111 protein-coding genes (2 of these 111 only partly in view) are annotated in these 111,995 nt (G+C 72.4%); 59 read left to right on the top strand and 52 right to left on the bottom strand.

The window, feature by feature from the left end:
- The 3 genes in view from ACFPGP_RS14160 to hflX are tightly spaced (each overlapping or abutting the next) and all read left to right on the top strand, a layout consistent with a single transcriptional unit that may run on beyond the window.
- On the top strand, window positions 1-54 hold the 3' portion of the coding sequence (locus ACFPGP_RS14160) for a type III PLP-dependent enzyme (RefSeq protein ID WP_378591189.1). It extends 1,107 nt beyond the left edge of the window; only the last 54 of its 1,161 coding nucleotides appear in the window; its start codon lies off the left edge, out of view; it ends in the stop codon at window positions 52-54.
- Window positions 51-1,280, top strand: coding sequence for an MFS transporter (locus tag ACFPGP_RS14165; RefSeq protein ID WP_378591191.1), 1,230 nt, complete (start codon window positions 51-53; stop codon window positions 1,278-1,280). Before ACFPGP_RS14160 ends, ACFPGP_RS14165 begins: the two co-directional genes overlap by 4 nt.
- Window positions 1,277-2,818 carry a GTPase HflX gene (gene hflX / locus ACFPGP_RS14170; protein WP_378591193.1) on the top strand — a complete coding sequence of 514 codons (1,542 nt, stop codon included), beginning with the start codon at window positions 1,277-1,279 and terminating at the stop codon, window positions 2,816-2,818. Before ACFPGP_RS14165 ends, hflX begins: the two co-directional genes overlap by 4 nt.
- A gap of 194 nt (window positions 2,819-3,012) precedes the next feature.
- Here hflX and ACFPGP_RS14175 read toward each other — a convergent pair whose 3' ends face one another.
- Window positions 3,013-3,687: a hypothetical protein gene (locus tag ACFPGP_RS14175; RefSeq protein WP_378591195.1), complete on the bottom strand. Its 675-nt coding sequence runs from the start codon at window positions 3,685-3,687 to the stop codon at window positions 3,013-3,015.
- A gap of 147 nt (window positions 3,688-3,834) precedes the next feature.
- Here ACFPGP_RS14175 and ACFPGP_RS14180 point away from each other — a divergent pair, with 147 nt between their 5' ends.
- Both ACFPGP_RS14180 and ACFPGP_RS14185 read left to right on the top strand, forming a co-directional pair.
- Window positions 3,835-4,944 carry a sensor histidine kinase gene (locus ACFPGP_RS14180; RefSeq protein WP_378591197.1) on the top strand — a complete coding sequence of 370 codons (1,110 nt, stop codon included), beginning with the start codon at window positions 3,835-3,837 and terminating at the stop codon, window positions 4,942-4,944.
- Window positions 4,941-5,594 (top strand): response regulator, encoded by a 654-nt coding sequence (locus ACFPGP_RS14185; protein WP_378591199.1) that lies wholly within the window; start codon window positions 4,941-4,943, stop codon window positions 5,592-5,594. Before ACFPGP_RS14180 ends, ACFPGP_RS14185 begins: the two co-directional genes overlap by 4 nt.
- Before the next feature lie 9 nt (window positions 5,595-5,603).
- On the opposite strand, the gene ACFPGP_RS14190 is transcribed toward ACFPGP_RS14185, so the two are convergent.
- From ACFPGP_RS14190 to ACFPGP_RS14210, 5 genes are read right to left on the bottom strand one after another with little or no spacing between them, the layout of a single operon-like run.
- Window positions 5,604-6,182: a hypothetical protein gene (locus ACFPGP_RS14190; protein ID WP_378591201.1), complete on the bottom strand. Its 579-nt coding sequence runs from the start codon at window positions 6,180-6,182 to the stop codon at window positions 5,604-5,606.
- Window positions 6,179-7,081, bottom strand: a complete 903-nt coding sequence (locus tag ACFPGP_RS14195; protein WP_378591203.1) for a hypothetical protein — start codon at window positions 7,079-7,081, stop codon at window positions 6,179-6,181. Before ACFPGP_RS14195 ends, ACFPGP_RS14190 begins: the two co-directional genes overlap by 4 nt.
- 47 nt (window positions 7,082-7,128) lie before the next feature.
- Window positions 7,129-7,992 carry an ATP-binding cassette domain-containing protein gene (locus tag ACFPGP_RS14200; protein ID WP_378591205.1) on the bottom strand — a complete coding sequence of 288 codons (864 nt, stop codon included), beginning with the start codon at window positions 7,990-7,992 and terminating at the stop codon, window positions 7,129-7,131.
- The gene (locus tag ACFPGP_RS14205; RefSeq protein ID WP_378591207.1) at window positions 7,989-8,819 is read right to left on the bottom strand and encodes a zf-HC2 domain-containing protein; all 831 of its coding nucleotides are present in this window, start codon (window positions 8,817-8,819) and stop codon (window positions 7,989-7,991) included. The genes ACFPGP_RS14200 and ACFPGP_RS14205 overlap by 4 nt, the downstream gene beginning before the upstream one ends.
- A complete protein-coding gene (locus ACFPGP_RS14210; RefSeq protein ID WP_378591209.1) occupies window positions 8,816-9,400 on the bottom strand; it encodes an RNA polymerase sigma factor in 585 nt (194 codons plus the stop codon). The genes ACFPGP_RS14205 and ACFPGP_RS14210 overlap by 4 nt, the downstream gene beginning before the upstream one ends.
- A gap of 130 nt (window positions 9,401-9,530) precedes the next feature.
- On the opposite strand from ACFPGP_RS14210, the gene ACFPGP_RS14215 reads away from it, so the two are divergent.
- Entirely contained in the window at window positions 9,531-10,238 is a 708-nt protein-coding gene (locus ACFPGP_RS14215; RefSeq protein ID WP_378591211.1) for an SGNH/GDSL hydrolase family protein, read from the top strand.
- A gap of 52 nt (window positions 10,239-10,290) precedes the next feature.
- Here the strand turns inward: ACFPGP_RS14215 and ACFPGP_RS14220 are convergent, their stop codons facing one another.
- Genes ACFPGP_RS14220 through ACFPGP_RS14240 form a run of 5 tightly spaced genes read right to left on the bottom strand, consistent with a single transcriptional unit; the run spans window position 10,291 to window position 13,787 of the window.
- Window positions 10,291-10,497, bottom strand: a complete 207-nt coding sequence (locus ACFPGP_RS14220; RefSeq protein WP_378591213.1) for a ferredoxin — start codon at window positions 10,495-10,497, stop codon at window positions 10,291-10,293.
- Window positions 10,494-11,747, bottom strand: coding sequence for an NADH-ubiquinone oxidoreductase-F iron-sulfur binding region domain-containing protein (locus ACFPGP_RS14225; RefSeq protein WP_378591215.1), 1,254 nt, complete (start codon window positions 11,745-11,747; stop codon window positions 10,494-10,496). Before ACFPGP_RS14225 ends, ACFPGP_RS14220 begins: the two co-directional genes overlap by 4 nt.
- Entirely contained in the window at window positions 11,744-12,334 is a 591-nt protein-coding gene (locus ACFPGP_RS14230) for a ferric reductase-like transmembrane domain-containing protein (protein ID WP_378591217.1), read from the bottom strand. Before ACFPGP_RS14230 ends, ACFPGP_RS14225 begins: the two co-directional genes overlap by 4 nt.
- A complete protein-coding gene (locus tag ACFPGP_RS14235) occupies window positions 12,331-13,338 on the bottom strand; it encodes an FAD:protein FMN transferase (protein ID WP_378591526.1) in 1,008 nt (335 codons plus the stop codon). The genes ACFPGP_RS14230 and ACFPGP_RS14235 overlap by 4 nt, the downstream gene beginning before the upstream one ends.
- Window positions 13,339-13,340: 2 nt before the next feature.
- On the bottom strand, window positions 13,341-13,787 hold the full coding sequence (locus ACFPGP_RS14240) for a hypothetical protein (RefSeq protein WP_378591219.1): 447 nt from the start codon (window positions 13,785-13,787) through the stop codon (window positions 13,341-13,343).
- 132 nt (window positions 13,788-13,919) lie between these two features.
- Here ACFPGP_RS14240 and ACFPGP_RS14245 point away from each other — a divergent pair, with 132 nt between their 5' ends.
- Window positions 13,920-14,438 (top strand): hypothetical protein, encoded by a 519-nt coding sequence (locus ACFPGP_RS14245; protein WP_378591220.1) that lies wholly within the window; start codon window positions 13,920-13,922, stop codon window positions 14,436-14,438.
- A 38-nt stretch (window positions 14,439-14,476) separates the two neighbouring features.
- Here the strand turns inward: ACFPGP_RS14245 and ACFPGP_RS14250 are convergent, their stop codons facing one another.
- Window positions 14,477-15,739, bottom strand: coding sequence for a sensor histidine kinase (locus tag ACFPGP_RS14250; protein WP_378591222.1), 1,263 nt, complete (start codon window positions 15,737-15,739; stop codon window positions 14,477-14,479).
- A gap of 11 nt (window positions 15,740-15,750) precedes the next feature.
- Complete coding sequence (locus ACFPGP_RS14255; protein ID WP_378591224.1) at window positions 15,751-16,458, bottom strand: response regulator transcription factor; 708 nt, start codon at window positions 16,456-16,458, stop codon at window positions 15,751-15,753.
- A 58-nt stretch (window positions 16,459-16,516) separates the two neighbouring features.
- Between ACFPGP_RS14255 and ACFPGP_RS14260 the strand changes: the two genes are divergently transcribed.
- A complete protein-coding gene (locus ACFPGP_RS14260) occupies window positions 16,517-17,161 on the top strand; it encodes a hypothetical protein (protein ID WP_378591226.1) in 645 nt (214 codons plus the stop codon).
- Between the two features lie 117 nt (window positions 17,162-17,278).
- Window positions 17,279-19,273, top strand: a complete 1,995-nt coding sequence (locus tag ACFPGP_RS14265) for an ATP-dependent DNA helicase (protein ID WP_378591228.1) — start codon at window positions 17,279-17,281, stop codon at window positions 19,271-19,273.
- Here the strand turns inward: ACFPGP_RS14265 and ACFPGP_RS14270 are convergent.
- The 7 genes from ACFPGP_RS14270 to ACFPGP_RS14300 all read right to left on the bottom strand — a co-directional run bounded on the left by ACFPGP_RS14270 (window position 19,270) and on the right by ACFPGP_RS14300 (window position 28,252).
- Window positions 19,270-20,538: an alkaline phosphatase family protein gene (locus ACFPGP_RS14270; protein ID WP_378591229.1), complete on the bottom strand. Its 1,269-nt coding sequence runs from the start codon at window positions 20,536-20,538 to the stop codon at window positions 19,270-19,272. The genes ACFPGP_RS14265 and ACFPGP_RS14270 overlap by 4 nt on opposite strands.
- Window positions 20,538-22,274: an alkaline phosphatase D family protein gene (locus ACFPGP_RS14275; RefSeq protein WP_378591231.1), complete on the bottom strand. Its 1,737-nt coding sequence runs from the start codon at window positions 22,272-22,274 to the stop codon at window positions 20,538-20,540. Before ACFPGP_RS14275 ends, ACFPGP_RS14270 begins: the two co-directional genes overlap by 1 nt.
- Window positions 22,275-22,360: 86 nt before the next feature.
- Window positions 22,361-23,917, bottom strand: coding sequence for an MXAN_6640 family putative metalloprotease (locus tag ACFPGP_RS14280; RefSeq protein WP_378591233.1), 1,557 nt, complete (start codon window positions 23,915-23,917; stop codon window positions 22,361-22,363).
- Between the two features lie 102 nt (window positions 23,918-24,019).
- Window positions 24,020-24,733 carry a transcriptional repressor LexA gene (gene lexA / locus ACFPGP_RS14285; RefSeq protein ID WP_378591235.1) on the bottom strand — a complete coding sequence of 238 codons (714 nt, stop codon included), beginning with the start codon at window positions 24,731-24,733 and terminating at the stop codon, window positions 24,020-24,022.
- 109 nt (window positions 24,734-24,842) lie between these two features.
- Window positions 24,843-26,468, bottom strand: coding sequence for an ABC transporter permease (locus tag ACFPGP_RS14290; protein ID WP_378591236.1), 1,626 nt, complete (start codon window positions 26,466-26,468; stop codon window positions 24,843-24,845).
- Complete coding sequence (locus ACFPGP_RS14295) at window positions 26,465-27,376, bottom strand: ABC transporter ATP-binding protein (RefSeq protein WP_378591237.1); 912 nt, start codon at window positions 27,374-27,376, stop codon at window positions 26,465-26,467. Before ACFPGP_RS14295 ends, ACFPGP_RS14290 begins: the two co-directional genes overlap by 4 nt.
- Window positions 27,377-27,475: 99 nt before the next feature.
- Window positions 27,476-28,252: a GNAT family N-acetyltransferase gene (locus ACFPGP_RS14300; protein WP_378591240.1), complete on the bottom strand. Its 777-nt coding sequence runs from the start codon at window positions 28,250-28,252 to the stop codon at window positions 27,476-27,478.
- 60 nt (window positions 28,253-28,312) lie between these two features.
- Here ACFPGP_RS14300 and ACFPGP_RS14305 point away from each other — a divergent pair, with 60 nt between their 5' ends.
- The 3 genes from ACFPGP_RS14305 (at window position 28,313) to ACFPGP_RS14315 (ending at window position 30,429) form a co-directional block, all read left to right on the top strand.
- Window positions 28,313-29,101 carry an SDR family NAD(P)-dependent oxidoreductase gene (locus tag ACFPGP_RS14305; RefSeq protein ID WP_378591241.1) on the top strand — a complete coding sequence of 263 codons (789 nt, stop codon included), beginning with the start codon at window positions 28,313-28,315 and terminating at the stop codon, window positions 29,099-29,101.
- A 247-nt stretch (window positions 29,102-29,348) separates the two neighbouring features.
- Complete coding sequence (locus ACFPGP_RS14310) at window positions 29,349-29,783, top strand: LysM peptidoglycan-binding domain-containing protein (RefSeq protein WP_378591243.1); 435 nt, start codon at window positions 29,349-29,351, stop codon at window positions 29,781-29,783.
- 136 nt (window positions 29,784-29,919) lie between these two features.
- Window positions 29,920-30,429 (top strand): mismatch-specific DNA-glycosylase, encoded by a 510-nt coding sequence (locus ACFPGP_RS14315; RefSeq protein WP_378591245.1) that lies wholly within the window; start codon window positions 29,920-29,922, stop codon window positions 30,427-30,429.
- Here the strand turns inward: ACFPGP_RS14315 and ACFPGP_RS14320 are convergent.
- Window positions 30,419-31,126, bottom strand: coding sequence for a hypothetical protein (locus ACFPGP_RS14320; protein WP_378591247.1), 708 nt, complete (start codon window positions 31,124-31,126; stop codon window positions 30,419-30,421). The genes ACFPGP_RS14315 and ACFPGP_RS14320 overlap by 11 nt on opposite strands.
- 87 nt (window positions 31,127-31,213) lie before the next feature.
- Complete coding sequence (locus ACFPGP_RS14325) at window positions 31,214-31,579, bottom strand: hypothetical protein (RefSeq protein ID WP_378591249.1); 366 nt, start codon at window positions 31,577-31,579, stop codon at window positions 31,214-31,216.
- Window positions 31,580-31,946: 367 nt separating this feature from the next.
- Here ACFPGP_RS14325 and nrdR point away from each other — a divergent pair, with 367 nt between their 5' ends.
- The 3 genes from nrdR to dcm all read left to right on the top strand — a co-directional run bounded on the left by nrdR (window position 31,947) and on the right by dcm (window position 36,701).
- Entirely contained in the window at window positions 31,947-32,444 is a 498-nt protein-coding gene (gene nrdR / locus ACFPGP_RS14330; protein WP_378591251.1) for a transcriptional regulator NrdR, read from the top strand.
- Between the two features lie 158 nt (window positions 32,445-32,602).
- The gene (locus ACFPGP_RS14335; protein ID WP_378591253.1) at window positions 32,603-35,491 is read left to right on the top strand and encodes a vitamin B12-dependent ribonucleotide reductase; all 2,889 of its coding nucleotides are present in this window, start codon (window positions 32,603-32,605) and stop codon (window positions 35,489-35,491) included.
- Between the two features lie 115 nt (window positions 35,492-35,606).
- On the top strand, window positions 35,607-36,701 hold the full coding sequence (gene dcm, locus ACFPGP_RS14340) for a DNA (cytosine-5-)-methyltransferase (RefSeq protein ID WP_378591256.1): 1,095 nt from the start codon (window positions 35,607-35,609) through the stop codon (window positions 36,699-36,701).
- A 16-nt stretch (window positions 36,702-36,717) separates the two neighbouring features.
- Here dcm and ACFPGP_RS14345 read toward each other — a convergent pair whose 3' ends face one another.
- From ACFPGP_RS14345 to ACFPGP_RS14355, 3 genes are all read right to left on the bottom strand, one after another.
- Window positions 36,718-37,974, bottom strand: coding sequence for a type II restriction endonuclease (locus tag ACFPGP_RS14345; RefSeq protein ID WP_378591258.1), 1,257 nt, complete (start codon window positions 37,972-37,974; stop codon window positions 36,718-36,720).
- A 55-nt stretch (window positions 37,975-38,029) separates the two neighbouring features.
- Window positions 38,030-38,497, bottom strand: coding sequence for a hypothetical protein (locus ACFPGP_RS14350; RefSeq protein WP_378591260.1), 468 nt, complete (start codon window positions 38,495-38,497; stop codon window positions 38,030-38,032).
- Window positions 38,498-38,618: 121 nt separating this feature from the next.
- Window positions 38,619-39,269, bottom strand: a complete 651-nt coding sequence (locus tag ACFPGP_RS14355; RefSeq protein ID WP_378591262.1) for a very short patch repair endonuclease — start codon at window positions 39,267-39,269, stop codon at window positions 38,619-38,621.
- A 120-nt stretch (window positions 39,270-39,389) separates the two neighbouring features.
- Between ACFPGP_RS14355 and ACFPGP_RS14360 the strand changes: the two genes are divergently transcribed.
- The 9 genes from ACFPGP_RS14360 (at window position 39,390) to ACFPGP_RS14400 (ending at window position 54,228) form a co-directional block, all read left to right on the top strand.
- Window positions 39,390-42,080, top strand: coding sequence for a Z1 domain-containing protein (locus tag ACFPGP_RS14360; protein ID WP_378591264.1), 2,691 nt, complete (start codon window positions 39,390-39,392; stop codon window positions 42,078-42,080).
- Entirely contained in the window at window positions 42,077-43,066 is a 990-nt protein-coding gene (locus tag ACFPGP_RS14365) for a PD-(D/E)XK motif protein (protein WP_378591267.1), read from the top strand. Before ACFPGP_RS14360 ends, ACFPGP_RS14365 begins: the two co-directional genes overlap by 4 nt.
- A complete protein-coding gene (locus tag ACFPGP_RS14370; RefSeq protein WP_378591269.1) occupies window positions 43,063-45,162 on the top strand; it encodes a hypothetical protein in 2,100 nt (699 codons plus the stop codon). The genes ACFPGP_RS14365 and ACFPGP_RS14370 overlap by 4 nt, the downstream gene beginning before the upstream one ends.
- Window positions 45,159-46,022, top strand: coding sequence for a hypothetical protein (locus ACFPGP_RS14375; protein WP_378591271.1), 864 nt, complete (start codon window positions 45,159-45,161; stop codon window positions 46,020-46,022). Before ACFPGP_RS14370 ends, ACFPGP_RS14375 begins: the two co-directional genes overlap by 4 nt.
- Before the next feature lie 53 nt (window positions 46,023-46,075).
- A complete protein-coding gene (locus ACFPGP_RS14380; protein ID WP_378591272.1) occupies window positions 46,076-46,765 on the top strand; it encodes a DUF6339 family protein in 690 nt (229 codons plus the stop codon).
- 75 nt (window positions 46,766-46,840) lie between these two features.
- The gene (locus ACFPGP_RS14385) at window positions 46,841-48,499 is read left to right on the top strand and encodes a nuclease-related domain-containing DEAD/DEAH box helicase (protein WP_378591274.1); all 1,659 of its coding nucleotides are present in this window, start codon (window positions 46,841-46,843) and stop codon (window positions 48,497-48,499) included.
- A gap of 185 nt (window positions 48,500-48,684) precedes the next feature.
- Entirely contained in the window at window positions 48,685-49,947 is a 1,263-nt protein-coding gene (locus ACFPGP_RS14390; RefSeq protein ID WP_378591275.1) for a T3SS (YopN, CesT) and YbjN peptide-binding chaperone 1, read from the top strand.
- 395 nt (window positions 49,948-50,342) lie between these two features.
- On the top strand, window positions 50,343-51,380 hold the full coding sequence (locus tag ACFPGP_RS14395; protein WP_378591277.1) for a hypothetical protein: 1,038 nt from the start codon (window positions 50,343-50,345) through the stop codon (window positions 51,378-51,380).
- Between the two features lie 151 nt (window positions 51,381-51,531).
- A complete protein-coding gene (locus ACFPGP_RS14400) occupies window positions 51,532-54,228 on the top strand; it encodes a cation-translocating P-type ATPase (RefSeq protein WP_378591279.1) in 2,697 nt (898 codons plus the stop codon).
- 9 nt (window positions 54,229-54,237) lie between these two features.
- On the opposite strand, the gene ACFPGP_RS14405 is transcribed toward ACFPGP_RS14400, so the two are convergent.
- Both ACFPGP_RS14405 and ACFPGP_RS14410 read right to left on the bottom strand, forming a co-directional pair.
- Window positions 54,238-56,331, bottom strand: coding sequence for an FAD-dependent oxidoreductase (locus tag ACFPGP_RS14405; protein ID WP_378591281.1), 2,094 nt, complete (start codon window positions 56,329-56,331; stop codon window positions 54,238-54,240).
- A gap of 61 nt (window positions 56,332-56,392) precedes the next feature.
- Entirely contained in the window at window positions 56,393-56,947 is a 555-nt protein-coding gene (locus ACFPGP_RS14410) for a TetR/AcrR family transcriptional regulator (protein WP_378591283.1), read from the bottom strand.
- Between the two features lie 64 nt (window positions 56,948-57,011).
- On the opposite strand from ACFPGP_RS14410, the gene ACFPGP_RS14415 reads away from it, so the two are divergent.
- Window positions 57,012-57,920 (top strand): alpha/beta fold hydrolase, encoded by a 909-nt coding sequence (locus ACFPGP_RS14415; RefSeq protein ID WP_378591285.1) that lies wholly within the window; start codon window positions 57,012-57,014, stop codon window positions 57,918-57,920.
- Window positions 57,921-58,022: 102 nt separating this feature from the next.
- Here ACFPGP_RS14415 and ACFPGP_RS14420 read toward each other — a convergent pair whose 3' ends face one another.
- From ACFPGP_RS14420 to ACFPGP_RS14430, 3 genes are all read right to left on the bottom strand, one after another.
- Window positions 58,023-58,247: a DUF1918 domain-containing protein gene (locus ACFPGP_RS14420; protein WP_378591287.1), complete on the bottom strand. Its 225-nt coding sequence runs from the start codon at window positions 58,245-58,247 to the stop codon at window positions 58,023-58,025.
- Between the two features lie 84 nt (window positions 58,248-58,331).
- On the bottom strand, window positions 58,332-58,751 hold the full coding sequence (locus ACFPGP_RS14425; RefSeq protein WP_378591289.1) for a pyridoxamine 5'-phosphate oxidase family protein: 420 nt from the start codon (window positions 58,749-58,751) through the stop codon (window positions 58,332-58,334).
- A gap of 119 nt (window positions 58,752-58,870) precedes the next feature.
- Window positions 58,871-60,172: an NAD(P)/FAD-dependent oxidoreductase gene (locus tag ACFPGP_RS14430; protein WP_378591290.1), complete on the bottom strand. Its 1,302-nt coding sequence runs from the start codon at window positions 60,170-60,172 to the stop codon at window positions 58,871-58,873.
- 74 nt (window positions 60,173-60,246) lie between these two features.
- Here ACFPGP_RS14430 and ACFPGP_RS14435 point away from each other — a divergent pair, with 74 nt between their 5' ends.
- The 7 genes from ACFPGP_RS14435 to ACFPGP_RS14465 all read left to right on the top strand — a co-directional run bounded on the left by ACFPGP_RS14435 (window position 60,247) and on the right by ACFPGP_RS14465 (window position 65,264).
- Window positions 60,247-60,786: an RNA polymerase sigma factor gene (locus tag ACFPGP_RS14435; RefSeq protein ID WP_378591292.1), complete on the top strand. Its 540-nt coding sequence runs from the start codon at window positions 60,247-60,249 to the stop codon at window positions 60,784-60,786.
- On the top strand, window positions 60,783-61,634 hold the full coding sequence (locus tag ACFPGP_RS14440) for a zf-HC2 domain-containing protein (protein ID WP_378591294.1): 852 nt from the start codon (window positions 60,783-60,785) through the stop codon (window positions 61,632-61,634). Before ACFPGP_RS14435 ends, ACFPGP_RS14440 begins: the two co-directional genes overlap by 4 nt.
- The gene (locus ACFPGP_RS14445; RefSeq protein ID WP_378591296.1) at window positions 61,631-62,488 is read left to right on the top strand and encodes an ABC transporter ATP-binding protein; all 858 of its coding nucleotides are present in this window, start codon (window positions 61,631-61,633) and stop codon (window positions 62,486-62,488) included. The genes ACFPGP_RS14440 and ACFPGP_RS14445 overlap by 4 nt, the downstream gene beginning before the upstream one ends.
- A complete protein-coding gene (locus ACFPGP_RS14450; RefSeq protein WP_378591298.1) occupies window positions 62,485-63,039 on the top strand; it encodes a hypothetical protein in 555 nt (184 codons plus the stop codon). The genes ACFPGP_RS14445 and ACFPGP_RS14450 overlap by 4 nt, the downstream gene beginning before the upstream one ends.
- Window positions 63,036-63,926 (top strand): hypothetical protein, encoded by an 891-nt coding sequence (locus tag ACFPGP_RS14455; RefSeq protein WP_378591300.1) that lies wholly within the window; start codon window positions 63,036-63,038, stop codon window positions 63,924-63,926. The genes ACFPGP_RS14450 and ACFPGP_RS14455 overlap by 4 nt, the downstream gene beginning before the upstream one ends.
- Complete coding sequence (locus ACFPGP_RS14460) at window positions 63,923-64,900, top strand: nucleoside hydrolase (protein WP_378591301.1); 978 nt, start codon at window positions 63,923-63,925, stop codon at window positions 64,898-64,900. Before ACFPGP_RS14455 ends, ACFPGP_RS14460 begins: the two co-directional genes overlap by 4 nt.
- Before the next feature lie 184 nt (window positions 64,901-65,084).
- The gene (locus ACFPGP_RS14465; protein WP_378591303.1) at window positions 65,085-65,264 is read left to right on the top strand and encodes a hypothetical protein; all 180 of its coding nucleotides are present in this window, start codon (window positions 65,085-65,087) and stop codon (window positions 65,262-65,264) included.
- Here the strand turns inward: ACFPGP_RS14465 and ACFPGP_RS14470 are convergent.
- Window positions 65,258-65,545: a hypothetical protein gene (locus ACFPGP_RS14470; RefSeq protein WP_378591305.1), complete on the bottom strand. Its 288-nt coding sequence runs from the start codon at window positions 65,543-65,545 to the stop codon at window positions 65,258-65,260. The genes ACFPGP_RS14465 and ACFPGP_RS14470 overlap by 7 nt on opposite strands.
- Before the next feature lie 60 nt (window positions 65,546-65,605).
- Entirely contained in the window at window positions 65,606-65,935 is a 330-nt protein-coding gene (locus ACFPGP_RS14475) for a hypothetical protein (protein ID WP_378591306.1), read from the bottom strand.
- A 244-nt stretch (window positions 65,936-66,179) separates the two neighbouring features.
- Between ACFPGP_RS14475 and ACFPGP_RS14480 the strand changes: the two genes are divergently transcribed.
- Genes ACFPGP_RS14480 through ACFPGP_RS14490 form a run of 3 tightly spaced genes read left to right on the top strand, consistent with a single transcriptional unit; the run spans window position 66,180 to window position 69,409 of the window.
- Window positions 66,180-67,355, top strand: a complete 1,176-nt coding sequence (locus ACFPGP_RS14480) for a globin domain-containing protein (protein WP_378591308.1) — start codon at window positions 66,180-66,182, stop codon at window positions 67,353-67,355.
- Window positions 67,352-67,969, top strand: coding sequence for a DivIVA domain-containing protein (locus ACFPGP_RS14485; protein ID WP_378591310.1), 618 nt, complete (start codon window positions 67,352-67,354; stop codon window positions 67,967-67,969). The genes ACFPGP_RS14480 and ACFPGP_RS14485 overlap by 4 nt, the downstream gene beginning before the upstream one ends.
- A gap of 3 nt (window positions 67,970-67,972) precedes the next feature.
- On the top strand, window positions 67,973-69,409 hold the full coding sequence (locus ACFPGP_RS14490; protein WP_378591311.1) for a nitric oxide synthase oxygenase: 1,437 nt from the start codon (window positions 67,973-67,975) through the stop codon (window positions 69,407-69,409).
- A 4-nt stretch (window positions 69,410-69,413) separates the two neighbouring features.
- Here the strand turns inward: ACFPGP_RS14490 and ACFPGP_RS14495 are convergent, their stop codons facing one another.
- The 3 genes from ACFPGP_RS14495 to ACFPGP_RS14505 form a co-directional block, all read right to left on the bottom strand.
- On the bottom strand, window positions 69,414-71,042 hold the full coding sequence (locus tag ACFPGP_RS14495; RefSeq protein WP_378591313.1) for a LuxR C-terminal-related transcriptional regulator: 1,629 nt from the start codon (window positions 71,040-71,042) through the stop codon (window positions 69,414-69,416).
- 32 nt (window positions 71,043-71,074) lie between these two features.
- Window positions 71,075-72,187, bottom strand: a complete 1,113-nt coding sequence (locus ACFPGP_RS14500) for a flavin-containing monooxygenase (protein ID WP_378591315.1) — start codon at window positions 72,185-72,187, stop codon at window positions 71,075-71,077.
- A 177-nt stretch (window positions 72,188-72,364) separates the two neighbouring features.
- Window positions 72,365-73,546, bottom strand: coding sequence for a ScyD/ScyE family protein (locus ACFPGP_RS14505; protein WP_378591317.1), 1,182 nt, complete (start codon window positions 73,544-73,546; stop codon window positions 72,365-72,367).
- 137 nt (window positions 73,547-73,683) lie between these two features.
- On the opposite strand from ACFPGP_RS14505, the gene ACFPGP_RS14510 reads away from it, so the two are divergent.
- The 4 genes from ACFPGP_RS14510 to ACFPGP_RS14525 all read left to right on the top strand — a co-directional run bounded on the left by ACFPGP_RS14510 (window position 73,684) and on the right by ACFPGP_RS14525 (window position 78,227).
- Window positions 73,684-75,138 carry a basic amino acid/polyamine antiporter gene (locus tag ACFPGP_RS14510; RefSeq protein ID WP_378591319.1) on the top strand — a complete coding sequence of 485 codons (1,455 nt, stop codon included), beginning with the start codon at window positions 73,684-73,686 and terminating at the stop codon, window positions 75,136-75,138.
- Between the two features lie 25 nt (window positions 75,139-75,163).
- Window positions 75,164-76,414 carry an arginine deiminase gene (locus ACFPGP_RS14515; protein ID WP_378591321.1) on the top strand — a complete coding sequence of 417 codons (1,251 nt, stop codon included), beginning with the start codon at window positions 75,164-75,166 and terminating at the stop codon, window positions 76,412-76,414.
- On the top strand, window positions 76,414-76,899 hold the full coding sequence (locus ACFPGP_RS14520) for an META domain-containing protein (protein ID WP_378591323.1): 486 nt from the start codon (window positions 76,414-76,416) through the stop codon (window positions 76,897-76,899). Before ACFPGP_RS14515 ends, ACFPGP_RS14520 begins: the two co-directional genes overlap by 1 nt.
- Before the next feature lie 248 nt (window positions 76,900-77,147).
- A complete protein-coding gene (locus tag ACFPGP_RS14525) occupies window positions 77,148-78,227 on the top strand; it encodes a hypothetical protein (protein ID WP_378591325.1) in 1,080 nt (359 codons plus the stop codon).
- A gap of 37 nt (window positions 78,228-78,264) precedes the next feature.
- Here ACFPGP_RS14525 and ACFPGP_RS14530 read toward each other — a convergent pair whose 3' ends face one another.
- Window positions 78,265-79,155: a M10 family metallopeptidase domain-containing protein gene (locus ACFPGP_RS14530; RefSeq protein ID WP_378591327.1), complete on the bottom strand. Its 891-nt coding sequence runs from the start codon at window positions 79,153-79,155 to the stop codon at window positions 78,265-78,267.
- A gap of 90 nt (window positions 79,156-79,245) precedes the next feature.
- Here ACFPGP_RS14530 and ACFPGP_RS14535 point away from each other — a divergent pair, with 90 nt between their 5' ends.
- A complete protein-coding gene (locus ACFPGP_RS14535; RefSeq protein ID WP_378591328.1) occupies window positions 79,246-79,392 on the top strand; it encodes a hypothetical protein in 147 nt (48 codons plus the stop codon).
- Between the two features lie 124 nt (window positions 79,393-79,516).
- Here ACFPGP_RS14535 and ACFPGP_RS14540 read toward each other — a convergent pair whose 3' ends face one another.
- From ACFPGP_RS14540 to ACFPGP_RS14560, 5 genes are all read right to left on the bottom strand, one after another.
- Entirely contained in the window at window positions 79,517-79,834 is a 318-nt protein-coding gene (locus ACFPGP_RS14540) for a contact-dependent growth inhibition system immunity protein (RefSeq protein ID WP_378591330.1), read from the bottom strand.
- Window positions 79,831-80,136: a contact-dependent growth inhibition system immunity protein gene (locus ACFPGP_RS14545; protein ID WP_378591332.1), complete on the bottom strand. Its 306-nt coding sequence runs from the start codon at window positions 80,134-80,136 to the stop codon at window positions 79,831-79,833. The genes ACFPGP_RS14540 and ACFPGP_RS14545 overlap by 4 nt, the downstream gene beginning before the upstream one ends.
- The gene (locus ACFPGP_RS14550; RefSeq protein WP_378591334.1) at window positions 80,133-80,426 is read right to left on the bottom strand and encodes a contact-dependent growth inhibition system immunity protein; all 294 of its coding nucleotides are present in this window, start codon (window positions 80,424-80,426) and stop codon (window positions 80,133-80,135) included. The genes ACFPGP_RS14545 and ACFPGP_RS14550 overlap by 4 nt, the downstream gene beginning before the upstream one ends.
- A gap of 8 nt (window positions 80,427-80,434) precedes the next feature.
- Entirely contained in the window at window positions 80,435-81,805 is a 1,371-nt protein-coding gene (locus ACFPGP_RS14555) for an RNase A-like domain-containing protein (protein ID WP_378591527.1), read from the bottom strand.
- A 122-nt stretch (window positions 81,806-81,927) separates the two neighbouring features.
- Window positions 81,928-82,356 (bottom strand): hypothetical protein, encoded by a 429-nt coding sequence (locus ACFPGP_RS14560; protein WP_378591336.1) that lies wholly within the window; start codon window positions 82,354-82,356, stop codon window positions 81,928-81,930.
- Window positions 82,357-82,516: 160 nt separating this feature from the next.
- Here ACFPGP_RS14560 and ACFPGP_RS14565 point away from each other — a divergent pair, with 160 nt between their 5' ends.
- The 8 genes from ACFPGP_RS14565 (at window position 82,517) to ACFPGP_RS14600 (ending at window position 89,073) form a co-directional block, all read left to right on the top strand.
- Window positions 82,517-83,005, top strand: coding sequence for a hypothetical protein (locus ACFPGP_RS14565; protein WP_378591338.1), 489 nt, complete (start codon window positions 82,517-82,519; stop codon window positions 83,003-83,005).
- A 33-nt stretch (window positions 83,006-83,038) separates the two neighbouring features.
- Complete coding sequence (locus tag ACFPGP_RS14570) at window positions 83,039-83,704, top strand: SprT-like domain-containing protein (protein ID WP_378591340.1); 666 nt, start codon at window positions 83,039-83,041, stop codon at window positions 83,702-83,704.
- Window positions 83,705-83,822: 118 nt separating this feature from the next.
- Window positions 83,823-85,091: an HNH endonuclease signature motif containing protein gene (locus ACFPGP_RS14575; RefSeq protein WP_378591342.1), complete on the top strand. Its 1,269-nt coding sequence runs from the start codon at window positions 83,823-83,825 to the stop codon at window positions 85,089-85,091.
- Window positions 85,092-85,388: 297 nt separating this feature from the next.
- Window positions 85,389-85,940: a gluconokinase gene (locus ACFPGP_RS14580; protein ID WP_378591344.1), complete on the top strand. Its 552-nt coding sequence runs from the start codon at window positions 85,389-85,391 to the stop codon at window positions 85,938-85,940.
- Between the two features lie 150 nt (window positions 85,941-86,090).
- Window positions 86,091-87,053, top strand: a complete 963-nt coding sequence (locus ACFPGP_RS14585; protein ID WP_378591346.1) for a DUF1707 domain-containing protein — start codon at window positions 86,091-86,093, stop codon at window positions 87,051-87,053.
- Window positions 87,054-87,108: 55 nt separating this feature from the next.
- Window positions 87,109-87,576, top strand: a complete 468-nt coding sequence (locus tag ACFPGP_RS14590; protein WP_378591348.1) for a TspO/MBR family protein — start codon at window positions 87,109-87,111, stop codon at window positions 87,574-87,576.
- 124 nt (window positions 87,577-87,700) lie between these two features.
- Window positions 87,701-88,246, top strand: a complete 546-nt coding sequence (locus tag ACFPGP_RS14595; protein ID WP_378591350.1) for a DUF6318 family protein — start codon at window positions 87,701-87,703, stop codon at window positions 88,244-88,246.
- A 179-nt stretch (window positions 88,247-88,425) separates the two neighbouring features.
- On the top strand, window positions 88,426-89,073 hold the full coding sequence (locus ACFPGP_RS14600; RefSeq protein WP_378591352.1) for a hypothetical protein: 648 nt from the start codon (window positions 88,426-88,428) through the stop codon (window positions 89,071-89,073).
- On the opposite strand, the gene ACFPGP_RS14605 is transcribed toward ACFPGP_RS14600, so the two are convergent.
- Window positions 89,063-89,743, bottom strand: coding sequence for a hypothetical protein (locus ACFPGP_RS14605; protein WP_378591354.1), 681 nt, complete (start codon window positions 89,741-89,743; stop codon window positions 89,063-89,065). The genes ACFPGP_RS14600 and ACFPGP_RS14605 overlap by 11 nt on opposite strands.
- Entirely contained in the window at window positions 89,740-90,933 is a 1,194-nt protein-coding gene (gene glgA, locus ACFPGP_RS14610) for a glycogen synthase (protein WP_378591356.1), read from the bottom strand. The genes ACFPGP_RS14605 and glgA overlap by 4 nt, the downstream gene beginning before the upstream one ends.
- A 66-nt stretch (window positions 90,934-90,999) precedes the next feature.
- Here glgA and glgC point away from each other — a divergent pair, with 66 nt between their 5' ends.
- Window positions 91,000-92,265: a glucose-1-phosphate adenylyltransferase gene (gene glgC, locus ACFPGP_RS14615; protein WP_378591358.1), complete on the top strand. Its 1,266-nt coding sequence runs from the start codon at window positions 91,000-91,002 to the stop codon at window positions 92,263-92,265.
- Window positions 92,266-92,301: 36 nt separating this feature from the next.
- Window positions 92,302-92,820 carry a hypothetical protein gene (locus ACFPGP_RS14620; protein ID WP_378591360.1) on the top strand — a complete coding sequence of 173 codons (519 nt, stop codon included), beginning with the start codon at window positions 92,302-92,304 and terminating at the stop codon, window positions 92,818-92,820.
- A 25-nt stretch (window positions 92,821-92,845) separates the two neighbouring features.
- Here the strand turns inward: ACFPGP_RS14620 and ACFPGP_RS14625 are convergent, their stop codons facing one another.
- Window positions 92,846-94,432, bottom strand: coding sequence for a CocE/NonD family hydrolase (locus ACFPGP_RS14625; RefSeq protein ID WP_378591362.1), 1,587 nt, complete (start codon window positions 94,430-94,432; stop codon window positions 92,846-92,848).
- A 76-nt stretch (window positions 94,433-94,508) separates the two neighbouring features.
- On the opposite strand from ACFPGP_RS14625, the gene ACFPGP_RS14630 reads away from it, so the two are divergent.
- On the top strand, window positions 94,509-95,789 hold the full coding sequence (locus ACFPGP_RS14630) for a site-specific DNA-methyltransferase (RefSeq protein ID WP_378591364.1): 1,281 nt from the start codon (window positions 94,509-94,511) through the stop codon (window positions 95,787-95,789).
- On the opposite strand, the gene ACFPGP_RS14635 is transcribed toward ACFPGP_RS14630, so the two are convergent.
- Complete coding sequence (locus ACFPGP_RS14635; RefSeq protein ID WP_378591365.1) at window positions 95,688-96,623, bottom strand: LysR family transcriptional regulator; 936 nt, start codon at window positions 96,621-96,623, stop codon at window positions 95,688-95,690. The two genes, ACFPGP_RS14630 and ACFPGP_RS14635, sit on opposite strands and share 102 nt — an antisense overlap.
- Before the next feature lie 83 nt (window positions 96,624-96,706).
- Between ACFPGP_RS14635 and ACFPGP_RS14640 the strand changes: the two genes are divergently transcribed.
- Window positions 96,707-97,645: an EamA family transporter gene (locus tag ACFPGP_RS14640; protein WP_378591367.1), complete on the top strand. Its 939-nt coding sequence runs from the start codon at window positions 96,707-96,709 to the stop codon at window positions 97,643-97,645.
- 11 nt (window positions 97,646-97,656) lie between these two features.
- Window positions 97,657-98,511 carry an oxidoreductase gene (locus ACFPGP_RS14645; RefSeq protein ID WP_378591368.1) on the top strand — a complete coding sequence of 285 codons (855 nt, stop codon included), beginning with the start codon at window positions 97,657-97,659 and terminating at the stop codon, window positions 98,509-98,511.
- Between the two features lie 11 nt (window positions 98,512-98,522).
- Here the strand turns inward: ACFPGP_RS14645 and ACFPGP_RS14650 are convergent, their stop codons facing one another.
- On the bottom strand, window positions 98,523-99,947 hold the full coding sequence (locus ACFPGP_RS14650; RefSeq protein WP_378591370.1) for a WS/DGAT/MGAT family O-acyltransferase: 1,425 nt from the start codon (window positions 99,945-99,947) through the stop codon (window positions 98,523-98,525).
- Between the two features lie 263 nt (window positions 99,948-100,210).
- Here ACFPGP_RS14650 and ACFPGP_RS14655 point away from each other — a divergent pair, with 263 nt between their 5' ends.
- From ACFPGP_RS14655 to ACFPGP_RS14665, 3 genes are all read left to right on the top strand, one after another.
- A complete protein-coding gene (locus tag ACFPGP_RS14655; RefSeq protein WP_378591371.1) occupies window positions 100,211-100,564 on the top strand; it encodes a hypothetical protein in 354 nt (117 codons plus the stop codon).
- A 75-nt stretch (window positions 100,565-100,639) separates the two neighbouring features.
- Window positions 100,640-101,743 (top strand): FUSC family protein, encoded by a 1,104-nt coding sequence (locus tag ACFPGP_RS14660; protein ID WP_378591373.1) that lies wholly within the window; start codon window positions 100,640-100,642, stop codon window positions 101,741-101,743.
- Window positions 101,744-101,756: 13 nt separating this feature from the next.
- Window positions 101,757-102,935, top strand: a complete 1,179-nt coding sequence (locus ACFPGP_RS14665; RefSeq protein WP_378591375.1) for a DNA polymerase IV — start codon at window positions 101,757-101,759, stop codon at window positions 102,933-102,935.
- On the opposite strand, the gene ACFPGP_RS14670 is transcribed toward ACFPGP_RS14665, so the two are convergent.
- A complete protein-coding gene (locus ACFPGP_RS14670; protein WP_378591378.1) occupies window positions 102,923-104,116 on the bottom strand; it encodes a glutamate--cysteine ligase in 1,194 nt (397 codons plus the stop codon). The genes ACFPGP_RS14665 and ACFPGP_RS14670 overlap by 13 nt on opposite strands.
- 61 nt (window positions 104,117-104,177) lie before the next feature.
- Here ACFPGP_RS14670 and ACFPGP_RS14675 point away from each other — a divergent pair, with 61 nt between their 5' ends.
- Window positions 104,178-105,497: a threonine/serine exporter family protein gene (locus ACFPGP_RS14675; protein ID WP_378591379.1), complete on the top strand. Its 1,320-nt coding sequence runs from the start codon at window positions 104,178-104,180 to the stop codon at window positions 105,495-105,497.
- Between the two features lie 17 nt (window positions 105,498-105,514).
- On the opposite strand, the gene ACFPGP_RS14680 is transcribed toward ACFPGP_RS14675, so the two are convergent.
- The 3 genes from ACFPGP_RS14680 to ACFPGP_RS14690 are packed head-to-tail and all read right to left on the bottom strand — an operon-like array spanning window position 105,515 to window position 108,449.
- The gene (locus ACFPGP_RS14680; RefSeq protein WP_378591381.1) at window positions 105,515-106,066 is read right to left on the bottom strand and encodes a DUF402 domain-containing protein; all 552 of its coding nucleotides are present in this window, start codon (window positions 106,064-106,066) and stop codon (window positions 105,515-105,517) included.
- 47 nt (window positions 106,067-106,113) lie between these two features.
- Window positions 106,114-106,950 carry an SDR family NAD(P)-dependent oxidoreductase gene (locus ACFPGP_RS14685; RefSeq protein WP_378591382.1) on the bottom strand — a complete coding sequence of 279 codons (837 nt, stop codon included), beginning with the start codon at window positions 106,948-106,950 and terminating at the stop codon, window positions 106,114-106,116.
- Window positions 106,947-108,449: a flavin-containing monooxygenase gene (locus ACFPGP_RS14690; protein ID WP_378591384.1), complete on the bottom strand. Its 1,503-nt coding sequence runs from the start codon at window positions 108,447-108,449 to the stop codon at window positions 106,947-106,949. Before ACFPGP_RS14690 ends, ACFPGP_RS14685 begins: the two co-directional genes overlap by 4 nt.
- A gap of 50 nt (window positions 108,450-108,499) precedes the next feature.
- Between ACFPGP_RS14690 and ACFPGP_RS14695 the strand changes: the two genes are divergently transcribed.
- Window positions 108,500-109,096, top strand: a complete 597-nt coding sequence (locus tag ACFPGP_RS14695) for a TetR/AcrR family transcriptional regulator (protein WP_378591385.1) — start codon at window positions 108,500-108,502, stop codon at window positions 109,094-109,096.
- A gap of 12 nt (window positions 109,097-109,108) precedes the next feature.
- On the opposite strand, the gene ACFPGP_RS14700 is transcribed toward ACFPGP_RS14695, so the two are convergent.
- A complete protein-coding gene (locus tag ACFPGP_RS14700) occupies window positions 109,109-110,593 on the bottom strand; it encodes a sensor histidine kinase (protein WP_378591387.1) in 1,485 nt (494 codons plus the stop codon).
- On the bottom strand, window positions 110,590-111,324 hold the full coding sequence (locus ACFPGP_RS14705; protein ID WP_378591388.1) for a response regulator transcription factor: 735 nt from the start codon (window positions 111,322-111,324) through the stop codon (window positions 110,590-110,592). Before ACFPGP_RS14705 ends, ACFPGP_RS14700 begins: the two co-directional genes overlap by 4 nt.
- 98 nt (window positions 111,325-111,422) lie before the next feature.
- On the opposite strand from ACFPGP_RS14705, the gene hrpA reads away from it, so the two are divergent.
- Window positions 111,423-111,995, top strand: the 5' portion of a protein-coding gene (gene hrpA / locus ACFPGP_RS14710) for an ATP-dependent RNA helicase HrpA (protein ID WP_378591528.1). Its footprint extends 3,327 nt past the window's final position; only the first 573 of its 3,900 coding nucleotides appear in the window; it begins with the start codon at window positions 111,423-111,425; the stop codon falls past the right edge of the window.

The raw sequence follows: 111,995 nt of genomic DNA on the forward strand, positions 1-111,995 counted from the left end.
TCGACGGTCGGCTTCAACGGGTTCCCGCCGCTGGTGACCCATGTGGTCCCGTGAGCGCGCCCGCCGTCCGCCGCCACCTCGCGTCGTACGCCCTGGCCTCGGTGGCGCTGTCGCTGCCCTGGCCGCTGCTGCTCCTCCTGACCTGGGAGCGGTACGGCGACGCACCGCACGGCGCCCTCGTCGTCGGGGCGGTCGGTGCCGCGCGGATGGTGCCCTACGTGCTGCTGTCGTGGCTCGTGGGCTCGCTCGGCGACCGGGTCCGGCGCGAGCGGCTGCTGGCCGCGACGCTGGTGCTCCGGCTCGCGTGCCTCGCCGTCGTCGCACTCGGCGTCGCGTCGGGGCACCTGCTGGCGGCGGTCGTCGCGGCCGCACTGGCGATCGCCTGCGGGACGCCGGCCTACCCGGCCGTGGCCGCCGCGATGCCGCAGCTCGCCGGAGCGGGGAGCCGCCGCGCCACCGAGGCCCTGGTGACGACCGAGGTCGCCGCCTGGGTGGTCGGCCCGGCGCTCGGCGGCCTGATGCTGACGCCGTGGGGCCGGCCGTGGGCCCCGACGCTTGCCGTCGCGCTGACGCTGCTGGCGATCGCGGCCGCCTGGGGCGTGCCGCTGCCCGGGCCCGCGACCGACCGGCGAACCCGCGAGGCCGTGACCGGCATGGTCCGCACGGTGCGGACCACCCCCGTCGTGGTCGCGGCGCTCGCCTGTGGTGGGCTCGTGAACGTGGTGGTGACCGCGACCGCCGTCCTGCTGCTGCCGTTGACCCAGCACGCGTGGGGCCAGTCGGCCTCCGGGTTCGGGGTGGCCACCGCCTGCCTGGGCTTCGGGGCGCTCGGGGCGCCGCTGCTGTGGTGGGTCCGGGGACCGGCCGGGTCCCGCGGCCGCTGGGGGCTGGCGCTGCTCGGCGCCCTGCTGGCGTGGGTGGCGCTCTCGCCGCTGCCAGCCGCGGCGCTGCCGGTCCTGGCGGTGGTGGGCGCCCTCGCGGTGATGGTCGAGTGCGCGGTCACCGAGACGCTCCAGGCCGAGGTCCCCGACGAGCACCGAGCCGGTGTGCTCGGCGTGGCCGACACCGTGATGGTCGCGGGGGCGATGGTGGGGTCGTTCGTGGCGCCGCTGCTGGCCGCCCGGCTCGGCTCGCGGGGAGCACTCCTGGTCGCCGGAGCGGGCTGCCTGGTCGTGCTGCTGCCGGTCGTGCTGCGCTCCGTGGCGCGCCGCCGCGTGGAGCTGGCGGACGAAACGAGTTCGCACCCGCGACAGGCCCGACCTACTCTTGAGCGCGTATGACGAACGCACCTGACTTCAACCTCGACGCCGAGCTCGCCGCGACCCGTGCCTGGGAGGCGGCCGACGACCTCGACGAGTTCGTCGACCCCGATGACCTCGACGACACCGACGCCGACTCGCCGGACGACTTCGTCTCGGGGTACGCCGACCAGCCCGACCCCGAGGAGCTCACCACCGGTGAGCTCGACCTCGCCGAGCGCCACGAGCTGCGCCGGGTCGCCGGCCTGCGCACCGACCTCGAGGACATCACCGAGGTCGAGTACCGCCAGCTCCGACTCGAGCGGGTGGTGCTGGTCGGCGTGTGGACGTCGGCGGCCGTCTCGGACGCCGAGAACTCGATGGCCGAGCTCGCGCTGCTCGCCGAGACCGCCGGCTCGGAGGTGCTCGACGCGATCTACCAGCGGCGGCAGAAGCCCGACCCCGCGACGTACATCGGGCGCGGCAAGGTCGACGGCCTGCGCGAGATCGTGCAGGCCACCGGCGCGGACACCGTGATCTGCGACGGCGAGCTCGCGCCCAGCCAGCTGCGCAACCTCGAGGACCGGCTCAAGGTCAAGGTCGTCGACCGGACCGCGCTGATCCTGGACATCTTCGCCCAGCACGCGAAGTCCAAGGAGGGCCAGGCGCAGGTCGAGCTGGCGCAGCTGAGCTACATGAAGCAGCGCCTGCGCGGCTGGGGCGGCAACCTGTCCCGCCAGGCCGGTGGCCGGGTCGGCGCGGACGGTGGCGGCATCGGTGGCCGCGGCCCCGGTGAGACCAAGATCGAGACCGACCGGCGCCGGATCAACACCAAGATCGCCAAGCTCCGCCGCGAGCTGCGCGAGATGAAGGGCACCCGCGACACCAAGCGCCAGGAGCGCCGTCGCCACCGGATCCCGAGCGTCTCGATCGCGGGCTACACCAACGCCGGCAAGTCCTCGCTGCTCAACCGGCTCACCGGCGCGGGCGTGCTGGTCGAGGACGCGCTCTTCGCCACCCTCGACCCGACCACCCGCCGCACCCAGACCACCGACGGCCGCATCTACACGATGAGCGACACCGTCGGCTTCGTGCGCCACCTGCCCCACCAGCTCGTCGAGGCGTTCCGCTCGACGCTCGAGGAGGTCGCCGACAGCGACCTGATCCTCCACGTCGTCGACGGCTCCCACCCGGACCCCGAGGGCCAGATCGCCGCGGTGCGCGAGGTGTTCGCCGAGATCGGCGCCGACCAGGTGCCCGAGCTGGTCGTGATCAACAAGGCCGACCTCGCCGACCCGATGGTGATCGCACGGCTCAAGCAGCGCGAGCCCCACTGCGTCGTGGTCAGCGCCCGCACCGGCGAGGGCATCGCCGACGCGCTCGCCGTCGTCGAGGGCGAGCTGCCACGGCCCAAGGTCGAGTTCAGCGCGCTGCTGCCCTACGAGCGCGGCGACCTCATCAACCGCCTCCACCAGCACGGCGAGATCGCCTCGCTCGAGCACACCGCCGACGGGACCCTCGTCACCGGCCGCGCGAACGAGGACCTCGCCGGCGAGCTCGCGGCGTACGCCACCACCTGACGCCCGCGACGGATCCGGAGCCCGGCCGTGTTGCGTTGTGACGCGCCCTGCGCCACATCCCGTCGCTGGGTCGAGCTCGTTGTGGCACACCGTGTGTCATTTCCGCGGACGGGCTCCCATGGGAACTGACACACCTTGTGTCACTACGGCGGACGTGGCCTTCCGGGACCGACGCACCCCGCGACCTCGATGCGTCAGGCGGCGACCGGCGTCGTCTGGAGCTCCGGCTCCTGCTCGGCCAGCGCCACCCGGCGGCCGAGGATCCCGAACGCGAACGCGATCGGCAGCACCACGTTGCCCAGGGACGTGATCGCCGTGATCACGAGCACGAGCGGGAAGGTGAACGCGAGCAGCCAGGCCGGCAGCCGCAGGCCGCGCCGGAGCAGCACGATGCCGAGGAAGCTCGAGCCCAGCATCGTGAGGAGCATGATCGGCACCGAGGCGAGGAAGACGACCTCGAGGAGCCCGTCGTTCATCGCCCCCCACTGGGCCCAGTACTCCGCGGCCACCGCCACGCAGGCGAGCGTGTAGCCGGTCAGCGCCACCCGCCACGCCCACTTCTCCACACCGACCGGCTGCCGCCGGCGTCGTACGACGAACGCGCACAGCGTGAAGGCCACGAAGACCGGCAGCCAGAGCTTGCCGTAGGTCAGGTAGACCGCGTCGGGCGAGGCCCAGTCGAGCAGGGGCCGCAGCGCGTCGCCGGCAGGCTCCGCCCAGAACGCGGTGAGTGGCAGGTCGAGGTCGGCCTTGCCGTCCTCGGTCTGGTGCCGCGCGAGCGCGTGCAGCTGCCCCACGACCAGGGCCACCCACGCCATCACCCACGCCAGGCGGCCGATCCGCCGCTGTGCTTCCCTCGACTCGAACATCGGTTCCTCCTGGTCCGCGGGGCCCTGCCGGCTCCGTCGGTACGACGCTAGGAACCCGCGGCCCCCGCGTCGTCGGCCCGGGGGTGGCACTGCTTCTCCACCCCTGGTACGACGCCACCGGGGCTGCGACAGCCGTAGCCTCGTCCCGTGGAGACCCGCCTCTCGCGCTCCGACGTGCTCGTGCCCGCGGGCCTGTTCGCCCTCGGCGCGCTCGAGCTGTCGCAGCTGCGTGTCGACGGCTGGGCCGTGGGGATCGTGATCGAGGCGGTCGCCGCGCTCCTGCTGGTCTGGCGGCGGAGGGTCACCCTGCTCGCCTGCTCGGCGGCCGGGCTGGTGCTGATGGTGATGCCCTGGGTAGGGCCGGCCATGGACGAGCCGGCCACGCCGATCCTCTTCGTCTTCCTGATCTGCTACTCGCTCGGGCGCTGGATCGAGGACCTGCGTGGGCTGGTCGGCATCGGGATCCTGCTCGCGATGACCCTGGTCAACTACGTCGGGGTGGATGCGCGTGACCACGACATCACCGACGTGGTGTTCGTGGCTGCGCTGTCGCTGCCGCCGTGGTTCTTCGGCCGGATGATGCGGCGTCTCGCCGTCCAGTCCGAGCAGCTGGCGCGCCAGGCGGAGCTGCTGCGCGAGGAGGCCGTGCGCGCCGAGCGCGACCGGATCGCCCGGGAGCTGCACGACGTCATCGCCCACTCGCTGAGCGCGATGGTGGTGCAGACGGCGGCTGCCGAGGACCTCGTGCGCACCGACCCCGACCGGGCCGCCGGCCTCCTGGCGAGCGTCGCGGCCACCGGCCGCGAGGCGCTGACCGAGACCGGCCGCCTGCTGCACCTGATCCGCGACGACGCCGACGAGCTCGGCCTGCGCCCCGCGCCCGGGCTCCGCGAGGTGCCGCGGCTGGTCGAGGAGTTCCGGGCCGGCGGGCTCGACGTCGCCGCCGCGCTCGACCTGCCCGACGGGCCGGTGCCCGCGGCGGTCGACGTCTCGTCGTACCGCGTGGTGCAGGAGGCGCTCACCAACGCGCTCAAGTACGCCGACGGGCCGGTCGACCTGCGGATCGACAGCTCCGCCGGCGAGCTGCGGATCACCTGCGCCAACCGTGCCGGCGCGGCGCGGGCGGACGGCGCGGGGCTGGGGCTGCAGGGGATGGCCGAGCGCGTGGCGGTGCTCGGCGGCACGCTCCGGCACGGGCTCAGCGACCGGGCCTTCTCCCTCGACGTGGCGATCCCGCTGGGGGAGGCCGCACCGTGACCCGGGTGGTGGTCGCCGACGACCAGGAGCTGGTGCGCTCGGGGCTGCAACTGGTGCTGGAGGCCCGCGGCTGCGAGGTGGTCGGGGTCGCCGGCGACGGGCGCGAGGCCGTCGCGGTGGTGACCGCGACCGAGCCCGACGTCGTGCTCATGGACATCCGGATGCCTGAGCTCGACGGCATCGCCGCCACCCGCGAGCTCACCGCGGCCGGTTCGCCGAGCCGGGTGCTGGTGCTCACGACGTACGACCTCGACCGCTACGTGTACGACGCGCTGGCGGCCGGTGCCGCCGGCTTCCTGCTCAAGGCGACGCCGCCCGACCGCCTGGTCGAGGGGATCCGCACGGTGTGCGCGGGGGAGTCGCTGCTCTCGCCGGTGCTGACGCAGCGGCTCATCGAGTCCTACCTCCGCCACCCCCCGGCCGACGGCGCCGTCGCGGTGGTCGAGACCCTCACCGGTCGTGAGCGGCAGGTGCTGGTGCTGGTCGCGCGCGGCCTCTCCAACGACCAGATCGCCGCCGAGCTGGTCGTGGCGGAGTCGACGGTGAAGACCCACGTCAACCGGCTGCTGGCCAAGCTCGGCCTGACCACCCGGGTGCAGGCCGTGGTGCTCGCGTGGGAGCTCGGGCTGGTCCGGCGCGAGCCTGCCTGACGGCCCGGGTCAGGCGGGGCGCAGCGTCGCCACGCAGGCCAGCAGCCCGCCGCCCGCGACGCAGAGCCAGAAGGTGCGGACGCCGGCGGTCAGCCCGTCGACCGGGTAGGGGGAGGACCACCCGAGCAGCGAGCCCACGACCAGGGGCGCGAACACCGCCAGCACGACCAGGGCGGCAACGAGGGACCCCGGCGCCGACCGGTCGAGCCGCGAGGCCACGCCGGCGGTGCCGACCGCGGCGAGCACGAGGGCGGCGCCCATGAGCCACCAGCCGTCGCGCTGCACCGGCACGTCACCGGGCCGGAGCAGCACGATCGCCGACCACACGGTCAGCGGCACGAGCGCGGCACCGCAGCGGACCGCCAGCCGCCAGCGGGCTCGGGGCGTGACGGTGGTGACCGGGGCCGCGTCCTCGTCGAAGACGAACGCCCCGCCGGCCGCGCAGCACCCGAGCACGGCGGGGAGCAGGCCCGCGGTGGTCGAGGGCCAGCGGGCGATGGCCGCGGCGATCACGACGGCGGCCGCGCAGCACCCGAGGAGGGCGACCCACGGGACCGCCCTCCTCAGGTACCACCACGGGGCGCTCATGCGCCCTCGTCGACCTTCCACGGGACCGGGTCGGAGGTCTGGTTGTGGTCGGGGCCGGTGGTCATCGCGAGGCCCAGGGAGCACAGGCCGACGAGGGTGACCGCGATGATCGCGTTGCGCAGCCGGGGCGTCCGTGCCGTGGTGTCGCGCCAGACGGCGACCAGCCAGGCGGCGGCACACAGGCAGAGCTGGTAGCCGAGGTAGAACGCCGGGTTGCCCTGGAGCAGGGTGGCGGTACCGTCCGGGTTCGTGCCGGTGTGGAACGACGCCCACGGGACGAACAGCCGCACCCACGAGTGCGGGCCCTCGCCGGCGACGCCCTGCAGCACCATCTCGAAGGCCGCGAGGCCGACGATGACCACCGCGGTGGCCCCGGGGAAGTGCAGCCACCGGCCGGAGACCACGCCGAGCAACGCACCGCCGAGGCACGAGACCGGGCCGAGCCCCACGACCAGGCACCACACCTGCCAGTCCGGCATGGTGGCGAACCACCACTCCTGCGGCGTGGTGTCCTGCTGGGCGATCAGCGCGAGGTAGACCACGCACCACACGACCCCGGCCGCGAACGGCACCAGGCAGGCCAGCGCCAGCGCCGTCGTACGCCGGGCCTGGCTGCCGGGGGCGGTGCCCACGGCCTCTTCCGCCGACTCTGTGGAGCGGGCGAGGCGCGCCGTCGCGACCAGGCTGGAGAGCCCGATGAAGAAGGCGCCGATGACGAGGCCACTGAGCAGGTCGGTGACCGCGGGGTTGTCGTTGAGGCCGAACGACAGACCGAGCGCGAGGAAGGCGAGCACCACGCCGATGACGAAGGCGGGGTGGCGGGCCAGCCGGCGCGCCTCGATGCCGGCCATGGCGCGGACGTCCGCGGACCCGGACGTGGGCAGGTCGAGACTGGTCATGGTGACTCCTGGGTGTGTGGGTGCCCGAGAGGTCGGGTGAGAAGGGTTCAGGTCAGGGCCCGGGCGGCGTCGGCGCCGAGCATGAGCAGGTAGGCGTCCTCGAGCGTGGGCTCGACGGGCAGGGCGTCGGGCGGGGGTGGCCCGCCGACGACGTGGTGCTTGCCCGACCCCGTGCGCCAGCTGACGACGGCGTCGGGTGCGGGGTGGTCGGCCTGCCACACCTGGCCGGCCGCCGAGGCGACCAGCTCGGTGACGGGGCCGTCGAAGCGGACGCTGCCGCCGACGAGGACCACCACGCGCTCGCAGAGCGCCGCGACGTCCTCGGTCTGGTGGGTGGAGAGCAGCACGGCCGACTCGCTCGCGACGACCGAGAGGGTACGACGCAGCTCGGCGCGCTGGGCGGGGTCGAGGCCGGTGGTCGGCTCGTCGAGGACGAGCAGGCGCGGCTCGCCGAGCAGCGCCTGGGCCAGTCCCACGCGGCGGCGCTGGCCGCCGGAGAGCTTGCCGACCTTCTTGCCCGCGAGGTCGGCGAGGCCGACCAGGTCGAGCACGCGGCGTACCTCGCGGGTGCGGCGCCGGCGGTCGTTCCACTCCTTGAGCACCGCGACGTACTCCACGAAGCCGAAGGTGGTCATGTCGCTGGGGAAGCCGAGCTCCTGCGGCAGGTAGCCGAGCTCACGCCGGATCGCGGTGATCTCGTGGTGGGAGCGCAGCGGGTCGCGGCCCAGGAGCCGGACCGTGCCACGATCGGCGGCGATCGAGGTGGCCACGATCCGCAGCAGCGTCGTCTTGCCGGCGCCGTTGGGGCCGAGCAGACCCGTGACGCCGCAGCCGAAGTCGAGGTCGATGCCCTCGAGGGCCCGGGTGCGGCCGTAGGACTTGCCGACGCCGGTCAGCTCGATGGCGTTCACAGCACGGCTCCGATCCGGCGGTCGAGCCGCGCGCGGACGACCAGGTAGGTCGTGGCGGCGAGGGCGATCGCGAGGTAGACCAGCTGCTGCGAGGACTCGACCGGCCAGGTCGCCGGCAGCTGGCGCAGCGAGAACAGCACGACCCCGCTCCACGCGATCGCCACCGCGGATGCCCCGGCGCGCGGCCCGACCAGGCTGGAGACGGCGAGGGTGATCGGCACCAGCGCCAGGGCCGGCCCGAGCCACGCGGTGGCGATCCACTCCGGGCCGGGCAGGGTGAGGCCGAGCAGGAAGGCGAAGGGCAGCACGGTCACCAGCACCGCCAGGGTGCGCACGAGCACGAGCCGGGTCCGGCCGTAGGGCGAGGTGGCGATCAGGCCCTCGAGCGGGTCGGACCGGCCGCCGTACGTGGCCGCGACCCCGAGCACCGGCACCAGGGGCGCGACCAGCAGGAACGGCGCGATCCCACCGGGACCCGCGACGAGGGCGGCGAGCGTGGCGAAGCCCAGCGCCAGCAGACCGCTCACCAGCCACGACGTGCGCAGTGCGGCGGTCGCCGCGAGCAGGATCGACGTCGGCTCGGAGAGGCCGAGCCGCTGGGCCAGCCGCAGCGCGAGCGGCAGCGGCGGGCGGTCGATCTCGTCGCGCACGGCGTCCCACGTCAGGGCCAGGGGGCGCGGGTCGACGTGGGCCCGGATCGCGCCGCGGCACGCGGCGCAGTGCACGAGGTGCTGCTCGACCGAGAGCGCCTCGACGCCGTCGAGGGCGCCGCCGACGTAGGCGGCGAGCAGGTCGTCGTCGGCGTGCCAGGTGGTCGGTGCGGTCATCGCCATCCCTCCCGCAGGGCCGTCTCGGCCAGGGCTCCGCGCAGCTGGCCCTTGGCCCGGTGCAGCCGCGTCTTGACGGTGTTCTCCCGGACCCCGAGCAGCCGGCCCGCCTCGCGGGTGGTCAGCCCGTCGAGCACGACGGCCTGCACGACCGCCCGGAACTCCGGCGACAGCCGGCGCAGGGCGCCCGCGAGGTCGCCGTACTCGACACCGAGCAGGACCTCCTCCTCGGCGCCCGGGCTCCGGCCCAGCGCCGGTGCCTCCCAGTCGTCGACCAGCAGCACGTCCTTGCGGCTGCGCAGCCGCGACACGAGGCGGCGGAAGGCGATCCCCCAGAGCCAGGCCGCGACCTCCCCCTCGCCTCGGAACCGCCGGGCGTCCTTCCAGAGGGCGACCCAGGTGTCCTGCACGACCTCCAGCACGAGCTCGTGGTCGTGGCAGCGGCGCATCAGGCGGGCGTACAGCCAGGCCGAGTGCGCGTCGTAGAGCTCTCGGAGGGCAGCACCGTCCCCCTCCGCCACGGCGGCGAGCAGGGCGGCGTCGCCGCCGTGCTGCTCCGTGCCGTCCGGTGCCGCCCTCATGCTCGTACTGTCGCACCGCGGGCCCGGAATGGTTCCCGCTCGCGACCGGGTATTTTCCGGCCAGGTCACGCCTCGGTCACGATCGTCGAGCCCGGCGTCATGACGCCGCCCGGCGACCGATCATCTCTGCGTGACATCTCGGGGGTACGCCGTCGCGCGCGGCGGCACGGCACTGGCGGTGCTCGGGGCGGTGCTGGGGGCACTGCTCGTCACCGTCGGCGTCGTGCGGCACGCGTCGGGGGCCCCGGGTGACCGCTGCGACCGGTTCGCGGCCGAGGCGGCGGCCCGGGCCCGGGAGGTCACCGGCACCGGCGAGCGGGTCGTCGTCATCGGCGACTCGTGGTCGGCCGGCCTCGGCCTCGACGACCCGGGCGACTCGTGGCCCTCGCGGCTCCCGGGCAGCGTGCACGTGGCGGGCTTCTCCGGCTCGGGGTTCAGCGCGCTCGCCAGCGAGTGCGGGGCCGGGGTCTCGTTCGCCGCTCGCGCCGGCCAGGTCCTCCGCGGGGGTGCGGACCTCGTCGTCGTCGAGGGCGGGCTCAACGACCACGACCGCCCGGACGCCGAGATCCGGGCCGGGTTCGCCCGGCTGATGGCCGTCGTCGAGGCGTCCGGGCGGCCGGTCGTCGTGGTCGGCCCGCCCGCCGCGCCCGCGCGGGCCGGCTCGGTGCCCCGGGTCGACGCCCTCCTCGCCGACCTCGCGGAGCGCCACGGCGCGGCGTACGTCTCGACGGTGGGGTGGCACCTCGACTACCTCGACGACGGCCTCCACCTCACCGAGGCCGGCCACCGCGAGTTCGGCGACCTCGTGGCCGACCAGATCACGCTGACCCGCCGTTAGTTAACGGCGGGTCGGCTATCGGACGGGTGACCCGCCGTTAGTTGACGGCGGGTCAGCGCGTGACGAGGCGGAGGGCGAGGCGGGGGCAGACCTGCACGGCCTCGCGGGCGTCGGCGAGGAGGTCCTCGGTGACGGGTCCGCGCACGATCGGGTAGCCCCACTCGTCGAGGTCGACGAGCTCGGGCAGCACCTCGTGGCACAGGCCGCGGGCGCGGCAGGCCGGCCAGTCGACACGGAGGTCGCGGGGGGCGGCGGTCACGACGCCACCTCCTCGGCGTGGACGACGTGCAGCGGCGTGCGTTCGGAGCAGCCGCCGCGGGCGTGCACGTCGACCTCGTCGGCGAAGGTCGCGAGCAGCGAGCGGACCAGCCGCACGGTGCCGTCGGGGTGGGCGCACGCGCCGCGCCGCTCGACGGTCGCGGCCAGCCCGAGCGCCCGGTCGGTGCCGCCCTGCCCGTCACGGACGTCGGCCACCGCCCGGGCCAGGGCCGGGAGTCCGTTGAGGCAGGGTCCGCACCGCCGGGCGCTCTGGCCCGCGAGGTAGTCGGTGATCCGGGCGGTCAGCACCACCGGGCAGGTGCCCTCCGGGGCGGTCAGCACCACGCCGGCGCCGAGGGAGGCGCCGAGCGCGCGCAGGCCGGTGACCGAGATCCGCGCGTTGGCGAGCGTCTCGGCGGTCACCCAGGTGCCGTGGAAGCCGCCGAGCAGCGCCGGTCGCCCGAGGTCGCCGGGTCGCAGCAGGTCGCGGAACCGCGCGCCGTACGCCACCTCGCGTACGAGCGGCCGGGTGCCGGGGCGGCTCAGCGTGAGCAAGGTGGTGCCGGGCTCGTCGGCCGTGCCGAGTGCGGCGTACGACGTGGGGCCGGCGAGGGCGAGCAGCCCCACCCGGGCCCAGGTCTCGGCGTTGCTGAGCAGCGTGGGACGTCCGCGGTGGCCCGAGACCGCCTCGGGCTGCCACGCGGTGACGGGCAGCCCCGGGCGGCCGGCCATCAGCTCGAGCACCGCCCGGGCCTGCCCGGCGACGAAGCGGGGCTCGGCGACGTGGGTGTGCACCGTCGGCAGGTCGCGGCGCTCGGCCAGTGCGGTGCGCATCGCCTCCGCGGCCGCCGGGCGGTCACCCGGCAGCACGACGTGGAGCTCGCGCGACCGCAGCGCCCGGGCCGTGACGGCCGCGCCGTCGAGCACCAGGTGCGGGCGGGTGGCGGCGAGCGCGGCGTCCTTGCTGCTCGCCGGCTCGCCCTCGCTGAGGTTGACCACGACGACCGGGCGCCGGCCGTGCCGGCTGTTGCGCCGGGCCGCCGCGAGCTTGGTCGCGAACGGGAACGCCGCCCCGCCGCGGCCGCGCAGCGCGACCCCCTCGACCAGGGCCTCCAGGGTCTCGGCGTCGAGGCGGGGCAGGTCGCCGTGCTGCACGCGGTGGGCGGCGAGGGAGGGGCCCTCCTCGGTGCCGGCCAGCAGGGCCGGGCCCTCCTCGACGACGGGGGTCAGCGGGTGGAACAGCGTGGTCATCGCAGGACTCCGAGGGGTCGGGTGTCGGACAGGTCGGGCTCGGGCTGCCGCCACGGCCGGTCGAGCACCAGGCGCACGAGACGCCACGCGGCGGCGGCACCGACCGCCGCCGCGCAGCCCACGGCGGCGGCCCACCACGCCCCGCCGAGGTCGGTGCCGATCCCGATGCCGTGCGCCAGCGAGATCACCCAGAGGGGGTAGGAGGCCAGGTGCAGCAGCCGCCAGCCGCGGTGGCTCATGTGGGTGCGCAGCATGCTGGTCACCACGATGACCAGCATCAGGTCGAGGGCGACCGCGCCGAGGCCCAGCCAGAGCGGCTGGTACGTCGCGCCGAACGGCCAGAACGCCTGCCACCAGCGGATGTCGACGTAGGTGTCGACGACCGCCGAGGCCACGTGGCCCGCGAGCAGGACGACCGCGAGCAGCGCGGCGTTGCGGTGCAGCGACTGGGTGACGAAGCGCGGGATCCCGCGCGCCGGCCGTCCGCCGATCGAGGCGATGCCGAGCACGGTGGTGAGGGTGAGCAGCACCAGCACGACCACGCCGGTTCCGCGGTTGAGGTACCAGAGCAGGGGACCGTCGGTCATGACGCCTCCGGGGTCGCGGTCGGGGCAGGGGCGGGGGAGGGGACGGCGTCGGCGGGCCAGCCGCCGAGCAGGACGACGCTGCCGTCGGCGGCGACCAGGCGGGCCGGCACCGTGCGCTCGGTGAGCCACGCGTCGGCGTCGTGGCCGAGCACGACCGCGGCGGTGGTCGCGGTGTTGGCCCCGGTCGCGGTCGGCGCCACGGCGGTCACGGTGCGCCAGACCTCGGTGGCCGGGCGACCGGTGCGCGGGTCGACGACGTGGTGTCGCTCGACGCCGTCGGCGGTCCAGCGCCGCACCCGCGTGCTCGAGGTGGCCAGGCCGCCCTCGGTGATCGCGACGATCGTGTCCGGGCCCTGCCCGGGGCGCTCGGAGACCGCCACCTGCCACGGGCCGCCGTCGGGGGTGGCGATCCGCAGGTCGCCGCCGAGGCTGACCAGCGCGGGGCAGCCGAGCTCCTCCTCGATGGCGTGCGCCGCGACGTCGGCCGCCCACGCCTTGCCGGTGGCGCCGAGGTCGAGCGCGGTGCCGAGCGGCACGCGGATGCGGCCCTCGGTGTCGAGGCCGATCGCCCGCCAGGCGTCGGTGTCGGGGACCGGCGCCTCCTCGATGCCGGGGACGTCGCCGCGGCGCGCCAGCTCGTCGAAGTCGCGGTCGTAGCCCAGCGTGACCAGCGGTCGTCCGAGCAGCGGGTGCACCAGCCCGTCGGTCGCCGCGGCCGCGCCGCAGGCCGCATCGACGGCGGCCACCAGCAGGGGGTCGACGGTGGTCCAGCGGCCGGGGCGCCGGTTGGCCCGGGCGAGGTCGGAGTCGTCGCGGAACCGGCTGCAGGTGGCGTCGACGTCGGCCACGACGCGCTGCACGAGGGCGAGCACCGGGGCGAGGTCGGAGGGACGGCGGACGGCGACGTGGCCGTAGCTGCCGAAGGCGTCGAACCGGCGGTGCAGGGCCGGGCCGACGCCGGTCACGGAGCCGGTGGTGGTGGAGCCGGTGGTGGATCCGGTCATCGTCACGAGCCGCTGCTGGGCGCCGGCGGGGGAGCCGGGGCAGGTGCGGGTGCGGGGGCGGGAGCGGGCGCCGGGGCGGGCCCGCCGGAGCCACCCGAGCCGCCGGAGCTGGTGCCGGTCGACCCGGTCCAGCCCGAGGTGCCCGAGGAGGTCGTGCCGCCGTACGTCGTGCCGGTGCTGCCGGTGACGTAGCGCGTCGTCACCCGGGTGACCTGCGGCCGGTCCTTCCACACGATCCGGCGCTCCGGCTTGACCTTGCGCTGGGCCGCGGCCGGCTGGGGGGCCTGGGCGCCGGCCCCGTCGGTGGTCGCACCCTGGTCGGCCGCCTGCTCCTGCGCCGCCAGCCCGGCCAGCCACCCGGTCGCCGTGACGGCGGCGACGCCGCCCACGGTGGTGATCGCGGTGACGACGGCTCGGTAGCGGTTGCGGGTCCTGCGGGTGTAGGTCATGCCGCTCAGCGTGCGCCGCTGCTCGGCAAGGCCGCCTCATCGCAACGTCAAGTCCACGTTAGGGGAACCCTTGACGTTGATTTGACCTTGCCACGAGGCGCCGACAACACCCGGCGACCCACGGTGGGGGACATGAACCTCAAGTCGATCCTCGCCGTCATCGTCGCGGTGCTCGCAGGCACCATCGGCGGAGCGGCCGCCTACTCCGTCGCGACCCCGAGCAGCGCCTCGGGCCCGACCCCCACGTCGACCTCGCTCCAGCCTGCCGCCGAGACCCAGGACGTCGCGGCGCAGGTGCAGAAGGTCGTCAAGCTGCGCCCCTGCAAGAAGCCCGCCGAGCGGGTCGGCAAGAAGTGCGTCACCGACGTGACCCGCACCGTCGTGGTGCCGGGCCAGGCCCGCAGCGGCTCGGTCGCCCCGGCGCCGGCCTCGGGCGCGTCGACCTCGGGCAGCTCCACCCCGGGCGACGACGACCAGTACGACGACGACAGCAGCACCCCCGCCGGCTCGGACGACCAGGGTGACGACGACCAGTACGACGACCAGGGCGACGACTCCGGCGACGACGAGGCCGACGACCAGGACGACGACCAGGACGAGCCGGGCGACGACGACTCCGGCGAGACCGAGAGCCCCGAGGTCGAGGACTGAGGGACGACGTCCTCGACGACGCCGTCGGGCTCGTGATGTCAGACGCGCGCGACCGGCAGCAGCACCTCGACGACGGTCCCGCGACCGCCCGGCCCCGCGACCACGTCCAGCGACCCGCCGCACCCCTCGGCGGTGCGCCGGGCGATGTCGAGGCCGAGGCCGGTGGACCCGGTCCGGCGTCCTCCCCCGTGGGGCGTCGGGCCGGGGCCGTCGTCGGTCACCGACAGGTGGGCCACCCCGTCGAGCCGCACCAGCCGCACCCGGAAGCCCACGGGCTCGGGGGTGTGGGCGAAGACGTTGTCGAGCAGCACGTCGAGCAGGTCGGCCAGGTCGTCGGGCGCCACGGGGACGGTCACGGGCTCCTCCGGCAGCGACACCTCGAGCGGACGCTGCTGGTCGTCGGCCAGCGCGGCCCAGAAGGCGATGCGGCCGCCGACCACCTCGGTCGCGTCGCACGACGCCGCGAGCGCGGTGCGCACCGGACGGCGTGCCTCGCGCACGATCGCGTCGATGCTGCGCTGCAGCACGCCGATGTGCTGGCCGAGCCGGGCCGCGACCTCGGGGTCGTCCACCTGTTCGGCGTCGAGGCGCAACGCGGTGACCGGCGTCCGCAGGCGGTGGGAGAGGTCGGCGACGGCGGCGCGCTCCTGGGCGAGCAGCTCGCCGGTGCGCTCGGCGAGGCCGTTGAGCGCGCGGGCCAGCTCCTCGGTCTCCTCGGTGCCGGTGACCTCGGCCCGGGCCGCGAGGTCGCCCTCGCGCAACCGGTGGGCCGTGCCGGCCACCTCGAGCAGGGGCTCGCTGATCCGCCGGCCGAACCACGCCGCGATCACCGCCGCGATGCCGAGCAGCACGAGGCCGAGCGCGATGATGCCGAGCCACGCCTCGACCACGCCCTGGCGCAGTGTCTCGGGCGGCACGCTGGTGCGCACGACCGTGGTCTCCCCGTCGGCGCCGGTCACCGGGATGTAGACCCGACCGCCGTCACCGTCGACGACCGTGAACGCCTCGCCACGCGCGCGGCGCACCTCCGGGTCGGTGGTGGCGAGCGGCGGCCCGACGACCTTGCCGCTCGGCAGCACCACGCTGGTCTCCGCGTCGCCGAGCCGCGAGACCGTGCTCCGGAGGACGTCGGTGCCGACGTCGCTCGCCACCAGGATCGCCACGCTGCGCGCCTCCTGGTCGGCATCCGCCATCGCACGGTCCTCGGCCAGCGTGCGCACCAGCAGGCAGAGCGGGATCACGAAGGCCACCACGATGGTGGACGTCGTGCCGAGGACCAGCCATGAGATCCGCCGCCGCACGGGACCGGACCTCAGGCGCTTCCGCTGTCGGAGGCGTCGGGGTCGACCAGCTTGACGCCCACGCCGCGCACGACGTGCAGGTAGCGGGGCTCGGCGGCGGTCTCCCCGAGCTTGCGGCGCAGCCAGGACAGGTGGACGTCGACGGAGCGCTCGGACCCGCCGTACGCCTGCTGCCAGACCTCCGAGAGCAGCTCGCGCTTGGTGACCACCTCGCCCGCCCGGGAGGCGAGGACCTGCAGCAGGTCGAACTCCTTGCGCGCCAGCTCCAGCGGCTCGCCGGCCAGGGTGACGGTGCGGGTGCGCTCGTCGATGACGAGGTCGCCGACCCGCAGCGGTGCGACGGACTCGCCGGCGACCGCTCCGCTGCGGCGCAGCACGGCGCGGATGCGCGCCGCGACCTGGTCGGTGCCGAAGGGCTTGATGACGTAGTCGTCGGCGCCGCTGTCGAGCGCGGTGACCATGGTCGGGTCGTCGTCGCGGGCGGTGATCACGATGATCGGGACCTGCGAGGCGGCGCGGATCATCGAGATCAGCGCCAGCCCGTCGACGTCCGGCAGACCGAGGTCGAGGAGCACGACCTGCGGCTCGTCGCGGAGCACCTGCTCGAGGCCGGCCATGCCGGTGGGCGCGGTCGCGACCGCGTGGCCCCGCTCGGTGAGGCCGCGCTGGCAGGCGCCACGGATGGCCGCGTCGTCCTCGACGACCAGGATGCTGGTCATGTCCGCACCGTAACCGGCCGTGCCCTGCCGCCGGTGGAGCATCGGAGATGATGACACCGTGAATCGCCGCACGTTCGTGGTCGCCGCCCTGGCCTGGGTCCTCGTGGTGACCCTGGGCTCCGGGCTGGTCTGGGCCGTGATCTCGAGCGCGGGCCAGGACACGGGGATCACCGGACAGCCGCTGCGCACGGGGGAGACCCCGCTGCTCGGCGTGGCCACCCAGACCACCGGCCGCCCCTCGCCCCGCCCCGGCCACGACGGGAACGACGGGCACGGCGGCGACGACCACGGGCACGACGGGCACCACGGGTCGGGTGGCGACGGCCCGGACGGCCAGCCCACCGGCGGCCAGGCCACCTCCGGCTCCGGGAACCAGGGCGGCTCGGGATCCTCCAGCCCCGGCGGGTCGGGCGGCAGCAAGACCAGCAACCCCTCGCCCGACGGACCCGCCACCGTCAGCCGGATCTGGAACGGCGCCGCCGGCTCGGTCAAGGTCGAGTGCACGGGCGCCACCATCCGTCTGGTCAGCGCGTACCCCAACGACGGCTACCGCTACGAGGTGAGCAGCAGCGGCCCCGAGCACGTCGAGGTCGAGTTCGAGAACACCTCCACCGAGCGCCAGACCAAGTTCGAGGCCACCTGCTCCTCGGGCTCCCCCGTCTTCCGCGTCGAGACCGACAGCGACTCCGGCGGCGACGACTGACCGCCGAGGTGGGAGAAATGGTCACCCGAGGTGGGAGAAATGGCGACCCGAGGTGGCAGGGATGGTCGCTGTGGGAGGCGGCGTCGGGCTGTCGGCGTCCGGGGCTAGGGTGCTCGGGTGCCCGACGCGTCCCCGCCCTCTTCGCCCTCGGGCAACCGCGTCCGCGAGGTCCTCGCGACGGCCGTCGCCGCCCTCGGCGGTGAGGAGCGGGCGGGCCAGGTGGAGATGGCCGAGGCCGTCGCCGAGGCCATGGAGTCGGGGCGCCACCTGCTCGTGCAGGCCGGCACGGGCACCGGCAAGTCGCTCGGCTACCTCGTGCCGAGCCTGCTCCACGGCCGCCGCGTCGTGGTCGCCACGGCGACGCTCGCCCTGCAGCACCAGCTGGTCGAGCGCGACCTGCCGCGGCTGGCGGAGGCGGTCGGCGGGGCCGGCGTCGACGCGAAGTACGCCGTGCTCAAGGGCCGCTCCAACTACGCCTGCCTCCACCGCATCCGCGCCGGCGTCCCCGACGACCAGGGCGCGCTGATCGAGGCGCCGGTCGGGTCCCTGGGCCAGAAGGTGCTCGAGCTGCGCGCCTGGGCCGAGGAGGAGGCCGAGAACGGCGGCACCGGCGAGCGCGACCGCGCCCCGCGCCACACCGACCGCGAGTGGCGCCAGGTCAGCGTCGGCCACCGCGACTGCCTCGGGGCGGCCCGCTGCCCCTTCGGGCAGGAGTGCTTCGTCGAGGTCGCCCGCGAGGAGGCCCACCAGAGCCACCTCGTGGTCACCAACCACTCCCTGCTCGCGATCGACGCGATCGAGGGCGTCCCGATGATCCCCGACTACGACGTCGTGGTGATCGACGAGGCCCACGAGCTCGTCGCCCGGGTCACCCAGGCCGCGACCGACGAGCTCGCGGTCGCCGACGTCGAGCGCGCGGCCCGGCGCTCGCAGCGCCACGTCGACGGCGACGAGGCCGACCGCCTCGCCGAGTCCGCCGACGCCCTTGCCGACGCGGTGGCGATGGCCTCGCCGGGGCGCTTCGACACCGTCCCCGACCAGCTCGCGGAGGCGCTGGCGCTGGTGCGCGACGCGGCGCGCACCTGCCTCTCGGCGTACCCCCGTGACAGCGACGGTGAGGCCGACGCCGGCAAGACCCAGGCCAAGGGCTCGGTGCAGGAGGTCTTCACGACCGCCGAGCGGATGGCCAAGGACGCCGAGTCCGACGTGATGTGGCTCTCCGAGGGCGGCGACCGGTTCCCGCCGCGGCTGTGCGTGGCGCCGCTCGAGGTGTGGGGCCCGATGCGCGAGAAGCTGCTCAGCGACAAGACCGTGGTGATGACGTCGGCGACGCTGATGCTGGGCGGCGACTTCAGCGCGGTCGCGTCGTCGGTCGGGCTCAAGCCGTCGGAGCGCGTGGTCCACGGCGAGACCGTCGGCGAGGACGTGCCGGACGACGCCCTGCCGTGGGTCGGCCTCGACGTCGGCTCGCCGTTCGACTACGGCCAGCAGGCCATCCTGTACGTCGCGCGGCACCTGCCGCCGCCGGGCCGCGACGGCCTCGGCCCGGCCCAGGTCGACGAGATCGTCGACCTCGTCGACGCCGTCGAGGGCCGCACGCTCGGGCTCTTCTCCTCGCGCCGCGCGGCTGAGGCGGCGGCCGAGGTGGTGCGCGAGCGGCTGCCCCACCTGACCACCCTCGCCCAGGGCGACGCCCAGCTGCCCGAGCTCGCCAAGCAGTTCGTCGAGGACCCCCACACCTGCCTCTTCGGCACGCTCAGCCTGTGGCAGGGTCTCGACGTGCCCGGGGAGACCTGCCAGCTGGTGATCATCGACCGGATCCCGTTCCCGCGCCCCGACGACCCGCTGATGTCGGCGCGCCAGCGCGCGGTCGAGAAGGCCGGCGGCAACGGCTTCATGCAGGTCGCCGCCACCCACGCCGCGCTGCTGCTCGCCCAGGGTGCCGGCCGCCTGATCCGCACCACCACCGACCGCGGCGTCGTCGCCGTGCTCGACCCGCGCCTGGCCACCGCGCGCTACGGCGGGTTCCTCAAGGCCGGCCTGCCGCCGATGTGGGCGACGACCGACCCTGCGCTCGTGCGCAAGGCCCTCGGTCGGCTGGCCGGCGGCTAGAGCCGCGAGCGTCCGTCGTACCCCCCGGCCGGCCCGCCGACGCCGAGGAACTCCCCGACCGTCGGCGCCACGTCGACCGTGTGTGCCCGCGCCGAGGACGTCGTGCCCGCCCGCACCGCGCGGTGCCCGCCCGAGACGAAGAACGGGATCGGGTACGTCGCCGGGTGGCCGTGGTTGCCCGGGACCGGGTTGCCGGTGACGTCGGGCTCGCTGAACCGCCACCCGGCCCGGCACCACACCAGCACGTCGCCCGCCTCGGGCCCGAGCCGCAATGACTCCTCGCGCCGGTCGTGGGTGACCAGCACGCCCTCGACCGACGAGGCCACGTCGCGCATGCGGGTGACCGCCTCGTCGCGGAGCGCCGCCGGGCCGGTCCAGTAGAGGAGGTCCGCGCCGCCGTTGTCCGCGACCGCGACCCTGCCGGCCAGCACCGGGTCGGCCTCGAGCGCCGGCGTCAGGCTGACCACCCGGCCGGGGCGCGACCAGTCCATCGCGTGGTCGGCGAGCAGGACGAGCAGCGAGTGCTCCCACCGGCCGGAGTCGTGCAGCAGCTGCACCAGCCGGCCCACCTGGGCGTCGGTGTCGGCGAGCGCGAGCGTGCGCGCGAGCCGCAGGTCGCTGCCGGTCAGGTCGGCGTGCCCGAAGCGGTCGATGTCGCCGAGGTTGACGAAGACCAGGTGCGGGTCGAGGTCCTCGACCATCGCCAGCGTCGCGTCCATCGTGAAGACGTCGGGCGCGTGCCCCGACACCGGGACCAGCGGCCCCGGCTCCCAGCGGTAGGTCGCCCGCTCGCCGAAGATCCCGTAGAGGTACTCCTTGCTCAGCACCGTCCCGGTGGTCAGCCCGGCGGCGTCGGCGCGGTCGATCACCGTGCTGCTGCGCAGGTCGGTCGGCCGGTCGAGGGTGCGCACCGCGCCGGCCGCGCGGTCGTACACCTCGTTGGCCGGTACGCCGGTCCGGTCGGGCCGCAGCCCGGCCATCATCATCACGTGGTTGGGGATGGTCTCCATCACCGGCAGCGACGTCGCCCGCGGGAAGTTGCGGCCGGCCGCCCGCAGGTCCGCGAGGCGCGGCGTGAGCGTCGGGGTGATCTCGTCGGGGCGGCAGCCGTCGACGACCACGACGTACGCCCGCCGCACCGTGGACCGCGCGACGGGGGCCGTTGCCGCCGACGACCGCGCGCCGGCGGCGGCCGAGAAGATCAGCCCTGCGCCGCCCGCGGTCAGCAGGGTCCGGCGGCTCGTGCGCCGGGCGTCGGGCGCCATCAGGCCCCACCCACCGGCGCGTCGACCTGCGTCACCCGGCCGGTGCGCGACGCGGTCGCCCACGACGTCGACCAGGTGATGGTCGCGTCGCGGTCGGCCCGGTCGCTGATCACCCACCAGTCCATCTGCGCCCGCTCGGGGGTCAGGTCGAGCACCGAGAAGCCGTGGTTGTCGAAGTCGAGGTACCGCACGTGCCGGTTGGCGAGCTTGATCGCCTCCTCGACCGCGACGCTCGTGGTGCGCGCGGGCGAGCCGGTGATGTCCTTGAGGTTGTTGGACGTGACCGACGTGCAGACGAGCTCGACACCGGCCGAGTCGCCGAGCGGCCAGGTCGCGGGGTCGAGGGGCAGCTCGCAGGCCCACGCGGAGTGGATGTCGCCGGTGACGAACACGGCGTCCTTGATGCCGTGGTCGCGGATGTGCTCGAGCACGCGGCGCCGGTCGGCGGTGTAGCCGTCCCACTGGTCGGGGTTGTAAGGCAGCCCGTCGCGCGGGAGCAGGCCGGTGACGTCGTTGACCGGGTCGAGCAGGTCGTGCGGCACCGTGCCGAAGTCGACCGGCGCGATCATCACCGGGTTGCCGACCACCTTCCACTGCGCGTGCCGGCGCGACAGCGAGTCCTCCAGCCAGCGCAGCTGCTGCTCACCGGTGATCGTGCGGTCGGGGTCGCCGAGCGCCGGGTCGGCCGGCGGCACCGGGAAGCCGACCGCCGAGGCCACCTGCGCGTCACGGTAGGAGCGCAGGTCGAGCATGCTGATCTCCGCCAGCCGGCCGAAGGTCAGCCGCCGGAAGAGCCGGTCGCCGTCGCCGAGCCGGGCCGTGCCGTCCATCCGCACCGGCATCCACTCGTCGTACGCCCGGTGCGCGCGGGCGCGCCGCCGGCGGTAGCTGCCCTCGTCGTCGCTGTGGTTCTCCGCCCCGTCGCGCCACTGGTCGTTGGCGACCTCGTGGTCGTCCCACGTCACGATCCAGGGGTACGCCGCGTGCAGGCGCTGCAGGTCGGGGTCGGTCTTGTACTGCGCGTGGCGGCGCCGGTAGTCCGACAGCGACACCATCTCGTGGGGCGGGTCGTGCGGCCGGATGTCGGTGTCGGCCGTCCCGTAGCCGTACTCGCCCGGGCCGTACTCGTAGACGTAGTCGCCGAGGTGCAGCACCGCGTGCAGGTCGTCGCGCGCCGCCAGTCCGCGGTAGGGGCTGAACCACCCGGCCTGCCAGTTGGAGCACGACACGACGCCGAAGCGCAGGTGGTCGGGCATGGCGTCGGGCGCCGGGGCGGTGCGGGTGCGGCCGGTGCGGCTGGTCGCGCCCCCGCAGCGGAAGCGGTAGTGGTACCAGGTCGCCGGCGCCAGGCCGCCGACGTCGACCTTGACGGTGTGGTCGCGGTCGGGGCCGGTCTCCACCACGCCCCGCCGTACGACGTGGCGGAACGCGGCGTCGCGGGCCACCTCCCAGGTCACCCGCACCCGCGGGCCCTCGCCCGAGCCGGGCTGCGCCGCCGCGGTCGGGGTCACCCGGGTCCACAGCAGCACGGCGCGGGGCAAAGGATCGCCGGAGGCCACGCCGTGCGCGAAGACCGGGGCGGAGCGGGAGGGCCTCCCGGCTGTCGGGCGCGCCGCGGCGGGAGCGCCTCGCGCGGGAGCGCCTGCGGCGAGGCCGGCGGCGCCGGCGAGCGCGGCGCCGGCCGCCCCCGAGGCGAGCACGGTGCGGCGGTCCAGGGTCGGGTGGGAGGGAGTCACGCCCGGCCAACGAGCGGCCCGGGCCCGAGGTGACGACCTGGCCGGTGTGACCCCGGGATGTTCAGCCCGGGGTCACCGACCGTCCATCAGGGCACGAGCACCTCGACGCTCGCGGAACTGGTCAGGCCGTCGTCCTGCGGGGTGCCGTTGCACGAGAAGTTGGTGCCCTGGTTGCAGCGGAACCGGGTGCTGGCGTTGACCAGGGTGACGTCGACCGACGTGACCACGTCGTCGCCGAAGGCCACCTCGGTGTCGGCGTTGCCGTTGGCGTCGAGGGCGACCAGCTCGGGCGTGTGGCTGCCGTCGTTGCCGTTCACCGTCACCACGGCGGCCGAGCCGCGTGTCGTGTCGGGCAGGTTGATGCTCACGGCGAGGGTCGCCCCCGAGGTCGTGCCCTGGGTCCGGAACCTCAGCGTGGCGGCCGTCAGGTGGTCGAGCGTCCCGCTCGGCGAGGAGGCCTGCCCGTCGGACAGCCCTGCGTTGAAGTCGGGCGTCACCTCCGGGTAGGCCTGCGCCGTGCCCTCGTCGTACGCCGTCTGCGCGAACAGGTTGGCCGCGCTGAAGCGCGCGAACTCGTCGCGCAGCGAGCTGCCCTTGCCGTTCAGCACCTTCTGGATCGCCTGCACGCCGTAGCGGTCGGTGCCGCTGCCGACGCTGTCGGCGGCCTGCCAGATGCGGAGCAGCAGCACCGGCATCCCGCCCTTGAGCGAGGGGTTCTTCTCGGTGAGGTAGCGGAACCAGATCCAGCCGCCGTAGACCTCGATGTCAGCGGCGGAGTCAAGAGGGATGTCGGGTTGGGTCAAAGGGCTGCTGGCGAGGTACTGCTTGTTGTCGTTGACAGCGTCGTAGACCTCGTCCTCGGCCCACGCGGCGCTCGCCTCCATGAACCAGTCGTCCTCGAGGAAGTCGTAGGCAAACTGGACTGCGTGGTAGTACTCGTGTGCTGCGGTCACCTGCAGATTTTCGAGAGGTGTGTTCTGGGGGAATTGGCTCGACTTGTAATCGTTGTCGAGCACGCAGAAGGCCCACACCGAGTGGTTGCTCGGGCTGGGGAAGTACTTGGCGTCGCTGTCGCAGTAGCCGTAGAGCCCGAACTGCCCGACATCGCGCAGGTAGATGTCGGTCTTGTTGTTGCCGCCGCGGCCGTGGTCGCTCTTGGGCGCGCGGTAGCCGGCCTTGACGTAGTGGCGGTGCACGCCGTCGACGTTGCCGATCACCTTGTCGACGTAGTCGGGGCGCCCGTTCTTGTCCCCATCCTTCTTGCTGACCTCGCTCGGTGTCCAGTGCACGCAGATCCGTGGCGTGCAGGCCTTCCGCTTGGCAGCGGGCCTGGCCAGGAGTGCGTCGGCGGCGGCGCGGTCGGCCCCGGTCAGCTGGCCGCGCAGGGCCCACAGGTCACGCAGCGCGAGCGTCGCGTCGGCCGGGCCGGACGCGGCCCCGCCGGAGCGGTCGGTGGCCGGGGTGCCGTCGAACAGCGCCTGCGCCCGGGCCAGTGCCTGCTGCGCCGGCGTCGGTACGTCGGGTCGGTCGGCGGCCTGGGCGGCGGGGCCGGCGCCGGCGACGAGCGCCAGGCCGAGGCCGAGGGCGACGGCCGACAGGGCGGCGGTGAGGCGTGTGGCGCGGTGTTGGCGGGGCGAGGGCATCCGGTCTCCTGACTCGTGGACGCCTGATTCAACCGCCCCGCGCCGACACGGCGCCAGCCGACCCCCGGGTCGTGACCGGAAGGTGATCCGGGGTCGGGCCGGTCAGACGCGCCGCAGGACCGCCGTCACCTTGCCGAGGATGGTCGCGTGGGTGCCGTCGATCGGCTCGTAGGAGTCGTTGTGCGGCAGCAGCCAGACCTGCCCGGCCTTGCGCTGGAAGGTCTTCACGGTGGCCTCGCCGTCGATCATCGCGGCCACGATCTCGCCGTTCTCGGCGGTCGGCTGCTGGCGGATCACGACGTAGTCGCCGTCGCAGATCGCCGCGTCGACCATCGAGTCGCCCCGCACCTCGAGCAGGAACAGCTGCCCGTCGCCGACGAGCTGCTTGGGCAGCGGGAACACGTCTTCCACCCGCTCCTCGGCCAGGATCGGCCCGCCGGCGGCAATGCGCCCCACGACGGGGACGTACGACGCCGCGGGCATCGCGTCGCCCACGCCGGTCTCGTCGTACGCCGACTCCTCGGCGCTGCCGACCGCCCGCCGGCTCGCGGCGGCGTCGGGCAGGAAGACCTGCAGCGCGCGCGGGCGGTGGGGGTCGCGCTTGAGGTAGCCCTTCTGCTCCAGCGTCTTGAGCTGGTGGGCCACGCTCGAGGAGCTGGTCAGCCCGACCGCCTCGCCGATCTCGCGCATGCTGGGCGGGTAGCCGCGGGTGTCGAGCGAGTCCTTGATGTGGGCCAGGATCCGCTGCTGGCGCGGCGTCAGCCCCGTGGCGTCGGCCGGCCCGTCGGGCAGTTCGGTCACGGTCTTCTTCGCCATCGGCTGATGCCTCCCGGTCGGCTGTGCAGGGTCCACGGCTGGTCCCCTCAACCTAGTGGCGGGACGCAGTCGATTTCAAACACCTGTTCGAACGGCGTGTCGGGGCGCGTCACGCCGGCAGCGACAGGTCGCGGTGGCGCAGCGCTGCGCCGGCGGCCGCCGCGACGACGCCGGTGACGAGCGCCAGCAGCACCAGCGGCACGACCTCGACCGGCACCGCCGGCACGTTCGGCACGTGGGTGAACGGCGAGAGGTCGCAGACCCAGGCCGGCAGCCCCAGCGAGGGGCCGAACATCGGCCCGACCATGACGACCAGCACGAACAGCAGCCACGACAGCCCGACGGCGATCCGCGGCACGACCAGCACCACCAGTGCGACGACCGCCCCCAGCGCGGCGATCGCCGGCAGCTGCACGAGAGCGGCGGCGAGCAGGTCGCCGGCCAGCTCGGCGCCGCCGCCGACCGCCGCGGCACCGGTCGCCGCCATCGCGCCGGCGAAGACCAGCATCAGCAGCGCCGCCCCGACCAGGGCGTTCACGGCGTACGCACCCAGCCAGCGCAGGCGCGAGACGCTGCCCGCGAGCACCGGCTCGAGCACGCCCTGCGACTCGTCGTGGTGCAGCCGCACCAGGAGCGCGACGACGTACCCCGCCACGGCCGTGCCGGCGATCTGCACCATCGAGGCCCAGTACGCGCCCAGCACGTCGACGTCGCCGCCGAAGGTCTCGTACCACTCCGCCGCGTCGCCGGTCAGGCCCTGCACCTGTTCGCTCAGGGCGCCGAAGACGAGGCCGAAGCCGAGCATCGCGACGGCCCACCCCACCAGCGCGGACCGCTGCAGCCGCCACACCAGCCCGGTGGGGCTGAGCAGCGCGTGGCTCGCGTGCGCCGCGCCGGTGCGCTCGGGCCAGAGACCGCTGCCGACGTCGCGGCGGCCGCAGAGGACGACGCCGACCCCGACCAGCGCCGCGGCCACCAGCACCGCGAGCCCGACCGGCCACCACGAGTCGCCGCCGTACGGCCGCACCTGCTGGCCCCAGCCGATCGGCGACAGCCACGCCGGCCACGCGCTGGTGACGCGGAGGGCGGCGGAGTCCACGGTGCCGAGCATGTTGCCCAGCGCCGCGAGCAGGAACGAGACGCCCAGCACCGCGCTCGCCGTCCCGGTCGCGCCGCGGGTCGTCGAGGACAGCTGCACGGTGATCGCCGCGACGCCCGTGAAGACGAGGCCGACCAGCGCCACCGAGGCGCCGGCGGCCATCGACCCGGCGACCGGCTGCCCCGCCACGACCATGGCCAGTCCGAGCAGCGGCGCCAGCACGACGTCCGCCGCTGCCGCAACGAGGACCGCGGCGGCCAGCGAGGCGTACCGGCCGACGACACCGGAGGCCAGCACCTCCTCGCGCCCGAGCTCCTCGGCCTGCCGCGTGTGCCGCACGACCGTCAGCACGCTCAGCACGGCGGCGAGGACCATAAGCGTCAGCCCGTCGCGGTGCATCGTGTAGCCGCCCACGCTGGGGCCGGTGACCAGGCCGAGCACCCGCATGCCCGGGTTCTCGACGACGATCAGGGTGTCGGGGACGAGCAGCTCGGGGTGCCGGGTGTAGCTGTCCTCGAACATCGCCGTGGTGGCCGCGAGGAAGGCGGCCATGCCGAGCAGCCATGCTGGCAGCACGAACCGGTCGCGGCGCAGGGCGAGCCGGACCAGGCGCGGCGTACCGGTGAAGCCGTTCACGGCTGCGCCCCCACCTCGGTCGGCTCGGTGTCGTAGTGGCGCAGGAAGAGCTCCTCCAGCGTGGGCGGCGATGTCGTCAGCGCGGTGACGTCCTGCACGACCAGCCGCGCGAGCACGTGGTTGAGCTCGGCGGGGTCGACGCTGAACTCCGCGTGGCCGTCGTGGACCTGCGCGTCGTGGACGCCGGGCCACGTGGTGACGCAGGGGAGCGGGTGCCGCGTGTCGACGGCGACCGAGGTGCGGGTCAGGTGGCGCAGCTCCTCGAACGTGCCGGACTCCGCGGCCCGGCCGTCGCGGATGATCGTCACCCGGTCGCAGAGCGCCTCCACCTCGGAGAGGATGTGGCTGGAGAGCAGGATGCTGCGGCCGTCCGCGCGCAGCTCGCCGACGACCTCCTGGAAGACCGCCTCCATCAGCGGGTCGAGGCCCGACGTCGGCTCGTCCAGCAGGTAGAGCTCGACGTCGGAGGCGAACGCCGCGACGAGCGCCACCTTCTGCCGGTTGCCCTTGGAGTAGGCGCGCACCTTCTTGGTCGGGTCGAGGCTGAAGCGCTCGAGCAGCTCGTCGCGCCGGGTGGTCGCGGTCGCGCCGCGCAGGCTGGCCAGCAGGTCGATCACCTCGCCGCCGGTGAGGTTGGGCCAGAGGTTCACCTCGCCGGGCACGTAGGCCAGGCGGCGGTGCAGTGTCACCGCGTCGCGCCACGGGTCGCCGTCCAGCAGGCGTACGTCGCCCGCGTCGGCGCGCAGCATCCCGAGCAGCACCCGGATGGTCGTGGTCTTGCCGGCGCCGTTGGGGCCGAGGAACCCGTGCACCTCGCCCGCCCCGACCTCGAGGTCGAGGTGGTCGAGCGCCCGGATGCGGGGGCCGAAGTCCTTCACCAGTCCACGGGTGGAGATCACTGCTGCCATCGGGCTCTCCCGTCATCCACAGGCGTGCCGGACCGACCCCTCACCTCCCATCACAACGCAGCAGGCGGGGGAGGGGCAGGGCCAAAGGGCACGACCGCGTCAGGAAGGTAGCCAGACGAACTGCGGGACCGTGCACACCGCGGCGAATCCCATCCGCTCGTAGACCGGCCGCCCCATCTCGCTGGCGTGGAGCACAGCGTCGGTGTCCCCGCGCTCGCGGCCGATCGCGACGACGGCAGCGGTGATGGCGCTGCCCAGGCCCCGCCCCCGGTGGTCCGTGACTGTCGCCACGTTGTAGACGCCGATCGTCCCTGCCTGGCGCCACCCCGTCGCGGTCGCCGCCGGTTCGCCGTCGACTGTCGCGACCACGTTCACACACCGGTCGGGGTCGAGGTGGCCGAAGACCGCCCCGAAGTCCCCGGCCAGCTCGGGCGGCATGCCGAAGCCCGCCAGCATCGTGGACACGAACGGCTCCGGCGACCGGGTCAGGTCGACCGTCGTGAGGCCGACTCCGGGGAGAGGCGGTCGGTCGACGAGGGCGGCCACCGGGAGGTGCATGCCGGGCACGTCCTCCCGCGTCCAGCCGTGCTCGACGAGGACCCTCTCCAGCGCCGGGGAGCTGGTCGAGGGGGTCGTCCACCACAACGCGGGCAACCCCCGTGCGACGTACCGCTCCAGCACGGCGCGCGCCCGGTCGGTCTCCTGGCCCGGAGCGAACCGGGCGCCGGTGATGCCGTTGAAGAGCGGGAAGGGAACCGGGGAGCAGTACGCCGCCACGTCGTCCCACGGCTCGCGCGTGAGCACCGGGAGGTCGGCGCAGCTGCCGAAGAAGTCGAGCAGGTTGTCCTCGACGGCGGCCACCCGGTGGTCTGGCATGCAGCCACCGTAGGGCGGTCAGCGACCGCGGGGACCGTCATCGGGTGGTTGACTCCCGCCATGGAGAGCGTCTGCGTCGTCACCGGGGGCGCCCGCGGCATCGGCCGCGGGATCGCCGAGCAGCTGGTCGCCCGCGGCCACGGCGTCGTGGTCACCGACGTCCAAGGGGCCATGGCCGCCGACACGGCTGCCGAGATCGGCGCGCTCGCCGGCCTCGAGCAGGACATCCGTGACGCGGCCTCGCACGCCGCCGTGGCCGAGGAGGCGAGCCGGCACGGCCGGTTGCGGGCGTGGTTCAACAACGCAGGCGTCGGCGACGACGGCCGGCTCTCGGAGAACACCGAGGAACAGGTGCGCCGCCTCGTCGAGGTCAACGTGCTCGGCACCATGTGGGGGATGCGCGCGGCGCTGGCGACGTTCGGACCCGACGGTGGCGACATCGTGAACACCGCCTCGCTGGCCGGGCTCGGCCCGGTGCCCGGCTACAGCGTGTACGCCGCCACCAAGGCCGCCGTGGTGTCGATCTCGATGTCGGTCGACGCCGAGACGCCGAAGAACGTCCGGGTGCACGCCCTGTGTCCCGACGTCGTGCAGACCGCGATGCTGGTGGAGGGGCACACCGCCGGCTCGTTGGGCACGCAGCTCGCCCACTCCGGCGGGCGGATCCTCCCGGTCGAGGAGGTCGCACGCGAGGCCGTGGACCTGCTCGGCGGCCGGCGCGTCGTCCGCTCGGTGCCCCGCCACCGGGGACTCCTCGTGCGGGCCACGGCCGTGGCGCCCTCGATCTCCCAGAAGGGGATGCCGCTGTTCGTCGCCCTGGGGCGGCGGACGCTGGCGAAGCAGGCGTAGCCGCCGTCGGTCCGGCTCGCCGGGACCACGGCCCGCTCCGCCGGTCGAGCTCGTCGGGACCACGGTCCTGACGTTCGAATCGTTCGAACATCTGTTCGGCGTGTTCCTTGATTCGTTCGAACACCTGCTCTAACGTCGCACACGTGTTCGATCGAACGTCTGCTCGACAGACAGCCCGGACCGGGTTGTCGGTGGTCGGTCCCAGACTCCCGAACGACACGGACGATCACTTCCCCAGGAGCCAACGATGAGCACCCTCACCCTCAGCCCGGCCTTCCAGCCCGCCACCGACGCGCAGCCGGTCCGCGCGCCGCGTCCGGCCCGGCCGGCGCGCCCGACCGCGCGGCCCCAGCGGCCCGCGCCGCGACCGGTGCAGGGCCAGGTCCGGCTGACCCGTCGCGGCCGACTGGTGGTGTTCCTCGGCTCGCTGTTCCTCGTGCTCGCGTTCGGCGTCGTGTGGGGCGCGGCCTCGGTCGCCGGTGAGCAGCCCGGCACCCCCGAGCCCACCCGCACCGTCGTCGTCGGCTACGGCGACACCCTGTGGGACATCGCCGACGAGGCCGCCACCGACGGCGACACCGGCGCGATGGTGGAGCGCATCGAGCGGCTCAACGCCCTCGACTCGGGGATGCTCGTTGCCGGCCAGAAGATCCGGGTGCCCCTCGACGGCTCCACCGACTGACGCCGACTGACACAGACCTCCGCCGGTCGCTTCGACCCCGGCCGGCGGATGCACGGGAAGACGGGGCGGGGCCGCTCCTGGGGAAGAGGCGGCTCCGCCCCGATTCACGTCCTGGGCCGGGTGGTACCACTGACCCGTGGAGATCCTCCCGGACCTCGTGCCCCCCGAGCCCCGCATCGTCTTCTGCGGCATGGCCTGCGCGGAGTCGACCAAGGTGCGCGAGCACTTCTTCGCCGGACCGGGCAACAACTTCTGGCAGATGCTCCACCGCAGCGGCCTGACCCCCACCGAGCTCGAGCCCGCCGACGACGTCCGGCTCCCGTCGTACGGCCTGGGGCTCACCGACGTCGTGCGCCACATCTCGACCTCCCCGCCGACCTGGGACGTCGACGAGCTGGTCGCCAAGGTCGAGCGCTGGCAGCCCGAGTGGCTGGCCTTCGCCAGCAAGACCGCGGCCCAGGGCGTCGCCAGCGCCCTCGGACTCCGCCGCCCCCAGCTCGGCGAGGCCGGGTGGGACGTCGCGGGCGCGCCGGTGTTCGTGCTGCCCGGCACCAGCGGCGCCAACCAGCGCCGCGACTACGACGGCCGCCCCGACCGGCTCTCCTGGTGGCGCGACCTGGCCGCGCTCGCCGGCGTCAACGGGTGACCCCACCCGAGGTCGTTCGAGCCCTGGCCCGAGCGGGGAGGCCGACCGACTCCTGGGTGATCGAGTCGACCGGCGTGAAGGCGACGGTCGACTCCGCGTCGCCCGCTCCGGAGTAGAACGAGAAGACGCCGTAGCAGTACAGCGTCAGCGGCCCCGCGTCCCCGCGGGTGTCCACGAGGGCCGTCGCGTTGTTCGAGCTGTAGCCGCCGGCGTTCGCCGACCAGCTCATCGCCTGGGCCGTGGTCGCTCCGTCGGACTGGCGGGCGTAGCACTGGGTCCCGGAGCCGTTGGTCGAGGTGATGATCGAGTACGCCATCAGGTACTGGCCCTCCGGCAGGCCGGGGAACGTCACGGCGATCTCGCCGTCGTACGGGCCGCTGCTCGGGATCCCGTAGCGGTAGGCGGTCGTCATCAGGTCGCGCGCGTCGTAGCCGTCCACCCGGTCGGCGCTGAGGTTGGTGACGGTGCCCTGGCCGCTGACCTTCAACGAGGGGCCCTTGCCCTTGCTCGTCAGGACGAGGGCCGGACCCTTCCGGGTGTTCTCGAGCGTGGTGGCCTTCGTGCCCGTGTTGCTCTGGCCGATCAGCAGTGGCCTGCCGTTGGCGGCGTACGCCGCGAGGTTGGCGCCGCCGACCAGGACGACGGCGGCGAGCAGGACGGTGAGCGTGCGTGACTGCGGCTTGGGGGACGGGCGCATGGGGGCTCCTCGGTGGCGGGGACGGATGTCCCGCTTCTACGCCTGCCCCGTGGTGGCCTGCCAGCCCGTCTGGACCTGCGGTGACGCCTAGGAGGCCCGCCGCCGCCCGCCCGGCGGCCGCGCCGGCCGCGGGAGCTCGGGCGGGTGCTCCCCGTCGGGAGCGTCGTCGAGCTCGTGCTCGTCGTCCTCGCCCCGGGTGATCCCGAGGCGGCGCAGGATCTGGGCCACCATGATCAACGCGACGAACAGGCAGGCCACCGCCCCGAGCGAGGCCGCGCCGAGGAAGATCCAGGCGCGGCTGTCGCCGCCCCGCGCGGTGGTCCCGAAGTCGATGGCCGACCTCACCAGGTAGCCCCACGCGATGACCGTCAGCGTGACCCCGACGGCGAGCAGGGCGACGCGCCAGTCGAACGACGCCTTCCGACGCGCTCCCGCCCGTTTTCCCCTCGCCACCCGACCATCATCACCCACGCACCACCGATGTGCGGACGGTGCGACACGCGTAGTCCGTTCGGACTATTTCTCACCGGGGTCACCGCCCCTGACCTGCGGCTTTGCGGCTCGTGTGACCTGGCTCGCAACCCACCCTGCCGAGGCGCTTGCACCGCTGTCCCGCGCGGCGTACGGTAACCACAACATCTAGTACTTACACCGGTGTAGTTATCCACATCTAGTTCACAGGTGGGATGCGGAAGCCCCACAGGTGACCGGGTGTTCTACACAGAGAGCCGCCAGTTATCCACAGCCACCACAGGCCCTCCAGGGGTCTCTGTGGCGCGCCCGGATGCCGGCAACCGACGACCGGGGGAGGAGGTCCACCGTGCACTGTCCCTACTGCCGCAGCACCGACACCCGCGTGGTCGACTCCCGGGTCGCCGACGACGGCGCCTCGATCCGCCGGCGCCGCACGTGCTCGGCCTGCTCCAAGCGGTTCACCACCATCGAGCAGATGCAGCTGACCGTGCTCAAGCGGTCGGGCGCCACGGAGCCGTTCAACCGCGAGAAGGCCGTCGCCGGCGTCCGCAAGGCCTGCAAGGGCCGCCCGGTGTCCGAGGACGACCTGGCCTGCCTCGGCCAGGCGGTCGAGGACGCGCTGCGCCTCGACGGCGCCGCCGAGGTCCCCGCGCACGAGGTCGGCCTGGCGATCCTGGGCCCCCTGCGCGAGCTCGACGAGGTCGCCTACCTCCGCTTCGCGAGCGTCTACCGCGCCTTCGAGAGCGCGGACGACTTCGAGGACGAGATCGCCATGCTGCGCGCCGAGCGCGCCACGGCGTACGTCGACGACGCACCACCACCCCAGCCCGCCGCGACGGGCTGACCACAGACCGCCCGGCGTGGGCTGTGTGGGGAAGCGCAGTCCACGCCGGGCGCACCAACGCCTTCGTTGGTGCGACCAGAGATGTCGGTGGCACGGGCCACCATGGAAGTAGTCCGGGAAGAAGCCAGATGAAGATCCGAGGGAACAGGGGAGCATTGATGACCGAGACGGTGAGTGGGGCAACCGGGACCGGCACCGGTCTGAAGATCGAGCGGGTCTTCAGCACCGAGGGTGTCCACCCCTACGACGAGATCACCTGGGAGCGGCGCGACGTCGTCCAGACCAACTGGAAGACCGGCGACACCGTCTTCGAGCAGCGCGGGGTGGAGTTCCCCGACTTCTGGTCGGTCAACGCCAGCACCATCGTCACCACCAAGTACTTCCGCGGCGCCGTCGGCACCGACGTCCGCGAGTGGAGCCTCAAGCAGCTCATCGACCGCGTCGTCAAGACCTACACCAAGGCCGGCACCGACCACGGCTACTTCCGGACCGAGGCCGACGCCGAGGTCTTCGAGCACGAGCTCACCTGGCTGCTCGCCCACCAGTACTTCTCGTTCAACTCCCCGGTCTGGTTCAACGTCGGCACCCCCTCGCCCCAGCAGGTCAGCGCCTGCTTCATCCTCTCCGTCGACGACTCGATGGACTCGATCCTCAACTGGTACAAGGAGGAGGGGTTCATCTTCAAGGGCGGCTCCGGCGCCGGCCTCAACCTCTCCCGCATCCGCTCCTCCAAGGAGCTGCTCTCCTCCGGCGGTACGGCGAGCGGCCCGGTCTCCTTCATGCGCGGCGCCGACGCCTCGGCCGGCACCATCAAGTCCGGCGGCGCCACGCGTCGCGCGGCGAAGATGGTCGTGCTCGACGTCGACCACCCCGACATCGAGGAGTTCGTGCAGACCAAGGCGCGCGAGGAGGACAAGATCCGCGCGCTGCGCGACGCCGGCTTCGACATGGACCTCGGCGGCGCCGACATCACCTCGGTGCAGTACCAGAACGCCAACAACTCCGTCCGCGTCAGCGACGAGTTCATGCGTGCGGTCGAGGACGGCACCGAGTTCGGCCTGCGTGCCCGCAAGACCCACGAGGTGATCGAGACCGTCGACGCTCGCGACCTCTTCCGCAAGATCGCCCAGGCGGCGTGGGAGTGCGCCGACCCGGGCCTGCAGTACGACGACACGATCAACGACTGGCACACCAACCCCGAGACCGGCCGCATCACCGCGTCCAACCCCTGCTCGGAGTACATGTCGCTCGACAACTCCTCGTGCAACCTGGCCTCGCTCAACCTGCTCAAGTTCCTCAAGGACGACGACACCTTCGACGGCGAGCTGTTCGCCAAGGCGGTCGAGTTCATCATCACCGCGATGGACATCTCGATCTGCTTCGCGGACTTCCCGACCGAGTCGATCGGCCAGACCACCCGCGACTACCGCCAGCTCGGCATCGGCTACGCGAACCTCGGCGCGCTGCTGATGGCGATGGGCCTCGGCTACGACTCCGACGGCGGTCGCGCCATGGCCGCCAGCATCACCTCGCTGATGACCGGCCAGTCCTACAAGCGCTCGGCCGAGCTCGCCGCGATCGTCGGCCCCTACCACGGCTACGCCCGCAACGCGGACGCCCACAACCGCGTCATGCGCAAGCACCAGGCCGCCAACGACGCCGTCCGCTCGGTGCACCTCGCCGACACGCAGGTGCACAAGCTGGCCACCCAGGCCTGGGCCGACGTGGTCAAGCTCGGCGAGACCAACGGCTTCCGCAACGCGCAGGCCTCGGTGCTCGCGCCCACCGGCACCATCGGCTTCATGATGGACTGCGACACCACCGGCATCGAGCCGGACTTCTCGCTGGTCAAGTTCAAGAAGCTGGTCGGCGGCGGCTCGATGCAGATCGTCAACCAGACGATCCCGCGGGCGCTGACCAAGCTGGGGTACGACGAAGAGTTGGTCGAGGCGATCGTCGCCTACATCGCCGAGCACGGCCACGTGATCGACGCCCCGGGCCTGAAGACCGAGCACTACGAGATCTTCGACACCGCCATGGGCGCGCGCTCGCTGGCGCCGATGGGCCACGTGCGGATGATGGCGGCCTGCCAGCCGTTCCTCTCCGGCGCGATCTCCAAGACCGTGAACCTGCCCGAGACCGCGACCGTCGAGGACATCGAGGACATCTACCTCCAGTCCTGGAAGCTCGGCCTCAAGGCGACCGCCGTCTACCGCGACAACTGCAAGGTCGGCCAGCCCCTGGCCGACGGCGGCGGCAAGGCCAAGAAGGACGCCGCCGACGCGGCGGCCGCGGTCGAGGCCGCGGAGACCAAGGTCGTGGAGAAGGTCGTCTACCAGCCGACCCGCAAGCGCCTGCCGAAGTCGCGCACCTCGCGCACCACGTCGTTCACCGTCGGCGGTGCCGAGGGCTACATGACCTCGGGCGCCCACGACGACGGCGAGCTCGGTGAGGTCTTCCTCAAGCTGGGCAAGCAGGGCTCGACCCTGGCCGGCGTGATGGACGCCTTCTCGATCGCGGTCTCGATCGGCCTGCAGTACGGCGTCCCGCTGGAGACCTACGTCTCGAAGTTCACCAACCTCCGCTTCGAGCCCGCCGGCCTCACCGACGACCCCGACGTGCGGATGGCGCAGTCGATCATGGACTACATCTTCCGCCGCCTCGCCCTCGACTACCTGCCCTACGAGTCCCGCCAGGCCCTGGGCATCTACTCGGCCGACGAGCGCCAGCGCTACCTCGAGACCGGCTCCTACGAGCCCGTCGAGGAGACCGGCTCCCCGTCCGAGCTCATGGACTCGACCGCCACCACCCCGACGGTCGAGCCCGTCGAGGCCGAGCTCGTGGAGACCAAGGACACCCACGGCGGCGACCAGCGCGAGGTCCCCGCCCACGCCGCGAAGGAGGCGCACACCTCCGCCGAGCTCCTGGAGAAGATCACCGGCACCGCCGTCGACTCCCCGCTCTGCTTCACCTGCGGCACCAAGATGCGCCCCGCCGGCTCCTGCTACGTCTGCGAGGGCTGCGGCAGCACCAGCGGCTGCAGCTGAGTTCGTCACCGAGCCAGGGAGGACGGCGACACGCCGTCGCCGTCCTCCGCCGCCTGTCGGCGGAGACCCCTAACCTGGGCACAGGGGGTCGCCACCACGAGGAGAAGAGGCACCAGTGGGCGCAACAGCTCTGCCGATCACGGGCAATGCGGAGCCGCCAGCATTCCGGTTCATCGACCTCTTTGCGGGCATCGGGGGATGCCGCCTGGCGTTCGAGGCTGCGGGAGGTCGCTGCGTCTTCACGTCCGAGTGGAACAAGTTCGCGCAGCTCACCTACCGCACGAACTTCCCAGACGATGAAGGGAGTGACCACGTCTTCGCCGGCGACATCACGCAGGTGGCCGTCGATGAGATCCCCGACCACGACGTGCTGGTGGCGGGCTTCCCGTGTCAGCCGTTCAGCATCGCCGGGGTGTCGAAGAAGAACGCGCTCGGTCGCCCGCACGGCTTCCTAGATCCGACCCAAGGAACGCTCTTCTTCGACGTCGCCCGCATCATCGAGCAGAAGCGCCCTCGGGCCTTCATGCTCGAGAACGTTCGGAACCTGCAGTCGCACGACAAGGGCAACACCTTCCGGGTGATCAAGGAGCGGCTCGAGTCCCTCGACTACGAGTTTCACTTCCGTGTGCTCGACGCGAGCGCAGTGGTTCCGCAGGGACGACGCCGCATCTTCATGGTCGGTTTCGATCGTGGGCAGTACCCGAACGGTTCCGGGTTCGACTTCAGTGCGCTCGAGCTCCCGAAGCTCAGCCCGACGATGGAGAGCGTGCTGCACAGCGAGGACGGATCGGAGATCCCCGAGCCTCCGTACACGGACGACTTCGGGATCGCCGCCCAGCGGTACACGCTGACGCCGAAGCTCTGGGCCTACCTGCAGAACTACAAGATCAAGCACCGCACCGCCGGCAACGGGTTCGGATTCGGGCTGGTCACGCGGAACGACGTGGCCAGGACGCTGTCGGCCCGCTACTACAAGGACGGCTCGGAGATCCTGGTCGACCGGGGGCCTGACGCCATCCCGCGTCGTCTCACCCCGCGTGAGTGTGCACGCCTCATGGGATTCCCGGAGGCTTTCGAGATCCCTGTCAGCGACACGCAGGCGTACAAGCAGTTCGGCAACAGCGTCGTGGTGCCGGTGGTGACGGCCGTTGCGCAGCACATGGCCCCGGTCATCAAGACCCGGTCGCGCGAGATCGCCGTCGCGGGCTAGCAAGCCACTGGGAACCTCAGGGCAGGACACCAGAGGCAACAGCGCGGGCCTGACGTTCCGAGGCAATGGTGATGAAGTCTCTGACGGTCGTGAGCCGAGGAGCCAGCGCCCCGCCGTAAGTCGCACGGACGGGCGACGGGACAACGACCGCAACGTCCTTGGCCTCCATCGCCGTGACGACATCCAGGTTCAACCCACGATCCATGGTCACCAGATACCGGGTTTGTGACTGCCTGCCCTCGCCAACCACTTGGCGCCAGCGCTCCTTGGTGGTCGTCTTCGCCGCCAGCTGGGTCTGCAGATCGGCTGGCGCGCGCAGGCCGGGAAAGAGGAAGTCGGGCTTGGAGCCGTCCTCGAGCCGGACTTGAGTCTCGTAGCGGAGGCCCGTCGCATCCAACATTGCGGCGATGTGCGACTCGAAGCTCTTCCCAGCGCGCGAGAACCGTGCGTTCTTGAGCCTGGTCGCCACGGCGAAGAAGATGTCGATGTCGATCACGTCCCTGTGCGCGAACTCCGCGTCGAGCAGGGGCTGCACGACCTGTCTCTCGTACGCGAAGTACAGATCGTTCGTCGTGGTGACCCAGTCGAAGAGCGCCTGGTCCGGGTCGACCGTGGGATCGGACGTGAGGGTCAGATCTCGGCACAGGGCGGCGAACTGCGCAACCGGCGGCATGGGTAGCCGGCCGCCGAATTGGTCCACCAGTCTCGGCAGAAGATCTTCGTGTTCGACAGTCGGTGAGATTCCCAGGGTCTGTAGCAGGTCGGCGTCATCGAGGTCGAGGTTCCCGTCGTCAGCCGCTTCGAGGTCGAACAGGTCGAACTGCAGCGACCGCACCGGGGTCACTCCGGCAGGCCGATCGAGCTGTGTGCCGAAGAGCTGGTTGAGCCTGACCGCAGCCGACGTGTCCGGTGCAGCGACGACCACCATCACGGAGCCCGTGGTGAGCCTCCCCACCCAGCACCAGTCACCGGCCTGCATCGCCTCCATGGGCTGGCAGCCCGAGGGGTAGTACAACCGCCATTCCGGAGAACGGTTCTGTTGGTGCTCACGGGCGTCGTAGAGCGTGATGGTGGAGCGGTCTTCAAGCACTTCGTCAGCATTGAAGTAGAGGTAGTGACAGCTGAACTGAGTCCGACTCCTGCCCAGAAGGTCGAGCACCGGGCCGCCGGCAGCCAACTCGTGCCCGCGAGAAACTTGTGCACTGGCCGCCTCGGTGGCGCTGAGCTTCTTTGCCCCGACGCCGTCGAAGTGGTCCCGGAGTCGAGCATCCATTCCAGCCCCCTGGCACTTGTCCGCCTACCCCATGTGGACGGTCGTCTCCGCAACCCTAGTAGCCGAACACGTGGACACTGAGGACATCAATCTCACGTCGCGGATCGCCGAAGAAGGCACCAAGGCGACGTGACACCAGCTGGTACGGCTTCTCGCGTGGGCTTCCGTCAGCCCGCCAGTTGTTGACCGGGACGATGAGGAAGAGGTGCTGAGCGTCCGGCGCGATGTGCGCCTTCCACAGGTCCTTGAGGTCGTGGTTGTTCGTCGTCGTTCCTCCGCGTTCCACCTCTGCCAGAATTCCTCGGGATCCCCCGAGGTCGAAGTAGAAGTCCGGGCGGGCCTGTGTCACGAAGCCACTCTGCGGAGTCAGTACGACCTCCTCCTGGAAGCCCATCTGATCCTTGAGCAGCGAAGAGAAGTGGTCCTGGATCGCCTTGCTGGGAGCGCCGTGGATGTGCAGCGCCTTGATCGACTCTGCAGTCTGCTGAATGTGCGCAGCAAGCGTGTTGGCCAGCTCGTCCACGCGATGAAGTTCAGCCAAGTCAGCTGTGGACAGTCGCAGGCGAGTCCATCTCTTGTGCGGCACGCGGGCAGCTTGCCTCAACTCCTATCGGTAAGCTACCGCGCCAAGAGGATTGGTGAAGTCAGGACACAAGCTCTCGATACGCGGCCTCGATCCTGGTGGCGGCCAGTTGGGGGTCTTCGTGCTCCCAGACCCTGATCACTGACCATCCTGCTGACTCGAGCAGCCGATTGGTGTCTTCATCTCGAGCACGATTCGCGCCGATCTTCCAGCGCCACCACTCGTCATTCGCCTTGGGTTGGACATGATGAACTGGACACCCGTGCCAGAAGCAGCCGTCGATGTAGATAGCCAGCCTCGCCCGCGTGAACGCGATGTCGATCGTGCGTCTGTTGTTGCCCGGCACCTTCACCTGTAAGCGGTACCGCAATCCCCGCCTGTACAACTCCCTGCGGATCGCCATCTCAGGCTGGGTATCTCGCCTCGACAGGACCGACATGCGAGCGGACAGATCGGCGCTCGGGCGGACTCGATGTGGCTCGGGACGACTCTTCACGGCCCCAGTCTGGCTGGTGGACGAAGATGTCAGCATCGCCCCACTCTTAGCCGAGGTGGTCTCCGTCGTCCAACCTGGTCGAGCGCACACGAGGCGGACTGCCTCGGACTGCTGCAGGGCTTGGGGTGAGACGCTCGGAGAAGCTTGCGTCACCGTGGATCGCCGCCACGACGGAGGCGCAAACCCTTGCGCATTACGCCATTTCGTTTCCCCCATCAACTAGCGTTACGCAGGCCGGGTTCTTAGTTGATTGAGTGCGTGGGGGAGCCGTTGTGTCGCATAGTTCAGGTCCCTCGCGTGCCCGAACGACAAGTTGGCGTCGAGAGCAGGGGTGACATGACGAGCGAGGCAGTCGCGATGATGCGACAGTTCTTGATGGATCGGATGACGAGACAGCGAGAACAACTCGGCGAAGCAGCGGCAAGTCTCCGACGTTTCGTCAACGACCCGGCAGCTCTCGACGCCGCCATTGCTGCCATCCAAGCAGACATCGATGAAAATTCTCTTCTCGATTCTCCTGCAGGCGTCGCGGACCGCTCTCTGCTCCTCAACGTCCAGATGGCGCCTTGGTACTCGGGTCCAGAGGCCGGGGATCTGTACTGGCCCACTCTCAGGGAACGCCTGGAGTCGGGACACATGACGGATGTTGTGCCGGACATCGACCGCGCGTCGACCAAGGTGGTCGCACAGTTGTCCAACCCCAACATTCACAACCTCAAGAAGTTGGGTCTTGTCCTCGGCTATGTGCAATCCGGCAAGACGGCCAACTTCACCGCGGTCATGGCGAAGGCGGCCGACCGTGGATTCGGACTGTTCATTGTCCTATCTGGAATCCACAACAACCTGCGCCAGCAGACCCAGGTCCGCATAGCAAAGGATCTGGGGCTCGCGAGTGGTCGCTGGGTTTCTCTGACGACGTCCGATGGCGACTTCGTGAACGACCCGCGTCACAGCGGGGCCTCCCAGCTCCGGCCGGATCGCCCAGTCGTGATGGTGATCAAGAAGAACCAACACCGCTTGCAGGGCCTGAAGGCTTGGCTCGAGGAGACACCGATCGAGGTGCGTCGCCGAACGCCCGTCCTCCTGCTCGATGACGAAGCCGATCAGGCCACTCCCAACAGCGCCAGAGGGCGCAGCGAACGTTCGGCGATCAGCAAGTTGACCAAGGACATCTGGTCGCTGATCCCTACCGGCTCCTACGTGGGCTACACAGCCACGCCGTTCGCCAACATCTTCATGGATCCGAACGATGACGAGGGTCTGTATCCCGCGCACTTCATCATCGACCTGCCCCAGCCTGACGCATATTTCGGGGCCGAGCGGCTGTTCGGGCGAGAGCCACTCGACAACGACCATGAGCCGGAGTCAGGGCTCGACATGGTCCGCGACATCCCGGACGCCGAAGCAGCGACACTTCGGCCGCCCACTTCTCGAGAGAACCGGGAGACCTGGAGAGCCGAGATCCCGCCCTCGCTGAAGGAGGCGGTGCGGTGGTTTGTCGTTGCCACGGCTATCAGGCGCGCGCGTGGGCAGGATGATCACAGTTCGATGCTCGTGCACACCACGCACTACGCGCATCCACACTTCGTGATGCGAGAGGTGATCAGCAATTACCGGAACGCGCTGGTTTCAGGCTGGAGAACTGGCCGAGAGAGGGGCCTGAGAGAGTCCTACGAATCTGAGGCGAACCGAGCGTCCACTGTTGCGACCGAGCCGCTCCCAAGCTGGAGCGAAGCTCTCCCGCACATCGCTCAGGTCTTGGATGACCTCCGCGTCATAGTCGACAACGGATCATCCGTGGATCGGTTGAACTACGACAGGGTGGGGCCGGACGGACAACCGGTCAAAGAGGTGGTCATCGCCGTCGGCGGCGGAACACTTTCCCGGGGTCTGACCTTGGAAGGACTCGTCGTCTCCTACTTCACAAGGACGTCCAACACCTACGACACCCTCCTGCAGATGGGGCGCTGGTTTGGCTACCGCCCGGGTTACGAAGACCTGCCGCGACTCTGGCTGCAAGGGTCACTTGCTGACGACTACCGGTTTCTGGCACTCGTGGAGGCGGAGATTCGCCAAGACATCCGGGACATGGAGAAGCAGAAGATCACGCCGCGTGAGCTTGGGGTGCGTGTGCGGCAGCACCCCGGCCGGCTCGCCATCGTGGCTCGCAACAAGATGGGTGCGGCGCAACTCGTCCGGGTGTCGTACGCAGGTGAGCGGCTGCAGACCTTCATATTCGATCGAAGTGTTGCGGTAGCAAGGGAGAACTTCGAGGCCACGAGGGATTTCCTCGCCGCTTGTCGCCGAGCGGCCGAGCTTGCGCACTCGACCAAGCCGCCTCGGTGGCGGTTCAGGGATGTTCCTGCTTCATCCCTCTTGTCGTACCTGCGCCGGTTCTCGGTACATCCCGATCAGTCGTCCATGAGAACCGACTACATCACGGGCTGGATCGAGGAGGCGGTTGCGCAGTCCCTGTGGAACGTCACCGTCATCGGATCCGGACAAACGACAACGCGAGCGGACGGGTCGAAGGTCGAGCTGGGCTCCTTGGACCTAGGGCTTGGCAGTGACGTCCCAGCAGTCAACCGTTCGCCTCTGAAGGACTCGGGCCAGGGCAGGTGGAACATCAAGGCGCTTCTGACCCACACGGACTGGTTTGCCGATCTCGATGCCTCCGAAGTGTCGGAGATGACACGCCAGAACAAGACGCCCCGCGAGATCCGCCGGGCTCTGGCTTCTGGGCGAGGGCAAGTTCTCATCTACGTTGTCAGCAAATCGTCGATACCGCTGTCCGAAGCCTCCGAACGCAGCAGGGTTCCGATGAACGCACCCGAGCACCTGATCGGCTTGGGGTTGATCTTCCCGGAGGTTGCAGAGCCTACGGCTGACGGTACGTACTACGCGGTCAAGCCTGACTGGCAGCCGGAACTCGAACCTGACGACATCGATGAGATACCTCCGGACAACGAGGGTGACGCAGAAGCCGTTGTTGGTGCTGCCGCCGCAATGGATGAGGACGTTCGGTGACCACAGTCGCTGAGCATCTGGCTCTGTTGCGCTCGGGTCGTCTGCCTGAGCAAGACGGCCAGATGTTGACGCGTGAGATCAACGTTGAGGTGGACGCGGGTGTGGTCATGGTTGCGCTTGATAGTGACGGTCGAAGTCACCTCCTTGTTCCGATGGGTCGAGACCCCGTGATCCCGGACCGGGCAAGTCGGGGCGTTGCAGTTGACGAGCGCAAGTTGACAACTGCAAGCGGCGCGACGCGATTCGTGGATCTGGCATGCCTCGAGAGGAGGCTCGAGGGTCCGTTCGAGCAGCTGCTCGAGGATGTGGCCGGCCGCCTCCGTGCCTCTGGTTCGCAGCCGAACCTCACCATCCTGCAAGCCCTCGAGGACTGGAGAGCCCTGCTGCGCGTCGCCCTGCACGGCCTCTCGCGTGACGTTCTGCTGGGGCTCATCGGCGAACTGGAAGTGATGACTCGCATGGCGGCTCACCACCCGCGGGCCGCAATAGATGGGTGGCGGGGGCCCCTGGGTTCGAGTCACGACTTCGTTCTCGGAGGGCGTTCCCTCGAGGTGAAAGCAACCTCGGCGGTCTCCGCATCATCGGTGCGGATCTCAAATCTTGATCAGCTCGATCCTTCATTCGTAGAGCAGTTGCATCTTGCCGTTGTGCACCTGCGCGAGTCAGCGGAAGCCCCTGACCTGGATGAACGCATTGACGACCTCATCGGCCTCGGCGTGCCGGCCGCCAAGTTGCTGACTCTTCTCGAATCAGCAGGGTATGTGCGCGGAATGGATCTTGGTATGCCCACCAGGTACGCGGTGAGGAGCATCCGCTTGTGGCGTGTGGACGATGGGTTCCCCGGGCTCCATCAAGGTGTAGTGCCCCCTGAGACGCTCAGCGCGATCGAGAATGTCGAGTACGACCTGCTGCTTCCCGGTCTGCCATCACCTCTGCCACAGGCCGAGGCCGATGCCGTACTGAATAGCTGGGGAGCGCCGTCATGAGCGAAGAAGACCTGCACGAAGCACTCAAGCCGGTTCAGCAGTACCTCCGGTCCTCGGACATCAACGTCAATACGGTGCTTGCGGCCCACATGCGCGCGTTGGGGTTGGTTCCCAACGGCGATGCATGGCAGCTGGCGCGGAGTGCCCTGAGAGCCGGGGCATCGTTCGCAGACGCCGCGCTGGCGGGTGCAGGCGACGGCGCGGTTGTGCCAGTGCCCAACGGGGAGGCGCCCGGTCGTCCAAAGAAGCGCCGGCCTCTCACGGCGGCCACTGAGCTGACGAGGGCGCGCACCGTGGCCGGTCCCATGGACTGGTACCCCCAGCGCTTTGACCCGGGCGCAATCCAAGGGGATGGTGCCAAGAAGTTGCTTGGCACGCCGCATGTCTCGATGGAGGAAATGCTGGTCCGGGAAACGGCTCAGAACAGCTGGGATGCACGAACGGGCGAGCGGCCCGTTGAGTTCGTTCTGAACGTACGAGAACTGTCCCAAGACGCGATCGACTGTCTTGCGACTGATGTGTTCACTGGTGAAGCACCGGGAACCGATCTCAGGCGTGCGCTGGACGAGGACGACTTGTGGGCCATCGAGATCTCGGACCGCGGCACGGTGGGGTTGGGCGGTCCCGTGCGCAACGACCTGACTATTCCGGAGGGGAGTGTCACCCACTTCATCGATCTCATCTTCAACATCGGAGCCACCAAGAACGACCCCACGTCTGGTGGTACCTACGGCTTCGGGAAGTCGATCGCCTACATGGTCAGCGAGCTTGGGGCCGTTCTGGTCTGGTCGCGGTGCCGCACGGATGCTGGTGTCGAGGACAGGCTGATTGCTTCCGCGATCGGCGAAGTGTTCGACATGGGTGGGGGTCGTTACACGGGTCGCCATTGGTGGGGGCGGGTGGTGGATCAGCGGCCCGAGCCGCTGATCGGTGAACGCGCTCGCGAACTTGCCGAGCGTGTCTTCTCGAAGAAGTTCGTCGGCGGGGAGCTCGGGACGAGCCTGCTGATCCTCGAACCACGCCTCGGACTGCCCGGCCCTACCGACGATGCTGACGTGCTGGTCGACTCGGTTCTCTGGAACCTTTGGCCGAAGTTGCTGCCGGACACAGACGGCACCAGGGCGATGGAAATCGGCGTCCAGAGCAATGGTGTTGAAGTTCCGATTCCCAACCCAGCCGATCACCCGATACTCGCGGGATATGTCGCATGCCTGCAGGCTGTGCGTGCCGAGCAGGAGGGGCGTGAGCCTCCCCAGGCGCTCTTCAAGACCGAAGTCGTCGAGATCAAGCGCTACAACGAGGTTCTCGGGCACCTCGGACTCATCAAGTTTCCCGCGTCGTCTTTGGGCTCCTCCGATGGAGACGACCAACGCAGTCCCAGTCGCTCGGTCGCGCTGATGCGGCACGGAGCTGAATTGGTAGTCCGGCACATGGAGCGTCAAGCATTGAGTGAGAGCGGATTCCAGTGGGCAGGAGTGTTCAAGCCGGTGGCGGCGCTCGACGGGACGTTCGCCGCGTCAGAGCCCCCGGCTCACGACGACTGGTCACCGACCTCGCTCACCAACAAGGTACAGAGAAGCCAGGTGCGTCTTGCCCTGGAACGCATCCGCAAAGAGGCTGACGCCTTCGTTGCACCCTCGACTGACACCCCCGTCCGCGGTGAGTCCCTTTCGACCGCTGCTGTGGGTGACATGCTTTCGTCATTCATGGGTGGCGTCATTGGGTCTGCCCCGTCCACTAGACGTGGGTCAGGCGGGGGCGGTGCGAGGAGTTCACGCCCCTCTGTCGCGGTGGAGCCCGTCGAATGGGCGGCCGCTGATCGGCCCGGTTGGACGCGGACAACCCTCAGGGTCTCTGTTGCGGGGGGTGACCCGACTGGGACGGCAGTTGCGCTCAAGGTGCGAGTCGGCACTGATGGACGCACTGAGAAGGGGCCACAACCGGACTACATACGTGAGCTGGGGTGGAATGGATCGGAGGCCACGGAATCCTCAACAATGATCAAGCCGGGGATGCCCCAGACGTATGTCTTCGAGTCGAGAGATGACATCGCGATCGACGTGACTTCCGTGGTCGCGAATGGTGCCGGCGCATGACCGCCAGACGACTCTTTCCCCACCGCGTCATTGGGGAAGACGACGTTGCCTGGGATGCTTGGTGGTACGAGCGTGACGGCATCAGGATGCCGTTGCCAACCCTGCTGCCGGGTTGGGATTACTCGCGTGCAGAGTCGTTCGGCGTCACCATCACGATCGATGGCGCGGCCGTTCTCGAGTCCACGGGCCTGCATTCGCTGTCGCTTCTCAAGCTGGCGCTGCTTGTAGATTGCCCCGCGAGCGGACGGAGATACTGCGCCACTGAACGACTCACTGAGGACCCTTCGCAGCAGATGGAGCTCTCGGTGGACCTTCCGCCGGGTGAGGTCGCCGACAAGTTGGAGCTCAGCGTCCACCTGGTGCTCGCCACCGACACGGCCTCGCGCCCGCGGATCGCCTCTGTCGCAGGCGCACGCCTGGGCAGCAGCCCCAAGTTCATCCTCACTCTGGAGGGGGAGTCGAGTCGGTTCCCGACAGACTCGGTTTCTTTCGCGGACGTCGGCTTGGAGCCGGCGCCGTGGACACTCTCGACCTCCTTCGTCGAGCTCGACGACTCGTTCATGGGCGCCGTACGCCTGCTCATCAACGAAGCGCATCCATTGGGAGTGGAGCTGCTTAGCGGCTACCCCGATGGCTCGGCTTCCGAGCGCTTGAAGATCGACGTACTGAGGATGCTCGTCTCGATCACCTGTCATCAGGTGCCGGACGGCCGTGACGAGTTCGATGACGACTCCGTGGGCGGTGTCGTGAGTCGCATGTGCGAACTCTTCCTGAACAGAAGTCTCCAAGAGGCATCCGCCTTGTTCCGCGAGGAGCCACTTAGATTTGAGCGTCTCTGTTACCAGGCGGTGGCTCAATGAAGCTCTCATATCCCCGACTCCCACGGGCGATTGCAGACGCTGAGGCTGATCGAGTGGTCTCTGCCTACACGAGCGGCGGACTCGAGGCCGTGCAGTCACTCGTTCAGTTCGACCATCACCGCAAGAGGCCTGTGTCTTCGGGGCGAATCGCCAGGCCGGACGAAGTCCGCAAGGTGCGTGAGGGCGTTCTACCCGACGTGCTCCCGTGGTTGGAGCGCGGATACGTGGGGAGCTCGGAGGACAAGGCTGCCTTCGACAACGCACTCGGGGCCGCCTTGCACCGCGAGCTGAGCATCGTGCCAAGCGATGCCGCACACGAGGAGACTTGGAGCTTCCTCACCATCATCGTGTTCCCGGATCTCGCGGCAGTGCGCTTCTCGTCCCTGCACCGAGATCGCCTCATTGGCACAGGGCGAAACACCCTCCGTCGATCGTGGCAACGGCAAGAGGTGTTGGGGTCCCTGCTTCAGCAGGGCGACCCAAGAATGCGCGAAGACGAGCTAGTGGGGCTCTTCGAGCGAACTGCCATGGTACGAAACCGCCCCTTGGCTCGACAGGCGGTGAGTGCGGTGCTCGAGCGTCCAGGACGAGGACGAACGGAGTGGGCGAGAGAGTTCTACAAGGCCGTCGCCTTCCAGACCGGCGCACGCCTGCTGGACGTGCTTGATGACGCCGCCATCCAGGATGTGATCCGGCAAGCGGTTGACGCCGCCTCCCGACCAGTCGAACGTCCGTCCTCCTGATTCGTTGTATCTGCGCCAGCGAGTCTTACTGACGTGCGACGTACCTGCCAATATCGAGAGCGGGAGAGGCGGACCATGGTCAGAGTCGTTCCTGATCGGCCGACGTCTACTACGGCGTCGGAACAGCAGGTCTGGGATTGGTTGCGCGCCGGGCTCGATCCGGACGACATGCTGCTCGCCAACCTGCGCCTCACCGACGAGGACAAGGACCACGAGGCCGATCTCGTCGTGCTGCTGCCCGACGTCGGCATAGTGGTCGTCGAGGTCAAGGGCGGGAGCGTCTGGTGCGACGAGAGCGGGTGGTGGCAGAGGTCGAGGGGGCGCGACAAGAAGATCGATCCCGTCACCCAGGTGCGCACCACGAAGTACGCGATCCGTGACTACGTCGCGCGCGATCCGCGGTGGGGCAGGCGCAACCACGTCGCGTGGGGGCACGCGGTGGTCGCGCCGTACTCCGACTTCCCCGACGACTGGTCGACGCCCGACTGCCCGCGCTGGTCGCTGCACGGCCGGCGCGACCAGGCCGACCTCGTCGAGCGGATCCGCGAGAACGCCCGCAGGGCGGCGCAGGGCAAGCCGGCGCCGACGTACGACGACGTCGATCTGATCGTCGAGATCCTTGCCGGCCGCCTGCCCACGTCGTACGACGTGAACGCGGAGGCCGCGGAGCGGGCGGCGGTGGCGGACCGCCTGACCCAGGAGCAGGCGACGATCCTGCAGGTGACGCGCCTGCTGCGCCGGGTCGAGGTGCGTGGAGGAGCCGGCAGCGGCAAGACGGTGCTGGCGCTCCAGCAGGCCAAGGAGCTCACGCGCGGGCGTGGCGAGCGCAGGGCGGAGCGGGTGGCGCTGCTGTGCTACTCGATCGGGCTGGCGGAGTACCTCAAGCGGCAGGTGGCGGGCTGGCACCGCAAGGAGCGGCCGGCGTTCGTGGGGACCTTCGAGGAGTTCGGCCGGCAGTGGGGCGTCGAGGGCGGCTCCCGCGAGGACAGCGCGTTCTGGGAGGAGACGCTGCCGCGCCTGATGGGCGAGCTCGCGGCCGAGCTGCCGGACGGCAAGAAGTACGACTCCATCGTCGTCGACGAGGCGCAGGACTTCGCCGACAGCTGGTGGCGGCCGGTGCTGGGCGCGCTGCGCGACGAGGAGGAGGGCGGGCTCTACGTCTACTCCGACGAGAACCAGCGCATCTTCGCCCGGTTCGGCCGCCCGCCCGTCGCGCTGGTGCCGCTGGTCCTCGACCACAACCTCCGCAACACCCGACAGATCCACGGCAGCTTCGGCCCGCTCGCGCCGAGCCGGATGTACGCCCGCGGCGGCGACGGGCGCGAGGTGCGGTTTGTCGCGTGCACGGCGGACGACGCCATCCAGGTGGCGGACGACGAGGTGGTGGCACTGCTCGACGAAGGCTGGGACCCGGCCAACGTCGCGCTGCTGACCACCGGCCACCGGCACCCCGAGCAGCAGGCGCAGACCGAGCGGCACGGTCACCTGGGGTACTGGCGGTCCTTCTGGGAGGGCGACGACGTCTTCTACGGGCACGTGCTCGGCAGCAAGGGCCTCGAGCGCGCGGCCGTCGTGCTGTGCCTCAACGAGCGCGAGCCGCGCGACCGCGCGCGCGAGCGGCTGTACGTCGGGATGTCGCGCGCGACCGACGTGCTCGTGGTGGTGGGCGACCGGGCGTTCGTGCGGGAAGTCGGGGGGCACGAGGTGGCGAAGCGGCTCGGGATCGACTCATGAGCCGACCACGATGGGTGTGCGACTACTGCGGGACCACCGGCACCGTGCCGCCCGGGGAGGTCGTCGACAGCGTGCAGTGCCCGACCTGCGGTGAGCCCGTGGTCCCCCTGGACTGACCGTCCAGACCGACGCCCCCCGGGTGTCGGTGGTGGCGCCTAGCGTGGTCTGCGAAGGGGGTCGAGAGATTGAGTCGAGAGCACGAGGGATTCATCGGCGGGCCGGACGAGCACGACGAGGCGTGGACGGCATTCCGGCAGAGGTTGGCCGACCGGCTGGCGGGGATGGCCGAGGACGACGTGTTGCTCGTCCAATTGGCGACCGGTGTCGACGACGACGAGTTGGGCGGTGAGTCGCCGTATGTCCACGTCACTGCGCTGAAAGGGGAAGTGCTGCACGCCGAGGTGTCGAGCAGCTACAGCCTCGACGAGCGCTTCATGCTGACCGACGAGGCGGCGGCGCAGGTCGTGGCGCTGGGGTGGACGCACCCGGACGACGACCAGGTGGACAGCATCGACTTCGAGGCCGACCTGCCGCAGGGCATGGCCGACCTGCTCGCGGTGAATACCGTGCGGGTGCTGCGCGAGGTCTTCGGGTGCCTGCACCCGGCGTTCCTCGAAGCGCAGGGGCTCGAGCCCGCTCCGGCAGTGGTGCCGGTGCCCCCGCAGGCGGTCGAGCAGGACGTCGTGATGCCGCGTGGCGCTGCACACCTGCAGGAGCTCGTCGACGCGGCGCTCGAGGTGCTGTTCGACAGCCCGGCTCGCCACGACGAGGACGGCGACCTGCCGATCACGTGCGGCTCGTCAATGGTCTACGTGCGCGTCCACCAGGAGCTGCCGACGGTGGAGGTGTTCGCGCACCTGGTGCTCGACGTCCAGGACCTGGCCCGGGCTGCGCAGGAGGTGGCGCGGCTCAACAGGCGCTCGCCGCACGACCAGTTCCTCCTGCGCAACGGCTTCATCGAGATGCGCACGGCGGTGCTCGCCGTACCGTTCTGCGCCGAGCAGCTGCGCAACGTCGTGCAGCGGTTCTGCGGCTTCGCCGACCAGGTCGCGCTCGAGCTGGCCGAGCTCGTCGGCGGGCGGCGCTTCCTCGACGAGGAGGCGCCCGCGCCGGTCCACCCGGCGACCGAGCCGGGGATGGTCGTGCTGCTCGAGCTGCTGCACGCCGGCGACGTGCACCCCGCCACCGTGGCCGGTCTCTTCGCCGACGACCGGCGCGACCTGGTGCGCCAGATCGTGCGCGTGCGCCGTGGCCAGCAGGGGCTCGACGGTCACGACGAGGAGGTCGTGCTCGACCACCTGCGCGGCGCCCTGCGGCTGGTCGCCGACCGCGAGGCCGGCGTCGTCGACTCAGCGTCCCGTCGCCGGCGGACGCTGCCGAGCCGGCAGCTGTCGCTGCTCACCGACGGGGACCTCGGGCAGGGCACGTTGGAGACCGGGCTCGCCTGAGAGTGGGCGAGACCCTTGCCGCGGAGGACGCTCGGGATCCATCTAGACCGAGGACCGCCATCGTCTCCACCGTTGCCTGGTGAGCCACGCCGTTCGAGATCAGCCCGGTGCGCCACGCCTGGTGGGTGCCCGAGGAGCTTGGTGACGGCTTGGTGACGCCGGGCCGAGCAGGCTGACGCTGTACGTGGGACGAGCGCACCGGATCCGGCAAGCACGTCTGGCCGCGATTGAACTGCAGTGCGGCGGCAAGCGGCTCGGCGGCGAGGTGCAGGTAGCGCGGGGGTGTCGTGGCCGGTCAAGATCCAGTGCTGAGTGCTGAACCACAGCACGAGGAGAGACCAACCAGTCGGCTCTCCTCCTACGCGTTCGGAGCCTACTTCGCGATCGGTCTGGGCATGGTCGCCACGCTCGTGTTCTCGGTCTCGACCGAGCCCGACTGGGAAGTGGTGGCCACGTCGGTGATGTTCGCCGCCGCCTCCCTCGCAGCAGGCGCCCTGCTGGGGCTGCTCTTCGGGGTTCCGCGGAGCCTCGGCATCGAATCGGAGGAAGCCCGTCGCTCGGGTGGCGTCGCCCAAGCCACGCTGCCGAGCATCGGTGCCAACACCAACCTCGAGCAGATCTCGGACTGGCTCACCAAGATCATCGTCGGCGTCAGCCTCACACAGCTGGCCAGCATTCGCTCCGCTGCCTCGGACCTCTTCAACTTCATGGCTCCTGTCCTCGGAGGACCACCGACCGGAGCCGCGTTTGCAGGCACGATCACGGTCTACTTCTCGGTCGTGGGGTTCTTGAGCGGGTGGCTCTACGCAAGGCTGCGCCTCGGGATCGCCATGAGCTCAGCAGATGCATGGCTTGCGCTTGCTCACCGTGCCGACCGCGCAGGCGACCGCGAGACCGCGCAGCGGGCCATGGAGGCTGCCAGCACGAGCGTTGCCCTCGCGGCCTCCTCGGCGGAAGCGCCGATCGCTGCCGAAGCAGACATCGAGAGCCTCGCCGCGCAGTATGAGGAGATCCGGAACACCATGACTGGCAGCCCGCGTCGGACAGCGCGCATGGAAGACGTCGTGAGGAGGACGCGATCGCTGGCGCAACGCGGGCGGTTCAGCGTGCAGGACATCAGTGGGCTCTTTGCCACTGGAACGGAGGGCCGGAGGATCGTCGCGTTGGCGCTCATGGAGGGGAACACCGACTACGCGGACGTGGCCGCGGTTGCCAGCGCGATCAGGCAGCCAAAGTCCGCGTTCGAGCAGTACCACGCCCTCTACGTCGCCAATCTCCTGGTGTCGACGCTCGGCACGGACGAACGGGCCGTGCTCCGTCAGGCTCTCGAGGATCCGGCTGCGATTCAGCTCTGGAGCGGTGACACTAGTCGAGCGAGCCTCCACCACCGGATCATGTCGAGGCTCATCGCATCCCCCGGCAACGCCGACTGACGGCGGCTCAGCAGAAGCGGTCCTCGGGCTCCGCGCCCGTGAGCGGGGCGAGGTCCTGCCCGGGTTCCGCGCCCGGGATCGGGCCGCGGTGCAGACCTGATCCTCCGGGCTGAGGGAGGCGAGCGGTCCAGTCCGGTGCTCGAGTGGGCCCATGACGACCACGAAGGGCACGTCAGTACCGCCGTACGCCCGCGACGTGGGGGAGGTGGCGGCCGAGCAGGGGTCGGACCTCGAGCAGGGACTGAGCGCGGCCGCGGCGAGCCAGCGACTGGCCGACGTCGGGGCCAACGAGCTGCAGAGCGAGCCGCCGCCGTCACTGGTGAAGGTGGCGGTCGGGCAGCTGATCAACCCGATGAACATCATGCTGATCGCGGTGGTGGTGATCAGCGTGGTGATCGGGCAGCTGTCGACGGCGGTGATCGTGGGGCTGCTGATCGTGCTCAACGTCGCGCTCGGCACGCGCCAGGAGCTCAAGGCGCGGGCGAGCGTGGACGCGCTGGCCAACCTGCAGGTGCCGCAGGCGAAGGTGGTGCGTGACGGTTCGCTGGCCATGCTGCCGGCGGTGGAGATCGTCCCGGGCGACCTGGTGCAGCTCGAGGCGGGCGACGTCGTACCGGCCGACGGGCGGATCGTGCGCAGCGCGACGCTGGAGGTGCAGGAGGCGGCGCTGACCGGGGAGAGCGCGCCGGTGCCCAAGGACGCCGGGACGCTGGCGCACGAGGACGTCGCGATCGGCGACCGGGTCAACATGCTCTTCCAGAACACCTCGGTCACCCGCGGTACGGCGAGCATGGTGGTGACCGCGACCGGCATGGGCACCGAGATGGGGCAGATCGCGACGATGCTGTCGTCGGTCACGCGCACGAAGTCCCCGCTGCAGCAGGAGCTCGACGGGCTGACCAAGGTGCTCGGCATCATCGCCTGGAGCGCGGTCGCGTTCATCGTCGTGGTCGGGCTGGCTCGGGGGATGGACGGCACCGACCTGCTGCTGCTCGGCACCGCGATGGCGATCTCGGCGATCCCGACCGGCCTGCCGGCGTTCGTCTCCGGGATGCTGTCGATGGGCGCCAAGCAGCTCGCCGACGCCAAGGCCGTGGTCAAGAACCTCACCGACGTCGAGACCCTCGGCGCCACCAGCGCGATCAACACCGACAAGACCGGCACGCTCACGCTGAACCAGATGATGGTCTCGACGCTCTACAGCGCGGGGTCGTGGTTCACGGTCGAGGGCGAGGGCTACCGCAAGTCGGGCGCCATCCTGAGCGTGGCCGGTACGCCGGTCCCCGACTTCACCCGGCTGGACCTCGGGCTGGCGCTCGACAGCGACGCCACCGTCGCGGACGACGGCGCGGTGGTCGGCGACCCGACCGAGGCCGCCCTCGTCGTCCTGGCCGCCAAGCTCGGGGTCGATGCCGAGGAGACGCGGCGGAGCTACCCGCGGATCGCCGAGGTGCCGTTCGACTCGGAGTACAAGTTCATGGCGACCTTCCACCGGGTCACCGTCGACGGCGCGGAGCACCTGATCGAGCTGGTCAAGGGTGCTCCGGACGTCGTGCTGGCGCGGTGCAGCACCTCGGGCGGGGCGCTGAGCACCAGCCAGGTCCCGATCGAGGAGACCCGCGCCGGCATCGAGGAGGCCAACGCCCGGATGGGCGGCAAGGGTCTGCGGGTGCTCGCGTTCGCCGCGCGGGTGATCGACCCCGAGCTCGAGACGACCATGACCAGCGACCCGATGGCGATGACCCACGAGCTGTCGTTCGTCGCACTCGCCGGCATCATCGACCCGCTGCGCAGCGAGGCCCGTGACGCCGTACGCATCGCACTCGCCGCCGGCATCGACGTCCGCATGATCACCGGCGACCACACCGTGACCGCCAACGCGATCGGCGAGCAGCTTGGCCTCGGCCCCGGCGCGATCACCGGCACCGACCTGCAGAAGCTCACCGACGACGAGCTCGCCGCGCGGCTGCCCGAGCTGCACGTCTTCGGCCGGGTCAGTCCGGAGGACAAGCTGCGCCTGGCCCGCGTCATGCAGGAGCAGGGCCTGATCGTGGCGATGACCGGCGACGCGGTGAACGACGCCGCCGCCCTCAAGCAGGCCGACATCGGCGTCGCGATGGGCACCGGCAGCGAGGTCTCGCAGCAGGCGGCCCGGATGATCCTCACCGACGACAACTTCGGCACCCTCGTGCACGCGGTCGAGCTCGGCCGGCGGGTGTACGCGAAGGTGGTCAGCTACGTCCGCTTCCAGATGACCCAGCTGCTCGGCCTGGTCATGCTGTTCATCGCCGCGACGGCCTTCGACGTCAACGAGGGGGTCGCGATGACGCCGTCGATGGTGCTCTACCTGCTGTTCTTCGTCACGGTGGCCGGGGTGATCGTGATCTCGGTCGACCCCGGCGACCCCGACGTGATGAGCCTGCCGCCGCGCGACCCGAAGCTGCCGATCACCCACCGCGGCGCCGTCCTCACGTGGCTGCTGTACGCCGCGGTGCTGTTCGTCGCGGCCTTCCTCCCACTGGTCGCGGGGCCGGACGAGCCGAGCACCGAGCACCCGACCGCGGCGGTGACGATGACCTTCCTCGTGATGGGGCTGGGCACGGTCTTCAACGCGATCACCAACCGCCGCGACCCCACGAGCGGGCTGACCGAGCCGCTCTTCCAGGCGGTCGCGATCTCGGCGTTCCCGGTGGTGATGCTGATCCTGGCGACCGAGCTGCCCGGTCTCAGCGAGGCGCTGGGCGCCCAGGAGCTCACCGGCAACGAGTGGCTGGCGTGCTTCGGGCTGGCCGCGCTGCTCCCGCTGGTGGTCGAGGTCAGCAAGTGGGGGCGTCGGCGGCGCGCCTGACCGGTGCTCTCATGCCCGGCGTGCTCCGCGGGGCGTGAGCAGGAAGGGAGTGCCGACCCGTCGCATGCCGGGCAGGTCGACGAAGGTCATCGCCACGAGTCCGGGTCCCTCGGGCGCGGCGCGGATCTCGTCGCGCACCAGGCGCCAGGGCCACGGGGAGTCGTGGGCGTAGGAGATGACGAGCGCCGGCCGGCCGTCGGCCAGCGACGGCGCCTGCGCCAGGCGCATCGGCAGGGTCTCGACCAGGTGGCCGTCACGGCGTACGAGGTTGGCTCCCTCGATGTCGCCGGCAGCGGTGTGCCAGAACCGCTTGCCGTACCACCGGGGCAGGCCCAGCAGGCCGAGGCCCGCCGGGGCGATGCGGGCGAGCGGGGCGACGAACGACGCCTCGAGGTCGCCGGCGGAGTCGTGCAGCACCGCATCGGTCTCCGGCGGCCGCAGGTCGGACCACTGCCGCCGCAGTGTCAGGAGGCTGGTCGCCGTCGGGACGACGAGCTCCGGCCGGTGCGGCGGCCGTACGTCGGTGTCCGGTGCGGGGAAGGTGCTCGCGAAGCGCTCGGCGAGGGCGGTGATCGTGAGCGACGGGTTCACGCCGAGGTTGGCGGGGATCACGCTGGCGTCGGCGATGTACAGGCCCGGGTGGCCGAAGACCTCGTGGCTCGCGTCCACGACGCCCTCCGTGGCCTCGCGGCCCATGACCGCGCCGCCGAGGACGTGTGCCGTCACCGAGAGCCCGCCGAGGGACTCGCCGAGCAGGTTGAGCGGACGCCCGCCGGACGCCTCGGCGAAGGCCCGCGTGACCGCGTTGGCGACCGGGAGGTTGCTCGGCGGCCGGGTGCCGCCGGTCATCCGGGAGCGCAGCGCGCGGCGCCACGGCTGCCACGGCGAGCGCCGCAGGTCGAGCGCCAGCTCGCTGTCGTGGCGCTGCATCGTGGTCAGCACGGTCAGCCGCCGGAGGAAGTCGCGCGCCCCCACCAGCCGGGCCTGCGCCAGCGGGTGCCGGAACAGCGACCCGATCACCCGCCCTGCGCGGCGGGCCCGCCGGTCGTCGTCGACCATCGGACCGAGCTGGGCCCGCATGTGCCACCCGCCGATGTAGCGGTTCTGGGTGATGTGGGTGCGGGCGTCGGGGTGGAAGTGGCTGGAGATCGTGGGTCCGTCGGAGAGGTCCTGTCCGGACGGCTGCAGCACCGCGGTCAGCGCCTCCGAGTTGGTGCGGACGTGCCGGCCGAGCTCCTGCGAGACCTGCGGCAGGGTGCCGAGCTCGTCGCGGCAGCGCAGCAGCAGCTCGACGGTGCCCAGCACGCCGCCGGCCAGCACCACACGGCGCGCAGTCGTGGTCCGACCACGCCCTCGGCGCCAGGGGTGCCGCGTCTCCACGACCCAGCCGGCGCCCCACGGGCGCAGCGCGGTGACCTCCGACTCGGCGCGGATCTCGACGCCCCGCCTCTCGGCCAGGTGGAGGTAGTTGCGGGTGAGCTCGTTCTTCGCGCCGTACGGGCAGCCGAGCAGGCACTCGCCGCACAGTCGGCATCCGGTGCGAGCAGGCCCCTCGCCGTCGAAGAACGGGTCGGGCTCGGTGACCCCCGGCCTGCCGAAGTGGATCGCCGTCGGCACCGGCCCGAAGGTCTCCCCGGCTCCGACCGCCACGGCGGCCTCGTGCAGGTAGGTGTCCATCCGGCCCTGGTGGGCGCACGTCACCCGGCCGAGCATCCGGGCGGCCCGCCCGAGGTGCGGCGCCAGCGCCTCGCGGTCGATGCCGAGCCGGCGGAGGGCGGGCGCGTCGTAGAAGTCGTCACCGGGCTCCAGCAGCACGCCGGCCCAGACGATGGAGCCGCCGCCCACGCCGGTGCCGCCGATGATCGCCATGTGCCGGAAGATCCGCTGCCAGAAGAAGCCACGGAGCCCGACCCCGGGCTGCCAGAGGTACGCCCTCGGGTCCCGCCGCGCGCGCAGCAGGTCGTCGTCGCTGAGCCGCCGTCCCTTCTCGAGGACGGTCACCGCGTGCCCGGCCTCGGCCAGGCGCAGCGCGGTCACCGCACCGCCGAACCCGCTGCCGACCACGACGACGTCGGCGTCCCATCCCTCCGTAGGGCGCTGCACAGCCCCAACCTAGTGGCGCTCCGCGCCCTGCGTGGGTGTGGTCTGGGCGTGACCCGTCACCTCAGGCCCGCGCGAGGGCACGCACCTCCCGCTCGATGGCGGGCCGCATCTCGAGGTCCGGGTCGAGGATGAGCCGGTGCAGGAGCAGCCCGTCCAGCATGGCCATGAGGGCGCGGCTGGCCAGGACGGGGTCGGGGATGCCGATGGCAGCCAGCATCTGCTCGGTCCACCCCTGGAACCGGCGGTGTCCCTGCCGCAGCCGTTCGCCCATCTCGGGGTCGGAGGCCAGCTCGAGGAACAGCGCGTAGCGGGCACGGGTGCGGACGGCGTGCGGCTCGATCTGCAGCTCGACCATGCCGCACAGGCCGTCGAGGAAGCCGTCGAGGCCCTGGTCCGAGGGGACCGCAGCGGGATCAAGCTCCTCGAGCTCGCGCTCGACGATCCAGTCGATGACGCCGACCTGCAACGCCCGGCGGGTGCGGAACCAGTTCGAGGTCGAGCCCGGCGGGAGGCCGGCTCGCTGGTCGACGCGGGCGTGGGTGAGGGCGCGCACGCCGTCGGCGCCGACGAGCTCGACGGCCGCCTCGAGTGCGCGCTCCCTCGTTCCCGGGGGCATGGACACCTCCTGGTCCGGCTCTTACTATGAACGTAGTATTTCACGTCGTACGTCAGGGGTCGCCATGGACACGCCCGAGCCGCACCACATTCGTCCCGCGAACCAGGCGACGTGGTCGCCACCGATGCCGGAGGCCGCCGGCTTCGAGCACCTCGTCGTCGAGACACCGGGTCTGCGCAGCCACGTCGCCGCGATGGGTGAGGGAGACCCGGTCGTGCTGCTGCACGGGTTCCCGCAGCACTGGTGGCAGTGGCGCGAGGTCGCTCCCGTGATCGCCGCGGAGGGCCACCGCGTCTACTGTCCCGACCTGCGGGGTGCTGGGTGGACCGTGGCTGACGACCCGCGCGTCGAGCGCGAGACCCGCCTGCGCGACCTCCTGGCGCTGTACGACGCCCTCGGCATCGAGCGCGCCCACCTCCTCTCCCACGACATGGGCGCGATCACCGCGATCCAGCTGACCTACGACCACCCCGAGCGGGTCCGCGCAGCAGTGCAGCTCTCGGTGCCGCCGTTCTTCATGAGCTTCAGCCCGAGGTCGATGCCGGGCTTCCGGCACCTGCCGGCGTTCATCTGGCACGAGCCGGGCGCGTCGCTACGCGGCACCTTCTCCGAGGCGTACGTCGCCCACCCGCTGCCGGAGGAGACCATCGACGCCCACCTCGCCCCGATGGCGCTGCCCGCCATCGACGGCGCCGTGCGCCCGCTCACCCGCGGCATGATCCTGCGCGAGGCCAGGCGGATGGCCGGTGGCACCTACCGCCGCAAGCGGCTCACCGTGCCCACCCTCGTCGTGCTCGGCCGGAAGGACCGCCCGTGGACCGAGGACCTCATGGCGCGCACCTGCCGCAAGCCGGAGCGGTACGCCGACCGCCTGGAGTTCGCCTACGTCGACGACGCCGCGCACTTCATCACCGACGACGCCCCCGAGGCGGTCGCCCGGCTGGCCCTCGACTGGTTCGCCCGAGCGGCCTGACCGCCGGGCGCCCGACGCTCACCCGAGCAGACCGGCCGTCCGCATCCAGGACGTCGTGGACGCCGACGATGCCGCGGGCCCCGAGCACCTGCTCGTCCCTGGTCAGGCGGTGTGCGTGACGAAGGCGTCCGGACCCGGGTAGGTCACGCCCTCGTGCCCGTCCTTCCAGCGCACGACGTACGGCGGCGCGCCATCCTCACCGCGTACCTCGAGGATCTCCCCCTCGCGGGGGGACTGACCCACCGTGCGGCCCTCCACCACCAGGTGATCGCCGACCTTGGCCTGCATCGCGGCACCCCTTCCGTCTCCCGGCTCGGTGAGATCCACGATCGTCCTCTCGGCCGGCTGCCACAAGACCCGCTGGGCATCTGCGTGGTCACCGGGGTCGCCGCTGGGCCGGCGGCCGTGACCTCAGGCGGGCAGGAGCCGCCGGCCCGAGATGTCGTGCGGGGTGATCCGGACATGGAAGCTGTGCTCGCCCTCTGCCCAGGCGTGCGGCCGATCCTCGTCGCCGGCCGGGAGGTCGGCGTCGTCGACGTGGACGGCATCACCCCGCACCAACACGCTCCAGCCCGACTGGTTGAAGTCGTCGACGTCGTCGATCTGGAAGGACGCGGAGCCGGAGCGCAGATGATGAGCCAGGGTCGACTGCGAGGAGATCTGGATGAGGACGGTGCCCTGGTCGAGCACGTAGTTCACCGGCAGCACCACGGGTCCCAGGTCGTCGCAGTAGGCCACCCTGCCCACCCGGTGGCTGGCGAGGAGCTCGAGGCACTCCGCCTTGCTCATCTCCTTGAGATGGCTCGGGAACCAGCGCTCGTCCGGGCACACGGTGATCCCTCCTCTGCTCGTCTCCAGAGTTGCGCGACGCCGGCGTCGACACAACCCCGACCGTGACGATGCCTCACGCCGGCGGAAGGACGAGGGCGGCGTTCGCGCCCCGTGCGCTGTCAACCCATCACCGACGAGGGCGCGTCGGTCGGCACCTCGCGCAGCCGCGAGAACGTGCCGAGGTCGATCGGGTGGCCGGTGTGCGCACCGGTGACGACGACGGGGTCGGTGTCGTGGTCGTGGCCGGACTCGACGGCCTCGACCAGCTCTCGCATCAACCGGCCGACCACGGGGGCGTTCTTGAACTGGTTGCCGCTGGTGCCCATCGCGACGTAGAAGCCCGGCTCGGCGGTGCGGTCGTAGATCGGGGTCCAGTCGGAGGCGACGTCGTAGACGCCGACGATGCCGCGGGGCCGGGTGGGGACGGCGAGGTCGGGCATCCGGCGGGCGGCGCGGGTGAGCTGGGCGGTGAAGACCGCTACGGTCGGGTGGTCGCCGGCAGCGTCGGGGTCGTCGAGCCAGTGGAGCGGGTCGCAGGCGGGTTCGGTGCCGCCGACGAGGAGGGCGTCGCCCTCGGCGGCGCGGGCGTAGGTGCCGAGGTCGAGGTCGGCGACCGCGACGCCGGGGCCGCCGGCGTTGAAGCCGGGGGGAGCGACGACGTGGTGGACCTCCTGGCGCAGCGGGCGTGTGGCGACGCCGAAGTCGTGGCCGGTGCCGGCCATCTCGTTGATGCGGGCGGACCACGGGCCGGCGGCGTTGACGACGACCGGTGCCTCGAGGGTGTCGCCGGACTCGAGGGTGATCCGCCAGTCGTCGCCCGCGCGGGAGACGGCGGTGACGAGGCGGTGCAGCAGGTAGCGGGCGCCGTGCGCCTGCGCCGCCGTACCGAGGTTGTGGGCGGCCAGCTGGGGGTCGGTGACGTAGCCGGCGTCCGCAGTGAACAACCCGGAGACGTGGCCGTGCGCGTCGGCGAAGAACTCCTCGGAGTCGACCGGCTTGGGCGGGCCGTACGAGCCGGGGTCGAGGTGCGGCAGGTGGCGCGCGAGCTCGGCGCCGTCCCAGCGCTCCCACGGGACGCCAGCGCGGTCGAACAGCGCGGTCGTCGCGTCGTACGTCGCGTCCCCGGCGCCGAGGACGGCCATCCCGGTCTGCTCGAAGCGGGCGAGGCCCGCCGGGTCGTCGTGGCCGAGGTGCTCGGCCCAGGAACGCCAGCCGTGCAGCGACTCCCACGCCATCGCGACGCCCGACCACGTCGAGTAGTTGAACCGCACGATCGCGCTCGAGGCGCTGGTCGAGCCGTGGCCGATCCCGCCGGCCTTGTCCACGACGACGACCCGGCGACCGGAGCGGGCCAGCTCGAGCGCGATCGACGACCCGATCACGCCGGCCCCGATGACCACCACGTCGGCACTCAGGCTCATGTCCGCAACCTACGACGTCGAGACCACCAGAATGTCGGTGAACCGATCCGGCGTCTCGGTGGAACAGAGAGATTGTGACCGTCGACCAGGACCCCCGCGCCGACCGCGACCTCCTCCGGGAGATCGCGGCCGGCGACCGTGGCGCCCTGCACACGCTCTTCGCCCGGCACCAGCCCTGGCTGGCCGCACGCGTGCGGCAGCGGTGCAGCGACCCCGAGGTCGTGGCCGAGGTCGTCAACGACACGTTCCTGGTCGTCTGGCAGAAGCCCAGGTCGTACAAGGGCGACGGCGAGGTCGCGGCGTGGCTCTGGGGGATCGCCATCCGCACCCTGCTCCACCGCCTCCGCCCGCGGAAGCCGGTGGTCGAGCGGCTGGTGCGGCTCCGCCAGGAGCCCGAGCCGTCGGCCGAGGAGGCCGTGCTGCTCGCCGTCGAGCACGGCGACGTGGGCGACGCGCTGCAGCGGCTCTCGCCCGAGCTGCTCGCGGTCGTCCAGGCCACGGTGCTCGACGGACTGACCACGCGTGAGGCCGCGGCGCTGCTCGGGATCCCGAGCGGCACCGTCAAGAGCCGGATGAGCCGGGCCCGGCTCGAGCTGAGGGAGGCACTGCTGTGAGCACGACCGAGTGGCACGCCGACGAGGCCCACGTGGCCGCCTACCTGGCGGGCCGGGCACCCCGGGCCGTCGCCGTCTCCCTGGAGGCCCACCTCCTCCACTGCGCCCGCTGCCGGGAGCAGGTCGCCCTGGGCACGCGCGACGACGAGACGGCGGTGGCCTGGGCCCGGCTCACCGACGCCGTCGACCGCCCCTCGCCGTCCGTCGTACGCCGTCTGGCCGGCGGTCGCGGATGGGCCCGCTCGGTGGCGGCGACGCCGCTGATGGTGCGGGCCGCCGCGGTGGCCGTGCTGCTGGTCGGCGTGGTCCCGCTGGCCACCGCGCTGGCGGCCGGCTCGGCCGGGCTGGTGACCCTCCTCGTGCTGGCCCCGCTCGCGCCGATGGCCGCGGTGGTCGTCTCCTACCGGCAGGTCGCTGATCCCGCGGGGGAGATCAGCGGGGCCACCCCGAGCGCCGGACTGCGCCTGGTCGCGGCCCGCGCGCTCGTGGTGGGCGCGGTCGCCCTGCCGCTCGCGCTCGGCGTGCTGCTCGTGGTCGACCGCCTGGTCCAGGACGTGCCGCTCGCGCTCGCGCTCGGCTGGTGCCTGCCCGGGGTGGCGATGGCGGCGCTGGTGCTGCTCGCCGGCACCACCCGGGTCGACCCGGTGTGGGTGGCCGCCGGGCTCGCGGCGAGCTGGGCGCTCGTCGTCGGCGTGGTCGTGACCGTGCGTCGCAGCCTGCGCCCCGAGCTCCTCGCCGACGTGCTCGCCTCGCCCACCGCCCAGGTGGTCGCGCTCGCGGTCGCCGCTGCCGCCCTGCTGCTCACCGTCGCCCGCCGCGACGCCGTCGCCTACCGGAGGACCTCATGATCGCCACCACCACGACCACCGCCCTGCACGTCGAGGGCGTGGTGAAGACGTTCGGCCGCACCCGCGCCGTCGACGGCGTCTCGCTCACCGAGGCGCAGGGCGTGATCGGCCTGCTCGGCCCCAACGGCGCCGGCAAGACCACGCTGCTGCGGATGCTCGCCACGGTGCTGGCGCCCGACGCCGGCGACCTGCGCGTGCTCGGCCTCGACCCCGCGCGCGCCGACGAGCGGGTCGAGATCCGCCGCCGGCTGGGCTACCTGCCGCAGAACCCCGGCCTCTACCCGGGCTTCACGCCGTTCGACCTCGTCGACTACGTCGCGATCCTCAAGGAGCACACCGACCCGACGTGGCGACGCGACGAGACCCGGAGGGTGCTCGAGGCGGTCGGGCTCGAGGACGTCATGCACCGCAAGATCCGCACCCTCTCCGGGGGCATGAAGCAGCGGGTAGCGCTCGCCGCCGCGATGCTCGGCAGCCCCGAGCTGCTCGTGCTCGACGAGCCCGCCACCGGGCTCGACCCCGAGCAGCGCCTCCAGCTGCGCTCGCTGCTGTCGGCCTCGCGCACCGTGGTCATGTCGACCCACAACATCTCCGAGGTCGCGGCGCTCTGCCAGCGGGTGTACGTCGTGTTCCACGGCGCCGTCCACTTCTCCGGGTCGCCGGCCGACCTGGCCGGCCTGGCCGCGGAACGCGTCTGGGAGGACGACCAGCAGGATCCCCGCGCGATCCGCAGCTGGCTCACCGCCACCGGCACCTTCCGGCACCTCGGCGACCCGCCCGCGGGCGCCGCGGTCGTCGACCCGACGCTCGACGACGGCTACCTGCTGCTGGCCCGGCGCCAGCCGGGCCGGTGAACGCCTGGCTGGCCCCGACTGCCCGCGCCACCTCGTGGGGTGCGCTCGCGGTCGTGGGCCTGGCGGTGGCCGCGCTCGGCGCCGGCGCGGCGTACGACGGACGCTGGCCGGGCGGCCTGCTGGGCGTCATGGCGGGCGTGCTCGCCGCGGCCGTGGTGACGGGCCTGCGCGACCCGGCCGAGAACCTGCTCGCCGCCGTACCGACCTCGGCCGCCGTGCGCCGGGCCCGCCGCCTCGCGCTGCTGCTGCCCGTGGCGGCCGTGGTGTGGGTGGCGTACCTCTGGCCGGGGCACGACCTCGTGCCCGGGCTCGGGTGGCCGCTCGGCCCGGCCGCTGCGCTGGTCGCCACCGGCGTCGCGGTGTGCGCCTGGGCGCCCGCCGGCCGTGGCGTCGCGGCCGGCGTCGCCGCACCACTCCTCTGGGTCGCCGCGGCCCGCGTGGTCGGCGACACCGACGGCCTGGCCGGCGACGTGCTGCTCGCCTGGCAGGCCCACCCCTGGACCGTGACCGCCGCGGCGACCGCCGCTCTGATGACTGCGAGAGATCGATGACCACCTCCCTGATCACCCCGGTGCGGCCCGGCTCGACCGGTGCCGCCACCGTCCAGCTCGCCCTGGTCGAGGGGCGCCGGATGCTGCGCAACCCCGCGCCGTGGCTCGGCCTCCTCCTGTCGATCCTGTACGCCGCCAACCTCGACGGCAGCTGGGCCAGCGGCCGCTACGAAGGCCTGCCCGTGTCCATCGCGCCCCTGATGCTCGGGATCTCGGTGGCCGCTGTCGGCGCGTTCGCCCGCGAGCGGGTTCCGGTGGCCGACGACGCCCCGCTGGGGGCGTCCCGCCGCAACCTGGCCCGACTGCTGGGCGGTCTCACCCTCGTGGCCCTCACGGCCGCCGTCGTCGTCGGGGCGGCGACGTGGCTCCGTGTGACGGACGGCCTGGCTCTCGGTGACGAGCCCGGTGCGACCGCCCACGCCCACTTCTCGGCTCCTGAGCTGCTGCAGCCGGTGCTGCTCGCGGCGTTCGCGGTCGCCCTGGGGGCCGCGGCCGTCCACGTGGTGCGGCAGCCGCTGGTCGCCGCGATCGGCCTCTTCGTCTACTGGTTCCTGATCAGCACCTACTGGCTCTTCAACGGTGCGGTGCTGCGCTGGCTGACGCCGCTCCAGGTGCAGCCGGTGTACGTCGAGGTCGGCCCGCCCGACACCGACCCCACGACCTTCCCGTACGACTGGCTGCTCGCGCAGCCGGGGGACTACCAGGACTACTGGGCCCGCCTCGTCGTCTCCCCGTCGCTGGCGGCGTCGCACGACCTCTACCTGGTCGCGCTGACCGCGCTGCTCGCCGCGGTCGTGCTGCCCGGGCCGTGGCGCCGGTGGCTCGTGGCCGGTGGGCTGACGCTGGCTGCGCTCGCGGTCGGCCTGCAGATGACGGTGACGCCGTGAACAGGTCCGCCGCGCTCGCCCTTCCGGCCGCCCTGCTCGTCCCGGTGCTCGCGCTGGGCGCCTGGAGCGGGCCGAGCGACGACGACGGCGAGACGTCGTACGAGCTGGCCGACGCCGGTGCGGTGAGCGACCCCGTGCCCGTCGTCGTCGACACCGACCTCGGCGGCGACGACCTCGCCGCGCTGGCCCTCCTGCTGCGCCACCCCGAGGTGCGGGTGGAGGCGATCACGATCGCCGGCACCGGGCTGGTCGGCTGCGACCCGGGCGTCGACGTCGTGGCCGACCTGCTGACCGCGCTCGACCAGGAGCCGGTCCCGGTCGCCTGCGGCCGGGAGGAGGCCGGCCCGGGTGCGCTGTCGATGCCGGTGGGGTGGCGGGAGACCGCGGCGCGGGGCTCGGGCATCCCGCGGGCCGGCTCGACCCTCGAGCCGTCGAGCGTGGCGGCGCCCGAGCTGATCGGCCGGCTCGCGACCCGGCACCCCGGGCTGGTCGTGGTCGCGCTCGGCCCGCTGACCAACCTCGCCGACCTGGCCGGCACCTCGCCCCGGGCCTTCCAGCACCTCGCCGGCATCCGCGCGATGGGCGGCTCGCTCGACGGACCTGTCGTCGACGGTGTCGCCGAGTGGAACGCCGCGGCCGACCCCGCGTCGTTCGACGCCGTGCTCTCGGCGGCGGGCGTGCCCCTGACCCTCGTGCCGGAGGACGCCGTCCCCGACGGCACGCCTCCGCAGCTCTCCGCGCCGCTCGTCAGGGACGTGGCGGCCGAGGTCGACTACCCCCGTTGGTGGGACCTCGCCACGGCCGCGTCGCTGGTGTCGCCCTACAGCGGCACGGTCCGGCCCGGCGCCTGGCGACTCGACCCCGCCGCGCCCGGCCGGCTGGTGCGCACGGGCTCGGGTGGCGTGGACGTCGTCGTCGAGCTCGACGAGGGTTACCTCGAGGAGGAGTACGCCAGCGTCTTCGTGCCCGCCTGAGGCGTCGGACCCGCTTCCCGGCGCGCGCTGCGGGTGTGGCTCCTGCCGGTCGGGCAAGACTGGTGGCAGCACAGCTTCGGGGACACGGGGGAAGAGCGATGCAGGTGGTGACACTGCCGGGGGACGACGAGCTCGCGCTGGTGATGCTGCGGCCGGGCCACGACGGGGTGGACCTCGGCGTGCCGTGCGGCTCGGCGTCGACGGCGTCGAGCAGGCCAGGAAGGAGGTCGACCGGATCGTGCGGCAGCGCCGGCGGTCCTTCGCCTGGTGCCGCTGCTGCCGCGGACTGACGCCGCCGGAGCTGACCCACGAGCGCGGCTACTGCATGGGCTGCGCCGCCGCGACCCAGGGCACCGTCTACTGACCTGAGGCCGTCGCGGGCTCCCACGCGATGTCGGGCAGGCCGGTGAGCAGGGCGGCCACGACGCGGTGGCGGCCGTGGCGGATCTCGCGCTGCTCGAGGTCGAGCACCACCGGCTCGCGGAAGTCGCCGTCCCGGGCCAGCGCGCGACGCAGCTCGTCGACGACGTACAGCTCGACCGGATCGGAGACGAACGCCGCGGTCGTCTCGGCCCAGGTCGGCAAGGGCTCGGTCACCGCGAAGTCGCGCGTAAGCTGTCGCAAGGTCATCCGCCCCGTGGTCATGACGTCACGCTAGGAGCGACCACCGACAGTGCCGTGGTCCCGACCGGCTCGACCGACGGGTCAGAGCGGGGGGCCGAGGGGCTCGATCTCGGAGGCGGGGCGCCGGGGCCGGACGGGGTCGGTGGTGGCCGGGGGTGGAGCGCTGACCGGTGGTGTGAAGCGCCCCGAGGCGCGCACGCCGAGGCTGACGCCCCAGCCCACGACGGCGACGAGGGCCATCATCGTGCCGATGAACGCCAGCGCGATCGCGACCAGCCAGAGCAGGGAGCCGCCGTCGCCGTCGGACGGCCAGGCGACGGCGAGGAAGCCGATCCCGGTCACGCCGAGCGCGAGCCCGCCGTAGAAGCAGACCCGCAGGGTCTCGTTGGCCTCGTTCGCGTCGTGGTCCACCACTGCCCCCTCGTGCTCGACCGTGGGAGCAGGCTAGCGGAAGAATTGTTCTGGACCAGTGGTTTCAACCCGGACCGCCCCGGGTAGACAGCCCGCCGGGAGCAAGACGGGGGAGTATCGGGAGGGAACCCTTGTCTACGCACCACACGTCGGTCATGTCTGCCGACCGCCGGATCCTCGCGCGCCCGCCGGGCGCGCCGCCTGCGCCGTCCGAGGGGTCGACCTCGTACGACGGGTAGCCGACATGGATGCACAGGCTCTGCAGCGCAGCTGGGACAAGGTGACGAGGTACGGCGACGAGGTCGCGCTGTACTTCTACTCGCACATCTTCGTCTCCCACCCCCAGGTGCGCCCCATGTTCCCGCTCTCGATGGCGGGGCAGCGCGACAAGTTCGTGAGCGCGCTCGGCCGGATCGTGAGCCACGCCCACCAGATCGAGGGTGACGCCGACTTCCTGCGCCATCTCGGCCGCGACCACCGCAAGTACGCCGTGGTGGCCGCGCACTACGACGCGGTCGGCGCCTCGCTGGTCGCGACGCTCCAGCACTTCCTCGGCGACGAGTGGGACGAGGAGCTCGCGGCGGCGTGGGCGGCGGCCTACCAGGTCATCGCCCGGATCATGGTCGAGTCGGCGGAGAACTCCTCCGAGACCACCCCCGACGCCTGGGACGCCGACGTGGTCGCGGTCGAGCGGCGCACCATGGACCTCACCCTGCTGACGGTGCGACCGCGGCAGCGCTACGAGTTCCGGCCCGGCCAGTCGGTCTCGATGGAGATCCCGCAGCGCCCGCGGCAGTGGCGGTACTTCAGCCCGGCCAACGCACCGCGCGCGGACGGCTCGCTCGACCTGCACGTCCAGCAGATCGACGGCGGCCAGGTCAGCACGTCGGTGGTGCGCAAGCTCGCGGTCGGTGACACCGTGCGGCTCGGCGCACCGGTCGGCGAGCGGCTGACGCGGCGTACCGGCGACCGGGGCGACCTGCTCATGGTCGCCGGCGGCACCGGCCTCGCGCCGCTGCGCGCCGTCGTCGAGCAGATCGACCAGGAGTGGCAGCGCACCGGCACCGCCCCGCGGGTCCACCTGCTGCACGGCGTCCGGATGCCGTGGCACCTCTACGACCGGCCGCACCTGCGCGAGCTGGCGGCGACCCGGCCGTGGTTCGACTACACCGAGGTCGTCTCCGACGACCCGTCCTACCCGGGCACACGCGGGCGGGTCGGCTCGGTCGCCGCCCGCCAGGCGCTCTACGGGCGTACGGCGATGGTGTGCGGCGGCCCGCAGATGGTCGCGCACACGCTGGAGCAGCTCACCGCTGCCGGCATGCGCCCCGAGGACATCAAGTACGAGCACTTCTACTACGCCGCGGCCGACGAGCACACCGGCCCGGCGGCACTGACCAGGTCAGGAGACATGCGATGACGACCACCGACCACCGCCACGCCACCCACCACCAGCGGCCCGAGGACATCCGCGACCAGACGTTCTTCCGCCGGCTGCGCGGGCTCGACGCGGACGAGGTCTACGACTACCTCGACCTGGTGGCCGACCAGGTGCGGGCCACCGAGCACGAGCTCGGCGAGCTCCGGGCCGAGAACGAGCGCCTGCAGGCGGAGGTGCGGCGCCTGCGGACCGAGCTCGACGAGCACCAGGACGTCGGCGAGCGCGTCAACGACCAGGTCGTCCAGCTCTTCAGCCAGGCCCAGCTCGTCGCCGAGCAGATGGTCGAGGACGTCAGCCGCGATGCCCGCGAGCGGATCGGCCAGGCCCGCGCCCACGAGCGCAAGATCGTCGAGGAGGCGATGAGCGCGGCCGGCGAGCAGGTGCGCTCCTACGCGCGCAGCGCCCAGGCGCAGATGGAGTCGGTGATGGCGTCCTTCGCCAGCGAGGTCGACCGGCTCGGCGACGCGCGGCTCTCCGACGAGGAGCACACCGCCCGCGCGGCGCGCGAGGACGACCCGCTCTTCGGCAAGCTGGACGGCTGGCAGGTCGACCGCCGCAACGGGCACCTCCCGGGTTCCCTCGGCTCCTCCTGACCCGTGCGCACCCTCGACCACACCGCTCCCGCAGACGCGGGGCGGACCTCCGCGCCCGCGCGGGCCCTCCGCGCACGCCGCCCCGGCGTCGTGGCCGGGTTCGTCGCGGTGGCGGTCGCGCTCGCCGCGAGCCAGCCGCTGCCGGTGCTGGTCGCGCTGACCGTGGTGGTCGTGCTGCTGGCGATGGGGATCGGGATCCACCGCCTCGCTGCACCCCGCGCCCGCCTGGCGCGTCGTACGACGTCGGTCCGGGCCGTGGGCGTCCCGGGGCCTCCGGCCCGGACCGGCGGAGCACCCGAGGCAGCGCCTCCCCGGGTGCCCGAGGTCGACCGGGCGGCGGCCGAGGAGTTCCTCGAGCTCTTCCACGCCGAGAACCCGCAGGCCGGCCCGCCGGCACCGCGGATCGCGGCGGTGAGGCGAGAGATCGACGCGACCGGCAGCTACTGGCACACCCCCGAGGAGCTGGCCTTCGGCGCGCGGGTCGCCTGGCGCAACAACGCGCGCTGCATCGGCCGCCTGTACTGGCACAGCCTCCAGGTGCGCGACCGGCGCACGGTCTCCGACGCGGCCGGCGTGGCCGCGGAGTGCGTCGAGCACCTGCTGGCCGCCGACAACGGCGGCCGGATCCGGCCGGTGATCACCGTCTTCGCCCCGGACACGCCGTACCGGCCCGCTCCACGGATCTGGAGCGAGCAGCTGATCCGGTACGCCGGGTACGAGCGCGCCGACGGGACCGTCCTCGGCGACCCCCGCAACCGTCACCTCACCAGCGAGCTGGTGCGGCGCGGCTGGCGACCGCCCGAGCCGCGCGGCGCCTTCGACGTGCTGCCGCTCGTCGTGGAGACCGCGGAGGAGGGGGTACGGATGTTCCCGCTGCCGCCGGCGGCGGTGCGCGAGGTCGAGCTCGAGCACCCCGACCTGCCGTGGTTCGCCCACCTCGGCCTGCGCTGGCACGCCCTGCCGGTGATCAGCAACATGCGGCTGCTGATCGGCGGCGTCTCGTACCCGGCGGCGCCGTTCAACGGCTGGTACATGGGCACCGAGATCGGCGCCCGCAACCTCGCCGACTCCGACCGCTACGACCTCGTGCCGACCGTCGCGGCGCGGATGGGCCTCGACACCTCGAGCGAGGCGACGCTGTGGCGCGACCAGGCGCTGGTCGAGATCAACCGCGCGGTGCTCCACTCGTTCGCGCGCGACGGCGTGACGATCACCGACCACCACACGGAGTCGCAGCGGTTCCTCACCCACCTGGCCAAGGAGGAGCGGTCGGGCCGCCGTTGCCCGGCCGACTGGAGCTGGATCGTGCCGCCGCTCTCCGGCTCACAGACACCGGTCTTCCACCGCTACTACGACACCGACGACCTCGTGCCCAACTTCGTCTCCGACGCCGACGCCGTGTACCGCGCGATGGCGGGGGGTCCGCCGGCGTTCGGCTGAGGGCTCAGACCAGCCCGTGCTCGTAGGCGTACGCCGCCGCGGCGGTCCGGGAGTCGACGTCGAGCTTGCCGAAGATGTTCGAGAGGTGGCGGGCGACGGTCTTCTCGCTGAGCACGAGCTCGCCGGCGATCTGGGCGTTGCTGCGCCCCGAGGCCACGAGCCGCAGCACCTCGACCTCGCGGGCGGTGAGGCCGCCGGGGAGGGCGGCGGGTTCGAGCAGCCGGGCGACCGCGTCGGCGTCGGGGCGGGCGCCGAGGTCGCGGAAGGTGGCCAGCGCGGCGGTCAGCTCGGTGCGCGCCGAGCCGTCGTCGCCGAGCGCGGTGAGCGCCCGGCCGACCAGGGTGCGCACGCGGGCGACCTCGTAGGGGCACTCGACCCGCGCCCACAGCTGGCGCGCCCTGCGCAGGTAGGGGAGCGCGCCGGCGGCGTCGCCCGCCGCCAGCTCCAGGGCGCCGGCCGCCTGCGCGGCCGAGGCCAGCAGCCCAGGTGAGCCGACGCCGGCGGCGACCCGGCCGAGGTCGGCGACGACGGGCCGGGCGTCATCGATCGCGCCCACCTCGAGCAGCACGTGCGTGGCGGCCGGCAGCACCCGGCACTTGCCGATGGGGTCCTGCGTCTCGGCGACCAGGCGGCGTACGGCGGCTGCCGCTGCTTCGCGCGACCCCTGCGCGAGCCAGAGCAGCGCCAGCCCGGGCTGGGGGTCGAAGCCGTGCTCGCCGGCCCGCTGGTACGACGCCTCGGCGGCCGCGAGGTCGCCCTGCAGGCGAAAGACGTCGCCGCGCTCGCCCTCGGTCTGGCCGATCGCGTCGAGCGAGCCGACCAGCCGGTAGCGGTCGGCCGCCCGCGCGAACTCGTCGAGCGCCTCCGCCCACGCCCCGCGCTGCCGCATCACCTGTCCGCGGTGCAGCGAGCTCTGCCCGGTGAAGGCGACCAGCCCGGGCTGCGAGGCGCACCAGCGGTGCAGCGCCGAGGTCCACTCCGCCACGCGGCCGTACTCGACGACCTCCTGGCACCCCTCGATCGCGATGCAGTAGACGTTGCCGAAGACCTCCGGCGACACCTCGCCGGCCGCGACCGCCGCCATCGCCTCGTCGAGCCGGGCGAGTCCCTCGGCCGCCCGGCCGGAGTAGATGCGGATCCGCCCGCTGGCGCACAGCCCGAGCGCGAGCAGGTCGGGGTCGCCGTGGCGGCGCCCCTCGTCGGCCGTCGCATCGGCGAGCGCGGCGGCGGCCTCCCACTCCCCGGCGCCCAGCGCGACGTACATCTGCAGGAAGCAGACGTAGCCGGCCTGCGCAGGCTCCGGGCCGAGCTCCTCCAGGCAGTGTTCGGCCCTCGTCGTCCAGCCGGCCGCGAGCGACGGCTCGCCCGTCGTGCCGAAGATCATCGCGAGGTGGAAGGCGCACAGCAGCGCCGCACCCGCGTCGCCGCTCTCCCGGCAGAGCCGGAACGCCCGCTGGTAGTGCTCGACCGCCTGGTCGCGCCGCCCGACGAGGTACGCCGACTCGGCCGCGCCGCACAGGTCGACGACGTCCATCTGCTCGACGTCCACGCCCGACCACGAGCCGAGCGCGGCGGCCCAGTCGCCGTGCTCGAACTCGGCACGGGCCTGGGCCAGGTCGTCGAGCACCCCCATCGCGGGAACCTCCTGCCGGGAGGCTACCCGCGTCACGCCGGCACGGCTGCAGGCCGCTGCTTCGCGCGGGCCACGATCCGGTCGACGACGTACGCCGCGTCGCGGCCGGCGCCGTGGATCAGCATCGAGGTGAACGCCCACTGGAACGACAGCCCGCAGAAGAACAGGCCTGGCGCGCCGTCGACGACGCCGCGGTACTCGCGCGGCCAGCCGTCGTCGCCGAAGACCGGGAGGTCGACCCAGCCGAACGCCTGCCGGAAGCCGGTGGCCCACACGACCGACGTGCAGTCGACGACCGTGCCGTCGTCGAGCACCGGCAGTCCGTCGCGCCCGCCGGCGAAGCGCGCCTCGTGGCGCACCACCCCGCGCTCGGCGAGGTCGGCGCGCTTGACCCGCAGCATCGGTCCGCCGTGCGCCCGGATGCTCGCCATCTCCTTGCGGCCGACGGGTGTGCGGCGGGTGAGCACGTGTGTCCAGGCGAAGACCAGGGCGGGGAACACGAAGCGCGCCGTGCGCGCGTTGAGCCGCGGCGGGATCTCGCCGCAGTCGCGGCCGACCAGCGTGGTCGGCCGGGTCTCCGCGAGCTCGTGGGCGATGTCGGTGCCCGAGTGCGAGGCGCCCACCACGAGCACCGGCCCGTCACCGAGCTGGCCCGGGCGGCGGTACTCGCTCGAGTGCAGCTGCAGGATCGACGGGTCGAGCTGGTCGGCGCCCGCGGGCACGTGCGGCGTGCGGCCGAAGGTGCCGGTCGCGATCACCACGTTGTCGCACCGGAGCGGCCCGGTCGACGTGGTGACGACGTACCCGTCGCCGTCGTCGGCGGCCGCGACCCGGTCGACGCCGACGCCGAGGCGCACGGGCAGGTCGAAGCGGTGGGCGTAGGCCTCGAGGTAGTCGGCGACGTCGTCCTTGCCCGGGTAGGACGTGGCCGGCGCGGGGAACGGCATGCCGGGCAGCGCGTCGTACTTCGCGGGTGAGTAGAGCTTCAGCGTGTCCCACTGCTGGCGCCAGCCGTCGCCGATGCGCTGGTGGCGGTCGAGGACGACGCAGTCCCGGCCGCGCCGGGTGAGGTGGTACGCCGTGGCGAGGCCGGCCTGCCCGGCTCCGACGATGACGGTCTCGACGTGGTCGCTGTCGTGGTGCATGGCGTTCCTCCGTGGTGCGGTCCGGTGTGCGGTCCGCTCACGCTAGGAACGCAGGCACCCCCTCCGCGTCGGGCAGGAGACGCAACGGGAGAAGGTCACCCGTGGGTGGAATTACCCAGGCCCGGCGCCCTCCTGGTGAAGGGCGCCGGGCCGGGTGTGCCGGTCAGGCTGCTCCGGTCAGCCCAGCTTCCAGAGCGCGCCCGGACCGAACAGCGGTGCGGTCACGTAGACGTCGCCGTCCCACGTCGCGTCGACGCCACCCGGGATCGGCAGCTGGTCCTTCGCGAGCTCGACCATCCGCGGCCACGGCACGCCGCGCTTCTTCACCTGGAAGAGGCCGCCGATCTCAGCGCCCGGCACGCCGAGCTCGAGCTGGAACCAGCTCATCTTCGACAGCTCCAGGGCGTACACGCCGTCGTCGGCACGGGCCAGGTCGATGATCGACGTCAGCCCGTCCTTGAACCGCTTGCACGCGCCTCGCCACGGGTGCTCGGGGTCGCAGGTCGCGTCGACGGTGCCGGGCTTGATCTTCCAGATCTGCGACGTGCCGGGCGTCGCCGGGAAGCCACGCAGTTCACCGACGTACCAGTAACCGTCGCTGCCGACGCTCACCGACGTGGCGACCGCCTCCGAGGGGATCGGCGTGCCGGCGGGCGGCAGCGGACCACCCTGCTCGGGCGGCAGCTCGGGCAGGCCCTCGGGCACCTCGACCACGCGCGGCTTGAGCCGGGCGACCGTCTCGATGTGCCCGCTGCTGGGCCACACCCGCAGCAGGTCGTTGCCGGCCGCGTCGGCGACCAGCACCGTGCCGTCCCACAGCGCCTGGACGCCGAAGGGGTTGCTGTCCTCCGGGAAGCCCTCGAGGTCGTAGGGGTCGGGGTCGGTGGCCTGGTACGCCGCGATGTCGGCGACCGCGACCGGGTGGTCCCACCCGGGGCGCCACTTGAACAGCGTCGCGGCGTCGGCCGGGGTGACGTCGACCCGCTCGCTGCGCAGGGCCATCGTCTTCCCCGACGCTGCCTCCTCGGGCGGCGGGCCGCCGCCGGTGAGCAGGTACACGGTCCGGTTCGGCCCGGCCGAGATCGCCGGGGCGAAGTCGCCGCCGAGGGTGCCGAGGGTGTACTTGTGGGCGGTCCCGTCGGCGTGCTCGACGACGAGGCTGAAGCTGCCGTCGCTCTCGGTGACGAGCGTCTTGCCGTGGCCCAGCGCGTCGACGCCGCGCGGCCCGTTGAGGTCGATGACGGGGTGCGGTGTGTCACCGGCAGGTGTGCCGGCGACGGCCGGTGTCGCCAGGGTCGCCGCAGCGAGCGCGAGCCCGGCTCCGGCGGCGGTGATGGTGAGTGCTCTGAGTCTGACCATGCCGGTCCCTCCATGTCAGCGGTGTGTCGGACTCCTGCCTAACCCGGCGGCGCGCCGTACCGCATCCCCCGCGTTGGGGCTGTCCTCGTCCGTGGCGGACGATGTGGGCGCGCTCGGGCCGGTGCTCGGATGTCCCGATGACCACCACCGCGCCTCGGGAGGCGGAGGGCGCCGTCGCGCGGATGAGCGTGCCCACGCTCACCGCGATGGTCGTCGGCGGCATGGTCGGCGCGGGGGTGTTCTCGCTGCCGGCGCGCTTCGGCGTGGCGACCGGGATCCTCGGCTCGCTGATCGCCTGGGCGGTCGCCGGCACCGGCATGCTGATGCTGGCCTTCGTCTTCCAGAACCTCGCGATCCGCAAGCCCGACCTCGACTCCGGAGTCTTCATCTACGCCAAGGCGGGCTTCGGCGACTACGCCGGCTTCAACTCCGCGTTCGGCTTCTGGGCGAGCTCGGTGGCGGGCAACACCTTCTACTGGGTGTTCATCGGCGCCACGCTCGGCACGTTCTTCGACGGCTTCGGGGACGGCGACACCGTGCTGGCCGTCGCGCTCGGCACGGCCGGCGTGTGGTTCTTCCACTACCTGATCGCCCGGGGCGTCCGCGACGCCGCGGTGATCAACCGGATCGTCACCGTCTGCAAGATCCTGCCGATCCTGGTCTTCATCGTCGTGCTCTTCGCGAACTTCGACGCCGACGTCTTCGCCGACAACTGGTTGGCCACCGGGTACGGCGACCTCGGCAGCCTCGACGAGCAGGTCCGCAACACCATGCTGATCACGACGTTCGTCTTCATCGGCATCGAGGGCGCCAGCGTCTACTCCCGCTACGCCAAGCGGCGCGAGGACGTCGGGCGGGCCACGGTGCTGGGCTTCCTGAGCGTGCTCTCGATCTTCGCGCTGGTGACGCTGTCGAGCTACTCCGTGGTGCCGCAGCCCGACCTGGCCGCGACGCGGCAGCCCTCGATGGTCGGGGTCTTCGAGTCGGTCGTGGGCGACTGGGGCGAGTGGTTCATCAGCATCGCCGTGATCGTCTCGGTGCTCGGCGCCTACCTCGCGTGGACGCTGATGGCTGCCGAGGTGATGTTCATCCCGGCGCGCGCCGACGACTTCCCCGAGTTCCTCGGCCGCGAGAACGACGCCGGCACCCCGATCACCGCGCTGGTCGTCACCTCGCTCGGCGTGCAGGCCCTGCTCGCGCTGACGCTCTTCGTCACCGACGCGCTCGACTTCCTGCTCGACCTCGCGACCAGCTTGTCGCTGCTGCCCTACCTGCTCGCCGCGGCGTACGCCCTCAAGCTGGGGCTGGTCGGCGAGACCTACGAGGACGTCCCGCGCTCGGTGCGGCGCAAGGAGACGGTCGTGGCGGGCGCCGCCACGGCGTACACCCTCTTCCTGTTCGACGCCGCCGGCATGAAGTTCGTGCTGCTGGCGACGCTGATCCTCGCGCCCGCCACCATGCTGTACGTCAAGGCACGCAGCGAGCACGACCGGCAGATCTTCACGCCCGCCGAGATCGGACTCTTCGTCCTGATCGCGATCGGTGCCGTCATCGGCGGCGTGGGCCTCTGGACCGGCAGGATCGCCCTGTGACCACTGGACCGCAGAGAGGACCGCGATGAACGACGTCTCCGCCACCTACGGCGTGCACTCCGAGGTCGGACGGCTCCGCAAGGTGCTGGTCTGCCGTCCGGGGCTGGCCCACCTGCGGCTCACGCCGACCAACAGCGACGAGCTGCTCTTCGACGACGTGATGTGGGTCGAGAACGCCCAGCGCGACCACGCCGACTTCGTCAACAAGCTCACCCAGCGCGGCGTCGAGGTGGTCGAGCTGCACGACCTGCTGGCCGACACCCTGGACCTGCCGGGTGCCCGCGACTGGTTGCTCGACCGCAAGATCGTGCCCAACCGGGTCGGCCCCGGCCTCGTCGACACCACCCGCGCCTACCTCGAGACCCTCGACAGCCGCCGGCTCGCGGAGTACCTGATCGGCGGCCTCGCCACCCAGGACCTCCCCGAGGACTACCGCGTCCCCTACCTCGCGCTGGCCCGCGAGTCGACCGGCGCGCGCGAGTACCTGCTGCCGCCGCTGCCCAACACCCTCTACACCCGCGACACCACGTGCTGGCTCTACGGCGGGCTGACCATGAACCCGCTCTACTGGCCGGCGCGCAAGGACGAGACGCTGATCTACAAGGCGATCTACCAGCACCACCCGGAGTACGTCGGATCCACGGTCTGGTGGGGCGACCCCGAGCAGGAGTGGGGCCAGGCGTCGTTCGAGGGCGGCGACATCATGCCGGTCGGCAACGGTGTGGTGCTGATGGGCATGAGCGAGCGCACCTCGCGGCAGGCGATCACCCAGGTGGCGTCCGCCCTGTTCGCGAAGGGAGCGGCCGAGCGCGTGGTGGTCGCGGGCATGCCGCGGCTGCGGGCCGCGATGCACCTCGACACGGTGTTCACCTTCGCCGACCGCGACATCGTCACGCTCTACCCGACGATCATGGACGCGGTGCACACCTTCACGCTGGTGCCCTCCGACAAGGCGCCCGGCCTCGAGGTGATCGACGAGGGCTCCACGCCGTTCGTCGACGTCGTCGCGCGTTCGCTCGGACTCGACTCGCTGCGCGTGATCGAGACCGGCGGTGACGTCTACCAGTCCGAGCGCCAGCAGTGGGACAGCGGCAACAACGCGGTCGCGCTCGAGCCGGGCGTCGTGTTCACCTACGACCGCAACACCCTCACCAACACGCTGCTGCGCAAGGCCGGCGTCGAGGTGATCACGATCGTGGGCGCCGAGCTCGGGCGCGGACGCGGTGGGGGCCACTGCATGACCTGTCCGATCATCCGTGACGAAGTGGAGTTCTGATGAAGATGCTGAGGGTGCTCGCGGTCGGCATGGCCCTCGCGGCCACGCTGGCGGTGTCCGGGTGTGGCGACGACAGTGACGAGGCCTCTGACGACGGTGCGAGCAGCGCCGGCAGCGCCAGCGACAGCGTCGGCACCGGCACGGTGCCGACCACCGCGGACCTCGAGGGGATGACCTACAAGTCCACGAGCGTCACCGGCCACGACCTGGTCTCCGGCACGACGGTCAAGCTCGCCTTCGAGGCCGACACGATGTCGGTGGGCGCGGGCTGCAACGGCATGGGAGGGCCCTTCGCCGTGGACAGCGGAACGCTCGCGTGGACCGGCGAGCCGCACTCGACGATGATGGCCTGCTCCGACGAGCTGACCGCCCAGGACGACTGGCTGCGCCAGGCCTTCAGCGACGGGTGGGACGCCACCACCGACGGCTCCACGCTCACCCTCACCCAGGGCGACGTGACCATGGAGCTCGCGATGGTGGAGTAGGCACCACAGCCCGCGGGACGTCCACAGGGGCCTCCCGGGACGCCGTTGTCCACAGGTCGCCGTCGAGGCCGTGGCGCCGCGGGGCCGCGCGGGCGACAGTGGCGCGCATGCCGAAGTCGAGGAAGCGTCGCCGCCCCCGTCCGCCCACGCCGCCGCGCCGGTCACCAGCCCGGTCGCCTGCCGGGCCGCCTGCCGGGTCGCCCGCCGGGCCACCGGGGCGAGCCCGCCACGCCGACCTCCCGCAGGTCGTGGACGTCCTCGAGGCCGACGCCGTCGAGGCCGCCGGCGACGCCGCGAAGGCGCTGCGCATCATGGCGAGGCGCCCGTTGATGGCCGACGGTCGGCCGTTCTGGCGACCGTGGCGGATCGCCTACCTGCAGCAGCTCTGCGAGCTCGACCCGGTGCCGGGGTGGGTCGTGTCGCGGTGGATCCTCGCCCAGGCCACGCAGTCGTTGCGCCACGGCGACGTGCGTCGTGCGCTCACGCGCGTGGTCGAGCTGCGCGGTGGCGTCGACCGGCTGCCCGGGCTCGACGCCGCCGACGCGGAGGCCAAGGTGGTCGACCACGACTGGGTCTTCCGCCAGCTGCTGCTCTTCGAGACGGGGGCGCTCGGGTCGTTCCTGCGCGGGTCGGCCTCGCCCGCGCTGCTGCAGCGCGCGGACCGGGTCGAGGAGTGGGCCCGGGCGCCGATGGGTGCCTACCGGCTGCGGCGCCGTACCCCGGCGACGGTGGTGTGGGACGACGTCGCCACCGGGGCCGAGGTCGTGGTGCCCAACACCGGCTGCTCCCTGCTGGTCCTGCCGGGCGAGCACGTGATCGGGCGCCTGGTGCCGGCGGGGGCCGGCCAGATGTTCGAGTCGGCCCCGTTGGTCGTTCCGGAGCAGGTCGCCCAGCGGGTCGCGACCGAGCCCGCCTCCTGGTTCGAGGCGCTCCGCGCCGAGCGCGACGAGAGGGGCTCGTGCGCCGTCGTGACGTCCGGGCACCAGACAGCGGTGGTGACCGACGTCCGGATGGAGCTCTGGGTGACGATCCTGTTCCCCGGGGCCGGCCGACCCTGGTGGACGTTCCCGACACCGGAGGAGATCGTCGACACCGTGCTCGGCGAGGCGGCCGAGGAGCGGCGGCGCACGTCCCCACCGGGCCACGACGAGGTCGACCTCTGGCCGTGCCTGGCGGCGGCGCTCCTCGAGCCGGGCGTGGGGCCGGCCCTCGCGGCGCGCGCCCGGGGTGAGGACGCCGAGGCCGTGGCCCACCTCGCCGAGGTGCTGGCCGAGCCTGCAGGGGAGGTGTGCCGCCGCGCGATGACCCCGCGTGCCGACGCCGCGTGACGGCGTCGCTGCTCGCGTCGTCGCACGCCTGCTGCCGTCAGCAGTCGATCGCGCCCAGCCGGGCCAGCCCCTCGCGGTCGCCGGGGCCGTAGGTCGTGAGGCCGACGTTGTCCTCGTTCATCAGCTCGCGCGGGTCGTGCACGTGGTCGAGGCCGACCACGTGGCCGAACTCGTGGTCGACGATCGCCTGCTGCTCGGCCATGTCGCCGTCGTCGGTGAAGACGTCGGTGTCGAGCACGACGATGCCGGTGACGTACTCGAGGTGGTCGGGCGAGACCTTGAGGGCCGAGCTGCCGCCGACCCCCGCGATGTTGCCGGCGAGCTCGCCGAACTCGTCCTCGTCGGCCCAGGCCACGAGCACCGGCCGTCGGATGCCGAAGCCGTTGCCGCGGGTGAAGTCGCGGTCCTCCGTCGTCCCGAGGTTGTCGAACCGGAGACCGGTCGCCCCCTCGGTGTGCTCGATCGCGGTATCGACGAGCTCCTCCCAGTGGTCGGGGGCGCCCTGGGTGTTGACGACGATCTGGATCGGGCGGCACGGGTCGTAGCCGACGGGGTCGTCGGTGCCGGGCTGGGTCATCGAGAACTTGAAGTGGCCGACCCCCATCGGCACGTCGGGCACCCGCCCGAGGCGTTCGCCGCCGAACCCGAACAGCGCCCGCAGCCGCTGCATCTCGTGGCTCGGTGACACCAGCACCACCCCGCCCAGCACCAGTGCCGTGACCAGGAGCCCGGGGAGCACACCGCTGGACGGGCGACGCTGCCGCCGGCTGCGCGGCTGCTGCCCCGCCGGCAACGCCCCCAGGCCGTGGTCGCGGTCGAGGTCGTCGAGCTCGGCCATCAGGCGCTCGAGCTCGCGACGTCGCCGGCGCTGGTCACGACGGCTCCCGCGCCCGGACGGGTCCGGGTGGTCTGGACGTTCGGAGGCCACGGCCCATGATCCCCTGCGGCTCCAACCCCGTAGCGAAGATCAGTAGAAATACAGACGACAGCCCCGTACGCCGCGGGGCACGCTGTCTGCATGAACCAGACCACCCGCGTGCGCCCCTCGCGTCGTGGCTGGGACGCCCTGAGCCCCGACGAGAAGCGCTACCGCCTGGCAGAGCTCCGCCGCCGCCAGCAGGCCCAGGTCGAGTCCGAGCTGCGTCTCCTGTCGGTCATCCGCTGATGCTGCTCAGCTCGTCGACCCGTCGCGCCGGCTGCGTCGTCCTCCCTCGGCCGGCCAGTCCCGGTAGCCGCCGTCCTCAGCGGTAGTGAGGGGGCGGGGCCGAGCCGGACCACCGGATCCTCTTCTACTGCTGTGCCGCCGTGGCGGCCGCCCGAGCCCGCCGACTGACCTCGGTCAGCCATGCCCGATTACCGCCGCTGGCGGGATCCGCGAAGTAGTCGCACCCGTGGTCGCCGAGGAACTCCTCCAGGTCGGCCTCCGAGAGCCGCACCCGTAGCAGGCCATCGATCTCCGAGGAGAGCGTGCGTGCTCGCATCGGCTCGCGGGTGAGGAAGGCTTCGAGTGCTGCCCACTCGTCGGTGCACTCGTCGGGCCAGTCCTGGTGGAGGTAGGCGCCGACGACGAGGTCGAGGGCCGGGGTCTCGACGGGCCGCCCGTTCACTGCGGTCCGTGCGGGTGATCGGCCTGCAAGACATGGTCGCGAAGAGCCGCCAGCCACGCCACGTAGTCACCGTCGAACCGCGACGGGTAGTACGCGCAGCCCTGCTGGAGGAGGTACTCCTTCATCTCACCGCTCGTGCGGTACATCTTGAGCGTTTCGACGATGTCGCTGACAAGACTTTCGCTCATCTCCGGCTCGTCAGCCACGAAGGCGTCGGCGGCCCCGAGATCGTCGCCGCAGTCGAGCGCGTAGTCCTGGTGGAAGTAGGCGCCCATCAGATGCCCGACGCCCGGACTCGTCACCCGTCACCACCGATCGGTTCGTTGATGACTTGCTGCCGGACAGAGGCCAGCCACGAGGCCCACGGGATGCCCGGTCGATACGGACTGCGGCGTGCCAGTACCCACGCCTCGACCTCAGCTTCCGAGCCGTGCTCGGCCAGGACCGCCTCGATGTCCTCCGCAAGCCGAGCCGCCAGGTCGGGCTCCATCTCGATGAACGCCTTGACCGTGGCCCGATCGTCTCCGAAGTCCTCGGCGTAGTCCTCGTGGAAGTAGCCCGTGAGCAGGAGGTCGAGTGCCGGCGTATGCATGAGGACTCCTATCGCAACAAGTAGGCAGTGTGGGGTCTGAAGCCCTCGGCGAACCCAGCATCGCGTCGAAGAACGACCCGAATGAATGTGCCTGGGCTGATGCTGCCCGACTGGGCAGCAATGCGACCTGCCACGAACCCGCAGTCGCCTTCCAACTCTATGGTCGAACCATTGCCGCTCATCCACTTCTGAACCCGAGGCTGGTTCATCCCGATCACCTGGTTGATTGCCCTGACGGCCTGATGTTCGCTGTCGAAGGATGACGCGGCGTCCAAGTCCGGCCTCTTGCTCAGCCGTTCGAGGAGTTGTGCATCTGTCTTGCCGATGTGCCTTTCCATCAGGTGACTTCCCGCGCTGTCCCAGGCACGGATGCGACGCCATGCCGACGACGAAAGGTCGATGGCGCCCCGCTCGCCGCGGAGGGCGATGCGGGCGGTGAGGTACTTGACGAAGCGGGCGCGGCGCAAAGCCAGGGCCTCGCGGACGGCGCGGAGGGCGGCGGTGGCCGAGGAGGTCAAGGAGCAGAAGAGGGCGATGACGGCGGCGAAGCGGGGGTAGCGGGCGGCGATCTTCGCGGCGGTGGCGGAGCCGGCGGCGCCCGCGCCGGTGCCGCCGGTGATGACCCCGGCAGCGATCGAGATCAGGGCGCCTTCGACGGCGATCTCCATGAGCTCGGCGAGGAGCGCCAGGAGCTCCTCGCGGCGGGCCTCGACGTTGGCGGCGAAGGAGTCGCAGGCGTCGCCGAGGGCGGCAAACTGGGTGGCGAGGTCGGTGGTGCCGGCCGCGACGTCGGCGACGGCGTCCAGGGCGAGGGGGATCTCGGGGGAGAGCTGCCCCTCGAGCCCGCGGGTGGCTGTGTCGGCGTAGTCGGCGAGGCGGGCGAGCCCGTCGCCGGCGTGGCGCCAGGTGTTCGCCGCGGCGCGCAGGGCGTCGGTGTCGGCCGACGGCCAGAAGATGCCCTCGAGCTGGTCGAGCAGCCACTCCTGGGCCGGTGCCAGCGAGGTGGCGTCGCCGCCGAGTGAGGTCGGCGGCGTGGCGCGCAGCACCGAGGCGTAGCTGCCCGGCGCGAGGGTGCCGCCCTCGTAGACGACGGCGCCGGGGATGATCGAGGCCTGCTCGGCCGCGTGGTGCCGCGACAGCGAGGCCTCGGTGAGGTGGCCGAGCGTGGCGAGCGCGATGACGAGGTCGGCGTACCCGGCCAGCGCTTCCCAGGCCGCCCCGTCGTACGCCGCGGCGAAGTCGGCCGCGACCGCGTCGTGGCCGGCCATGCCGGCGTACCTGCCGAGCGCCCCGACCACCCCGTCGTACTGCATCGCGGCCACGGCGTTGGCCTCCGCGAACGCGGTCGCGGCGGTGGCGTACCCGCCGCCGTCGATCATCAGCCGCACGGCTCCACCTCCCGAGTGGTGTCGGGTCCAACCTGCCCGCCCGGGGCTGCCCGCAACGGGCCGAGGACCAATCTGTGGAGAACTTCCTTGGACGGTCGCGCGCGGGCCGACCCTCAGGCGGACGCCGGGATCAGGTCGTCGAGGGGGAGCGGGACGAGGTCGACGTCGTTCGCCCGGTGCACCACCTCGACCGCGACGCCCGCGGTGCGGGCGGCGGCGGTGAGCCCCTCGGCCCACGCGCGGTCGTCGGCGGTGACGCCGTCACGGCCGGGTCGGGTGCGCAGGAACGCGAACCGCGTGCCCGGGAACTCCTCGGCGAGGTGCTCGACGAGCGCAGTGAACCCGGCGAGCGACTCCTCGTCGGGCGGGTCGAGCGCCTCGGTGATCTCGGTGACGGTGGGCACCGGGCGGTCGTCGGGGCCGATGAGGAGCATCCAGACGCTGTGCCCCGCGAAGCCCAGCGGCTCCATGAGGCGGCGCCAGGTCTGCTCGAGGTCGGCCTGGGTGCGGATGACGGGTCGGAAGAGGTTGTCGTCTGTCATGGAGGGAGCCTGCGCTGCCGACCCGGGTCGGCGCGAACGGTTCTCCACAGGGGGTGGGTGCGGGAGGGTCCGGCGGGGAGTTCTCCACAGATCTCCGGAGGGGCGGTGATTCCGGGCCCGATCCCGGGGAGGCTGGGCGCAGCACGCATCCGGAGGAACCATGCGACCCCAACCCGACTGTCTCGGCCACCTCGACGTCTCGCCGCCCCTCAACGCGGCGGAGGCGACGTACCTGCGCACGTTGCGACCACCGCTCGACCCCGACGACGTCGGCAGCGCGCTCGGGCGACCGGCGTCGGGCTGCTGCTGGACCGTCTGCCGTGAGGGCTGTTGCCTGCTGCTCGACGAGGTCACGAGGAACGGTGACGAGGTGGCCTGGCTGCGGTGGATCATCAGCCACCTGCTCAAGCGCGGTGCCGACGCCGCGCGGTCGCGGAACCTGCGGTTCGACCGGTTCACCTTCGACCACACGGTGAGTGGTGTGGTGGTCGGGAGCCGCGGGCGCGGTGAGCTCTTCGCCCTGACTGTGCGCGCGAACCGTGTCAGCGAACGGCTCCTGACCGCCACGCCGCAGGCACGGCCGAGCGGGCGGCACGGCGCGCGCGCCGTGGTGATCGACCTCGCGACCCGCCGGCCGACGCGCCGCTGAGGTGGTGTCGGTGCAGGCGGTTAGCGTCCCGCCATGGACCTGCGCGACGCCTTCGCCCTGGCCGAGCACCTGCTCGAGGAGCACGGACTGACCGGCTGGCAGGTGGCGTACGACGGCGCGAAGCGGCGGGCGGGCGTGTGCCGGTTCCAGCATCGGGTGCTGGGCCTGAGCGCGCCGCTGACGCAGCTGCACGACGAGGCGGAGGTCCGCGACACGATCCTCCACGAGATCGCGCACGCGCTCGTGGGGCCGCGGCACGGGCACGACGAGGTGTGGCGACGCGCCGCGCGCGCCATCGGCTGCTCGGGGGCGCGTTGCGTGCCCGCGGACGCACCGCGGGTCGCGCCCGACTGGCTCGGGGTCTGCCCGGCCGGGCACACGATCGGGCGGCACCGCCGGCCCGAGCGGGTGATGGCGTGCGGGGCGTGCTGCTCGGGCTTCGACCTGGCCCACGTCTTCACCTGGACCCACCGCGGCCGTCCGGCGCGGATGCACCCCAACTACGAGGCGGAGCTCGCCGGGGCCCGGGCAGGTCGCGGGGTGCTGCGGCTCGGCGTCGGGGCGCGCGGCCGGGTGACGGTCGAGGGCCCTTACCGCGGTCACGTCGGGGTGGTGCTCAAGCGCGGCCGGACCTGCTACCACCTGCGTTGCGGGCGGACGGTGCTCCGCGTGCCGTTCGCCTGGGTCGAGCCGGTCTGAGGACTCGCTGGCCGCAGGCGGCTCGCGGGACATCCACAGGCAGGGCTCGGGACACCGTCGTCCACAGGGAACGCGGCTGAAGACGGATCCTGTCGGCGGCCGCGCCGAGCGTGGAGGCATGACCGAAGCCACCTCCTCGCTGCCGCACCCGCTGCTGCAGTGCGCCAGCGCGCTCGAGGCGGCCGTCGACCGGGCGGCCGTGAGCGACCCGGCGTACCTCTCGACCGACGAGAAGGCCGACCTGCTCGTGCGGTTGACGCGGCTGGGCGGGCGGATCGAGGGGCTGCGGCTCGGCACGCTGGCGGTGTCGGGCGACGTCGCGGAGCAGGCCGGCGCACGGTCGGCCGGCGCCTGGCTGGCCGGCGAGACGCACGCCGACACCTCCGCCGGGCGACGGTGGCAGCGGCTGGCCGACGGTCTCGACCGGCACCCGCTCGTCGGGGAGGCGCTGCGCGACGGCCGGCTCGACGTCGCCCACGCCGAGGCGGTGCTGAGCTCGCTCGACGACCTGCCGGCCGACCTCGACCCCGAGGTCCGGGAGGCGGCGGCGCGCCGCCTGGTCGCGGACGCGGTGGTGTTCGAGCCGCGGCGGCTGCGCGTGCTGGGCCGACGGATCCTGGAGCTGGTCGCCCCCGGCGTGGCCGACGACCACGAACGACGCCTCCTCGAGCGACAGGAGCGGCGGGCGCGCCGGCGGATGCGGATCACGGTCCACGACCTCGGCGACGGCCTGAGCCGGGCGGTCGTCGACCTCCCGACCTCGGTGATGGACCGCTGGATGGCGCAGCTGCAGGCCCTCTCATCGCCGCGCCGCGAGAGCAGCGACGGCTCGCCGGATGCCGGGGGCCGGCGCGACCCGGCGACCGGTGAACGCCTTTCGTACCCACGGAGACTGGCGCACGCTTTCTGCGCGATGCTCGAGGCGCGGCCCGGTGCCGCGTTGCCGCAGCACGGCGGGGACGCGACGACGCTGATGGTCATGCTCGACCTGGACACCCTGGTCGCGGGGCTCGGTGTCGCCGAGCTCTCCTCGGGGTCGTCGATCTCGGCGGGCGAGGCGCGCCGACTCGCCTGCAACGCGGCGCTGGTGCCCGTGGTGCTCGGCGGCGACTCGCAACCGCTCGACCTCGGGCGGTCGCGGCGGCTGTACAGCCCCCCGCAGCGCAAGGCGATGGCCGTGCGTGATCGCCACTGCCGAGCGCTCGGGTGCGACGTGCCTGCTGCGTGGTGCGAGGCCCACCACCTCCACCCGTGGTCGCGGGGAGGACTCACCGACCTGGCCGACGGCGTGCTGTTCTGCAGCTTCCACCACCACTGCGCCCACGACCCGGCGTACGACCTTGTCCGCCGCGCGGACGGCGACATCGAGTTCCACCGGCGGACGTGAGGTGTGCGGACCCCGCCGTCGGTGGAGATCAGGGGGTCGGCCGGTTCACCGGTCCCTCGGCGCCTGCCCACCGGCGGACGCGCTTCTCGGCCGCGGCTCCGTCCCACTCACGGTCGCGGTCGGCGAGGGGATGGTCCTGGAACGCGGTGACGGCCATCGTGTGCTCGCCCCTGTGAGGGGTCTGTCGGGTCCGGGGGCCCGGCAGCAGCTCGGGTACGCGGGCCCGGCTCGCGGGGCCCGGCTCGGGCTCGGCGGGGTAGCGTGACGTGTCGAGGCACGGTCTGGGGAAGGGTCGGTGTGGGCGAGCTCGTCGTCGTCATGGGCGTCAGCGGGTCGGGGAAGTCGACGGTCGGCGCCGCCCTGGCACAGCGGCTTCGGGTGCCGTACGCCGATGCCGACGACCTGCACTCCCCGGGCAACGTCGCCAAGATGGCGGCCGGTGAGCCGCTCGACGACGACGACCGCTACCCCTGGCTCGAGGAGGTCGGGCACTGGCTGGGGGACCACCCCGACGGCGGGGTGATGAGCTGCTCGGCGCTCAAGCGCCGCTACCGCGACCAGCTGCGGCGACACGTGCCGGGTGACCAGCTCGGGTTCGTCCACCTCGAGGCGTCGCCCGAGGTCATCCGGCGTCGCCAGGCCTCGCGGCCGGGGCACTTCATGCCCGGTTCGCTGCTCGACTCGCAGCTCTCGACCCTCGAGCCGCTCGGTCCCGGCGAGCGCGGGTTCGCGGTCGACGTCGCGCAGGGCGTCGACGCCTGCGTCGAGGCGTGTGTGCGCGGCCTGGCCGCGCTCGCCGACACTCCGTCCGGCGCACCCGCCTCCGACCACGGCGGGGAGAACCGATGACTCGCCTGGTGCTCTGAGCCCGACCCTTGGACCTGACGCCGACCCTTGGCACCTCTCCGGGCACTACTCGCGGGTCGCCGTGCTCCGGGCGCCGTTTCATTGCGGCCGAATCCCGGCCACGGGGAGGGTCGTGGCGCTAGCGTGCCTTCCGTGAGCACGCCCGACCGACGGGCTCGGGACAAGGACCGCGACGCCGCCATCGAGGTCGTCGAGGCCGCCTGGGCCGACGGCCAGATCGTCCAGGTCGACCGTGACAAGCGGGTCGAGGAGCTGCTCCGCGCGCAGACGCTGCAGGAGATCGACCTGCTGGTGCGCGACCTGCAGCCACCGGCGAGCCAGGCGACTTCCGCGACCCCGGTCGCCTCACACTCCGTGACCTCGCCCAATACCTCGGACGCCTCGGCGCCTGCGGGCGGCGGGTTCCAGGTGCGGTACGGCAGTTCCGCGGACACGCCGGACCTCGAGGAGGTCGTCGCCGCCGCTGCCTCGATGAAGACGGTGAGGACGTCCCCGAGGATGATCGGGCTGGTTGTGGGTCTCGTTGTCGTCGGCGTCGTGGCAGCTGTCATCGCGGGCGTCGTCGCCCTCGTCGGCAACGTGCGTGGAGCCGTGGACACGGCGACCGATTCCGCGTCGGCCATGGCCTCGACGACCCCGCTGCCCGGAGAGTCGCCCGAGGTCGGCGTCAACCTGTTCACCGCCGACGGCTACGACGAGCTGCTCACCGACCTCGGCCGCGACGTCGGGTCGACGGAGTCGTTCGAGGTGGTGCTCTACCCGACGTACGCCGTCGTCTACGTCCCCGTGGACGCCACGAGCGGGCGCAGCGCTCTCTACTACTGGAACGGCACCCTCGACGACCTCGACTCGAGGACCACGTCGACCGAGGAACGTTTCGACCTGCGTGACGTGGACATCGACGTCGTCACCGAGCTGGTGAGCCGGGTGCGCGGCAAGGTCGAGGACCCCACCTCGTGGTACGCCATCGTCCACGCACCCGGCTCCCAGGAGGGCGCGGCGATCTGGGCCTACGCCTCCAACGACTACCAGGAGACCGCGTACGTCGGCGCCACGCCGCAGGGCCGGATCGTCTACGACTCGACGAAGCAGTGAGCCGCTGAGTCGGCCCCGCCACGCCGCGGCTTGACCGCCGGGGCAGGCTCGGAGCATGCGCCCTTACCTGGTCACCGGTCTGATGACCGCCGCGGCAGCTGCCGCCGGCGGCGCGGGCACCACGCCCGACTCCGCGTGGTACCGCTCGCTCGACAAGCCGTCGTGGCAACCGCCGCCGGCCGCCTTCCCGCTGGTGTGGACGCCGCTGTACGGGCTGATCGCCTACGGCACCGGGCGACTCGTGGCGTCCGACCCCGAGCACCGCGCCGGACTGCTCGCCCTCACCGGCGCCGACCTCGCTGCGAATGCAGGCTGGTGCTGGGCCTTCTTCCGCGGCGAGTCGACGACCAACGGGCTGCGGGCCATCGCGGTCCTGAACGCGCTCAACGTCGGCCTGCTCGGCGCGGCCGCGCGCCGCGACCGGCGTGCAGCCGCGGCGATCGCGCCGTACGTCGCGTGGACCGGGTTCGCGACCGCCCTCAACGCCGCGATCTGGCGACGCAACCGGCCCGCCACGCGCTGACAGGTCGGCTCCGGGTCGCGTTGTCCACAGGTCGCGCCTGACCCTCTGGCGCGGCCGGGCGGGCTTTGCCTACGGTTCGCGTGGTCGGGGTTTCTCCCGGCTACGTCTCGGGAAGAAGGCCGACATGGTGCTGCGTGCGTGCCTCGGGGCAGGTGCCCTCGCGCTACTGCTGGCGACGAGCGGCTGCTCCGACGACCCGCAACCCCGCGTCGAACCGACCGCGGACTCGCCCGCCCCCTCGCCGTCCGAGACCACCTCGGCCGAGCCAGCGGCGTGGGAGGTCAAGTCGAAGGCTGGGGCGGTTGCCTTTGCGCAGCATTGGATCGATCTCTTCAACAGCATGCTCGACTCCGGCGATCCCGAGGCGTTTCTCAAGGCGAGCCACTCCAAGTGCGGCATCTGCCAAGACTTCGCTGAACGGATCGAGGGAATCCATTCAAGTGGTGGGTTCTATGAGGGTGATGACTGGCGGGTCCTGCAGGTAGCGCAGCCGAAGCTCTGGCGGTCGAACGCGATTGTCCCGATGACAATTCGTGAGGGAGCGGAGCGCTATCGGGAGTCACCCTCGGATGAGGTCGTCCGCCATAGAGCCATGACAGCTACTTGGTCAGTGCAGTTGACCCGTGAGAGAGATGCGTGGTTGGTAACCGACTTCCGGGTCGTCGAATGACTCGACTTGTGTTTGCCTTGACTGTGGCTGCGTGCTGCCTCGGTGTTCCCGCATGGGGGGCAGGAGAAGCCCACTGCGATGCAGCAGTGTCTTCCTCTTCTTCGGTCTGGCATGCGATGTCGGTCTGTTCCCAACACGCGTCGACGGAGACACAGGACGAGCAAGTTCAAGCTGCCAGCGTGACCTACAGCTTCGAACCCATGTGTGTTCGAGGCGAGGGGGGCTCCAAGGACGGGTTCTACGGCTGCGGAGACCAGGCGCGCTGCGGCAACCGTGGCCATCTCTACTACGTACTGGCCATCTACCCAGACGGAACTTCTGCGCCATCGGGTGAAGTCTGCCTCGAGCCCTCCGAAGCACCCGGCGTCGTCCCGCTGACGCAGGGCGACGTCCTCCGGGCGTTCCGGCGGATCCCCGTGCCGGCCTCGGAGGTGGTGGTGCAGCCGCCGGGCGGGGAGACGCTGGTCAACCTCGACACGGTGTTCTCCACCCGCGCCGACCGGTTCACCCGGACCGTGGGCCTGCTGGGCCGCCAGGTCGAGCTGGAGATCTGGCCGACCTCGTTCCGGTGGGTGAACGGGGACGGTTCGGCGCAGACCACCGACTGGCCGGGGGAACCATGGGTGCACGGCGCGGAGGTGAGCGACCTGATCACCCACCGCTACCGGCACGCGGACAAGACCCTCGTGGCGCGGGTCGACACGACCTGGACGGCGCGTTACCGCGTCAACGGTGGGGAGTGGCGCGACGTCGGTGGCACGGTGACGATCACGGGCGAGCCCTACGACCTCGCGGTGCGCTCCGCGTCGCCGGCCCTCACCGGCTGAGGTCGAAGAGGTACCGCGAGGTCGGGACGAGGTCGAGGTCGCGGTCCGCGCCGATCGTGGCCACGCTCTCCATCAGCCGGGCCATCCGGCGGGTGAGCTCGGCGTCGTCGCCACCGCTGCCGTAGAAGGCGTGGGTGTCGGTGACCGCCTCGACCGGGAACAGCTCCTCCACGACCGCGTCGACCACCGGGGCGGTCGCGGAGAGCGGGCGGAGCACGACGTTCTGCAGGTAGCCGAACGTCGCCTGGGTGTCGATCGCGACCTGCGTGTGGGGGCCGAGCCAGCGACGCAGCCACTCGTCGCGGTCGAGGGAGTCGGGCCGCCGGAGCACGGCCACGTTGGCCAGTGCAGCCGCACGCGAGCCGTCCCACGACTCCGGCGGGTCGAGCGGGCGGCGTTCGTCGACGAGGTAGGTCCACGGAGCTCCCAGAGTGTCGAGGACGCCGACGACCGCGGGCACCGCCTCGGGGTCCGCCCACGCCGACAGCACCGCCGTCAGCTCGACGGGGAGGTGCTGGAGCCGCAGCACCCCGGCCACGGCTTCGTCCGCGACGTTGACCTGCAGCCGCACCACGCCTGCCTCCGCCAGCGCGTCGTGCACGGACGCGTCCAGCCAGCGGGCCGGCGCCTCGTCCGCGACCAGCGCCACCACCTTGGCGGGCGCGGTCACCCCTCGAGCACCGCGCGGTAGACCTCCACCGTCTTCTCCGCGATCGCCGGCCAGCCGAACGACGCCACTGCCCGCTCGCGGCCCGCGCGGCCCATCGCGTCGGCGCGGGCCGGGTCGGCGACGACCTCGTTGAGGGCCGCGGCGAAGTCGGCGACGTACTGCTCGGGGTCGAGCGGCGTCCCCGTCCCGTCGGTGGCCTGCTCGATCGGCACCAGCAGCCCGGTCTCGCCCGGCACCACGACCTCCGGGATCCCACCGGTCGCGGTCGCCACGACGGCGGTCTGGCAGGCCATCGCCTCGAGGTTCACGATGCCGAGGGGTTCGTAGACCGACGGGCACGCGAACGCCGTCGCGGCGGTCAGCAGGGCGACCACGTCGGCGCGGGGCAGCATCTCGCGGATCCAGACGACGCCGGTCCGCGAGGCCGCGAGGTCGGCGGCGAGCTGCTCGACCTCGGCCTCGATCTCAGGAGTGTCGGGGGCGCCCGCGCACAGCACGACCTGCACCTCCGGCGGCAGCGCCGCACACGAGCGCAGGAACAGCGGGAGCCCCTTCTGCCGCGTGATCCGGCCGACGAACACGACCGAAGGACGGTCGGGGTCGACTCCCAGCGCGCGCACGCGGTCGGGGTCGACGACCGGCGACCAGGTGTCGGGGTCGATGCCGTTGTGGACGACGTGCACGCGGGCGGGGTCGATCTCGGGGTAGGAGCGCAGCACGTCGTCGCGCATCGCGCCCGAGACCGCGATCACCGCCGACGCGGCGAGGTACGACGTCCGCTCGACCCACGAGGAGAGCCGGTAGCCGCCGCCGAGCTGCTCGGCCTTCCACGGCCGCATCGGCTCGAGCGAGTGCGCGCTGACCACGTGCGGCACGCCGTAGAGCACCGAGGCGACGTGGCCGGCGAAGTTCGCGTACCAGGTGTGCGAGTGCACCACGTCCGCGCCGTCGCAGCCCGCGGCGATCGCCAGGTCGACGCCCAGGGTGCGCAGCGCGGCGTTCGCGCCGGCCAGCTCCGCCGGCTCGGCGTACGACGCGGTGAGCGGCTCGTCCCGCGGCGCACCGAACGCGTGCACCCGGGCCTCGAGGTCGCCGCGGGCCCGGAGCGCCCGGACGAGCTCGGCGACGTGCACGCCGGCGCCTCCGTAGATCTCGGGTGGGTACTCCTTGCTCAGCACGTCGATTCGCACCCTCTGAACCTAGCCGCGTGGGACGTGCTCTCGACAGGCCCGACCACCGGATGGAAGCCTGCACCCATGAGCCGCAGCCCGCGTCGCAACGTGCTCGCCATCGTCCTGGCCGGAGGGGAGGGCAAGCGGCTGATGCCGTTGACGGCCGACCGGGCCAAGCCGGCGGTGCCGTTCGCCGGGATCTACCGGCTGATCGACTTCGCACTGTCCAACGTCGTCAACTCCGGCTACCTCAAGGTCGTCGTGCTGACGCAGTACAAGTCCCACAGCCTCGACCGCCACGTGACCCAGACCTGGCGGATGTCGACGATGCTGGGCAACTACGTGGCCCCGGTGCCGGCGCAGCAGCGGCTCGGGAAGCGCTGGTACCTCGGCAGCGCCGACGCGATCTTCCAGTCGCTCAACCTGCTCAGGGACGAGCGGCCCGACTACGTCGTGGTCGTCGGCGCCGACCACGTCTACCGCATGGACTTCTCGCAGATGGTCGAGCAGCACGTCGAGTCCGGGGCCGGCTGCACCGTCGCCGCGATCCGCCAGCCGATCGGGCTCGCCGACCAGTTCGGCGTCATCGACGTCCGCCCCGAGGACCCCCGCCGCATCCGCGACTTCCTCGAGAAGCCGACCGACCCCGTCGGCCTGCCCGACAGCCCGCACGAGGTGCTGGCCTCGATGGGCAACTACGTCTTCGACGCCGACGCCCTGGTCGACGCGGTCACCCGCGACGCGACCACCGACGGCTCGCGGCACGACATGGGCGGCGACATCGTCCCCGCGTTCGTCCGGCGCGACGACGCGGCCGTCTACGACTACCAGGACAACGACGTCCCCGGCTCGAGCGACCGCGACCGCGGCTACTGGCGCGACGTCGGGACCCTCGGCTCCTACTACGCAGCCCACATGGACGTGGTCTCCCCGCTGCCGATCTTCAACCTCTACAACTTCGCCTGGCCGATCTTCACCTCCTACGGCCCGCAGCCCCCCGCGAAGCTGGTCCAGGGCGAGGGTGGCAAGACCGCGGAGGTCGGCGACGCCGTGCTGTCGCCCGGGGTGGTCGTCAGCGGCGGCAAGGTGCACCGCTCGGTCCTCTCGCCGGCGGTGTACGTCGAGGACGACGCCGAGGTCAGCGACTCGGTGCTGCTCAACGGGGTCCGGGTCGGGGCCGGAGCGGTCGTGCGCAACGCGATCATCGACAAGGAGGTCGTGGTGCCGGCCGGCGCCCGGATCGGGGTCGACATCGAGGAGGACCTCGCCCGCGGCTTCGTCGTCGAGGACGGCCTGACCGTGCTCGGCAAGCAGCAGATCGTCCCCGACCTGCACCACCTCCCGGCCTGACGGAACCACCACCGGGCGGCTACCGTCCGAACCACCATGCGCCCCCTTCTCGGACTCCTGCTCGCCGCAGCCCTCCTGCTCTCCGGCTGCGGCGGTGGCGACGGCACGGCCGGCGAGCCCACCTCGGCCGCCACCTCTGCCCCCTCCCCGACGGCACCGTCGTCGAGCACCGAGGCGCCGCCCGAGGGCGGCACCGACGCGGGGGCCACGCTGCTCGCGCTGATCTCGCAGAGCAACGTCGGCGGTGAGGTGTCCACGAGGGCCGTGCCGCTCGACTCCGCGGACGCCGTGGCGGAGTTCAGCGCCCAGTTCGAGGGGAGCCAGATGAGCGAGTCGCTGCAGCAGGCGCTGAGCGTGGCCACGGTTCCCGACGGCCAGCAGCTGATGGGCGCGGTGATCGCGGTCGGCTGCACGACGCCCGGGAACGCCACCGTGACCCGCGCCGACGACGGGTCGATCGTGGTGACCGCCCAGGGCGGCGGGAAGTCGACGCAGGAGTGCCTGGTCCCGGTCACCACCGTCGCCCTGGTCGCGGTGCCGCAGGCCGACGCCTGACGCCGGTCCGGGTCCGGGGTCGCGGTCAGCGGCGTCCGACGACCGGCAGGTGGACGACCGTGTCGTCGAGCACCACCGCGCCCGGCGTCCGGCTCGCCATGCCCACGAACGTGTCGCTCACCGGGCTGGCCAGCAGGTAGAGCGTCTGGCCTGCGGGCACGTCGACCGCCACGGACGGCAGCGCGACCCGGCGCCGCTCGCCCGCCACGGGCTGGACCGCCCGCAGCGGAAGCACGTTGTCCTGCACCAGGTGGGCGTCGGCGGGGCTGGTGCCGACGGCGAGGCCGTAGAAGGCGCGATTCTCGACGCCGAGCGCGGTCAGGGTGCCCGTGAGGTACGGCGTGCCCGCGACCCGGATCGGCCCCTCGGCCACGGCGTAGGGGACCGGGGCACCCGCAGCCTCGGTGGTCGCGACCGTGCCGATGTCGATGGCGGTGTCGGCCCGCACGGACCCGACGGTCGTGCAGGTGCTCGCGGGCGTGGCGAGGTGGTAGGCGCCGTAGCCCCGCAGGCCGGCGTCGCGCCCGCGCAGCTGCTCGTCGAAGAACCGGATCGTCAGGTCCGTGAAGTCACCGCCCGCGAGCTCCGCGCTGCACGGGTCGGAGGTCACGTCGACGCCCTGCGGCAGCACCGCGGGCAGCACGTGGCCGCCGTTGTAGGCGACGAAGATGCTGTGCCGACGTGCCGCGGGGGTCAGCGCGTGCTGCCAGTTCGCGAGCCCCTGCTGGAGCGGGAACAGCGAGTCGGTCGTGCCCTGGCCCAGCAGCACCGGGATGTCGAGGCGCCGGCCGTGCTCGACGTGCCACTTCGGGCCGTTCTTCCGGAAGAACGCGACGAGGTCCTCCGTGCCGGGTACGGAGCCGTCGGGCAGGGTGCCCGTGGCCGCGCCCTCGACCAGGCCCTGGTACACCGACTCCGGCAGCGCCTGGCTCGGCAGCGCGGCGGCGCTCAGCGCCAGCGCCCACGCGGTGCGCACCACGTCCTGCGGGGCCAGCGACTGCCGCAGGTCGTACCAGGTGATCTCCGGCGCGAGCACGTCGAGCACAGGGCTGCCGCGGGTGCGCAGGCTCTCGAAGGCGGCCAGGAACTGGTACCCGCCCCCGTAGCTCCCGCCGATCGCCCCCATGACGGGATCGCCGGGGCCGTCCTGCTGCACCCACGGCAGCCGGCTGATGAGCGCGACCAGGGCGCGGACGTCGTGGCCCTCGTACGCCGGGTTCTCGACGTGGGCCTTGCCTCCGCTCTCCCCGAAGCCGCGCTGGTCGAAGGAAAGGACGCCGTAGCCGGCGTCGAGCCACCGCGCGAACGCCGCGGGGTCCGTCGTCCGCGACCCGCCCCACCCGTGGCCGTGGACCACGATCGGCACCCGGTGGGTCCGGTCGGCGCCGGCCGGGCGGAACACCGTGAAGCAGATCGCCACCGGCTCGGTGGAGCCCGGCTCGGGCACGCTGTCGATGCACCCGTCGGTCACCGCCACCCCGCCGGCGACCGTCGCCGCGGCGGCGGTCGGGGCGGGCGTGTCGGTGGCGGTGACCGGCGCCGCGGCCGCAGGCGCCGCCAGCCCGGTCGAGGTGAGGAGCGCCCCGAGGGCGAGCACGAACCGCGACGTCATGCCTGCACAACCGACGCACCCCGGGAAGGTCACGCGGTTGCGGGGCGCGAACCTCGGGCGCGGCTAGGGTCGCGGCGTGGAGCGGGCCCAGAACACCTTCGTCGAGGGCGACAACCTCGAGGTGCTGCACGCCCTGCCGCCGGGCTCGGTCGACCTGGTCTACATCGACCCGCCCTACAACACCGGCAACGACTTCGCCTACCGCGACGACTTCCGCGACGGGGCCGGGCAGGGCAGCCAGGCCACCCGCCACGTCGCCTGGGTGGCGATGATGCGGCCCCGGCTCGAGGCCGCGCGGGCGGTGATGGCCGACGGTGCCGCGATCTTCGTCAGCATCGACGACCACGAGGTCGCCCACCTGCGGCTGCTGATGGACGAGGTGTTCGGCGAGGCCAACCTCCTCGCCCAGGTGGTGGTGAACCTCAACCCCAAGGGCCGCCAGCTGGGCCGGGGCTTCGCGACCAGCCACGAGTACCTGCTCGTCTACGCCCGCGACGCGGTCCGCTGCGTGCTCGACGCCAGCACCCACGAGACCGTCGACCCGGGCGACTTCCCGCTCGTGGCCGACGACGGTCGCCGCTACCGGCACCTGCCGCTGCGCAACACCAACAAGAAGTTCAACCCCACGACGGCGCGCACCCTGCACTTCGCGGTCTGGGGCGATCCTGCGACTGGCCGGGTCTCGACCACGCCGTTCCCGGGTGCCCAGGAGATCGAGCCGGTCTTCGGCGACGGGTCCCCGGCCGTGTGGCGCTGGAGCCGGCCCCGCATCGACGAGCGCCCCGACGACCTCGTCTGCCGGGTGGTCCGGGGGACGACGGGGGAGCGGGTCGACGTCTTCCAGCGCGACTGGCTGCACCGCGACACCCCCGGTGGTCGCCGCAAGAAGCTGCGCACCATCTGGCTCGCCGAGGAGGTCGGCTCCACCGACACCGCGGTCGCCGAGCTCAAGGCGCTGGTCGGGCACGTCTTCGAGTCTCCGAAGCCCACCGGGCTGCTGCGGCGGGTGCTGGGCACGATGCCCGACGACGCCCGGGTGCTCGACTTCTTCGCCGGCAGCGGTACGACGGGCCACGCGGTCGCCCTCGCCAACGCCGAGGACGGCGGCAGGCGCCACTGCCTGAGCGTCAACAGCGCCGAGCCGACGCGCGAGGGTTCCAACGCCCGCGCGGCCGGGTTGCTCACGGTCGCCGACATCACCCGGGCCCGGCTGCGCGCGGTCGCCGCGAGCGTCGGCGGCGGGTTCGAGGAGGCCTCAGTCGTCGCGGGCCGGCTCGTGCCGCTCGACCTGGTCGGCGAGGGTGTCGGCGAGGGTGTCGGTGACGGGGTGGGCGAGCCGGTCGAGCAGCAGCCGTAGCGGCGGCCACGCATCGCGCCCGCGCCGCGCCACGGCGTACGCCCGCAGTCGCGTGCCCTGCCCGGCGACCTCGCGGACGCGCACGCCGGCGAAGTCCCGCCCCAGGGGCAGCAGCGCCGACCCCGCGCCGCCGGCGACGAGCTCGGCGACGAGGTCGAGGCTGTCGATGCGGTGCTCGACGCGCGGCGTGAAGCCGGCCAGCGAGGCCAGGGTCCGCAGCGCCTCCTCGTCGGCGGTGTGGCGCGAGTTCACGATCCAGGTCGAGTCGGCGAGCGTGGCGAGGTCGATCGGGCCGTCGCCCTGCCCGTCGACGCGCACCGCGACCCCCCACGGTGCCGACCACAGCGGGCGTACGACGAGGTCGAGCGTCGGCGCCAGCGGCGAGAGGTCGTAGTCGTAGACCAGCGCCAGGTCGAGGTCGTCGTGCGCGAGGAGGTCGAAGGCCTCGAGCGGCTCGTACTCGTGCAGCAGCACGCGGACGGCCGGGTGCGTGCTCGCGAGCTCCTGCACCACCGGCAGCAGCGAGCGCACCATCGCGGTGGCGAAGCCGCCGACCCTCACCGTGCCCGCGGGGTCCGCGCCCGGGTCGAGGTCGAGCCGCGCCGCGTCGACGGCGGCGAGGATCGTCACCGCGTGGTCGGCGAGCCGGCGCCCCGCGGGCGTCAGCCGGACCCGGCGACCGTCGGGCTCGAGCAGGGGCGTGCCGACCTCGCGGGCCAGCGCCGCGAGCTGGGCGGAGACCGCCGAGGTGCTCAGCCCCAGCTCGGCGGCGACCTCGTGCATCGACCCGAGCCGGGACAGCTCGAGCAGCAGGCGGAGACGCCGGACGTCCATGGCGATACTGTCCACGATCTGCGGACGGTGTGTCCATGTTTCTGACGTGGACGCGGACGGTCGCCCGGGTCTCTACTGGAGTCATGACCGCGCTCACCACCCCGGACGCTCCGGCGACCACGACCCCGCACCGGTTCTCCGGACCGCGCACGGGTGCGTCGATGGCGCTGGTCTCCATGCTCTCCGTCCAGCTCGGGATCGCCGTCGCGGTCGGGCTGATCGACGACGTCGGCGCGGTCGGCGCGGCGTGGCTGCGCCTGGCCTGGGCCGGCGTCCTGCTGCTGGTGCTGGTCCGCCCCCGGCCCTCGCAGTTCACCCGCAGCTCGTTCGGGGCGGCCGTGGCGCTCGGCGTCGCGACCGCCGCGGTGACGCTGCTGTTCATGGGCGCCGTCGCCCGGCTCCCGATGGGCACCGCGAGCGCGCTGGAGTTCCTCGGGCCGCTCGGCGTGGCCGTGGTGCGCGGGCACGGCGCGGGGCGCCGGTGGGCGTTCGTCGCCGCGGTCGGGGTGCTGCTGCTGACCGAGCCGTGGAGCGGGGGCGCCGACCCGGTCGGCGTGGCCTTCGCCCTCGGCGCGGCCGCCTGCTGGGCGGCGTACATCCTGCTCACCCAGCGCGTCGGCGACGAGGTCGCCGGCCTCGCCGGGCTGGCGGTCTCGATGCCCGTCGCCGGTCTCGTGGCGACCGTCGTCCTGCCGGTCGTCGAGGGTCCCTCGGTCGTCGACCGGATCACCCCCGAGCTGCTGCTGGTCGGCCTGGGGCTGGCGATCCTGCTGCCGGTGGTGCCCTTCACCCTCGAGCTGCTGGCGCTGCGGCGGCTGACCACCGCGGCGTTCGGCACGCTGATGAGCCTGGAGCCGGCGTTCGCGCTGCTGATCGGCCTTGTGGTGCTCGGGCAGGTGCCGGACACGCTGGCCGTCGTCGGCATCGGGTTCGTGGTGGCGGCGGGCGTCGGGGCGGAGCGCACCGGCGCGCGGACCCTCCCCGAGGAGGACCTGCCGTTCGCCCGTCCCCAGACGGGCTAGACCATGGGGGCATGAGCTCTCCGCGCACGTCGCCCCCCTCGTCCGCACCCACTGCCCTCGTCACCGGCGCCTCCAGCGGCATCGGCGAGGAGACCGCCCGGCGGCTGCGGGCCGCCGGCTTCGAGGTGTACGCCGCCGCGCGCCGGGTCGAGCGGATGGCGGGTCTCGAGGCCGACGGCATCCACGTCCACCGCATGGACGTCACCGACGAGGAGTCGATGAGCGCCGGCGTGCAGCGGATCCTCGACGAGCAGGGGCGGATCGACGTCCTGGTCAACAACGCCGGCTACGGCTCGTACGGCGCTGTCGAGGACGTGCCGATCGACGAGGCGCGGCGGCAGTTCGAGGTGAACCTCTTCGGCCTGGCCCGGCTGGTGCAGCTGGTCCTGCCGACGATGCGCGAGCAGCGCTCGGGGCGGATCGTGAACATCTCCTCGATCGGGGCGGTCTACTACGAGCCGTTCGGCGCCTGGTACCACGCGACCAAGTTCGCGCTCGACGGCTTCAGCGACAGCCTGCGGGTCGAGCTGGCGCCGTTCGGCGTGCAGGTGGTGCTCGTGCACCCGGCCGGGGTGGTCACCGAGTGGAACACGATCGCGCGCGAGAGCCTGGTCGAGCGCAGCGCCGGCGGGGTGTACGCCGCGTCCGCGAGGAACGCCGCGCGGGTGATGGCGAGCGTCGACAACCCGCGGGCGTCCAGCGGCCCCGACGTGGTCGCGAAGAAGATCGTCAAGGCGGCGACGGCCCGCCGTCCGCACTCGCGCTACGCGGTCGGCAAGGGCGCGAGGACGATCATGACCTCACGTCGGGTGCTGCCCGACCGCGCGATGGACGCCGTGCTCTCCCGGATGTACCTGCGCGACTGAGGAGGCGACCACTAGGCGCCCCGGACGCCGGCGGCCTTCTCGAGCGCGGCGACCTCGTCGTCGAGGAAGCCGAGCAGGCGCTGCAGGTGGGGCACCGTGCGCCGGCAGCCGGTCAGGCCGAAGCACATCTTGCCGTCGTACGACGTGCAGGTGATGTTGAGCGCCATCCCGTTGATCGGGATCGACAGCGGGTAGGTGCCGAGCAGCTCCGCACCGTTCCAGTAGTGGGTGGTGCGCGGGCCCGGGACGTTGCTGATGATGAGGTTGTACGGCGGGCGGACGATCCCCTGCATCCGGAGCAGGGGCGTGAGGATCGCCGGGGCCTGGCCGATCGCGCTCATGGCGAGGATCTGCGTCGGCGTCATCGACGACAGCGCCTCCTTGCCCTCCTTCATCGAGCGGTGGATCGACTCGAGGCGGTCGGCGGGGTCGGGCTGGTCGGTGGCCAGCTGCACCATCACCGAGCCGACCGCGTTGCCGCCCTCGGCCGAGGCGACGCCGGCCTGCTTGGCGTTGAGGCCGACCGGCACCATCGCCACCAGCGGAGTCTCGGGCAGAACGTCGAGCTCGAGCAGGTAGCTGCGCATGGCGCCCGCGCACATCGCCAGCACGACGTCGTTGATCGTGGTGCCACTGGCCTTGCCGATGCCGCGCAGGCGCTCGACCGGCCAGTCCTGCGCGGCGAAGCGGCGCGAGCCGGTGATCGACTGGTTGAGGATCGTGCGCGGCGCGTGGAGGGAGACGCTCGAGGTCTCGTTGCGGACGCCGGCCCGCAGGGTCTTGATCAGCGCGCCGGGCATGCCGGCGGCCTCGGCGGTGATGCCCAGCGCGGTGTGGAAGGCCGACACGGGGACGTCGGCCAGGGAGCGCTCTGTCTCCTCGTTCGCCCTGCGGCTCGCCGTACCGGCGCGGCTGCCGGGCTGGACGCCCCACATCGCGGGCATGCCGCGCTTGTCGGAGTCGGTGGTGAGCACGCTCTGCAGCAGCCGCATCGCCGAGACGCCGTCCACGAGGGCGTGGTGGATCTTGGTGTACATCGCGACCCGTCCGTCGCGCAGGCCCTCGATCACGTGCGCCTCCCACAGCGGGCGCTCCCACGCCAGCCGGGTGCTGTGCAGCCGCGAGCAGAGCTCGAGCAGCTCGCGCACCCGCCCCGGCTGGGGCAGCGCGCTGTGGCGCACGTGGTGCTCGATGTCGAACTGCTCGTCGGGCTTCCAGACCAGCTGGCCGGCCGTGCGCGGCGAGCGGTAGGGGTGCTTGATGAACAGCGGGGCGATCTCGTCGACGTCGCGCATGGCGTCGTACATCTCCCGCACGTAGCCGCGGCCCGCGCCCTCGGGCTTCCTGAACAGCTGCAGGCCGCCGACGTGCATCGGCATGTTGCGGTTCTCCGCCAGCAGGAACGCCGCCGAGGTCGGGTCGATCGGGGTGGCCACGGGGCCTCCTGTCCTGCCCTTGCGGGCGCTGCGGTCCCCGTGATCCTCCCGGGTCCGGGCGGGGGTCTCAAGGGGAACGACGAACTGCGGCGGCGGGTTCCGACGCGCCCTGGTGTCGCCGACGGCCCGCCCGGCGTCCACAGGCCGGCTCCGGAGCAGCCTCGTCCACAGGCCCGGCTCCACGCCCCTCGCAGCGTCCCCTCCGCTCCCTAGCGTCCTCCTCGTGCCGGACCTCCCGGCACGACGACGAACGGGGAACGGACATGCAGATGAGGCTGAAGGCGTGCCTGCGGCACTACGGAGCGGGCGTGGCGGTGGCCGGGGCGGCGCTCGTCGCGGCCGGTATCGGGACGGCGGTCGCGGTCGAGCCGGAGGCGGCCACCACGGCGCCGCCGGACGACACCATCGTCAGCATCATCGGCGACCGGGCGAACGGCTTCGGGATCGAGTACTACGACGGCAGCGCGATCTACCCGCCGACCGGCTCGGAGGCCCGGGCCGAGTGCGGCGAGTACGACCAGCGGCTGGCCCGGGTGCGGTGCCGCACGGACGTCCGCACGTGGTACCGCGACCTCACCGACTTCAAGGTCGCGCTCGACTGGGCGCACGCGTCGTGACCGCCCGGGCGCCGGGGGTCTCGGGCCTCGCCCCGCCCCCGGCTCCCGGTGCGAGCGTTCTGGCAGGATCGGCCCATGGAGGCCGCTCCGCTCGACCGCGCCTGGCGACGGAGCCGGGTCTCGGTGCGGGCGCGGGTGGCGCGGACGCGCGCGAAGACCTGGCAGATCGCGCAGTGCGCGGTCGCCGCCGGGGTGGCGTGGTGGCTCGCGGCCGGGGTCTTCGACCACCCGACGCCCTTCTTCGCCCCCATCGCCGCGGTGGTCAGCCTGGGCACGTCCTACGGGCAGCGGCTGCGGCGGGTCGCGGAGGTGACGATCGGGGTGGCCCTGGGGGTCTTCATCGGCGACGCGCTGGTGCAGTGGGTCGGGGTGGGCCCCTGGCAGCTCACGATGATCGTGGCGCTGGCGATGTCCGTCGCGTTCCTGCTCGACGGGGGCCAGCTCCTGGTGACCCAGGCGGCCGTGCAGTCGATCGTGGTCGCGGCGCTGGTGCCGGGCCCCGACCAGGCCTTCCTGCGCTGGACCGACGCGCTGATCGGCGGCGCGGTCGCGCTGGTCGCGGCCACGCTGGTCCCCGCCGCGCCGCTGCGCCGGCCGCGCGAGCAGGCCGCCGTCGTGGTCGGCAAGATCGCGGACCTCCTGCGTGCTGCCTCCGACGTGATGGCGAACGGCGAGGCCGAGCCGGCGCTCGACCTGCTGGCCGACGCCCGGTCGACCGACTACCTGATCCGTGAGCTGCAGGTCGCCGCGGACGAGGGCATGGCGGTGGTCGCCTCGAGCCCGTTCCGGATCCGGCACCGCCCGGGCATCCGGAAGATGGCCGAGCTCGTCGAGCCTCTCGACCGGGCGCTGCGCAGCACCCGCGTGCTGGTGCGGCAGACGGCGGTCGCGGCCTACCACCGGCGACCGGTGCCGCCGGCCTACGCCGTGCTCTGCGACGAGCTCGCGGCCGCAGCCACCGTGGTCGGCCAGGAGCTGGCGGCCAACCGGATGGCGGAGGTCGCCCGGGAGCCGCTGCTGGTGGTGGGCGCGGCGACCGGACGGGTCGACCGCACCGAGATCCTCTCGGCCGAGGTGATCCTGGCCCAGATCCGCTCGGTCGTGGCCGACCTGCTGCTGCTCACCGGGCTCGACGAGCTCGAGGCCACCGACGCGCTGCCGCCCCCGCCGCGGGCGTGAGCGGGGTCGCGCGGTGGTGAGGCCGGTCGGTGTCGTGGCGCGGGAGGACGGCGACCTGCGGCGCTGGGTGCTGCACGTCGACCTCGACCAGTTCATCGCCGCGGTCGAGGTGCTGCGCCACCCCGAGCTCGAGGGCCTGCCCGTCGTGGTCGGGGGACGCGGCGACCCGACCGAGCGCGGGGTGGTGTCGACGGCGTCGTACGCCGCCCGCGAGTTCGGCGTCGGCTCCGGGATGCCGCTGCGGGTCGCGGCCCGCAAGTGCCCGGAGGCGGTGTTCCTGCCGGTCGACGCACCGGCGTACGAGGAGGCCTCGCGGCAGGTCATGGACACGCTGCGCGGCCTCACCTGGTCGGGTCGACCCGTCGTGGTCGAGGTGCTCGGCTGGGACGAGGCCTTCCTGGCCGCCGGCGAGACCGGGCCGACCGGGCCCGGCGGGCCGGCCGGAGGGGAGGCCGTGGCGGAGGGGGTGGGGGGAGGCCCTCCCGGGCAGCACGACCCGCTCGACTTCGCCGCCACCATCCGCGAGGAGGTCCTCGCCGCGACGGGGCTCCACTGCTCGGTCGGAATCGGCGACAACAAGCTCCGCGCCAAGATCGCCACCGACTTCGGCAAGCCGCGCGGCAGCTTCGTGCTCACCGACGACAACTGGTTCGAGGTGATGGGCGACCGGCCGACCGAGGCCCTGTGGGGGATCGGCCGCAAGACGGCCAGGAAGCTCGCCGACCTCGGCATCCACACCGTCCGCGAGCTCGCGACCTCGGACGCCCGCGAGCTCGCGGCGAGCCTGGGGCCGACGATGGGCCCCTGGTACCACCGGGTCGGCCGCGGCGTGGACACCAGCCCGGTCGACGCCACGCCCTACGTCCCGCGGGCCCACGGGCGCGAGGAGACCTTCCAGGCCGACCTCGAGCAGTGGGCCGACGTCGAGGCAGCGGTCGACCGGCTGGCCCGGGCCGTGGTCGTGGACATCGACCGCGAGGGTAGGCCGGCACAGCGGGTCGGGATCAAGGTGCGCTACCGGCCGTTCTTCACCGTCACCCGCAGCCTCACCCTGCCGGGTCCGACGAGCGACCCCGACACGGTGGCGGCGGCCGCGGTCAGCCTACTGGGGCGGGTCGAGCGCGACCGTCCGGTGCGCCTGCTCGGCGTGCGGCTCGAGATGACCGAGCCCGACGGCGGCTACCCCCGCTGAGCCCCGGGGGCGGGCGGGCCGGCCACCACGCCGGCCGCCGCGGGCCAGCCACCGTCCAGGGAGTCGCGCAGCTCCCCGACCACGGCGTCGACCACGGCGACCAGGTCGCCGTCGTGGGCGGCCGCCACCGCCCGCTGCCGCTGGTACGACGCGCCCCGGCGCGGGATGTCGGCGACCGCGCGCAGCTCCGGCTCGCAGTCCAGGCGCCGGGCGACGGGCGACAGCCGCTCGAGCAGGTCGTCGAGGTCGTCGGTGACCAGGCGCTCGTGGCACCGGTCGTCGACGATCACCACGGCCTCGAGCCCGTAGCGGGCCGCGCGCCACTTGTTCTCCTGCACGTGCCAGGGCGGCAGCGTCAGCAGGGTCTCGCCGGCGGCGAGCCGCTGGTCGAGGTCGACCACCAGGCAGTGCATGAGCGCGGTCAGCGGCGCCAGCTCCTCGAAGGTCGAGATCCCGTCGCAGGCACGGTTCTCGATCGTGCCGAGGCGGCCGGAGGGCCGGATGTCCCAGCGGATGTCGTGGAGGTCCTCGATGATCCCGGTGGTGACCTGGTCGTGCACGAAGCGCTCGTACTCCGCCCAGGTCTCGAACTGGAAGGGCAGCCCGGCGGTCGGCAGCTGCTGGAACATCATGGCCCGGTTCGACGCGTAGCCGGTGTCCACGCCCGCCCAGACCGGCGAGGACGCGGAGAGCGCCTGCAGGTGGGGGTACTGGTTGAGCAGCGACGACAGCACCGGCATCACCCGGTCGACCTCGGGCATGCCGACGTGCACGTGCACACCCCAGATCAGCATCTGCCGGCCCCACCACTGGGTGCGCTTGATCAGCTCCTCGTAGCGGTGGCCCGGGGTCAGCTGCTGGTGGGTCCACTCCGCGAAGGGGTGCGTCCCGGCGCAGTAGAGGTCGACGCCGAGCTCGTGGGCGGCCGGTGCCACGACGTCCAGCGTCGACCGCAGGTCCGCCATCGCCTCGCCGACGCTGCCGCAGATCCCGCTGACCACCTCGACGGTGTTGCGCAGCAGCTCCTGGTGCAGCTTGCCCGGGTCGGGCAGCCGGGGGAGCACCGTGTCGAAGAGCGCGGCCGCGCAGTTCGCCAGGTCGCGGGTGTCGCGGTCCACGAGGGCGAACTCCCACTCGATCCCCAGGGTGGGCCGGGGCGAGGCGCGGAACTCGATCTGCACACCACGAGCCTCGCACAGGCCCCCACGACGACCCAGTGCTGGTCCTGACACCATCGTCCCCATGCAGGACGGCCGCGAGCTCAACCTCACCCTCGACTTCTGCCTGCGGGTGGGTGAGCTGCTCCTCTCCTCGGGGGCCGGGGCAGCCGACGTGACCGCGACGATGCGCTCGCTCGCGTGGCACCTCGGGGTCCGCCACGCCGACATCGACGTCACGTTCACGTCGTTGTCGATGAGCTACCAGCCCAACCCGGAGGACCCGCTCGTCCTCCAGGTCCGCACGGTCAAGCAGCGCGACATCGACTACGAGGACCTCACCCTCGTCGACCACCTCGTGCGCGACGTGCTCCACGACGAGGCCGACCTCCACGAGGCACGCGCCCGCCTGGCGCAGATCGTCTCCTCGGGCCACACCCTCCCGCGATGGGCGGTCACGCTCGGGTGGGGAATGATGGCGGGCGGCTTCGCCGTCCAGCTCGGCGGCTCGGCCACCGTGGTGGCCGGCGCCTTCCTCGCCGCGGTCTGCATCGACCGGCTCCAGCTGGTGATGGCGCGCCGGCGGCTGCCGATCTTCTACCGCCAGGTCGCCGGGGGCGCCGTGGCCACGCTCATCGCGGTCGCCGCCGCCCTGACCCCGCTCGACGTCGACACCTCGCAGGTCGTCACGGCGAACATCGTCATGCTGCTGGCCGGCGTCGGCTTCATGGGCGGGCTGCAGGACGCCCTGTCGGGCTTCTACCTGACCGCCGGGGCGCGGCTGACCGAGGCGCTGCTCGCCACCGCCGGCATCATCGCGGGCGTCACCGGGGGCCTCACCGTCGCCGACGTGGCCGGGGTCGAGATCGGCCGTGTCGAGCCGGGTGCCGTCTCGCTGGAGAGCATCCCGGTGGCGGTGGCCGGCGGCGCGGTGTGCGCCGCCGCGTTCGCGTTCGCCTCCTACGCGCCGCGCCGGATCATCGCACCGATCGCGCTGGTCGCCGGCGTCGCGCTCGCCGTCGCGGAGACCCTGACCGTGCAGGGCTTCGACCGCGCATGGTCGGTGGCCATGGCGGCCCTGTTCGTCGGCCTGGTCAGCTACACCGTGGCCGGGCGGATGCGGGTGCCCCCGCTGGTCGTGGTGGTCTCGGCCGTGGTGCCGATGCTGCCGGGCCTCTCGATCTACCGCGGCCTCACCCTGATCGGCGAGGGCAAGCGGCACACGGCGGAGGGCCTGCTCGCCATGGCGACCGCCGCCTCGGTGGCGATCGCCCTCGCCGCTGGCGTGATCCTCGGCGAGTACATCGCCCAGCCGCTCAAGCGCGAGGCCCGGCGGCTCCCGCAGCGCCTGGCCGGACCGCGCCTGGTCGGCCCGCTGCGCGAGTCACGCCGCCGGGGGCGCTGAGTCCGCCCGCTCGCGGGTCAGTCGACGAGGTCGAGCCAGGCCAGCGGCACCCGCCCGTCGTACGGCGGGTCCCCGGCCACCATGGCCGTGCGCAGCGTCTCGCACGAGGCGACCGCCTGCGCGACGACCTCGTCGGGGTAGCCGTACGCCACCCGGTGCGCGGCGAACTCGTCCTCGTCGTCGACCCACACCCGCCCCGTGGTGCCGCGCACCACGTCGAGGTCGAGGTCCACGGCCCGCAGCACCTCGCCGTCCCACGTCGGCGGCGTGGTCACGTCGACGTAGACCTCGACCGGCGCGCCCAGCGACTCCCAGTACGGCGCGCCCCGGCCGTGGAAGGTCGCCAGCCAGCCCCGCGACTCCGCGGGCCCCGGCGCCGGGACCAGGCCGACCTGCCGGTTGGGGGCGACGTACGTCGCGCCGGGCCGCGCCATCGCGGTGCCCGGTGTGATCCCGAGCCAGTCGCCGTGCTCGTCGGAGCCGAGCAGCACCGCGTCGAACTCCCAGTGGGCGCGGCCGCCCCACTTCTCCATCGCGACGCGGACGCGTGAGCCGGCGGCAGGGGGCACGCAGCCGTTCTACCAGCCCGCGCCCCGGCCGCGCGGGAGCCGAGGTCTCAGACCGGCTTGGCCGGCAGCCAGCGCTTCGAGACCGTCGCCACGACGTCCTGGTAGCGCGACCCGGTCAGCCGCGCGAAGTGGTGCAGCGCGTGCGCGTCGAGCCCGACCAGCACCCGCGCCTTGTTGCCGGTGATGCCGCCGACGATGATCTCGGCCGCCTTCTCCGGAGACATCGTGGCCAGCTTCTCGTCGAAGAGCCTGGCGGTCGCCTCCTTGTCCTCCTGCGAGGAGACCCGGGCGTTGCGGGCGATCGCGGTCTTGATGCCGCCGGGGTGCACGGCGGTCACCCCGACCGGGTGACCGGCGATCAGCATCTCCTCGCGCAGCGCCTCGGTCATGCCGCGCACGGCGTACTTGGTGGCGTTGTACAGGCTCTGCCCCGGCATCGAGATCAGCCCGAAGAGCGAGGAGATGTTGACGACGTGTCCCTCGCCCGAGGCGATGAGGTGCGGCAGGAACTCCTTGGTGCCGTGCACGACGCCCCAGAAGTTCACCCCGACGATCCAGTCCATGTCGGCGTACTCGAGGTCGGTGAAGTCCCCGGTCAGCGCGACGCCGGCGTTGTTGACGACCACGTTCACCCGGCCGAAGTGGTCGGCGACGGTCTCGGCGTACGCCGCGAACGCCGCGCGGTCGGCCACGTCGAGGTGGTCGGCACGGGCCTCGCGGACGCCGGCGTTCTTCACCAGGTCGACGGTCTCGGCCAGGCCGGCGTCGTCGACGTCGGAGACCGCGAGCAGCGCGCCCTTCGCGGCCAGGTCGAGGGCGAGCGCCCGCCCGATGCCGGAGCCGGCGCCGGTGATCACCACGACCTTGTCGGACAGGTTCTTCATGCCGGGATCCTCTCGGGGGTGGTGGCCGGCGTCGAGACCTCGTACGCCGCCGGGTCGAAGCGGCTCAGCAGCCGCCGGAACGCGAAGGTCGCCCGCGGCCAGAGCACCGTGTTGCGGCCGTGCGCGTCGAGGTACCAGCTCGCGCAGCCGCCGGTGTTCCACACCGTGCGCCGCATCCGCCGCTGCAGGGCGTCGTTCCAGCGGGCCTGGGCAGCGGCGCGCGGCTCGACGGCGGCCCAGCCGGCCGCGCGCATCGTGCGCACCGCGTCGCGCAGGTAGGCCACCTGCGACTCGATCATGAACACCATGCTCGAGTGACCCAGGCCGGTGTTGGGGCCGACGAGCACGAAGAGGTTCGGGAAGCCGTGCACCGTCGTGCCCTTGTAGGCGTTCATGCCGGTCCCGGCCCAGGTGTCGGCCAGGCTGGCCCCGCCGCGGCCGTGGATCCGCTCGGCGATGGGCAGGTCGGTCGTGTGGAACCCGGTGGCCACGACGATGACGTCGACGGGTCGCTCGGTGCCGTCGGCGGTGACGATGCCCGTCGGCGTGACCCGCGTGATCGCGTCGGTGACGAGCTCGACGTCGTCCGCGGCGACGGCGGGGTAGTAGGCGTTGGAGATCAGGATCCGCTTGCAGCCGATCTCGAACTCCGGGGTGAGCCTCGCGCGCAGGTCGGGGTCGGAGACCGCCTTGTGGAGGTTGGCGAGCGCCATCCTCCGCGCCGGGGCGAGCAGCCCGGGTCGCCGCGTGAAGCCGGGCACGTAGGTCTCGCGGCCCCAGTAGATCGCCGTGCGGTAGAGCTTCTGCAGGCCCGGGACGTGGCGGAACGCCAGCCGTTCGAGCCGGGTGTAGCGCCGGTCGTGGCGCGGCATCACGTAGGGCGCGGTGCGCTGGTAGACGTCGAGGTGCGCGGCGACCTTCTGCAGCTCCGGCACGATCTGGATCGCCGAGGCACCGGTGCCGATCACCGCGACCCGCGTGCCGGCGAGGTCGACGTCGTGGTCCCAGCGGGCGGAGTGGAAGAGGTGGCCGCCGAACTCCTCGATCCCCTCGATGTCGGGCAGCCGGGGCTCCGAGAGCCCGCCGGCGCCGACCACGAGGGTCTGCGAGGTGACGGTGCCGGCCGAGGTCACCGTGGTCCACGTCCGGGTCGCGTCGTCCCACGACGCGGACTCGACCACGGTGTCGAAGGCGAACCGGTCGAGCACGCCCGACTCGCGGGCGACCCGGCGCAGGTAGGCCTGGATCTCCGGCTGCGGCGAGAACGACATCGACCAGTCGGGGTTGGGGGCGAAGGAGAACGAGTAGAGCTGGCTGGGCACGTCGCAGGCGGCGCCGGGGTAGGTGTTGTCGCGCCAGGTGCCGCCGACGTCCGGGCCCTTCTCGACGACGAGGAAGTCGCCCTCGCCGTCCTCGTCGAGCTTGATCGCCGTGCACAGCCCGGCGAAGCCGGCGCCGACCACGAGGTGGCGCACGTCCGCGGGGAGCGAGGACTCCATGGCGGCGACCGTACTGGCGTTATTGAACAAGTGTCAATAAACTCCGACCCGTGACCACGGACACACCGCGCACCCGGCTCTCGCCGGAGGCCCGTCGCGCGCAGCTGCTCGACCTCGGCGTCAGCCTGCTCGCGACCCGCTCGCTCGACGAGCTGACCATCGACGTGCTCGCCGAGGAGGCCGGCATCTCGCGCGGGCTGCTCTACCACTACTTCGGCGGCAAGCGGGAGTTCCGCGAGGCGGTCGTCCGCCGCGCCATCGACGACCTCGTCGCGCAGACCGCGCCGGCGGAGTCCGCCGACCCCCTCGAGCGGCTGGTGGAGTCGATGCGGGTGTACGTCGACTACGTGGCGGCCAACTTCGAGGGCTACACCTCGATCGTGCGGGCCGCGGCCGGCGGCAACGACACCCTGCGCGGCCTCTACGAGGAGGCCCGCACCGCCCTCACCGACCGGATCTTCACCGAGGGCGCCCAGGGCGACCTGGTCCCCGACACCCCGGCCGCGCGGCTGGCGGTGCGGGGATGGTCGGCGATGGCCGAGGAGCTCGTGCTCACCTGGGTCGCCGAGCCGGGCGAGGTCACGCGCGACCAGCTCGTCGAGGCCCTCGCCGCCTCGCTGCCGGCGGTGGTCGAGCTCCTGCACTGACGGACCCTCGGGTCAGCGGGGCAGGTGCACCGCGACCGTGGTGTCGCCGGGCGCGCTGGTCAGCTCGACCCTGCCGCCGTGGGCGGAGACGATCGCCTCGACCAGCGAGAGGCCCAGGCCGGTGCCGGTGGTACCCGGGGCCAGCGCACCCGCGGTGCCGCGGGTGCGGGAGGCGCTGCCGCGGCTGAACCGCTCGAAGGCCCGCAGGTGGTCGCCGTCGAGCAGGTCGGGCGGGAACCCCGGGCCGTCGTCGTGCACCGCGAAGCCGTCGGGCAGCGCCCGCACCGTCACCGTGGTGCCCGCGGGCGTGTGCCGCCGGGCGTTGGCCAGGAGGTTGCTCACCACCTGGTGCAGCCGCACCCGGTCGCCGGTCACCTCGACCGCCTCGTCGGGCAGCTCGAGCCGCCACTGGTGGTCGGGGGAGACGACCCGCGCGTCCGAGACCGCCTCGAGCAGCAGGCGCGTCAGGTCGACCGGCTCGCGGTGCAGCGGCTGGGCCGCGTCGAGGCGGGCCAGCAGCAGCAGGTCCTCCACCAGGCGGGTCATCCGCGCCGACTCCTCGTCGACCTTCGCCAGGGCGGTCTCGGCGGCCGCGGCGTCGTCGGGGCGGCGCCGGGCCAGCTCGGTGTAGCCCGCGATCGTGGCGAGCGGCGTGCGCAGCTCGTGCGAGGCGTCGGCGACGAACTGCCGGACCTGCTGCTCGCTGCGGTGCCGCGCGTCCAGCGAGGTCTCCACGTGCGCCAGCATCGTGTTGAGCGCCGCGCCCACCTGACCGACCTCGGTGCGCTCGTCGGTCAGCCGCTCGGGCACCCGGGGGGCCAGGTCGACCTCGCCGGAGCCGAGCGGGAGCGTGGCCACCTCGTGGGCCGTCGTCGCCACCTCGCGCAGCGGCCGCAGCTGGCGTCGTACGACGACGGTCCCGGCGACCGCGGCGATCACGACGCCGAGCAGGGTGAGCAGGAGCTCCCAGAGCAGCAGCTGCTCGAGCACCTCGTGCGTGTCCGAGGTGGGCAGGCCGACCGCGACCACGGTCCGGGTCGAGCGCAGCACGCGGAACTCGCCGTACCCCCCGAGGGTGACGGTGTGCGCCCGGCCGTCGACGGGCACGTCCTGCAGCCGGGCGATCTCGTCCTGCGTGAGTGCGGGGGTCTGGACCCGGCCGCCCCGGTCGCCGGCGAGCACGTTGCCGGAGCCCGTGCCGTCGTTGTAGAGGTAGGCCGTCACGGTGCCGACGCCCTGCCCGCGCACGTCGTCGGGCTCCCCGTGCTCCCCGCTCTCGTCGTCGCCGTCGGGGTCGGGGAGCGGCACGGGCTGCCCGGTGACCGGTGGGGAGTTCTCCGCCCGCATCAGCGCGGCTCGCACGTCGTCGTCGAGCTGGCCCATCAGGTAGGACCGCGTGGCCAGCGCCGCGAAGGCCCCGATCAGCACCGACACGAGCGCGACCAGCGCCACCGCGGTGACCACGAGGCGCGCGGTGAGGGAGCGGGGCCAGGTCACCGGTCCCCGTCCGCCGGCGCGTCGGTGGCGGGCTTGAGCACGTAGCCGGCGCCGCGCATGGTGTGGATCATCGGCTCGCGCCCGGCGTCGACCTTCTTGCGCAGGTAGGAGATGTAGAGCTCGACCACGTTGGCCTGGCCGCCGAAGTCGTAGTGCCAGACCCGGTCGAGGATCTGCGCCTTGCTCAGCACCCGCCGCGGGTTGCGCATCAGGAAGCGCAGCAGCTCGAACTCGGTCGCGGTCAGCGTGATCTCCTCGCCCGCGCGCCGCACCTCGTGGCTGTCCTCGTCGAGCTCGAGGTCGCCCACCACCAGCACGTTGGACGCCTGGGCCTGGCGCGCGCCGGCCCGGCGCAGCAGCCCGCGCAGGCGGGCGACGACCTCCTCGAGGGAGAACGGCTTGGTCACGTAGTCGTCGCCACCGGCCGTGAGCCCGGCGATCCGGTCCTCCACGGCGTCGCGCGCGGTCAGGAACAGCACCGGGACGTCGGGGTCGGTGCTGCGCAGGCGGCGCATCACCTCGAGCCCGTCGAAGTCGGGCAGCATCACGTCGAGCACCACGGCGTCGGGGCGGAAGTCCCGCGCGGTCGAGACCGCCTTGGACCCCGTGTGCGCCGCCTGGACCTCCCAGCCCTCGTAGCGCAGCGCCATGGTGATCAGCTCGGCGAGGTTCTCCTCGTCGTCCACCACCAGGACGCGGGGCGGCGTCCCGTCGGCGCGCGTCAACGTCATGACCACCAGTCTGGACGGGTTTGCTGTGGGTTTCCTGTGGACGCTCTGTGCGCGGCACGGGAAAACCGGAACGACGCGCCGTGGGCCGCTCCGGCACAATGGCCCGCGTCGTGTCCGAGTCCCCTGCGCCCCCCAGCCCCGACGGGCACAGCCCCGACGGGCTGCGCATCACCTACCCGCCCGAGCTGCCGGTCACCCAGCGCCGCGACGACATCGCGGCCGCGATCCGCGACCACCAGGTGGTCATCGTGGCCGGCGAGACCGGGTCGGGGAAGACCACGCAGCTCCCCAAGATCTGCCTCGAGCTCGGCCGCGGCACGCGTCGCGACGGCACCGGGGGCCTGATCGGGCACACCCAGCCCCGGCGGATCGCCGCCCGCTCGGTGGCCGAGCGGATCGCCAGCGAGCTCGGCACCGAGCTCGGCGACCTCGTCGGCTACCAGGTCCGCTTCACCGCCCGCACCTCCCGGTCGAGCCGGCTCAAGCTGATGACCGATGGCATCCTGCTCGCCGAGCTCCAGCGCGACCGCCAGCTGCGCAAGTACGACACGATCATCATCGACGAGGCCCACGAGCGGAGCCTCAACATCGACTTCCTGCTCGGCTACCTCAAGCGGCTGCTGCCGCGCCGGCCCGACCTCAAGCTGGTCATCACCTCGGCGACCATCGAC

This window comes from Nocardioides taihuensis (genome assembly GCF_042657275.1).
Lineage (GTDB): Bacteria > Actinomycetota > Actinomycetes > Propionibacteriales > Nocardioidaceae > Nocardioides > Nocardioides taihuensis.

Bases quoted from the DNA above. Each gene is read 5' to 3' on its own strand.
- hflX (WP_378591193.1), top strand. From the start codon at position 1,277: ATGACGAACGCACCTGACTTCAACCTCGACGCCGAGCTCGCCGCGACC.
- ACFPGP_RS14175 (WP_378591195.1), bottom strand. From the start codon at position 3,687: ATGTTCGAGTCGAGGGAAGCACAGCGGCGGATCGGCCGCCTGGCGTGG.
- ACFPGP_RS14190 (WP_378591201.1), bottom strand. From the start codon at position 6,182: ATGAGCGCCCCGTGGTGGTACCTGAGGAGGGCGGTCCCGTGGGTCGCC.
- ACFPGP_RS14195 (WP_378591203.1), bottom strand. From the start codon at position 7,081: ATGACCAGTCTCGACCTGCCCACGTCCGGGTCCGCGGACGTCCGCGCC.
- ACFPGP_RS14205 (WP_378591207.1), bottom strand. From the start codon at position 8,819: ATGACCGCACCGACCACCTGGCACGCCGACGACGACCTGCTCGCCGCC.
- ACFPGP_RS14210 (WP_378591209.1), bottom strand. From the start codon at position 9,400: ATGAGGGCGGCACCGGACGGCACGGAGCAGCACGGCGGCGACGCCGCC.
- ACFPGP_RS14225 (WP_378591215.1), bottom strand. From the start codon at position 11,747: ATGACCACGCTGTTCCACCCGCTGACCCCCGTCGTCGAGGAGGGCCCG.
- ACFPGP_RS14230 (WP_378591217.1), bottom strand. From the start codon at position 12,334: ATGACCGACGGTCCCCTGCTCTGGTACCTCAACCGCGGAACCGGCGTG.
- ACFPGP_RS14235 (WP_378591526.1), bottom strand. From the start codon at position 13,338: ATGACCGGATCCACCACCGGCTCCACCACCACCGGCTCCGTGACCGGC.
- ACFPGP_RS14240 (WP_378591219.1), bottom strand. From the start codon at position 13,787: ATGACCTACACCCGCAGGACCCGCAACCGCTACCGAGCCGTCGTCACC.
- ACFPGP_RS14245 (WP_378591220.1), top strand. From the start codon at position 13,920: ATGAACCTCAAGTCGATCCTCGCCGTCATCGTCGCGGTGCTCGCAGGC.
- ACFPGP_RS14255 (WP_378591224.1), bottom strand. From the start codon at position 16,458: ATGACCAGCATCCTGGTCGTCGAGGACGACGCGGCCATCCGTGGCGCC.
- ACFPGP_RS14270 (WP_378591229.1), bottom strand. From the start codon at position 20,538: ATGGCGCCCGACGCCCGGCGCACGAGCCGCCGGACCCTGCTGACCGCG.
- ACFPGP_RS14280 (WP_378591233.1), bottom strand. From the start codon at position 23,917: ATGCCCTCGCCCCGCCAACACCGCGCCACACGCCTCACCGCCGCCCTG.
- lexA (WP_378591235.1), bottom strand. From the start codon at position 24,733: ATGGCGAAGAAGACCGTGACCGAACTGCCCGACGGGCCGGCCGACGCC.
- ACFPGP_RS14295 (WP_378591237.1), bottom strand. From the start codon at position 27,376: ATGGCAGCAGTGATCTCCACCCGTGGACTGGTGAAGGACTTCGGCCCC.
- ACFPGP_RS14300 (WP_378591240.1), bottom strand. From the start codon at position 28,252: ATGCCAGACCACCGGGTGGCCGCCGTCGAGGACAACCTGCTCGACTTC.
- ACFPGP_RS14305 (WP_378591241.1), top strand. From the start codon at position 28,313: ATGGAGAGCGTCTGCGTCGTCACCGGGGGCGCCCGCGGCATCGGCCGC.
- ACFPGP_RS14310 (WP_378591243.1), top strand. From the start codon at position 29,349: ATGAGCACCCTCACCCTCAGCCCGGCCTTCCAGCCCGCCACCGACGCG.
- ACFPGP_RS14320 (WP_378591247.1), bottom strand. From the start codon at position 31,126: ATGCGCCCGTCCCCCAAGCCGCAGTCACGCACGCTCACCGTCCTGCTC.
- ACFPGP_RS14335 (WP_378591253.1), top strand. From the start codon at position 32,603: ATGACCGAGACGGTGAGTGGGGCAACCGGGACCGGCACCGGTCTGAAG.
- ACFPGP_RS14345 (WP_378591258.1), bottom strand. From the start codon at position 37,974: ATGGATGCTCGACTCCGGGACCACTTCGACGGCGTCGGGGCAAAGAAG.
- ACFPGP_RS14355 (WP_378591262.1), bottom strand. From the start codon at position 39,269: ATGGGGGAAACGAAATGGCGTAATGCGCAAGGGTTTGCGCCTCCGTCG.
- ACFPGP_RS14360 (WP_378591264.1), top strand. From the start codon at position 39,390: ATGACGAGCGAGGCAGTCGCGATGATGCGACAGTTCTTGATGGATCGG.
- ACFPGP_RS14370 (WP_378591269.1), top strand. From the start codon at position 43,063: ATGAGCGAAGAAGACCTGCACGAAGCACTCAAGCCGGTTCAGCAGTAC.
- ACFPGP_RS14375 (WP_378591271.1), top strand. From the start codon at position 45,159: ATGACCGCCAGACGACTCTTTCCCCACCGCGTCATTGGGGAAGACGAC.
- ACFPGP_RS14385 (WP_378591274.1), top strand. From the start codon at position 46,841: ATGGTCAGAGTCGTTCCTGATCGGCCGACGTCTACTACGGCGTCGGAA.
- ACFPGP_RS14395 (WP_378591277.1), top strand. From the start codon at position 50,343: ATGGTCGCCACGCTCGTGTTCTCGGTCTCGACCGAGCCCGACTGGGAA.
- ACFPGP_RS14400 (WP_378591279.1), top strand. From the start codon at position 51,532: ATGACGACCACGAAGGGCACGTCAGTACCGCCGTACGCCCGCGACGTG.
- ACFPGP_RS14410 (WP_378591283.1), bottom strand. From the start codon at position 56,947: ATGCCCCCGGGAACGAGGGAGCGCGCACTCGAGGCGGCCGTCGAGCTC.
- ACFPGP_RS14415 (WP_378591285.1), top strand. From the start codon at position 57,012: ATGGACACGCCCGAGCCGCACCACATTCGTCCCGCGAACCAGGCGACG.
- ACFPGP_RS14430 (WP_378591290.1), bottom strand. From the start codon at position 60,172: ATGAGCCTGAGTGCCGACGTGGTGGTCATCGGGGCCGGCGTGATCGGG.
- ACFPGP_RS14445 (WP_378591296.1), top strand. From the start codon at position 61,631: ATGATCGCCACCACCACGACCACCGCCCTGCACGTCGAGGGCGTGGTG.
- ACFPGP_RS14455 (WP_378591300.1), top strand. From the start codon at position 63,036: ATGACCACCTCCCTGATCACCCCGGTGCGGCCCGGCTCGACCGGTGCC.
- ACFPGP_RS14470 (WP_378591305.1), bottom strand. From the start codon at position 65,545: ATGACCACGGGGCGGATGACCTTGCGACAGCTTACGCGCGACTTCGCG.
- ACFPGP_RS14480 (WP_378591308.1), top strand. From the start codon at position 66,180: ATGGATGCACAGGCTCTGCAGCGCAGCTGGGACAAGGTGACGAGGTAC.
- ACFPGP_RS14485 (WP_378591310.1), top strand. From the start codon at position 67,352: ATGACGACCACCGACCACCGCCACGCCACCCACCACCAGCGGCCCGAG.
- ACFPGP_RS14495 (WP_378591313.1), bottom strand. From the start codon at position 71,042: ATGGGGGTGCTCGACGACCTGGCCCAGGCCCGTGCCGAGTTCGAGCAC.
- ACFPGP_RS14500 (WP_378591315.1), bottom strand. From the start codon at position 72,187: ATGCACCACGACAGCGACCACGTCGAGACCGTCATCGTCGGAGCCGGG.
- ACFPGP_RS14505 (WP_378591317.1), bottom strand. From the start codon at position 73,546: ATGGTCAGACTCAGAGCACTCACCATCACCGCCGCCGGAGCCGGGCTC.
- ACFPGP_RS14510 (WP_378591319.1), top strand. From the start codon at position 73,684: ATGACCACCACCGCGCCTCGGGAGGCGGAGGGCGCCGTCGCGCGGATG.
- ACFPGP_RS14515 (WP_378591321.1), top strand. From the start codon at position 75,164: ATGAACGACGTCTCCGCCACCTACGGCGTGCACTCCGAGGTCGGACGG.
- ACFPGP_RS14520 (WP_378591323.1), top strand. From the start codon at position 76,414: ATGAAGATGCTGAGGGTGCTCGCGGTCGGCATGGCCCTCGCGGCCACG.
- ACFPGP_RS14535 (WP_378591328.1), top strand. From the start codon at position 79,246: ATGAACCAGACCACCCGCGTGCGCCCCTCGCGTCGTGGCTGGGACGCC.
- ACFPGP_RS14550 (WP_378591334.1), bottom strand. From the start codon at position 80,426: ATGCATACGCCGGCACTCGACCTCCTGCTCACGGGCTACTTCCACGAG.
- ACFPGP_RS14555 (WP_378591527.1), bottom strand. From the start codon at position 81,805: ATGATCGACGGCGGCGGGTACGCCACCGCCGCGACCGCGTTCGCGGAG.
- ACFPGP_RS14560 (WP_378591336.1), bottom strand. From the start codon at position 82,356: ATGACAGACGACAACCTCTTCCGACCCGTCATCCGCACCCAGGCCGAC.
- ACFPGP_RS14565 (WP_378591338.1), top strand. From the start codon at position 82,517: ATGCGACCCCAACCCGACTGTCTCGGCCACCTCGACGTCTCGCCGCCC.
- ACFPGP_RS14570 (WP_378591340.1), top strand. From the start codon at position 83,039: ATGGACCTGCGCGACGCCTTCGCCCTGGCCGAGCACCTGCTCGAGGAG.
- ACFPGP_RS14575 (WP_378591342.1), top strand. From the start codon at position 83,823: ATGACCGAAGCCACCTCCTCGCTGCCGCACCCGCTGCTGCAGTGCGCC.
- ACFPGP_RS14590 (WP_378591348.1), top strand. From the start codon at position 87,109: ATGCGCCCTTACCTGGTCACCGGTCTGATGACCGCCGCGGCAGCTGCC.
- ACFPGP_RS14595 (WP_378591350.1), top strand. From the start codon at position 87,701: ATGGTGCTGCGTGCGTGCCTCGGGGCAGGTGCCCTCGCGCTACTGCTG.
- glgC (WP_378591358.1), top strand. From the start codon at position 91,000: ATGAGCCGCAGCCCGCGTCGCAACGTGCTCGCCATCGTCCTGGCCGGA.
- ACFPGP_RS14620 (WP_378591360.1), top strand. From the start codon at position 92,302: ATGCGCCCCCTTCTCGGACTCCTGCTCGCCGCAGCCCTCCTGCTCTCC.
- ACFPGP_RS14625 (WP_378591362.1), bottom strand. From the start codon at position 94,432: ATGACGTCGCGGTTCGTGCTCGCCCTCGGGGCGCTCCTCACCTCGACC.
- ACFPGP_RS14635 (WP_378591365.1), bottom strand. From the start codon at position 96,623: ATGGACGTCCGGCGTCTCCGCCTGCTGCTCGAGCTGTCCCGGCTCGGG.
- ACFPGP_RS14640 (WP_378591367.1), top strand. From the start codon at position 96,707: ATGACCGCGCTCACCACCCCGGACGCTCCGGCGACCACGACCCCGCAC.
- ACFPGP_RS14645 (WP_378591368.1), top strand. From the start codon at position 97,657: ATGAGCTCTCCGCGCACGTCGCCCCCCTCGTCCGCACCCACTGCCCTC.
- ACFPGP_RS14655 (WP_378591371.1), top strand. From the start codon at position 100,211: ATGCAGATGAGGCTGAAGGCGTGCCTGCGGCACTACGGAGCGGGCGTG.
- ACFPGP_RS14660 (WP_378591373.1), top strand. From the start codon at position 100,640: ATGGAGGCCGCTCCGCTCGACCGCGCCTGGCGACGGAGCCGGGTCTCG.
- ACFPGP_RS14675 (WP_378591379.1), top strand. From the start codon at position 104,178: ATGCAGGACGGCCGCGAGCTCAACCTCACCCTCGACTTCTGCCTGCGG.
- ACFPGP_RS14685 (WP_378591382.1), bottom strand. From the start codon at position 106,950: ATGAAGAACCTGTCCGACAAGGTCGTGGTGATCACCGGCGCCGGCTCC.
- ACFPGP_RS14690 (WP_378591384.1), bottom strand. From the start codon at position 108,449: ATGGAGTCCTCGCTCCCCGCGGACGTGCGCCACCTCGTGGTCGGCGCC.
- ACFPGP_RS14705 (WP_378591388.1), bottom strand. From the start codon at position 111,324: ATGACGTTGACGCGCGCCGACGGGACGCCGCCCCGCGTCCTGGTGGTG.